We start from the raw sequence: 80,948 nt of genomic DNA, 5'->3' as shown, positions 1-80,948 counted from the left end.
CCGCGGCCTGGTAGGCGGCGTACGCCTCGGGCGCCCGCGCACCGGCTGCGGCCAGCCCGGCCGGGTCACGATCCATGGCGTCGCCGAGCAGCCGCACCCGCCCGGCTTCCAGGGTGTCCACGGCCGCGGCCGGATCGCCCGCCCGAACCATCACGTAGGCCGCCCGGACCGGCAGCCCGGCGCTGCGGGCCAGCGACGCCTCCCGGCTGTGGCGCAGCAGGCCCGAGTCGTAGATCCGGTCGCGGACGTCGAGCGCCTCCCGTAGCGGGGCGACCGCCTCCGCCCACCGGCCCCGGGTCACCAGAACCTCACCCAGCTCCTGCGCCGTCCAGAGCACATCCTGGGCCCGGCCACCATCACGTAGCAGCGGCAACGCCTCGGTCAGCATCCGCTCGGCCTCGGCGACCGCGGCCTCCCGGCCGTCGTGGCGGTGCAGAGTCTCGGCGAGCAACCTGGTGGTCTGGGCCCACTCGATCGGCGCCTGATCCGGTGGGCGCACCGCGAGCGCGTCCCGCATGCAGGCGACCGCCCGGACCAGATGGCCGGTGTCCCCGGTCTCGGCGGCGAGCTCCCGGTGGGCCAGGCTCGCGTTGTGCTGGAGGGCCGCCCAGTCGTGCGGGTACCTCTCCCGGGTGAGGACCTCGGCCGCCTCGGCGAACCGGGTCACGGCCTCGGCCGGTGGCAGCAGACCGGCCACGGTACGGACCCCCTCAGCCCAGCGCATCGGATTGACCGCCCGGGGCACCGCCTCGATCGCGGAGCGCAGCAGTTCGATCTGGGTCTCCCGGCGCCCGGCGATCCCCCGGTAGGCACGGGCGAGCATGCCGGTGAGCCACGCCCAGTTCTCCGGATCGGCCTCACGATCGACGTCGCGCCGGGCCCGGGTCAGCAGGTCCAAAGCCACACCGACGTGTTCGTCATGGTCGCCGTCGGTGCGTTCGAGCAGCACCCGGGCCAGATGTCCGTGCAGGTTGGCCCACTCCCGGCGCATCCCGGCCCGCCCGGCCCGGAAGATCGCCGCCCGCAGCACCGACTCCGCCTCGGCCCACTCCCGGCCGTGGAAGAGCTCCTGGCTCAGATTGCCCGACGTCTGCACCCACAACCGGTCGTCGCCCAGCGCCGCGGCCTGGTCGCGGGCGGACCTGGCCAGGTCGAGCAGCCGCCGGCGGTCCTCGGGCCGGCCGGTCCGCTCGGCGATGTGGGTCAGCGCATGCCCGTAGTTGGTCGCGACGACACTCTTCATCTCCGGGTCGTCGAGATCGGACACCTCGGTCCAGAGCCGTTCCAGCTCGGTGACCGCCGACGTCAGCGCCGCCTCGTCGCCCCGGTGGGACCGACTCAGCAGGGCCGTGGCGTGAGTGACACGCAGGTTCAGCAGCGGGCGGGCGCCGAGCCCGGGCGGCGGGTCGGCGACCGCCGCGGCCAGCATCGTCACAGCCTCGTCGGCCCGCCCGAGGTCGGTGCCGGGATAGTCACGGAACAGCAGGACGGCCAGGGCGGCGAGAGTCGTCGCCCAGTCGTCCGGATCGGTGGTCCGGGTCCGGACCGTCAGGGCCCGATCGAAGGCGGCCCGGGCCGCGTCCAGTTCCCCGAGGTCCCGTGCATCGGCGAGCAGCGTGTGGGCCAGTGCCGTGTTGTGCTGGGCGTCGGCCCAGAACCGTGGCGCCACCTCCCGCAGACGGTCCAGTTCGGCGTACCGGCGGACCGCCTCGACCAGGTCCAGACGGCTCTCCGGGCGGCTGACCAGATCGGTGGCGAGCCCGAAGGTGAGCAGGTCACGGATCGGCACGAACATCCGGGACTGCCACTCGACGGCCAGATCCGCGTCCTCGTCCCGGAAGTCCAGCAGCGCCTCGATCAGCAGATTACGCCGGGCTTCGGGACTCACCGGCCGGCCCTCGTGCAGCGGCTCCCGGCCGAGCATCATCAGCACCGCCGTGCCGACGGCCGGCGGCAGGCTGCGTCCCTCGGCCGGCTTCTGCTCCGGCGCCGCCGGTGGCGGGGTGGCCGGCAGCACCCGGTCGATGCCGAACTCGCGGCACTTGCGCAACCGCACCAGACAGTGCCGGGCCTGCTCCGCCATCTGCGGCTCGCCGTCCTCGGCGGCCTGTTCGACGACATGCTGCAACAGCAGGTCGGCGTCGTCGTCGAGCAGCTCCGGGTGAGCCAGCACGACCTCCCGCCAGGCCGCCGCGCCGGGCGCCTCCAGCAGGGCGCGGACCGCGGCGAGCAGCCGGCGGCCCCGGCGCTCCTCCACCAGGTCGGCCAGCCACGCCCGGTAGTGCTGCATGTCGGCGGTGAAGGCCTGGAAGGTCCCGGCGGCCAGCGCGTCGGCATCGGTCTCGATGTCGCGTTCCACCACCAGCGGCAGCAGATCGTACGGAAGGATCTGCACGTCCTGCTGGTGGTGTGACTCGGGTGGCTCGTGGCGGCGCAGCATCATCAGCGCCATCTGGAAGTGCCGGATCAGCATGTCCTGCGTCACCTCGGCCGTGGTGGCGAAGAGCAGGGGCGGACGCATGCCGGGCCGTCGGATCAGCAGGCTCGGGCGGGCGCCGACGGTGACCGGGCTGCGGCATTCGGCGCACCGCTGGGTCGTGGCGGCGCCGGAGGCGATGAGGCGGGCCAGGTCGGGCCGCTCACGGATGTCGACGGCCAGCCACACCTCGTGCCGTCCACGATGGCCGCACCCGGCACACCGGTAATCGAACTGTTGCGAGTAACTGGGCATGCGACGGCCCCGCTTCCGGCCGAGTGGCATCAGCAGGGATCGATTCTTCCCCAACCCCGAGATCCACGGGGGGCACCCGCCATTGTGGTGACGTGTGGTCCGATCCGCACCACAGATCACCACGCGCCACTGAGGGCTCGACGATGCCTCTTTCGTGGATCGGGTGCGCCATAACCCGTACATCATCCTAGGAACCTGGAATGCAGCCTGCGGTAACGTCGCCGGAATGCGGATCAGGCTGGGGCGTCCCGATCTCGGCATTCATGCCGGGCTTTTCGACGTTCCGGCGGCGGCCGAGGGTCTCGGAGTGACCTTCTTCGGGGTGGCCGGGCTGCTGTTCGCCGACGGGACGGACGCGGTGATGACCGACGGGTTCTTCTCGCGGCCGTCGTTGGCGCGGGTCGGTCTCGGCCGGATCGCCCCGGATGAGAAGCGGATCGCCGGCGGGCTGGAGCGCCTGGGCATCCGGCCGCGCACAGGGCTGCGGGCCGTCGTGGCGGTGCACACGCATTTCGATCATGTGATGGACTCCCCCACCGTGGCCCTCCGGACCGGCGCGGACTTGGTCGGTGGCGAGTCGGCGGCCAACGTCGGGCGTGGGGCCGGCCTCCCCGAGGACCGCATCCACGTGGTGGTCCCGGGCGAGCAGCGGCGGTACGGGGCGTTCACGCTGACGTTCGTCGAGTCCGGGCACTGCCCGCCGGACCGCTACCCCGGAGTGATCAGCGCGCCGGTGACACCGCCGGTGCGGGCGTCGGCCTACCGGTGCGGCGAGGCCTGGTCGATCCTGGTCGGCCACCGGGGTGGGCGGACGGCGCTGGTGCAGGGCAGCGCCGGATTCGTGCCGGGCGCGCTGGACGGCCGCAGCGCCGAGGTGGTGTTCCTGGGCGTCGGCGGGATGGGCGCGTGCGGTGAGGCCTACATCCGCGAGTACTGGCGGCACACGGTCCGCGCGGTGGGCGCCCGCCAGGTGGTGCTGATCCACTGGGACGACTTCTTCCGCCCGCTGGACCGTCCGTTGCGGGCGTTGCCGTATGCCGGTGACGACCTCGACCTGAGCCTGCGGGTGCTCGGTGACCTGGCTGGACAGGACCGGGTCGGCCTGCACCTGCCCACCCTGTGGCGGCGTGAGGACCCCTGGGCGGCACCCCTTGCATAACCCCTAAACTCTAGCAAAGATATGGGTTATGGCTCTGAAGTTCCACTGGTTCCTGCCCACCAACGGCGGCGACGGCCGGCACGTCGTCGGCGGCGGTCACGGCGTCTCGGCCGGCGCCTCCGGCCGGCCCGCCGACGTCGCCTACCTGACCCAGGTCGCCCGCGCCGCCGAGGACAACGGTTTCGCCGCCGCGCTCACCCCGACCGGCGCCTGGTGCGAGGACGCCTGGCTGAGCACGGCGATGCTCAGCCAGACCACACAGCGGCTGAAGTTCCTGGTCGCGTTCCGGCCGGGCCTGATCTCGCCGTTCCTGGCGGCGCAGATGGCCGGCACCTTCCAGAACCTGACCGAAGGCCGCCTGCTGCTCAACGTGGTCACCGGCGGTGAGAGCCACGAGCAGCGGATGTTCGGCGACCACCTGGACAAGGACGCCCGGTATGCCAGGTGCGACGAGTTCCTGGAGATCGTGCGCCGGCTGTGGGCCGGCGAGACCGTCGACTTCCACGGCGAGCACCTGCACGTCGAGGCGGCCACGCTCGGGCAGATCCCGGATCCGGTTCCGGAGATCTACTTCGGCGGCTCCTCCCCCGCCGCGGGCGTCGTCGCCGCCAAACACGCCGACGTCTACCTGACCTGGGGCGAGCCGCCGGCCGCGGTGGCCGAGAAGATCGCCTGGATCCGCGGGCTCGCCGCCGAGCAGGGCCGGACGATCCGGTTCGGCATCCGGATGCACACGATCACCCGGGACACCGCCGAGGAGGCGTGGGCCGAGGCGGACCGCCTGCTGGCCGGCATCGACCCGGCGACGATCGCGAAGGTGCAGCAGGGCCTGCGGCGGTCCGAGTCGGAGGGCCAGCGGCGGATGCTCGACCTGCACCACGGCCGCACCGACGACCTGGAGATCCACCCGAACGTCTGGGCCGGCGTCGGCCTGGTCCGCGGCGGCGCCGGCACCGCGCTGGTCGGCAGCCACGAGCAGGTCGCCGACCGGATCGCCGAATACGCGTCGCTGGGCATCGAGGAGTTCGTGCTCTCCGCCTACCCGCATCTGGAGGGCGCATACTGGTTCGGCGAGGGTGTGCTGCCGATCCTCGCCGAGCGCGGCCTGTGGAAGGACGAACGACCCCGGCGGCGCCAGAACGCGACGTCGCCGTTCGTCACCGCCGGACTCGCGACTCGCCGATGAGCACCTTCACCACCAATCAAGACCTTGATCCGGTACGGCTACGTCAAGCGTTCGGAGTCTTCCCCAGTGGTGTGGTGGCCGTGGCGGCGTCGGTCGACGGCACGCTGGTCGGCCTGGCCGCCAGCTCGTTCACGTCGGTGAGCCTCGACCCGCCACTGGTGTCGGTGTCGATCGCGAACACCTCGAAGACGTGGCCCGACCTGCGCCGCGCCGAGCACCTGGGGGTCACCGTCCTGGCCGCGCACCACGGCGACCTGTGCCGGCGGCTGGCCGGGCCGGTCGGGCACCGGTTCGACGACGTGGCGGTGTCGGTCACCGGCACCGGGGCGGTCACCGTCGACGGCGGGCTGGCCCGGTTCGACTGCTCGATCTACCGCGAGGTGGAGGCCGGCGACCACACCGTCGTGCTCCTCCAGTTGCACGCCGTGGACCACAGCGCGGATCAGGACGGCGGGCCGCTCGTCTTCCACCGTTCCGGTTTCGGGCGCCTCTCCCCTTGACGCCCGGTCTCGTTCCTCCCGCGATCTTGTTGGCTTCGGGCACGCCTGTCTCGGGGAAGTCCACACGATCGCGGCGGGCGGGTGTTTTGCCTTAGTGGCAGCCGTCACATGCCGAACGTTCCGGTGTGATGGGTCTGAACCGGCTGAGCATCAAACTGCGGCTGATCATCTGCGTGCTGCTGATCACCGGGGTATCGCTCGTGCTCGTCGCCACCGTCATCACCCGGCGCAACCTCTCCGAGGCGCGGGACACCGGGTTCGCGTTCGCCCAGGAGATCGGCGTCCGCAACGCGGCGGAACTACAGGTGCAGCTGATGACGGCGCTCGGCAGCGCCCGCGACCTGAGCGGGATGATGGCCACCGAGTCGGCCTCCGGCGGCAGCCGCGCCACGGCCAACGGCATGCTGCGCACGCTGCTCGACCGGCATCCCCGCTACTTCGGGACCTGGGTGGCGTGGGAGCCGGACGCGTTCGACGGCCGGGACACCCGGTTCCGGAGCAGCGACGCCCGGCACGACACCACCGGCCGGTTCGTGCCCTACTGGTACCGCGACGGGGACACGATCAAGTCGACCGTGCTGACCTCGTACACCGAACCGGGCGACGGCGACTACTACCTGATCGCGCAGACCACGGGCAAGGAAAAGGTCCTCGAGCCGTACGCGTACCAGGTCGGCGACAAGAGTGTGCTGATGACCTCGCTGGCCGTACCCATCCTCGCCGGTCAGAAGACTGTCGGCGTGGCCGGCATCGACATCACCCTGGACGCTGTCGCCGCCGCCCTCGCCGAGATCAAGCCGTTCGCCACCGGCGACGCGATCCTGGTCAGCGCGGGTGGCCTGCTGGTCGGCGGCGGGGACCCGGCCCAGGCCGGCAAGCCAGCCGACCCGGGCGTGGCCGAGCTGGCGAAGAACGCCGTCGAGCAGGGCGCCCCCGCCCGGCGGCTGATCAGCGGCGACGACGAACGGGTGCAGATCGCCGCGCCGCTCACCCTCGGTGAGACCGACACGTGGTCGCTGATCGTCACCGTGCCGACCGCGACGATCCTCGAGGCCGCGAACAGCTCGATGGTGATCAGCCTGTGGATCACCGCGGTGGTGCTGCTGGTCGCCGCGGTGATCGCCCTGGTCGTGGCGCGCGGCGTGGTCCGGCCGATCGAACGGCTCCGGGACCGGATGGCGGAGATCGCCTACGGTGACGGCGACCTGACCCAGCGGGCCACGGTCCGCGGCAACGACGAGGCCGGGCAGCTCGCGGCCGCGTTCAACAGGTTCGTCGAGAAGGTGGCCGGCACCGTCCGCGGGATCGCCGGCTCGGCCGCCGACGTGCAGGCCGCTGCCGACCGGCTCGCCGACGGCACCCGGCAGCTCAGCGCCAACGTCGTGCACGTCTCCGACAATCTGGGCACCGCCTCCGAGGCCACCCGGACTGTCAACCTGAGTGTGCAGTCGGTCGCCGCCGGGGCCGAGGAGATGAACGCCGCCATCGCCGAGATCGCCGGCAGCGCCGCACAGGCCGCGCAGGTCGCCAACGACGCCCGCAACGTCGCCGAGAGCACCAACGGCCAGGTCGCGCAGCTCGGTACGGCGACCGAGGAGATCGGCGACGTGGTCCGGCTGATCACCAGCATCGCCGAGCAGACCAACCTGCTCGCCCTCAACGCCACCATCGAGGCGGCCCGCGCCGGTGAGATGGGCAAGGGCTTCGCGGTCGTCGCCGGCGAGGTGAAGGAACTGGCCCAGCAAACCGCGCAAGCCACCGAGGAGATCACCGCCCGGATCACCGCGATCCAGGCGATCAGCACCTCGGCGGCCACCGCGATCAACCAGATCGTGCAGGTCATCTCCACGATCGGCGACTACACGACGTCGATCGCGTCGGCGGTCGAGGAGCAGACCGCGACCACCCAGGAGATGAGCCGCAGCGTCTCCGAGGCGGCCGGCAACACCGGGCTGGTCACCGGGGCGATCTCGGACGTGGCCGACTCGGCGCGGGACGCCTCGGTCAACGCGCGCAGCGGCCAGGAGGCGGTCGCCGACCTGAACCGCCTCGCCGACGAGATGACGGCGATCGTCAACAACTTCCGCTACTGACCTGCCGTCCCGCCCTCCCCGGCAAGGTCTCTCCGGCCGCAACCGCCAGCACTGACCACGCTCCCCGCCCCCACCCGGCGCGGCCTCCTTGGCCGACACCGCCGACACCGCCGACACCGCCGACACCGCCGACACCGCCGACACCGGCCACGCTCCCCGCCCAGCACGGCCCCCTCGGCCGCCACCGCCGACACCGGCCACGTTCCTCGCCCTCAGCCAGCGCGGGCGCCCCGGCCGCCATCGCCGACACCGGCCACGCTCCCCGCCCAGCACGGTCTCCTTGGCCGCAACCGCCGACACTGACCACGCTCACCGCCCCCACCCGCCGCGGGCGCCCCAGCCGCCATCGCCGATATCTGGCCCCTCGCTGCAGCCGACGACCCGCCTTCACCCGGCCGCTGGCCATGGCCGTGCTCCCGGCCTCACCCGGTGCGGGTGATCCGCGAGGGCCGTTCCGGCTGCGACCGTGACGGGCATGAACGGATGGCTGATGTGGGGACTGATCCTGCCGCTGCTGCTGGTGGTCGCGGGCATCGTCGTGCTGCTACGCAAGCGCAACGGCCGCTGAGATGCGGGCCCGGGTGGGCGCCCTGGTGGTCGTCGTGCTGTTCGCGGCCACCGGGTGCGCCGACGACGCCGACGACCGCCGGCTGGCGAACAAGCAGGAGGCGCTGGCCGAGGCGCAGGCGGAGCTAGCCACACAGGTGGCGGCGTTCTGCGGGGCCAGCACCTCGTACGTCACCGCGCTGGACCGCTACGGCGACCTGATCAACGCGACCACGCCGACCGTCGGTGACGTGAAGGATGCGGGCGCCGACCTGGCCGAGCCCCGCGGCGACGTGGCCGACGCCGCCGAGAAGGTCGCCCGTGCCCGGGACGCGGTGGCGGTGGCGGAAAAGGACCTAACCGAGGCCCGGGCCGGGGCGTCGCTGACGCCCGCCGCGTCGCCGCTGAACACCCCCTCGATCCAGGCGTCGGTCTCCGGCGCCGCGATCAGCCGGGTGCGGCAGGCCGACGCCGACTTCACCGCGGCCCAGCAGGGGATCACCGACAAGACCCCGCTCAGGCAGGCGTCCGAGCAGTTCAACGCGGCCGCCGTCGCGCTGGAGATGTCGTGGCTGAGCCTGCTCACCGAGGGCGGCTGCCTCACCGAGGACCAGCGGGGCCGAGCCCGCGATTACACCCTCGCAGTGCAGAAGTCGCTGGCCCAGGCCGGTTACTACACCAAGGAGGTCGACGGGGTCTACGGGCCGACGACCGTCGCCGCCGTACAGGAACTCCAGAAGGCACACGGCCTGCCGATCACCGGAACCGTCGACAAGGCCACCGATGCCGCGTTGCAGGCCGACCTGCGGTCGAAGGGCGGAGCCGCCGCCGACGAGGTGATCGCCTCCACGGCGGCCGTGCAGCAGACCCTCAAGCTGGCCGGCTTCTGGGACGGGCCGGTCGACGGCGCCTGGACCGACGAGCTCACGTCGGCCCTGATGAAGTTCCAGAAGTCGCTGGGCGTGGAACCGACCGGAGCGGTGGACGCGGCCACCGTCGCCGCAGTTGAGAAGGCCTTCTCGAAACCTGCCGCGAACCCGGAGCCCTCGCCGGTCCCGTCACGCTCCTGACGAGACCCGACGGCCCCGGTCCCGTCGATTCGCCCCAGCGGTTCGGTCCGGTCGGCTCGCCGCAGCGGTCCCGATCCGCACGGCTCGCCGTAGCGGTTCGGTTCGGTCAGTTCGCCGCACGGCCCCGATCTGCTCGGCTCGCCGCAGCGGTTCGGTCCGGTCAGTTCGCCGCACGGCCCCGATCTGCTCGGCTCGCCCCAGCGGTTCAGGTCCGGTCGGCTCGCCGCAGCGGTTCCGCGGCGGTCCACCCGCCACCAGCCTTCGCCAGGTTGCCGCTCCGCCGTTCTTGAGCGATCGACCACCGAATAGTCTCTCCTTCGTGATCTTCAAGCCATCCGAAGAATCTGCGGCGCTCGCCTCTTTATCCGATAGATCCGGTTTATCAAATAAGTTCAGTTAATACACCACTTCGACCGAAAAAGTCTACTGCGCGGCTGCCTCAGCTTGAGAAGGACAGCCGTCAGACGGATAACGCCTCCTCCGCCGGCGACGACTCGCCACCCGCGGATCTTGCACGACTTTCCACGCCCGCGCCGATCTTGCAGCCCTTTCCACACCCCAGCAGGAAGAACGCTGCAAGGTCTCCCCAGCGCAGTAGACCTTGCACGACAAACCATGCCCAGACGTGAAAGACCGTGCAAGATCACGGCCAGCGCGGAGAAGCGTGCAAGATCTACAGATCCGGTTTGGGGACTAATCCGCTACAAATATGAGATTCCGGCCTCGGCCCGTTGCCCTCAGTGGCATGCGTCATCGGTGCGATGGTCCGAAGGCTGAGCGAGAAAACATCACACGGAAGAGGCATCACGGAAGCCGCGTCACGGGAATCGGGATCACGGAAGCGGCATCACGGAAGCGGCATCACGGAAGAGGCGCTTGAAGAAGCTTCGAAACGGTGTCCGCTGTCAGGCGAGCAGGCGGCGCAGAGCCGCGCGGGCGGGCGGGCCCCAACTGGCCTTGCCACCCGGGCGGCCGTGTACACCGTTGTCACCGATGAGCAGGCCGCTGAGCACACGGGCCATCGCCCACCCACGCGCCCGGCGTCGGCTGGCGGAATCCGCGCCCGCCCAACACCCGGCAGCATCCCCGGCCGGCTGATCCAAGCCGATATTCCGCGGCGGCCGGCCCTCGGCGGCATCCGCGGCCGGCAGGCTCGCGGCGACATCCCCGGTCGGCCGGCTCGCGGCGACATCCACGGCCGACCGATACCCGGCGACATCCGCGGTCGGCCCATATGCGGCGGCATCCGCGGCCAGCCGATACGCGCCGGCATCCGCGGCCAGCTCATATGCGGCGGCATCCGCGGCCGGCCGATACGCGGTGTAGAAGTCGTCGGCGGCGCCGTCCGGTAGCAGTAGCCAGGCGGCGGACAGGTCGTAGGCCGGGTCGCCCGCGCACATGTCCCCGAAGTCGACGATCCCGCAGAGCGTCCCGCCGCCGGTGAGGACGTTGGCCGGATGCAGGTCGGCATGCAGCCACAACCTCGGCCCGGCCCAGGCCGGCGCGGTCACCGCATCGTGCCAGACGGCCCGGACCGCGTCCGGGTCATCGATCAGGCCGCGTTCGAAGGCCATCCGCACCCCGTGCTCGAACCCCTCGGCACGGTCTGCGAGCGGGCCGCCTCGGTCCTGGCCTTCCGGCGCGTGGTCCGGGGCGGGCCGGTGCAGCGCGGTCAAGAACCCCGCAAGCAACACCGCGGCGTCATCCCGGGTGACCGGCTCCCGGTCAGCGGGTGTGCCCGGCACCCAGGTGGTGATCATCCACGGCCGAGGAAACCGCGCCGACGGCACACCGAGCCGCTGCGGAACCGGAACCTGCAGCGGCAGGTCCGGCGCCAGTGTGGGCAGCCACGTGTATTCGTCGACGATCTGCCGGTCGGTGTCACCGATGGCCCACGGCAGGCGGACGGCCAGGTCGTCGCCGAGACGCCACAGCTGGTTGGCCCAGCCCCGGGCGCCGAGCCGGACCGGGCGATCAGCGAGGTCCGGATACTGCTCCCGAACCAGGTCGCGGACGAGTTCGGCGGTGATCTCGATCGTCGAGTGGGTCACGCGCAGTGACGGTAGCTCACCTGGCCAACAGCGCCGTCGCCACGGCCGTGGTGAAGCCGACGATGATCCAGCGCAACGCCCGGGCCGGCAGCCGGCGGGCAACCCGGGCGCCGATGTAGCCTCCGATCATCGTGGCCGGGGCCAGAACCGCGACGAAAGCCCAGTCCACCGGCCCGAAAATGCTGTAGATCAGCACCGTGGTGGTGCCGACGACAGCGCTGAACACGTTCTTCAGCGCGCTGAGGCGGCGCAGCGGCTCGTCCAGGACCAGGCCCAGGAACGCGATCAGCAGGATGCCCATCGCCGCGTTGAAGTAGCCGCCGTACAGTCCGCAGCCGAAGACCGTCAGGTGCATGAGCGCGGGCCGGTTCGCCGAGTTGCCGGTCAGGTTTCGCAGCCGATCCTGGAACGCCATCATCAGGGCCGCCGCCAGCAGCAGGAACGGCACCACGATGTCGAACACCTCATGCGGCGTGACCAGCAGGATGCCGCTGCCGCACAGTGTGCCGGCCACGATCGCGGGCAGGATGGTGAGGATCCGCCGGCCCTGCCCGATCAGGTCGGGGCGGGAGCCGACGGCGCTCGCCGCGTAGCCGGGCGCCACCGAGAGGGCGTTCGTCACGTTCGCCGCCACACCCGGCTGGCCGAGCGCCACCAGCAACGGGAAGGTGATCAGCGAGCCACCCCCGGCGATGGCGTTGACGGCGCCGGCGGTCAGCCCGCCCGCGAGCAGAGCGACCGCTTCCCAGGGACTCACCATCACGGGGGTACGGTACGGCGGCCCCGCCCGGAGCCCGGCGACACCCGTCCCTGCTCCCAGAGAGGAGGACGGCCCCGCTCACCCGGCACCGGTTCCTGCGTAGTGCCGGGCGATCGCCGCGAACGCCGCCTTCGGCTCCCAGGGCAGCCCCGGATACGTGTCACCGCTGCGCCCGTCGAGGACCTTGACGATGCCCGGACTGGCCAGGTCGAGATCATCCCGTGGATCGCCGCCGGGCCGGTGCGGGTAGTCGTCGAGAGCGAACAGGTAGACGAACGCGCTGTCCACGCCCTCGCTGTCGAAGATGTCGAGCATCTCCCGGTGGTAGGCCGCCTGTCCCTCCTCGTCGCGCTCGTAGAGGCCGGAGATCCGCATCGGCGCCCCGGTGACCGGGTCGTGCTCGACGATCTCCATGCTGCGTGGCGCCACGTCGGCGGAGCCGCGCCAGGTGGTGGTGCCGAACCCGGTGATCGCGACCGGTTTGCCCTGGGCGGTGAGCCCACGGACCGCCTCCCGGAACTGCCCGGCGACCTCGGCGTTGCGGATCAGCTCCAGGGTGACGATGTCGAACAGCTCCCAGTCGACGTCCTCGAACGGGATGGCCGCGTAGGTGACCCGGCCGTGGAATCGCCCGCGGACGGCGGCGACGGCCTCGCGCAGGAACCCGTCGAGCCGGGTGCGGGCCTCGGCGACCCGGCCGGCGAACAGCTGGGCGAGGCGGTCGTCGAGGGTCTCGCCGTCGATGAACCCACGGTTCATCAGGGTCAGCTCGACGCCGGTGACGAGGACGACCTCGGCGCCTGTCGCACGGAGCCGCTCGGCCCGGTCGGCGCAGTCGAGGAACAGGGCGCGGATCTGCTCGGGATCGAGGCCGATCGGGTAGGGCGAGAACCACACCTCCAGGCCCAGATCGGCGGCGATGCGGGCGGCTGCCTCGATCCGCCCGGCGTCACCACCGACCAGGTGAACGGCGTTGCAGTGCAGGTCGTCGCGGATGATGGCCAGCTCGCGCCGGACCCGGTCGAGGTCCAGCGGTTGGGTCGGGGACAGGAATCCGGTGTTGTAGGCGATGCCGTTGGCGCGCATGCCGCCACCGTAGCAGAAAGATGCGTGCACGCAATTTTGCGGGCACGCAAGAAATGTGGCAGGATGTTGTCCATGACGGGGCTGCGTGAGCGGAAGAAACAGGCCACACGGGAGGCGCTGCAGACTGCGGCGCTGCGGCTCGCGCTCGAGCACGGGCCGGACAATGTGCGGGTCGAGGACATCGCCGGGGCCGCGGGCGTCTCGCCACGCACATACAACAACTACTTCTCCAGCCAGAAGCAGGCGATCGTCTCCGCGATCGCCGCCCACCGCGCTGACCTTCTCGCTGCCGCGGTGACCAGCCGCCCAGCCGGGATCGGGCTGGGCGAGGCGGTGATCGACGCGGTCGTGGCGTCGTATGCCGACCCCGGCGATCATCCCGCCGGGGCGATGCTGATGATCGCGTCGAGTCCGGCGTTGCGGGCCTGCTACGCCGACACGGCGACCATGATCGAGGGCCCGCTCACCGAGGCCGTGGTGAGCCGGCATCCCGGCGTCGACCCGCTTGCCGCCCGGGTCCTGGCGGCGGCCGTCGCAGCGGCCGCCCGCATCGCGCTCCACCAGTGGCTGCACGCCACGACCACGCCGCCGACGATGCCCGGTTTCGTCGTGCCGGCCGGATCGCTGCCCGACCTGGTCCGCGCGGCTCTGACCCCACTCGCTCCGGCGCTCGACGCCGCAGTTCCACCGGCCTGAAGAGGCGAAACAGCGATGCCACTGACCGGGGCCAGGCCAAGCGGCAGCCTGGCTGGGGCAAGCGATACGGCTGGCCAGCCGGACCAGGCGACGCCGCAACCCGACCGGACCAGACGGCCCGGCGCAGACCGACCAGGCAGGAGACCCGAGGCAGCCCGACCGGACCAGACGACCTGGCGCGGGCCAACCGGACCAAGAAGACCCGGCACAGCCGACCGGGGCGCGCGACGCGCCGCTGGCCGACGGTCAGGCCAGGCGACGTCGTCGGGAGCGAATGAGGCTTCCGGCGATGATCGCTCCCCCGATCAACAGCACGACAAGGACCGCGAGTTGGACGTCACTGCCGTATCGGTCGCCGGCCGCCTGGAGGACCCGCGACACGATTCCGAGACCGAAGATGACGGCCAGCACGTAGCTGGCCCGGATCCTGCGCGCGTCCAGTTTCTCGGCGCGGGTGGGTGGGGGTTCCGGACGCGGCCCGCTGGACTGCGGCGCCGGGATCTGATCCGGGCGGCGGGCCGGCTGGTCGACACGGAGGCCGGGTGGGATGCGGGCGTCCAGGAAGGCCACCGCCTGATGACCGTTGCGGAACAGGGTCGGCTCGACCCGCACCATGATCCCGTCGTGGCCGACGAAGAGGCGGCCGCCGTCCGGCCAGGCCCGCACGATTGCGCAGGCGTCGAACCGTACCGTCAGATGATCGTCTCCGCCGACCAGGGTGACGCCGTCGTCGCCGGTGATGAGGTGCGCGTCGTGGCCGGAGAGAGCGGCGTGAGCCGTCCCGATGATGACCTGCTCGGAGAGGTTCGGCGCCGGCTGGAAGCCGGCCCATCTGGCGTCGACGCCCTCCGGCGCCATCAGCAGACCGCTCGTCCGGGCCATTCCGGCGACCATCGCGACGTCACCGACGGTGACCGCCATGATCCCGGCGATCTCCTCCTCGACCTGCCGCACCGGCCGTCCGGCGAGCAGCGCGGCGGCCTCGCCGGCGACCCGGGTGCCCTGCTGGTCGGCGTTCCACAGGGTCTCGCCGCGCTGCCGGAGCACGACCGCGAGGTCGGCCTGATCGATCCGGCCGACCTGCATGGTGGTCAGCACGTCGATCAGGCCGCCGAAGACCGCCTCCTGTTTCTCCGGCAGCGCGTCGGCGACCGCGACGACCATCGCGGCGTCGGCGCCGACCTCCCGGTAGGAGCTGCCGGCCGTGTAGGACAGCCCGGCCTCCTGCCGCAGCGCCCGGTACATCTCGCGTTCCAGCAGGTCGGCGAAGACCTGCGAGGCGGGGTGCCGGGGCACCGTGGCGTTCCAGGCGACCACGCCGGGCGGGCCGGGGAAGAAGGCCGGCGTGACCGGCAGCGCGCTCGACGGGACCGGCAGGGGTTCGCGCCGCCCGGACGGCAGCGGGAGCCGCAGCCCGGCCGGCACGTGGTCGCCGGCGATCCAGAGCACCGCGTTGTCGCGGGTGAAGTAGCGGGCCGCCCAGGCGCGCAGCTCGTCGGCGGTGATCGCGGGCAGCCCGAACTCCGGGTAGGAGGACATCCCGTAGTCGCGGGCGCCGTGCCGCCACAGCGGCATGGCGTCCATCGCCCCGTCGCCGCGGCCGTTCGCCTCGGTTCGCAGGAGTTCCTTCTCCACGTCGAGGCGGTGCACCGGCAGGTCCTGGAGCGACGCGCAGACGCCGGTCAGGAACCGGGCCACGTCGTCCGGCGAGCCCTGCATGTGGAACGAGGTGTGCTCGACCCCGGTGGTCCCGTTGAAGTGGTAGTCGCTCAGTCCGAGCGGATACAGCACCAGGTGTTCGAGCAGGTGGGTGATGCCGTGCCGGGCCAGTGGCTCATCGGCGAAACCGACCCGGAAGACGAGTCCCGCCCGCATCAGGCCAGGGGCCGGGCTGAGCAGCACCGGAACGCCGTCGAGTTCCCCCTGGGCGATCATCGGCGGCCACCGGTGAGAGCGGACGCCGCCCGGCGGCGGTGCCGGCGGATCATCACGGTCTCGTCGTGTTCGTCGTAGTAGGACCAGGGCCATCGGCTGGCCATCGGGCCGAGCATGGCGAACACCCGGGCCGCCGACGCCTGGTCGCTCATCTCGGCGAACAGCATGGCGAAGGTGCTGGCCACCGACACCCAGCCCAGGTCGCGACGGAAGTCGGCGTGCCAGATCGAGCGGTTCGCGGCCTCGTGCAGGCTGTCGCGGGCACCGGCCAGGTGGGCGGCGGCCGCCTTCTCGTGTTCGGCGCCGAGGTCCAGCCACTGTTCGACATGCACCTCGGCGACGAGTGCACCCTGATGCGCTCCGGGCGGAGCCGCCATCATCGCCTCGCGGGCGAAGGCGTGCGCCTGCGGCCAACTGCCGCCCCATTTGGGAAGCAGACTGTTCAGATACTGCCGCTGCCCGTTGAAGTGGTGCGGGTCGGCGGCGGCGAGCCGGTCATACCGGCGGCGTTCCTCGGCGGCGTCCATCTGCAGGCCGCGGGCGGTGGTCAGGCGAGCCGACCAGACGGCCGGGTCGTACGGTGCCCGCGCCGCCCCGTCGATGAGAACCGCTTCGGCCCGGCGCAGCCAGGCGTGGAACTGTTCGAACTGGGCGGGGCTGACGTATTCGGCCCGCATCGAGGTGCGAATGTTCCACCCGACGTCGGTCAGGTGCATGCCGAGCAGTGCCGACGCCGTGCTGTCCCAGGGGTCCGCTTGCAGCAGGTATCGCAGCCACTCCTCGAGGCCCGGTTTCTCGGCCGCGTAGCGCATCAGCATGGACCGCCCGCTCAGCGGGACGGAGTCGAGGACCGCCCGGCAGCCGGCCCAGTCCCGGCGGTCGACCGCCGCGTCCAGCACACCGAACTCGGGGTAGGCCGCGGGCACCAGCAGCACTTCGTCGTCAGACCTGTCGAACACTCCGCAATGTTCCGCACACCCGGTTGCAACCCGGTTGCCGCCGGGCTGCCAACCGGGTGCCCGCCCACCGGCCAGGCGGCGCCTGTCAGTCGGCGCCGGTCAGTCGGCGCCGGTCAGTCGGCGCGGGTCAGTCGGCGCGGGTCTTCGGGGTGGGGCGGATCGACTCGCGGATGCGGTCGCAGATCTGGGTTAGGTTGGCGCCGATCACCGGGCGGGTACGCCAGCGGCGCAGACCACGGCGGACGGCGTAGAAGTAGCCGGGTGGCACCTCGATGCCGGCCACCCCTGTCGCGCCGGCACCGGAGTAGCCGACCCGCCAGCCCGGCCAGCGGGCCTCGGCGACCTCCCGGACGGTGGCGATCCGGGCAGTGTCGCGCCTGGTCAGCTGGTGCATGAGGCCGTCCAGGTCGGCGGCCACCAGGCAGGGCTCGTCGAGTTCCCAGTGCACGGCCCAGTAGTGGCCGGCCGGGACGCGCAGGTCGGGGCGGACCGTGCGGGGCTGGGTGGCGCGGTCGATCTGCCAGCCGGGGTAGCGGCGCTCGACGGCCAGCTGGGCGCGGAAGTCTTCGTCAGGAGTCAAGTCGGGCCCATTTCAGGAACCGGTCGAACAGTGCCGAGGGCGGCTCGTTGCGCAGGGGTCCGGCGGCGTGCTCCAGCTCGGTCCAGAGCCGCATGCTGAGCTGAACCGCGTCGCGGCTGTTGCCCAGCAGATGCGTCCGGGCCGGGTCGCACGGCCACGGCTTCTCGCAGGCCACACAGTCGTAGGTGGCCTGGTCCGGTTGATGACCGGCGCCGTTCAAAGGTCGCTCCTGTGCCACATGTCGGCCCCCATCGGGTCGGGTTCGCCGGGGTGTCGTTGAGTCCAGAGTGGCTCGACCAACAGAGAGCGTCAATCTTATGCCGTAACTTTTTGGTTCCCGAACGGGTGATGCTGAAACGCGGATCTCTTTCGGATGAAACCATTGCTGTACGCCGCACATCGGACGAGGATGGCCGACGATCACCCTCTTGAGTCGATGGAGGACTGCACCATGCCGCGACCCATTGGCCCCACGATCCCCCGCTGGCAACTGGGTGAGCAGATGTCACAGCTGCGTGGCGCCGCCCGCAAGTCGCAGCAGGACGCCTCGGGCCGGCTGGGTTGCTCGGTCAGCAAGATCCAGAAGATCGAGGGCGGCGAGGTCGGCATGAAACAGGCCGAGCTTGAGGCCCTTCTCGAGCTGTACGGCGTACCCGAGCCGCTGCGTGTCCAGTTGCTCGAACTGCGCCGCCTCGGGGCCCAGCGCGGCTGGTGGTCGAAGTACGGCGCGGTGTCCGCCCCGTTCGCCACGTTCCTGGGCCTGGAGTCGGCCGCCACGAAGATCCGCATCTTCGAGCCGCTCATGGTGCACGGGCTCCTGCAGACAAAGGAGTACGCGCACGCGCTGACCGAGGCGAACCATCCCGCCATGCCGGACACCGAGATCGACCGTCAGGTGCAGATCCGCCTGGAGCGCCAGGAGCGGGTCTTCGACGAGGATCCCCCGGAGGTGTGGGTGATCGTCGACGAGGCCGTGCTGCACCGGCACGTCGGCAGTCCCGAGGTGATGGCCCGGCAGCTGGATCATCTGCTGCGGTTGCCCAAACAGGTGACCGTGCAAGTAGTTCCGTTCACCAACGGTGGACATCCCGGATCGCTCGGTTCGCTCACGCTGTTCGAGTTCGCGGAAGACCTGCACACTCCCGTCGCCTACGTCGAATCACAGGCCGGAAACCTGTACCTCGAACGGGAAGAGGATCTGGCACGGAGTAATCTTTCGCTGAATCACATCACCGCAGCGGCACTCAGCAAGCAGCAGTCCCGCGAACTGATTGCTGCCGCCGTCCGCAGTTTTGAGCAGCAGCAGTAGGAGCTTTCATGGACAAGTACCGGGTCGACCTCGCCGACGCCGAGTGGCGCAAGTCCACCAAGTCTTCCGCGAATGGTGGCTGCGTCGAGTTCGCGCAGGTCGGAGGCTACGTCGCTATCCGCGACTCGCAGAACCCGGACCGTGAACCCCTGATCTTCGACGCCAACGAGTGGGACTGTTTCCTCGATGGTGCCGGAAAGGGCGAGTTCCCGGTTCCGACCGCCTGAAATGCCTCACAGCAACGGCCCGGTCACCGAAAGGGATGACCGGGCCGTCGCTCATTTCCAAAAGGAAACCCGAAAGTAACATCGGTACCGAATGAGCACGTCAAGAACGGTCGGGCTGGAAGATCTCCTCGATGGTCAGCGCAAACACATCGGCGAGGGTGAAGGCCAGCGGCAGGCTCGGGTCGTACTTACCGGTCTCGATGGCGTTGATCGCCTGCCGGGAGACGCCGCACTTCTCGGCCAGGTCGGCCTGGCTCCACCGGCGGGCCGCCCGCAGCTCGCGCAAGCGGTTCCTCATCGGTTGAACCTGGTCCGCAGGTCGGCGATCACCTGCCAGACCATCACCCCGCCGATGACGATCAACTGGGCGACCCGCTCGAGCGCGACGACACCGGTGGCATCGAGCACCGCCGCGACCTGGAGCGCCACCAGGACGGCCGCGAACGCGACGGCCATGCTCTCCAGCTGGATCTTGCGGAGGTACTCGTCGGCGCGCCGGAACGCCCGGAACAGCGCCCACGCCAGCCCGAGCGCGAACGCCACGGTGACGGCGATCCACCACGCCTTCTGAGCCGGCGTCTGCTCCGGGTCGCTGCCCAGCGCTAGCGCCGCCGTACCGAGGAAGAAGACCGGGAATCCATCGATGGCGACGATGCGCCGGGCAGCGCGGTGAGTCTGTTGCGTCATGACACGAAAGTAAAGTCTACCTTCCATAATGTCAAGTGAACCTGACATGATGGAAGACGACCCTTACATAGTCACTGATGGGTGGGCGTGCCCCAGCGGCCGATGCTGCGCGAGCGGACCGGCTCGATCCAGCGCGGGGCGACGCTCTGCGGGTAGCCTTCGCCCCAGTTGGTGGCGTCGCCGTGCATCTCGACCCGGGCGTTCTCGGTGTACCAGTCGACCAGGTCGGAGTCCGAGCGGACCAGCCAGGTGCAGCCCTTCTCGGCGTCGGCGGTGAAGTCGCCGTGGCGGATCAGGGCCGGGCGCCAGAAGTACGTGCCCGGCCACATCTTGCCGAAGTTGTAGTCGAAGGCGCCGTCCAGGCAGTACGCCTCCTCGGAACACGGGTGGTGGGCCAGCGGCTCCTCCCGCCAGCCCGGCTTCGCCTTGATCAGCCGGGTGTAGAAGCCGGTCTTCTCGTCGCGGTGCAGCAGCTTGATGTAGAGGCCGGGGACGGGCGTGCCGCCCAGGTCGAAGCGCATCGGGCTGCCGTCCTTGACGTCGATCCACGGCATGGCGGCGCTGTCGCGGACGACCAGCACCTGATCCGGGCGAACCGTGTCCCGGCCGGCCTCGGCCAAGTCGAAGTGCCAGTCGCCGTACTCGCGGAACAGCAGGATCTCGGTGCCCTCGGTGACGCTGACCGGCGGGGTCCAGACGCCGGCCGGCGCGGTCCAGTACCCCTCCGGGCCGAGCGTGGTGTCGCCGACGACGACCTGGCCGGAGAGCACATACCACTCGGTGTCGGCCTGGTGCACGCCCGCCGGACGGGACCAGTCGCTGGTGAAGCGGACCTTGAGCGAGGCCGAGCCGTCCTCCTCGTCGTAGCTCAGGTGACGCTGCTCAGCGGTCCCGATGGCGTGCTGGAACTCGGCGACGTGCCAGATCAGATCACGTTCGTCGACGATCTCGACGTGCGGGCGCATGGGGCCTCCAAAGCGTGCGGCATCGGTTTCCGGTGCAGAACGTATCGGTTATATGTTTCAAGTACAAGGTGTATCGTCTATTGCCGTGACCCGACCAGGACGTCCCGCCGGACCCACCAGCGACACCGAGGCCGTCGTGCTCACGGCCGCCCTCGACCTGCTGCTGTCGGAGGGGCCGGCGGCGCTCACCGCGCAACGGTTGTTCCAGGTCACCGGGGTCTCGCGGAGCACCATCTACCGCCACTGGCCGACACCGGCCGCGGTGCTGGCCGCCCTCATCGACGTCGCGCCGATCCCGGCCGGCGCGCCCACCGGCGACCTGGCCAAGGACCTGCACAACGAGGTCGACCGGCTGTGCGACAGGCTCCGGGACCGGCCGGTGGGGGCGTTCCTCCAGGCGCTCGTCGTCGCCGCGGCGACAGATCTCCGGCATCGGTACGTGAGCGACCTGCTCGCCCCGTTCCACCAGGTGCTGCGGGCCGCGGGCGTGCCGGACGACGAGCGCGAGGACGGCGTGGCGATGATCGCGTCCCCGCTGCTGCTCGACGCGCTGCTGCTGGACCGTACCGCCGCCCGCGACCGTGCCCACCGCATCGTCGACACCTTCACCGAATCGCGGAGTCAGCAGTGACCAACATCGTCGGGCCCCGCGCCGTCTTCGGCGTGATCGTGCCGAGCACCAACACCGTCGTCGAGCACGACAACTGGGCCGCCCGCGTGCCAGGGGTCGCGTTCCGGGCCGGGTCGATGTACATCCCGAACCCGGTGATGGCCGACGACGACGGTTTCGAGGCGCTGCTCGGCCAGATCCGGGCGTCGATCGACACCGCGGTCCGTGACGCGCTCACCGCCGAACCCGACCGCATGGTGATGGGCATGTCGGCCGAGACGTTCTGGGGTGGCGTCGAGGGCAACGCGGCGTTCGAGCGGCGGCTGCGCGAGCGGACCGGACTGCCGGTGACCACCGGCGCGAGCTCGTGCCGGGCCGCGCTGGAGGAGCTCGGCTGCCGGCGGATCGCGGTCTTCTCGCCCTACCAGCCGATCGCCGACCGGGAGGTCGGGCGGTTCTTCGCCGAGGCCGGGTTCGACGTCGCGGCGATCACCGGGCTGCGCTGCCCGACCGCGATGGACATCGCCCGGGTGCCCGACGACCGGCTCCGGACCGTGGTCGCCGAGCTGGACGGGCCCGACGTCGACGCGATCGTCCAGGTCGGCACCAACCTGTCCTTCGTGGCCCTCGCCGACCGTCTGGAGCAGGAGCTCGGCAAACCGGTGATCGCGATCAACACCGCCACCCTCTGGTACGCGCTGCGCGAGCACGGGATCAGCGACCGGGTCACCGGGGCGGGTGTCCTGCTGCGCGAACACTGACCGGAGGCAGGCGCCGCCTGATCGCGGTCAGCAGCAGCATCGTGGCGAGGCAGAAGAGGGCGCCGAGCACGAAGATCCAGGCCGACCACCCCGGCACCACGAGCGGGGCGACCACCCCGCACAGCACGCCGACCTGCACGATTCCGGTGTAGACGTCGGCGCCCGCGCCCAGGCCGCCGTCCATCACATCGCTGAGCAGGACCATGCCGACGCTCTGGAAGCCGGCGGCGAACACCGCGTACAGCAGCTGGGACAGGATCAGCGTGGCCACGCCGCCTCCGGCGACGATCAAGGCGAAGGACACCAGACCCACACCCGCGATGAGTACGACTGCCCGGCGGCTGCCGATCCGGTCCGCCATGGCGGTGACCGTGCCCAGCAACGGAACCTCGGCGGCCACCGCGACCAGCAGCAGCAGCGCCACGAACGTCGCGGACCGGCCCTCGTTGACGATGAACAACGGCAGATACACCAGACGTACGCTGTCGGCGGCCCGCAGGAGCAGCACGGCCAGGACGCAGATCAGCAGGGTGGAGTGGGCGCGGGCCCGGCCCGGCCGCGGCGCCACCGGTTCCAGCTCCGGCTGCGGCTGCGGCTGCGGCTCGACTCTCTTGCCGGCGCCCAGCCACGGGATCAGCCCGTCGGCCAAGGCGAGGGCGGCCGCGATCCACAGCGGCTGGAAACCGTCCAGCACCTCCTGGAGCAGTCCGCCGGCCGAGGCCAGGGCGAGACCGGCCATGTAGCCGATGACGAAGACCTGACGCATCCGGCCGACCAGGCGGGCCGGGCCGTTCGTGCCCGATCCGGCGACGACGCTCATGTAGTGCGGGAAGATCAGAGTCATCGTCATCATCGCGGCGCCGCCGAGGTACATCGCCGGGGACGGCGTGGCCGCCAGCACGAGCAGCGTGCCGGCCGCCGCCACGAATCCGCTCAGCGACGGGCCCCACCAGGGTGAGCCGCGCCGCCGCAACTGCGGGCCGACGACCAGGTTGAGGACGGCGGCCACAACCGCGCTCACCGCGAAGAACAGCGCGATCTGCGCCTTGGACGCGCCGCTGCCCGCGATCGACAACGGCAGGATTACGCTGATCTGCCCGTAGAACGCGGCGTTCACCAGTACCGCGGCTCGGGCACCCGAGGTGCTGGCCATCGACGATGATAACTGGCTCAGGGGCGTAGCAGCGCCTCCTGGAAACGGCGCAGCTTTGCGCGTACCAGAAGATTTCGTTTTTCTCTCGGACCCGCTTCGATGTAGAGGATGAAGTCGGGGTGGACATGCTTGCCGGAACGGCCGGCCGCCCGCACGGTGGCGTCGCGGATCTCGGCGAGCTGGGCGACCGACAACTGGAGCACGTGCTCGTCGGGCTGGAACCTCGCACCCACCGGGTAGTCGCGGCCGGGCCGGCTCGTCATCTCGATGTGGCAGCCCAGGACGTGGGTCACCGGATGGGTCTCGGTGAAGGCGACCAGGCGTTCGAGCGTCTCGCGGAAGGCCTGGTAGTCGGCGACGTAAAGGCGGCCCGGGTAGACGGTGTCGCCGGTGAGCAGCAGGCCGGTCCGTGAATCGTGGACGGTGATGGCGGCCTCGTGGTGGCCCGGCGACCCGATGATCTCCAGGACCCGGCCGCCCAGGTCGAAGGAGACCTCGCCGGTCAGACCGCCCGGGAAGCCGAAGAACTCACGGACCGCCTGCTCGTCGTGTGCCACCACGGTCGTGCCGGGGCGGCCGGCGAACTGCGCGTCGGCCGCCACGTGGTCGCCGTGGCCGTGCGAGTGGGCGACCACCAGTTCGTACCCCTCGCGGGGATGCTCTTTCAGCCAGGTCTCGATGAGCGCGTCGACCGTCGCACGCAGCGGGAACACCGCCGGGTCGCGGCTGGCGCCGGTGTCGAGCAGGAACGCCCGATCGTCGCCGAGCAGCAGGTAGAGGAAGGGCGCCTCGTACTCGACGCGTTTGCTCTGGCGCAGGATCACGGTGCGCTCGTCGTAGAAGTGGGTCTGGATGGCCGGCTCGCCGCGGCGGCCGTGGATCCAGGCGACGTCGAGCGAGCCGGTCACGACTCCGTGGTGTTCAGTCATCGGTGGCCTCCGTGGGCGGTGGGATCGTCGGCAGGGTCGTCAGCCGGGCGTCAGTCGTCGGCGGGATCCGCGGGCAACGGGGTCGCGGCCAGGAAGTAGCGGGCGAAACGGCGGCCGGGACGACGGGCGTCCATGTCGGCCTCCGACCGGGCGAGGAACGGCTCCAGCAGCGCCAGCCACTGGGTCTTCAACTGCTCGGCCTCCTCGTCGGACACCAGGGCGAGCGCGGTGGTGAGCCCGGCCCGGCGGCGCCAGGCGGTGCTCTCCTCGTCGTCGCGGCCGACGAACTCGAGGATCGCCTGCATCTCACGATCCACCACCATCCGCTCCAGCTGCTGGCGGACGACCGCGTTGTCACCCGGGGAGAGCCGCAGCGTGGGCCGCGGATCGGGCAGGCGCCACTGGCGCTCGCGCCGGTCGCGGCCGGGACCGGCGTCCTCGACGAACCCGTACTTGGCGAGCTGGCGCAGGTGGAAGGAACAGCTGGCCTGCGAGACGCCGAGGACGCGCCCGCACTGCGCCGCGGTCGCCGGGCTGCTGGTGGCCAGCAGCTCCAGCAGGTCGAGTCGAAGTGGATGGGCCAGCGCCCGGATGGCGGTGGGATCGGTGATCCGCATATGCCAAAGACTACTTTGGGATTTCCCGGATTGTCAAAGGCTTCTTTGATAATCCGGGAACCGTGACGTGGGTGACAAACGACCCCGAAAGCCGCGCGGCACACCTAGCGTTCCCGGTGTGCAGGCCGACGAAGCTCCACCCCGTGTCGGCTGGCGAGACCTCTCCCCCACGGTGCGGCTGCTGATCGTCAACGTGTTCGGGATCAACCTCGGGTTCTTCATGGTGCTGCCGTTCCTGGCCACCCACCTGCGCGACGACCTCGGCTTCGCGGCCGCGCTGGTCGGCACGATCATGGGCCTGCGGACGCTGTTCCAGCAGGGGCTGTACGTGGTGGGCGGCACCGCCGCGGACCGCCTCGACCTGCGCCTGATGATCATGCTGGGTTGCGGGCTGCGGGTGGTGGCGTTCGGATTGTTCGCGGTCGTCACCAGCCCCGCCGGGATCATCACGGCCACCGCGATCACCGGTGTCGCCGGCGCCATCTTCGCCCCGGCCTCACAGACCTACCTGGCCCACTCCTCCCCCGGCCGGCGCGCCGAGACGTTCGCCTGGGTCAACGTCGCCGCCAACGCCGGAGTCCTGATCGGCCCGCTGCTCGGGGCACTGCTGCTCGCCATCGACTTCCGGCTGGTCAGCGCCCTCGCCTGCGGGGTCTTCGCGATCCTGACCATCGCGCAGGGGTTCGTGCTGCCGGCGATGCGGCGACCCGGGCCGTCGACCGGGATCCTCCAGTCGTGGCGCGAGGTCGTCACCAACCGGCGGTTCTTCGCCTACACCCTGGCCGGGTCGGCGTACTTCGCCCTGTTCAACCAGCTCTACCTCGCGATCCCCCTGGAAGCGCAACGGGTCACCGGGCACACCTCCGCGGTGACCGCGGTGTTCGTGGTGTCGACGGCCGTCGGGCTCACCTCCGGCGTACGCCTGGTCACCGCCTGCCGCCGCCGGTGGCGGTCCGCGGCGTCGATGGCGCTCGGACTGTCGCTGCTCGCCGCCGGATTCCTGCCGGCCGCCGTCGCCGCCCCGCTCATCCCGACCGCGACCTCGGCGCTCGAACCGGCAGCCGCCCTGACCGCGGCCCTGCCGGTGCTGGCCGGCACCGCGGTGTTCAGCGCCGGCGTCGCGATCACCAGCCCGTTCATGCTCGAACTGATCCCGATCATCGGCAGCGAACGCCTCTCCGGCACCTACTACGGCTTCTTCTATCTGGTGTCCTCGCTGCTGGCGGCCGCGGTCAGCAGCCTGACCGGCGCGCTGCTCGACCTCGACGGATTGCGGTGGCTGCCGTTCTTCGCGCTGTTCGCGGTCGGGGCGGCCGGAAGCGCCGGCATGGCCTGGATGCGGCGCCCGGTCAACCGCCTCCAGCGACTCGCCGCGGGAGCGGCGGGATAGGGTGCGGCGATGGCTGACGCACGACCGATCACCTACTACGGCACGCCGGTGCTGCACCGGCGCTGCGCCGACGTCACCGTCTTCGATCAGGCACTCGCCGATCTGATCGACGACATGTTCGCCTCGATGTACGCCGCGAACGGCGTCGGGCTGGCCGCCAACCAGATCGGCGTCGACGCGCAGATCTTCGTCTACGACTGCCCGGACGCCGACGACGTGCGCCAGAAGGGCCACGTGGTCAACCCGGTGATCACCGCGAGGTCCGACGAACTCGACGACGGCACCGAAGGCTGCCTGTCCGTGCCCGGGCCGCGAGCGTCGGTGCCACGCTCGACGGTCACCACGGTCACCGGCGTCGACCTCACCGGCGAGCCGATCACCGTCACCGGCACCGGCTACTTCGCACGCTGCCTGCAACACGAGACCGACCACCTCAACGGCACCCTCTACGTCGACCTGCTGCCCACCACACAGCGCGACGGCCTGCTACGCGAAGCCGGCCTCACCCCACCGGCCTGAGCACGACGTGATCGCCGCGGACCTCGCCGACCATCGCGAAGTCCGCGCGGTCCACGTCGCAGCAGAAGGCCAGGTCATCGGCGAGATCGACGAACTCCGAGGCGGGCCGCCGGGCGAACGCGTCGGCATGTTGCGCAGCGCCGGCCCGAACGCCCGCGACCAGCTCCGCATTACTCGGTTCCGCGTCGGCGCCCACTCCCGCCCGGCCCGGGTGAGGTGCACCGAGCAGGTCAGCCAGATAGTCGGCGCAGGCCCGGTCCTCGGCGGTCCGGCCGGTGCACAGCAACGTCCACGGAGCGTCGGCGCGATTGGCCGTGATCCATCGGGCCGTAGCCGTGACATTGCGCGCCGAGGCCGCCAGCAGGGCCGCCGGTGCGGAGCAGCGGGCCAGGCCGCGCGTGCCGTTGGACGTCGCCTGAATGAGGTTGCGGCCGTCGAGCGGGGCGGTCGACAGTTCGAACGGCGAGTTCCCGAAGTCGAAGTCCGCCGGCCGCAGCCCCCTGGACTCCCCCATGATCAGGTGATCCGGGAGCCTCTGCCGCAGGTCCCGGGCCGCATCGAGGGACGGCGCGCAGGCGATCTCGGAGACGCCGCGCTCGAAGGCGACCGCGGCCGTCGTGAACGCCCGGATGACATCGATGACGACGACGACCCGTCCGGGCGGGATCTCCACATCCATTCCGATGATCGACACAGTTGCCGATCGTCGGCCATCGGCCTGCGCCGGGCAACCGAGTTCCGGTCGCCGACCCGCTCTCACCGCCGCCGATCCGGCGGGTTCCCACCGCTGCCACAAGACGCCCAAGACGACGGTGCCAACCAGGGCGGGGCGGGAACTGTCATGGGGCTGTCATGTGACGGTGGTGCGAATGGGACGACGAGGGTGGATGCTGTGGTTTCGGGGCCGCGCGGAGGCCTTGAACGCGTATCGGGTGGCGGCGTACCGGTTCGGGCGCCGTCACCCGGTCGTCTCCGGCTCGAATCGCAGCGGCGGCGGCGCGGCCGGCAACGAGAATCCGCGGGACACCGATGACGGTTCGATGCCGGTTCGGAGTTCGCACAGCGCGGACAGCAGCAGCGCGGACGGCGCGGTGAAACACAACTGGACACCCCGAGCGCCGGCGCGTTCCTGGGCGGTGCTCAGCACGTTCAGTCCGGCGCGGTCGATGTGCGAGGCCTGTGACAGGTCCACGACGATCCGCTGATGGCAGGTCACCGCCCAGGCCAGCGCGTCACGCAGCATCGGCGCGGACGCCGCGTCGACCCTGCCCCGGACCGTGACGACGGCGGCGCCGCCACGCTCCTCGATCTTGACCAGGTCGGGAAACCCCGTGACCGGCTCCGGCATGCTCCAGGTCCTCTCCGGTAAGAGAGGACGGGTCCTCTCCGTTGGGTGAGGACGAGGTTCGCGCGGTCACATGGCGGTGACCGCACGGGATCATGTCAGTTGTTTGACGAAAGCCGCCGATGACGACGGACGCCCCAGCCGAGGGCGGCGGCCACGGTCACGCAGGTGATGGCCACGCCGACAGCGCCCCAGACCACCATCAGAATCGAGAGGCCGGCCCAGACGACCGCGCCGACAACCGCGAGAACGGTCATCAGCACTTTTTTCGGGATCATCCGGACCGGGCGGGCCAGGGACGGATCCTCGGCGGCCAGCTTTCCGACGATCTCCTCGAACTGCCGACGTGTGTCTCTGGTGGACAACTTTCGTCACCGCCCATCACTACGTGAACCTTGCTCATCCATGCATACCCCGTTTCGGCAACCACCGGCATGACCTGTGGCGGATGGTTTTCACGGCGGACCGATCCGGGACCGGTAATCGGCCACGGTAAGTGGACGGTCAGTGACCGCGCCGTCGCCGTCCGGCACCTGAAGCGGCTGTCCGCCGCGGACGAAGGTGACGGCGGCGATGTCCGGCCGCGCGGTCAGAGTGCAGACGATCTGGCCGTACGCGAGCACCGCGTCAACCCGCCCGCCGCCCTCCTCGGGATCGCTGATCTCGACGACAGCCGTGGTGCCGGGCGCCGGCACAGTCACTCGCAGCACGGCGGCGGCCAGCGACGTGGTCAGCCCCTGCGCCTGCTCGGCCGGGGTCGGGCCGAGCACGAGCAGGTCGAGCTGACGTTGTGGCCCCAACTGGGCCCCGGAGCGGCGGACCGTCTCGACGAGCCGGTCGTCCCTGGTCAGGCAGAGCACCTGGGCGACCTCGCCGGCCTGTTCGGAGGCGGTCGGTGAGACGGTCACGTTCAGCGGGCGGCGGGGCAGGGTCACCGGATGTGGCTCGTCCTGGACCGGCACACCGCACCCGGTCAGCAGGAACAGGCTGGTCAGCGTGACGGCGAAGCCGCGTACCCCGATCATTTGTCGAATCCCGGCAGGGTGAACCGGAACCTGGCGCCGCCGCCGGGCCGCCCGGTGACGCAGGCCTCGCCGCCGTGCGCGGCCGCGTGCCCGGCGACGATGGCCAGGCCGAGGCCGGTGCCGTCGCCGTCGCCGCGGGCGTGCGAGGCCGGCCCGCGGACGAACCTGTCGAAGATGGTCGCCTGATCCTTTTCGGCCACGCCCGGCCCGGCGTCGTCGACCTCCAGATAGCCGGGGGCGATCCGGACGGCGAGCGGGCCGCCGCCGTAGCGGACCGCGTTGTCGATCAGGTTGCCGAGCGCCTGCTCGACCCGGCGCCTGTCGACCGACCAGGTGGGCGGGGTGCCGGGCGCCGTCTCGACCAGGTCGGCGGGCAGGCTGCGGGACCGGCAGACCCGCTCGGCGAGCACGACCACGTCGACCTGCTCGCGGTGGGCCGGCTGGTCGGTGCGGGCCAGTTCGAGCAGATCGTTGACGAGCGCCTGGAACCTGGCGATCTCGGCGGTGACCAGCGTGATCGCGGCGCCGGCCCGCTCGTCGACCTGGTCGCGGCGCTTGTCGAGGACGCTGGCGGCGGCCTCCAGCGTCTGCAGCGGGGACCGCAGCTCGTGGCTGACGTCGGCGGCGAACCGGCGGTCGCGTTCCTGGCGACGGGCCAGCTCGTCGGCCATGTCGTTGAACGCGGCGGACAGTGGGGCGAGATCAGGTTCGGTCGCCGGGTCGAGGCGGGTGGTCAGGTCGCCGCCGGCGATGCCTCGGGCGGCCTCGGCGACGGCGGTCACCGGGCGCAGCGCGTGCCGGGTCACGTACCAGCCGAGGGCGGCGCCCGCGGCGGCCACCATGATCGCCACGGCGGTCAGCACGAGGGCCAGCGTCTGCAGGGTGCGCTCCAGCTCACCGAGCGAGATGATCTCGTAGAACACCGCCGACCCGGCCAGCGGCACACCCACCACCAGCGCCGGCCGGCCATCGCGACGGATCCGCTGCGCGCCGGCCTCACCGCCGGCGGTCATCTCCTGCATCTCCGGGGGTACGGCCGTGTCGACCGCCGGTTCGGCGCTGCGGGAGTGCCAGCGGCCGTCCAGATGAAGCAGCACATACCTGTCGGTGCCGGTGTCCAGCGACCGCAGCACCTCCAGCACATCCGGGGCGGGACCGGCGATCCCGGCGTTCACCACCGTCGCGTCGTAGTAGGTGGCCCGCACCGCGGTCCGCTCCCGCTCGGCGAACAGGGTGTTACGCACCGACTCGTACGACACCAGGCTGATGCAGGCCGACAAGATCAGCGCGCCCAATGCGAACGCGGCGCTGACCCGGGCACGCAGGCCGATCGGTCTCACGGCTGGAGTTTGTAGCCCAGGCCGCGGACCGTCACCAGGTGCCGTGGGTGGCCGGTCTCCCGCTCGATCTTCTGCCGCAGCCGGCCGACGTGCACGTCCACCACCCGCTCGTCGCCGAACTCGTGGCCCCACACCCGCTGGAGCAACTGCTGGCGGGACAGCACCAGGCCGGGGTGGTCGGCCAGTTCGCACAGCAGGCGGAACTCGGTGCGGGTCACGGCCACCGGCTCCCCGCCCAGCCGCACCTCGCCCGCCTCCGGCCGTACCTCAAGATCTCCGAAGGTCAGCACCGACGTCGCCGGCGCCGTCGGCAGACCGGCCGCCCGGCCGCGGCGCCGCAAGGCCCGCAGCCGGGCCGCGAGCTCCTTGACCTTGACCGGCTTGACGACGTAGTCGTCGGCGCCCGCCTCCAGGGCGGCGACGATGTCGTGGGTGTCGTCGCGGGCGCTGACCACGACGATCGGCACGTCGTCGTCGCGGCGCATCTGCCGGATGCACTCGTAGCCGTCCATCCCGGGCAACATCAGGTCGATGAGCACCGTGTCGGCGCGATGACGGCGCTGTGCCGACAGGCCCTCCTCGGCGGTGGCCACCGCGTGGGCGGTGTAGCCCTCGTCCTCCAGGGCCATCGCCAGCGACAGGCGGATCCGGTCGTCGTCCTCGATCAGCAGTACCGCGCTCATGACGTCAATCCTGTCGCGCGGAACGCTGATCGGCCCGTTTGTCACGCAACTGTCATGGTTGCGGGAAACTTCCGCAGATCAGGGCGGGCAGTCTGGCGGACATCGAGCGAGGAAGGGGGCCGCCATGACCGGGCTGAGTCTGATCGCGGCTGTGACGATCGGCGCCGTCATCGGTGTCGCCGGGCGGATGCTGACGGCCCGCTGCCGTACCGTGCCGGTGTGGTTGCCGCCTGCGGCCGGGGTCGCCGCCGCCGTGCTGGCGACCGTCCTCACCCGGATGGCCGGCGTCGGTGATCCGGGGCCGACGCTCGTCGAGTTCGTGCTCCAGGTGCTGTTCGCGGTGGCCGGTGTCACCGCCGTGGCGCTGACCGCCGAGCGGCCGGGCGCCCCCGCGCCGGGGAAGATCCGATGAGCGGGCGTCCTCCCCTGGTCGTCGTGCTGGTGACCGATCTGGATCAGCGGCTGGCCGACGAGCTGCGGCCGGGCATCATCGAGGCGGCCGAGTCGGGCCGGGACCTCGTGATCGACATGGGCGGTTCCGGAACCATCGACCCGGCCGGCCTCGGCCTGCTGGTCCGCGCGCACCGGTCGGCACGGCAGCACGGGGCGACGTTGTGCCTGGTCGCGCCGTCGCGGTTCGTACTCACCGTGCTGCACACGATGCGGCTGGACGGGGTGTTCCCGATCTACCCGGACCAGGCCACGGCGCTGTCCGGCCTGGCCCGGCCAGCGGTGCGGGTCTAGCGCCCCCTACCCCGGCTGAGGTGACTCGATCGCGGCGATGTTGGCGGCCTCGTCCGGGTCCGGGCCGGAGGTCTCCAGGAACGCCCGCAGCACCTCCACGGCGACGTCCGGGGCGAGCCGTTTCAGGCTCATGGCCAGCACGTTCGCGTCGTTCCAGAGGCGGGCGCCACGGGCGATCCAGGGATCCCAGGCGAGGGCGGCGCGCACACCCGGAACCTTGTTGGCGGCGATCGCCGTGCCGGTGCCGGTCCAGCACATCACCACGCCGTAGTCGGCCCGGCCGTCGACGACCGCCCGGCCCACGAACCGGCCCAGGTCAGGCCACGACGCCGTGGCATCCGGGCGGATCACTTCGTGGCCGCCCTCGGTCAGGGCGGTCGTCACGGCACGGGTGGTCTCGTTCTCGTCGTCACTGGCGAACGCGATCCGCATCCGGTCGACCCTAGCTGCTCAAGCCGTGTAGCCCGCGCAGAGTCCGTCCGGGTAGCGCCACAGGGTCGACGTCGCCATCGCCTCGTCTGCGGTGAACAGGGCGGCGTCCTTCTTGTCCACATCGTCGCCGGCGGCGTCCAGCAGGGCGACGACGGCGGTGCGTGCGGCGATCAGATCGGCGAGCGCGGCCCGGACCTTCTTGTCGGTGGTCAGCGAGCGCGCCTTGCGTACCGCCTGAATGTTGCTCTGCGTGCCGGCGCGCAGGGCCCGCACCGCGGCGGTGACCTCGGCCGGGGTCGCGTCGTCGCCGACGGCGAGGGGGCCGTTCGCCTCCCGGTTCGTGTAGAGGCGATTCTCGGCCTTCATCGTCGCGTCACAGGCGGCCTCCGGGTCGGCCTTCGCGGCGGTCGTGGGCTTCGGGGACGCTTTCGCGGTCGTCGGTTTCGGGGACTTCGCGGCGGCGCTGGGGCTGGTGGCTTTCACGGGCGTGGCCGATGCCGCAGCGGGCGTGGCCGATGGCGTGGCTGGCGTGGCGGGCGCGGCTGCACTCGGTGGTGCCGCCACGAACTCCGCCTCGTCCCCGCAGGCGGCGGTGAACAGGCACATGCCGAGCACCAGAACGGCCAGGGTCGATTTCATTCGGACGTCCTCAAGATCACACGATCGAAGCGCCGCGACTCTACACGCAAGTCGTTGACACCACGCCAACACAGGGCGGCCAGCCGTCGCCCACCGCGGTAAAACCGGCCGCATTCCCGCGCCCAGCGACGGCTCGCGGTCCCAGCCGTCGCCCACCGCGGTAAAACCGGCCGCATTCCCGCGCCCAGCGACGGCTCGCGGTCCCAGCCGTCGCCCACCGCGGTAAAGCCGCCCGCATTCCCGCGCCCAGCGACGGCTCGCGGTCCCAGCCGTCGCTCAGCACGGCCAAACCGGCCGCATTCCCGCGCTGAGCGACGGCTCGCGGCTGTCAACTGGCGGCGTTCACCAAGGCCTGGTAGGCGGACTCGTCGAGGGTTGCCGGGACGCTCGTCACGCGGAGGCGGAACAGCCAGCCCTCGCCGTACGGATCGGTGTTGATCAGGCCGGGATTGCCGGTGAGGGCGGTGTTCACCTCGACGATCTCGCCGTCGGCCGGGGCGTACACCTCGCTGACCGATTTGGTGGATTCGAGTTCGCCGGCCGGCTCGCCCGCGGCGACGATCGTGCCGGCCTCCGGAAGGTCGACGTAGATGACGTCACCGAGCGCGTCAGCGGCGAAAGCGGTGATGCCGACGGTGGCGATCTCGCCGTCGGTAAGCCATTCGTGGTCTTTGGTGAAACGCATTTCGAGAGGCTCCTTCGGTACGGGTGAGGGCCTCCCTCGCTCTGTCACGGGTGCCTGAGAGGTTCACCGCCGGGGCGGCTTGCACCTTGGGCGCAGCCCTGGTGGGGGCTGACTTTCCAGAGTCGCCTGACCGTTGCGGTACGTGGGCCTGAGAGATTCTGAGGGAGAAGTTGCTCCTTCGGCGACCCGCCCGCAGGCAGGTGCTCTCCCGCAGCGGCACAGCGGCGAAGTATGGAGTTGTGGCCCGGGAAAGCTATCCGGAGTCGCCCGCACCGGTCAAGATCGTCGGCATGGATGTCGCCCGGACCTTTCTCACCGAAGTGGACGCCCGCCAGCCGCCACCGGCGAACGCAGCGTGATCGGCGGGGTGGGCGTCATCGGTGGCTCCTACTTCGGGAGGGTGGTGTAGTCGGCGGTCAGGTATGTCTCGTAGCCGATCACCGCGGGGGCCCGGACGTCGAGTTTGCCGGTGTCGGTGGGCAGCATCTGCTCGTAGCCGAGCAGCGCGCCGGTGGCCGGGTCGACGATCAGGGTGTGGCGGGTCGGCAGGCCGGTGCGGTCGCTGGTGATCGAGAACGCGGCGCCCGCCCGGCCCGCGCGGTCGGTGACCGTGCCGTCGTAGGTGAGTCCGGGCAGTTGCGCGACGATCCGCAGCAGCCCGGACCGGGTGGCCGGGGTCAGCAGCCGTTCCCGGGCCAGGTCGGTGACGGCGACGAGCGTCTCGAACGGCCCGTTCTCCCGGGGATGCCCGATGTGCAGCCAACGGTCGAGGTCACCGATGGGCGGCTGGTCGGCCCACATCGCCCCGAACTGCCCTGCCGCATACTCCTGCGACCACGGGTCGAGGCCGTCGTCGAACAGGTTCTGGGCCCGCCACAGCACCTCCCGCCCGAGGGAGGTGAACTGCGCCTTCTCATAGCTGGTGGAGCGCCGGCCCGAGTTGTCCGACCCGCGCCACGACTCGGTCCGCGACGGGATGATCGCGGACGTCACCCGCTCGTCGTCGACATAGGTCCACAGGCTCCACGATCGGATCACCAGATGCTCGTAGTCGCCGCTGCGGGCCGGATCGGACGCGGTCGCCGCCCGGTCGGCGATGCCGGTGAGCACCTCCCGGGCCGATCCGGCCGCCGCGGTGTACTGCAGAGGCGGTGGCGTCGCCGCAAAGGCCGGGCGGGGCTGCGGCGCGAACTGCAAGCCGGCGATCACCAGCAGCACCAGCGCGGCGGCCACCGCGACCAGCCGCCGCCCGGCCGGCCTGGCCTGCCGCAGCTGCGGCGTGGCGAGGATGCGATCCAGGTCGGCGCGCCGGCCGGGAGCCGCGGTCAGCGGCCGGCCGTCGGCCGGGTCGGCCGGGCCGAGCAGGCGGCGGACGTCACGGGTCAGGGATGGGCTCACGATGGCTCTCCTCTCAGGGTTGGCACGGGGGCCGGGCTGCCGGTCGACAGCGCCTGCCGCAGGCGGGCACGGGCCCGGTGCAGGCGCATCGCGAACGCGGGCAGCGAACAGCCCGCCGCTTTCGCCGCCTGCCGCAGCGTCAGGCCCTCCCACCCGACCAGGCGCAGGGCTTCCGCGTCGGGCTCGGACAGGCCGGCCAGGGCCGCGGTCAGGCTGACCCGGCCGGCCACCGCGTCGGCGTGATCATCGGCCCAGAACTCTCCGTGATCAGCGGCCCGCGCGGTCAGCGCCGCCCGGCGGCCCGCCCCGCGGACCTCGTTGGCCAGGACTTTCCGCGCGGTTCCATACAGCCAGGGCAGCGCGTCAGCCGGGACCTCCGGCAGCCGCCGCCAGGCGACGAGAAACACCTCCGCAACGACGTCACGCACCGCTGCGTCGTCGAGACGGCGGCGCACATAACGTTCAACGGCGTCGTAGTGCTGCTCATACAGCACCGTGAACCGTTCCTCCGAGTTCGCCATTCGACCTCCCACCATGCCTGTGTCCGGCAAGGCGCGGATGTTCACCGCCGATCTTCAAAGAAAATTCAACGACCTGCTGCGGTACGGCTACCCGCCCCGGCCGACATGAGGCTCCAGCGGGGCGCCCGATGTCAGCGAAGAACCACCGACCAGCGGTGATCAGTAATACTGGAGACATCTCCACTTCCCGTTGACTAAGCGGAGACCTCTCCGTTAACGTTTCCAGTGACACGAAACGGAGGGTCGACATGGCTGACGTATTGGTGACCGGCGGCTCGGGCTACATCGCCGGATGGTGCGCCCGGGCGCTGCTCGACGCCGGGCACACGGTGCGGGCGACGGTCCGCGATCTGGCCCGCGAGCCGCAGGTCCGGGCGATGCTGGGTGAGCCCGGCGCGCGGCTCCGGGTGGTGCAGGCAGACCTGCAGAGCGACGCGGGCTGGGCCGAGGCCACCGCCGGCTGCGGCCACGTGCTGCACGTCGCGTCGCCCACGCTGACCCACCAGCCGCGCAACGACGACGAGATGGTGCGCCCGGCCGTCGACGGGACGCTGCGGGTGCTCCGGGCGGCCCGCGACGCCGGTGTGCGGCGGGTGGTGATGACCTCGGCGATCGGCGCGGTCGCGTACGGGCACCCGGACCGGGACACTCCGTTCACCGAGAGTGACTGGACGAACGTCGACGCCGGCATCGCGCCGTACCAGAAGTCGAAGACCCTCGCCGAACGCGCGGCCTGGGATTTCGTGGGCGAAGACGGCCGCGGACTGGAGCTGGCCACGGTCAACCCGACCGCGGTGCTCGGTCCGGTCCTCGGCCCCGACTACTCCCCGTCGCTCAACGGGATCGCCCGCATGCTCGACGGCTCGATGCCGACGCTGCTGCCGTTCGCCACCGGTTACGTCGACGTCCGCGACGTGGCGTCGCTGCACCTGCTCGCGATGACCGAACCGGCCGCCGCCGGTGAACGGTTCATCGCCACCGCCGGGCACAGCCTCTGGCAGCGTGAGGTCGCCGCCATCCTGCGTGAACGCCTCGGCGAACGGGCCGCCGAGGTGCCCACCCGGGAGATGCCGCTGTGGGCGGCGCAGGGCCTGGCCCGGGTCAACCCGGAGATGCGGGCGCTGCGGAAACTGCTCGGCCGCAACCTGGACGCGACCTCAGCGAAGGCCGAGAAGCTGCTCGGCTGGAAGACCCGCCCGATCGAGGACACCATCGCCGAGACGGCCGAGAGCCTTCTCGCCCTCCCGAAATGAGCGACACCATGCGCGTAGTGCTTTTCGGCGCGACCGGAATGGTCGGCCACGGGGTGCTCACCGCCCTGCTCGAAGATCCCGCGATCACCGGAGTCGTCTCGGTGTCGCGGCGGCTCACCGGGCGTTCCCACCCCAAACTGCGGGAGATCCAGCACCGGGACTTCACCGACTACCGGACGCTCGACGCGGAGTTCGCCGGCGCGCACGCCACCCTGTTCTGTCTGGGCACCCCGTCGGCCGGGAAGACCGAACCGGAATACACCAGGATCACCCGGGACTATGCGGTGGCCGCGGCCACGGCGGCGCTGCGCGGCAATCCGGAGAGCCTGTTCGCGTACGTCTCGGCCAACCGCGCCGACAGCACCAGGCGGACCATGTGGATCCGGGTGAAGGGCCGTGCCGAGGAAAGCCTGGCCGCCGTGCATCCGCGGGCGTACTTCGTGCGGCCCGGTTTCATCCGCCCCTGCCGTGGCGCACGGCCTTCCACCCGGGCACAACGCGCCGTCTACGCGGTCCTGACCCCGTGTTATCCGCTGCTGAAGCGCCTCTTCCCGACCGGGGTGACGACGACCGACGCGATCGCGTACACCATGCTCGAACTGATCCACGCCCCGGAAACCGTCCCCCGGAAGCTCGACAACACCCTGATCAACGAGATCGCCCACCGGGGCGCCGCCCGGGTCACGTCAGGTCGACGTCCTCGAAGTCGAAACTGACCGTCCGGAGATGGGGCAGGCCGCGCAGCACGGCCAGGATCCGGTCGTCCGGCTCGCCGGGCAGGGAGAGCTCCCGGAGCTCGGTCAGCTCACCGATCCAGTCCGGGATCTCGGCGATCTCGTTCATCCAGAGCCCGAGCGTTCGCAGTCTCGTCAGCCCCCGGATCCACTCCGGCACCGTGGTCAGACCGTTGCGTGACAGCTGGAGGCGGGTCAGTTCGGTGAGCCGGCCCAGACTGTCCGGCAGGCTTTCCGGCGACTCGTTGAACCAGCCGAGGTAGAGGTCCAGATCGGTGAGCCGGGTCAGGTTCCCGATGGTCTCCGGGAGCCGGTCCGAGCGGGTGTCGACGAGGGCGAGCTCGCGGAGGTCGGTCAGCCGTCCGAGGAAGTCGAGCGGCTCACCCTCCAGGTTGTTCTCGCTGAGGCTGAGCACACGCAGCCCGGTCAGCTCACCGAGCACGTCCGGCGTCTCCTCCAGGTTGTTGCCCTGGAGGTTGAGGCCGGTGAGCCCACCGAGTTCGGGAAGCCAGCCGGGCAGGTCGTCGAGGTTGTTGAACCCCAGATCGAGGGATTCGAGGCGCCCCAGCCCACGAACCGCCTCCGGAACCGCGTCCAGCCCGCACCGGGACAGGTCGAGCGCTCGCGTCTGCGCCGCTGCCGCGATCCGCGCCGAAACCTCCGTCATGGGCCCGATCGTAGACGGGCGGCGCGCTCAGCACTTGCGCCAGAGGACGTGGAAGTCGGAGCCGCTGGTCGAGTCCATGGTGAGGGCGTTGCGGCCGGAAGTGGAGCCGGCGTCCACCTTCAGCTCGAAGTTGACGTTGAGGTACCGGCTCGACCCACACGGCAGATAGGAGACGTCACTCTTGGGGATCTTGTGGGTACGGCTCCACGTGCCCTTGAGCGGCCCGGTGAACGTGTCGCTGAGCCGGTCGGTGCCGGCGTCGCCGGCCCAGTAGTAGTGGGTCGCCTGAGTGCCGGACGCGCCGGACCGGAGGCTGACGGTGCCCCTGGTGACGATCCGGTTGAGCCCCCACGTCCAGCCGTGCGGGGTGCGGACGTCCAGGGCGAGCTGGCAGTTCTTGCGGAAGTCGAGCGGGTCGGAGCCGGGCCCGGTGGAGGCGGCGAACCCCCGGTAGACGAGTTTGAACGAGCTGCCGTCGGTCGACACGTCCGCTGCTCCGGCCGGGCAGCCGGAGCCGTTGGCGGACACGATCTCGACGACCACCTTCTTCGGCGGCGGGGCGGCGGCGGACGACGACGGCACGGCCGCGGTGGCGGCCAGGGAGGCGAGGAGCGCGGTTCCGGTGGCGACGGTGTGCAGCATGGGGACCTCTCAGGTGCGCGCAATGAGTGACATACGCCGAACGTACGTTTCACCACGTTTGCCCGCCGGGGTCATCCACGCTTTTCGGCCGTGCGGGGGATGCCCGGATGGTCCACGAGGCCAGGAAGGGATGCAGGCCCCGGACGGTGTCAGCGGTTGCGCATGCGCCGCAGTCTCCCCCGCAGGCTGGTGCAGCACTTGCCGGGGCAGCCGTCGTCGGCGCAGCACTCACCGTCCCGGCAGGTGTCCGGGCAGCAGTCGTCGTCGCAGCAGGTCTCGCAGCACTCGCCGGCGCAGTCGTCGGACGAGCAGCAGTCACCGTCGCAGCAGTCGCTGTCACAGCAGTCGTCGTCGCAGCACTCGTCATCGTCATCGTCGTCGGGTTCGGCCGGTTGCGGGATCTCGTCCGGGTCCCGGGGCGGCAGGTCGACGCGCAGGTCGGGGTGGATGCGGGAGTCGATGTACGGGACCGCCCGCTCGGCGTTCTCCAGCACCGTGGGCTCGACGGCGACCGAGATGCCGTCGTACCCGATCAGCCGCCGGCCGCCGTCGGGGTAGGCGAGCAGGGCCGCACACTGGTCGAACGTGACGGTGAGGTGGTCCTCCCGGCCGTCGGTGAGGCTGACGCCCTGCTGCCCGACGATCAGGCGGATCTCGGCGTCGCTGATCGCGGGGTGGGCGGTCCCGGTGACCGCGAAGGTCGACCTGTGCGGCGCCCGGGTGAACCCGGCCCACTTCACCCGCACCCCCTGCGGGGCCATGATCAGCCCGTCCGCCCACGCCTCGGCCGCGATCGCCTGGACCTGGGCCGGTGTGACGGCGCGGGCGGCGGCGACCAGTTCCGGCAGGTCCAGAACGGGCTGGCCGGTGAGCAGGTCGAGCACCTGGTCGGGCAGCAGCGCGCCCCGGCGGGCGGCCTCGGCGAGACGGTCGCACTCCTGGGCGATGACCGTCGTGACCTCGGCCGGGTCGGCGCCGGTGTACCGCAGCGAGGCCAGCACGTCGACGAAACCACCGAGGACGGCGCCGCTCTTCTCCGGCAGCGCGTCGGCGGACGCGGAGACCGAGGCGGTCCCGTTGCCGCGGGTCGTGTAGCCGGTCTGCACCGTGTACGAGATGCCGCTCTCCTGGCGCAGCGTCCGGAACATGGCCCGCTGCAGGACGGTCGCGAAGATCGCGGACGCGGCGTGGCGGCGCACGTCGGCGTTCCAGGCGAGCATCCCGGGCGGGCCGGTGACGAAGGCGGGACGGGTGGGAAGCGCCGACGAGGCACGGGGCGCGGGCCGGCGTACCCCATCGGGAAGTTTGAGACGCAACCCGGGCGGCATCGCCGGGCCGGCCACCCACAACGCCGCGTTCTGCCTGGTGAAGAACCAGTCGGTCCAGCGGCGCAGGCCGTCCGGGGTGATCGCGGGCAGGCCCATCTCGCCGTAGCCGCCGATGCCGAAGTCGCGGGCGCCGTGCCGGTTCAGGGCGAGCAGGTGGTCGGCGGAGATACCGCGGCCGCGCTGCTCGGTGCGCAGGATCTCCTTCTCGGTGGCGAGCCGGTGCAGCGGCAGGTCGTGCAGGGCCTGGCTGACGCCGTTGAGGAACGCGACGACGTCGGTGTCACCGCCCTGGGTGTGGAAGTAGGTGACCTCGTCGCCTGTCGCGCCGTTGTAGTGGTAGTCGGCGACGCCGAGCGGGAACAGCGCCAGGTGCTCGATGAGGTGGGTGATGCCGTGCCGGGACAGCGGCTCGTCGGCGAACCCGACGCGGAAGGCTAGACCGGCCCGGGTGGGGCCGTCGGTGCGGGTGAACAGCCCGGGGATGCCGTCGACCTCGAAACGTTCGATCATGATGCGGTCTCCAGAGCCCAGGCGCGCGCCTGACGTACCGCCGCCGGAAGGTCTTTGACGAAGTATTCCCAGGGATATTCGGTGATCAGGTCGCCGAGCAGCCGGAACGGCCAGGCGGTGGCGGCCCGGTCGTCCAGCAGCCGGAAGACGCAGGCGAACGTGCTGGCGGCCTGCAACCAGCCGTGGGTACGCCGGAAGGCCGGGTCCCCGATCGAACGCCGGGCCGCCTCGTAGAGCTCGTCCCGGACGGCCGGCTGCCGCAGGTAGCCGGTGATCGCGCTGCCGTCGCGCTGGGCCCGCACGTCGGCCAGCACATGCTCGAGGTGCCCCTCGGCGACGAGGACCCCGTGCGCTCCCCCGGCCGGGGCGGCGCGCATCGCGTCGCGGGCGAAGGTGTGCAGTTCCTCCCACGAGCCGCCCCATTTCGGGCACAGTTGCTGGATGAGCTGGCGCTGGGCCGGCAGGTGGTGGGGGTCGACGGCGGCCACCCGGTCGTAGCGGCGGCGGGCCTCGGCCTGGCCCAGCGACAGGCCGCGCGCCGAGATCAGCCGGACGGTCCAGACCGCCGGGTCGCGCGGGCACCGGGCGGCGCCCTCGATCAACACCTCCTCGGCCCGGCCCAGCCACTCGTGGAACTGCCGGAACTGGTCCTCGCTCACGTTCTGGGCCCGCGCCGAGGTGCGGACGTCCCAGCCGATGCCGATCAGGTGGTCACCAAGCATCGCGGAGGCCGCGCCGTCGGACGGATCACGCCGCAGGACGTCGCGCAGGAAGTCCTCCAGGCCGGCCTCGTCGGCGCCGATGCGGATCATCGCGGTCCGGCTGTCGGAGGGCACCGAGTCGATCACGCGACGGCAGCCGGACCAGTCCCGGCGGGCCAGGGCAGCCCGCAGAGGCCCGATCTCCGGGTACGCGGCGGCGAAGTCGAGTACGACGTCGTTGGACGGCGGCATGGCCGCAGACGGTACCTCAGATGATCTTGCATGGATACCCGTGACACCTGGCTGACACCGACTGTTCTCTACAACGGACTCTGCAGTGATTCCATCGAGGAAGTCGAGGACCGGATCATGACAGAGGCGACCATCGTCGCCGACGGGTTGCGGAAACGCTTCGGGTCGGCGCAGGCGCTGGACGGGATGTCGTTCGCCGTCCGGGCGGGGCAGATCACCGGGTTCATCGGGCCGAACGGGGCCGGCAAGTCCACCACCATGCGGGTGATCCTCGGGCTGGACCGGCCCGATTCGGGGACCGCCCTGGTCGACGGGCAGCCGTACCGGACCCTACGCCGGCCGCTGTGCCATCTCGGGTCGCTGCTGGACGCGGCGGCGTTGCAGCCCAGCCGGACCGCCCGCAACCACCTGCTGTGGGTCGCCCATTCGCAGGGGCTGGGCGCGGACCGGGTGGACGCGGTGATCGAGCAGGCCGGACTGCAGACGGTGGCCAGGCGGGCGGCCGGCGGGTTCTCGCTCGGCATGCGGCAGCGGCTGGGCATCGCGATGGCGCTGCTCGGCGACCCGCCCACGCTGATGCTGGACGAGCCGTTCAACGGCATGGACCCGGAGGGCATCATCTGGATGCGCGGCTTCCTGCGGTCGCTGGCCGGGCAGGGCCGGGCCGTGCTGGTGTCCAGCCACCTGATGAGCGAGCTCCAGGACTGCGCGAGCCGGGTGGTGATCGCCGGCCGGGGCCGGGTCATCGCCGACATGGCGGTGGCCGACCTGCTGCGATCGGCGTCCGGCGGGCGGGTCACGGTACGCACCGGCGCACCGGAGGCGGCCGACGTGCTTCGTGCGGCGGGTGGCACGGTGACCGCTTCCGATCAGGGTTCGGTCACCGTCTCGGGGCTGGAGCCGGACCGGGTGATCGCCGCGCTGAGCGCCCGTGCCGTGCCGTTCTCCGAGGTGGCGGCGCACCGGGCATCACTCGAGGACGCCTATCTCGAGCTGACCCGGGACGCCGTCGAGTACCGGGCGTCGGAGGCGGCGCGATGAGGGCCGAGTGGACGAAGTTCCGTACCGTCCGCGGTTTCGTCATCGCGATGATCATCGCGGTCGGGGCGATCCTCGCGCTGGGGCTGACGCCGATGTCCGGGACCTGCACCGAGAAGACGTGCCGGCAGCCGGTCGGCCCGGAGGGCGAGGAGGTGCGCGACACCTTCTACCTGCTGCACCGGCCGCTCACCGGGGACGGCAGCCTCACCGCCCGGCTCACCTCGATGACCGGCCGGGTGCCGGACATTCCGGATGACGAGGGCGACAACGACCGGGCCGGCGGCGGACATTCCGCCGGGCCGGCCGGCGGCGAGGGAATGCGAGAGGGCCTGGTGGCCTGGGCCAAAGCGGGTCTGATCATCAAGGATGGTACGGAACGCGGCTCGGCCTACGCGGCGGTGATGATGACCGGCGGCCACGGTGTGCGGATGCAGCACAACTACGTGCACGACCGGGCGGCGCAACCTTCGACGCCGGGTGCGCCCGTGCCGACCTGGCTGCGATTGACCCGGGCCGGCGACGTGATCACCGGCGAGTCGTCGGCTGATGGTGTGAACTGGACCAGGGTCGCCTCGGTGGAGCTGGCCGGGCTGCCGCCGACCGTGCGGATCGGGCTGTTCGCGACGTCGCCGCAGTTCGTCGAGGCGACCGGACTGGCCGGGAACTCCAGCGGGCCGAGCCTCGTCACGGCGACCTTCGACGACATCAGCGGCGGCGCCGGCGGATGGACGGGCGAGGGTGACGGCTCCCATCAGAGCACCGGCACGGGCTTCACGCTGACCGGCTCGGGGGACATCGGGCCCGCCGTGGTCGGCGCGGCCGGGCTCGGGGTGTCGATCACCCAGACGCTGCTCGGCACGTTCGCCGGACTGGTGCTGGTCGTGGTGGTCGGGGCGGCGTTCATGACCGGCGAGTACCGGCGCGGCCTGATCCGCACCACGCTCGCCGCCACGCCGCGCCGGGGCCGAGTGCTGCTGGCCAAGGCGGCCGTCCTCGGCGGGGTGACGTTCGTGGCCGGGCTGGCCGGCGCGGCCGTCGTGGTCATCGCCGGGCGGCGGCTGCTCGTCGGCAACGGGGTCTATGTGCTGCCGTCCACCCCGCTGACCGAACTACGGCTGATCGCCGGGACGGCGGCGCTGCTCGCGGTCGCGGCCGTGCTGGCACTCGGAATCGGGACGATGCTGCGGCGCAGCGCGGTGGCGATCAGCGCGGTCATCGGGCTGATCGTGCTGCCGTACCTGCTGGCGCTGACCGTCCTGCCGGCGACCGCCGCGGACTGGCTGTTGCGGGTCACGCCGGCGGCGGCGTTCGCGGTGCAGCAGAGCGCGAAGCAGTTCTACCAGGTGGAGAACCTGTACACCCCGGTCAACGGCTACTTTCCGCTGCCGTGGTGGGCCGGCTTCGGCGTGCTGTGCCTGTGGGCGGCCGCCGCACTGACCGGCGCGGCCGTGCTCCTGCACCGGAGGGACGCGTGAACGCCCCGCGGGCAGATGCGCTGCGCATGGAGTGGACGAAGTTCCGTACCGCTCCGGGAAGTCTGTGGTTGTCATCGGCGGTCGTGGTGGTGACCGTCGCCGGTGGGGCGGCGACCATCGCGTCGGTGACGACCGGGGATCTGGCCGAGTACAGCCTCACCGGGGTGCAGCTCGGCCAGGCGGTGGTCGCGGTGATCGCGGCCCTGGTGGTGGGCGGTGAGTACCGCACCGGCATGATCCGCACGACGCTGGCTGCGGTGCCCCGCCGGATCACGGTGCTCGGCGCCAAGACGGTGATCGTCGCGGGTGTGGTGGCCGCGTCCGGTGCGGTGTCGGTGGCGGCGAGTGTGCTGGTCGGGCGGGCGATCCGGCCGGCGCTCGTGTTGTCCGACGCGGCGGTGCTGCGGGCGGCCTGCGGTTCGGTGCTCTACCTGGTTCTGATCTCGCTGCTCGCCGTAGGGGTGGCCGCGATCACCCGGGACACCGCGGCGGCGATCGGTGTGGTGCTCGGTCTGCTCTACGTCTTCACGATCGTCGCGCAGATGGTCCCCGACCCGGACGTGCGGGCTGATCTGAAGCAGATCGCGCCGATGAGTGCCGGCCTGGCGATACAGGCAACCCAGGACTTGGCTCACCAGCCGATCGCCCCCTGGCACGGCCTCGGCGTGCTGGCCGCATGGGCCGCCGGAGCACTGCTGACCGGCGGCACCTTGCTCAAGCTGCGCGACTCCTGACCAGAGGCCCGCCCCGACGCGAAATGCCGCCCCATCCGCGATCTTGTGGAAGTCCGGTCGCATTCGAGTTTCGCCGTTTTGGCCAGCGACATTGCCGGTCAGGGGCCGAAATGAATCTTGCGTTCGTCCTGGTCGGCGTAATCCCCAGCGAACTCCACAAGATCACCGCGAGGTCTTGTGACCTTGGATGGCTGTCCAGAGGTGATGCCGGAGCGGACTGCCGAGGGCGAGTCCGCTGGCCGGGGCGATGGTCAGCGCACACGCTCGCCGATCGTGTGCGCCTGCTTCGCTCCGACGGGGACGGGCGCACACGTTGTGCCGTATGTGTGCGCCTGCCGTCGTCCCGACGAGGATGAAATCGCACATTGCCGCATTGTGTGCGCTGGTCGTCGCGCGCCGGCGACCCGCGCCGGCCGAACACCGGCGACCGCGTCTGGCCGAGCGCTGGCGACCGGGCCGGGCCGGCGCCGCCGACCGCATCCAGCGGAAAGCCGACGACCAAGGTTTGCGGCCGATACCCGGTGCGCCGTCACCCAAGCGATCCCCAAAGTGGCGAAACTCGAGGGTCATCCCAGTCCCGCCGAACTCCACAAGTCTTCCCGGGCGCTTCGCGCCTGCCCGGGGTGGGGGAAAACGGCTGTGGGCAGGCATCATCGCGCCCTTACGCCCCGCGAGATCGGGCGAGCCTCGCGTCATGGCCACAGTCACCTGCAGCTTCGCACGGGTCGGGCTTTGTTTCTATCCAGATCGCCCGCGAGCGGCGGCGAGCGGGTGGTCAGGGGAACGTGACGGTGATGTCGAGGCCGCCGGTTGCGGGGGCGGTCGCCACCAGGTCAGCGTGGTGCGTGGTGGCGATCGCCCGGACGATGGCGAGACCCAGCCCGTGGCCGTCACCGTGGCGGATCCGCGAGCGGTGCAGCTGCTGGAACGGCTCGAACAGACGCTCGACGTCGTCCGGCGGGACGACCGGACCGGTGTTGCGCACGACCAGCCGGGCCGTGCCGTCCACCGACGAGGTCGTCACCTCGACACGGCCACCGGCGACGTTGTGCCGTACAGCGTTGTCGACCAGGTTGGCGATCAGGCTCTGCACCAGCCGCGGGTCCGCCGAAAGCGGCGCCGGACCGAGGTCGACCTCAACGGTCAAACCGGCGGAAGGCGCCGCGCCGCCCGGAGCAGCGGACGGGCGCGAGGCGGGGTCGCCGGCCGGAGCGATGGGTGGCCGGGCCGCGAAGACGCCGCGGGTCAGGTCGGCGAGGTCGCACGGCTGGCGGGACTCGACGCCCTGTTCGCCGCTGGCCAGGGCGAACAGCGCCTCCAGCAGCCGCTCCTGGGCCGCGCCGAGCGCCAGCACCTCCCGGCAGGCCTCCTCCAGCGAGCCGACGGTGACCCCCGGGTCGGCGAGGGCGACCTGAAGCAGGGCACGCTCGGCGGTCAGCGGGGTGCGCAGTTCGTGGGAGGCGTTCGCGATGAACTGCCGCTGCGCCGCGAACGCCGTCTCCAACCGCTGGAACAGGGCGTCGAGGGTGGCCGCGAGCTCGGCGAACTCGTCGGAGCCGCCGATGTCGCCGAGCCGGCGGTGCAGGTCGGTGGCCGAGATGTCGCGGGCGGTCGTGGTGATGGCGCGCACCGGCCGCAGGAACCGGCCCGCGACCAGGCGGCCCAGCAGCAGCGACACCAGCACGAGGACCGTCATCAGCACCGCCCACGGGCCCAGCGGGAAACCCGGGCCCACCGGATCGGGCCGGGGTGGGACACCCGTGCCGGCCGGCACCGACTCGCGGCCGGCCAGCAGCGAGACAGTGACCAGGACGGTGCCGGTGAGGGTGAACGGGACGGCGTAGAGCAGGGTGAGCTGGGTGCGCAGGGTCAGCCGCCGGCGGGTCACGGCTCGCCGACCCGGTAGCCGCCCTCGCGCACCGTGTGCACCACCTGTGGCTCGCCGAGTTTCGAGCGCAGGCGGCGGACCGTGGTCTTCACCGCTGTGGTGAACGGGTCGGCGGCCTCGTCCCACACCCGCTCCAGCAGTTCCTCGGCGGGTACGGCACGCCCGCCGGCGGCCAGCAGGCACTCCAGCACGGCCAGCTCCTTCGGGCTCAGGTCGAGCCGCCGACCGGCCCGGGTGGCGCTGCGGCGGCCGGTGTCCAGGGTCAGGTCACCGCACTCCAGCACCGGCGGGACCAGCACGGACGGACGGCGGGCCAGCGCCCGGATGCGGGCGACCAGCTCGTCGAAGTCGAACGGTTTGGGCAGGTAGTCGTCGGCGCCCAGGCCGAGGCCGTCGACCCGGTCCCGGACCGTGCCGGAGGCGGTGAGCATCAGCACCCGGCACTCCCGGTGGTCGGCGACGATCCGGCGGCACACGTCGTCGCCGTGGGTGCCCGGCAGGTCGCGGTCGAGGACGACCACGTCGTAGCGGTTGACGGACAGCCGCTCCAGGGCGTCGTCGCCGTCACCGACGACGTCGGCGGCCATGCCCTCGCGGCGCAGGCCGACACCGATGGTCCGGGCGAGGATCTCGAAATCCTCCACGACGAGAACACGCATCCCGACATGGTGTCAGCCCACCGGTGACAACCCGGTGACAGTCAAACCGGTCAGGCGAACCGGTCAGGCGAACCGGTCAGGACAGGGCCGGGACGCTCCAGGAATCCATCCAGGCCGGGATGCCGTCCGGCGGCAGCGGCCGGCACATGAGGTAGCCCTGCGCCTGCTCGCAGCCCATGTCGACGACCGCGGACAGGGTCTGTTCGTCCTCGATGCCCTCGGCGACCACGGTCAGGTCGAGGGCGTGCGCCAGGTCGATGATCGCGCCCGCGATGGCCCGGCCGCGGTCGGTGGTGAGGATCTCGGCGGTGAACTTGCGGTCGATCTTCAGCTCGTCCAGCGGCATCGACTGGAGGTAGCTCATCGACGAGTAGCCCACCCCGAAGTCGTCGATGGAGATCCGGACACCCTGCTCACGCAGCACCGACAGGGCGGCGACGGCGGCGTCCGGGTCGATGATGAAGAACGACTCGGTGATCTCCAGGGTGAGCCGGCCGGCGACCGCGTCGTGCCGGCGGATCAGCTCACCGACCCGGTTCGGGAAGCCGGTGTCGCGCAGGCAGGCGGCGCCCACGTTGACCGCGACCGGGACGTCACGGCCGGCCTCCCGCCACTGCCGCTGCTGCCCGAGGGCCATGTCCAGGACGGCCTCGGTGAGCGTCAGCATCAGGTCGCTCTGCTCGGCCTCCGGCACGAACGCCTGCGGCCCGAGCAGCCCGCGGATCGGGTGCCGCCAGCGCACCAGCGCCTCCAGGCCGGCCACCGACCGGTCCGGCAGGCCGATCTTGGGCTGGTAGTGCAGCTCCAGCTCACCCCGGTCGATCCCGGTACGCAGATCGGCGAGCAGGGTGAGCTGTTCGAAGCTGTTGGTGTCGTTCTCCACCTCGTACCCGGCGACGCCGAGGTGGTTGCGTTTGGCGTGGTACATCGCCACGTCGGCGTGCTGGAGCAGTTCCTCGGCCGACGAACTGGGCGCCGGATAGTACGAGTACCCGATGCTGCCACTGATGTCCACGGTGAGCCCACCCAGCTCGGCCGGCCCGCACAGCTCGGCGAGCAGGCGCTGGGCCACGGCGCCGGCGTCGGCCAGCTCCTCGACGTCGGCGAGCAGCACCGCGAACTCGTCGCCGCCGAGCCTCGCCACCAGGTCGGCCGGGCGGGTCGCGCCGCGCAGGCGGCGGGCCACCTCCATCAGCAGCAGGTCGCCGGAGTGGTGGCCGAGGGTGTCGTTGACCTCCTTGAACCGGTTCAGGTCGAGCAGCAGCAGACCGACCCCGGGGCCGCCGCGGTCGGCTTCGGCGATGGCCCGGGTCACCCGGTCAGTGAGCAGCCGCCGGTTGGCCAGCCCGGTGAGCCCGTCGTGCGAGGCCCGGTAGTCGTTGTCGGCGGCCTGCCGTTCGGTGCGTTTCTGGTAGGTCAGCAGCACCAGCCCGCACAGGATCACCAGCAGCAGATCGGCCGCGGACAGCACCTTGACCGCGATCAGCTGGCGGGCGGTGTCCCGTTTGGCGTCGCGCAGCACCACGCCGATGCTGAGGTTGTTGCGGGCCACGTTCACCGACGCCTGGCGGCGCAGGCCGGAGGCGCTCAGGGCGGCCTGCTTGGCGAACTTCAGGGTGCCGTCCCGGTCGTCGGCCGAGGCCGCGTCGATCAGGTTCCGCAGCGTCCAGGTGTATCCGCCGTAAGCGTTCTGGAGCGCCATCGCCTGCCGGGCGTCCGGTTCACCGCCGTTGGCGAGCAGCCAGCGCAGGTTCGGCTCAGCCGACCCGATCGAGGACAGCAACGGCTGCCGGTCGGCCTGATCGGGCGACTCGAGATAGTCCTCCAGCAGCTCGTACTCGATGCTGATCTTGAGGTAGATCTCGTTCCACTGCTGGCTGGTCTGCTGCGTGGCGGCCGCGATGTCGGCCGCCCGCGAGCTGGTCTGGCTGCTCACCACGGCCATCGCGGCGAGAAGAGCCAAACCCACGGTCAAAGCCACCACAGCGGTACGGGCGACCGCGCGCCGCCGTAACCAATCCCGCATGGGTACCTCCCCGGTTCGTATCGGCCGGGCCGCCGCACGATTGAGATCGTCTCTCAGCCGGACGGCCACGTCTGCCGAACAGGAACGGGTGAGGGTGGGAGCTGCCGTGCTGGCGGTGTCGTTGCTGCTCGGCGCGTGCGGTGACGCGGCGCCGGCGACGCCCGCTCCGGCCGTGCTGGTCGTCGCCGGACGCCAGGTCGACTTCGTGGCCGAACTGTCTGCCGGTTTCGTCGAGGGCGTGCAGCGGGTGCCCGGCGTCGGCCACCGCGCGGTCGGCCCGGACATCGTCGACAACGCCAGCGAGCTGCGCACCATCCAGGACTACCTGCCCGGCGAACGCGGCTCGATCACCCTGTTCACGTTCGCCCCGGAGCTGTTCGCCGACTCGCTCGGCCGGGCGGCCACGGCCGGCACCCCGGTGGTGGCGCTGCACTCGGTCCCGGCAGCCGGCTCCGGCGTCCAGCTGTACGTGGGCAACGACAACCGCACCCTGGGCAGTGAGCTGGGGCAGGCGATGGCCAGCCGGTTGCCGGCCGACACCGAGGGCCTGGTGGTCATCGGGTCGCCGCATCCGGGCGTGACCGTGCTCGACGACCGGGTCACCGGGGTGCGGGAGGCGCTCCAGCGGTTACGGCCCGCGGTGACGGTGATCGGGCCGTTCGACACCAAACAGGCGCCCGGCGCGAACAAGCAGGCCTGGCGGACACTCCAGGAGGCCAATCCGGGCGCGCTCGCGTTCATCGGGGTGGGCGGGGCCGACGCGCACAGCCTGGCCCTGCTGCGGGACACCACGACACGGCGGGTGGACGCCGGTTTCGGCACCGACCCGTACGCGCTGGAGCTGACCGCGGCCGGCGAGATGGTGCTGCTGTCCACCGAGCCGTACCTCCAGGGTCTGCTGGCCGGGGCGATCCAGGCCCGCTGCGCCAAGGAGGGGCGGGAGTTGCCGGCCGGGTGGCTGCCGTCGCCGGGCGTGCTCATCGACCGGGCCGGCGCCCCGGCGATCATCGAACGGCAGAAGACCCCGGAGGCCAGGAGCGCGTGGTTCGCCCCGCTGGCCGATGAGATCCTCGGCGACCTCGACGACCGGCTGCGGCCCCTGGACGACGCCCGCTGACGGTCAGTTGACACCCAGCGACGCGCCGATCGAGCGGCCCTCCTCGACCGCGTCGGTCCACGCCTGGGCGGCGGGTTTGGCGCCCTTCTCGATCGCGTCGAGTTGCGCGACGAAAGCGTCATGGATCTTGGCGTCGGCGGGCGCCTCGTACACCCGATGTGCTTTTCGGGCCGAATCGGCGAAGATGCCGATCGTCTTCTGGCCGCCGAAGAACGGGTCGGGCTCGGCCAGGGCCGGCATCTCGAACGCGGCGGTGGCCGCCGGGAAGAGCCCGGCCTCGGTGAACGCGATCGCCTGGTTCTCCGGGTCCAGGATCCACTTGATGATCTCGAAGGAGAGCGCGTGGTCGGCGCTGCCCTGCGGGACGGCCAGGAACGAGCCGCCGTAGTTCGCGCCGATCGCCGGACCTGAGGCGACCCGCCACTTCCCGGACGAGTCGGGGGCCAGGCTCTTCAGGTCGTAACCCAGCCAGGACGCACCCAGGGCGGTGGCTACCGTGCCCTCGACCAGGGCTTTCGTCCAGCCGTCACCGTCGGTGCCGGGGATCCGGGCGACCAGGTCCTTCTCGATCAGCTGGACGCTGAAGTCCCAGGCGCGTTTCACGTGCGCCTCGCCGCCGATGTAGTGGTTGGTCTCGTCGATGTAGCGCTGGGTGCCCTGCCACAGCATGATCGTGTAGAGCTCGCTGCTGTTGCGGACCAGCTTCACCGACGGCAGCGCCTTCACCAGCTTCACCCCACCGGCGATGTAGTCGGCCCAGGTGCGCACCGACGCGGCCACCTTCGCCGGATCGCTCGGCAGGCCGGCCGCGGCGAACAGGTCGGTGCGGAAGAACGTGGCGGTCGGCCCGATGTCGATCGGGAAGCCGATCTGCCGGTTGTCCGGCGACGCCGCCTGCTGCCACTTCCACGGCACGTACTGGCTCATCAGGTCGTCGACGCCGAGGGTGTGCAGGTCGACGAAGAGGTCGGCCCGTGGCACCAGCGCGGCGACCTCCTCACCCTTGATGCCGACGATGCCCGGCAGGTCACGGCCGGAGTTCAGGATCTCGGTGAGCTGGTCCCGGTACACGCCTTCGACCTGCACCGGGGTGAGCTCGGTACGGTCGGCGAACCGGTTCTTCGCCCGGTCCAGCACATCGCTGCTGAGGCCGCCCGACCAGTAGAGCAGCCGGGTCTGACTGCTCTCGGCGGTCGCCTGCTCCCGCGCCGCGCAGCCGGCCAGTCCTCCGGTGGCGCCGGCGAGCCCCAGCAGGAGCGCCTGCCGCCTGGATATAGGTAGCAAAACAGCCCCTTTCGCCTCGACGACGGTACCGCAGGGGCGGGCCCGGGCGGGGCGACTACGGGCAGCCCGCAGCGTGGTGACGTGCGGTCCGAACCGCACCACACGTCACCACGCAACCGGGAGTGAGCCGCAACCGGGGGCTGTCAGACGACTCGGAAGGTGGCGTCGGCGTAGTTGGCGCTGGTCAGCGTGTCGATGCGGAGCAGGAAGCCGGAGTGGCGCAGGTAGCGGTCCGGGAAGTTGTGGGAACGGAACGACGACCACGACGCGTCAGCCAGCCCGGCGATCCGGTGGAAGGTGGCGTCGCCACGGAACGCCGCGGTCCCGTCATTGGCGTCCAGCCGGATCGCGTAGTTGTAGTGACGCAGGTAGCGCCCCGGATAGTTGACCGACTCGAACGAGACGCCGGCCGAGTCGGCGAGACCGGGAACCATCTTCCACAACTGGTCCTGGTGCGGGTCGAACGGGTACGCGTCGATCCGGCCGACACTGTTGGCGTGGCGGACGTACCGGTCCGGGTAGTTCGACGACTTGAGCCGCACCCAGGCCGGCAGCCCCCACCGGGAGACGAGCGCGCTGTACTCGGCCGCGGTGATCCCGGCGATCGAGCCGTGCTTGGCGTTCAGCGGCGGCGTGTAGGTGCGCTGGTCGGCGACGGCCCACGAGTTCCCGCCGACGTTGGTGCTGTTCCACAGGTAGTAGTCGTTGTTGACCGGGCTGAACGAGTCGCCCCACAGCCACCAGCCGGTGCCGGCGTTGTTCTTGACCAGCATCGGCGCTTCCATCGAGCTGCCCTGCCGCAGCCCACTGGTGTACGTGGTGTAGCTGTTGGCCGCGCCGGTGCTGGACCGGGCGCCGTAGATCAGGCCGTTGCCGAGGTTCTTGTAGAAGAAGTAGTAGACACCGCCGTCCACGACGATGTCACCGTCCAGGACGTTGAAGCCGGGACTGAAGTAGACCTGCGGCGCGCTGACGGTACGGAAGTCGCTGGTGTAGTTGACCAGGAACACGTCCGAGCCGTTGTTGGCGGAGTAGACGATGCCGTACTGGCCACGGGCGGCGTCCCAGAACGCGGTCGGCGCCCACGTGTGGGTGGCCAGGTCGTGCATCCTGATCCGCCGGTACCCGGTGAAGCTGGTCAGGTCGACCGAGTCCCAGACGTGCAGGTACTGGTTGTTCTGGCTGAAGTCGGTGCCGTTGAGGTCGGTGGCCAGCACCACGAAGGTGCCGTCCTGCTTACGGAGCAGGAACGGGTCACGCAGTCCCAGGGTGCCGGCGGTGGGCCGTACCACAGCGTTGTTCTGATTGAGCGGTGACCAATTGAGGCCGTCGGAGCTGACCGCGAGATGTAGCCCGTAGTCGGCCCCGGACTGGTTGGGGGTCTCGGTGAAGTACGCGAACACGTAGGCGGTGTTGGCGGCCGCCTGGGCCGCGGTGGGGATCTGCCCCGCGGCGGTCGCCGCCGCGGCGAGCGCCGGAAGCAGCGTGAAGGTTCTGCGGGAGAGCGCCATGGTCAGACCGCCACCAATCGCCAGAGGTTGTCGGCCGAGCCGTTGTCGGCGTCCTGGACCACCTGGACGCCCCACGCGGTTCCGCCGTTGAGGACGGCCAGGAGTTTGCCGCTGTTCACGTTGCGGATCTTGTAGACGCCGTTGCCCTGGTCGACGAGGGTCCATCGGTGGTCGGCGGTGCCGTTGTCGGCCCATTGCAGGACGACGGCGTTGTCGGCGGTCGACATGTCCTGGACGCCGAGGACCTTGCCGCTGTTGACGTTGCGGAAGCGGACCGCCGTACCGTCGGCGATCCGGACCCAGCGGTGGTCGAGGGTGCCGGTGTCGCCCCAGGTCACGGCGAGGCCGCCGTCGGCGACCGACATGTCCTTGACCCCGAGGACCAGGCCTGTCGCGTTGTTGACCAGCTTGTACGTGGGCGCGGTCATCCAGTAGACGTTGTAGTTGATCGCGTGCGCGTTGTAGAACGGCACCAGGTTGACCGTCGAGCCGTTGGCGGTGGCGCTGGTCCGGGTCACCGACGAGACGGTCAGCGTCGGCGGGGTGGTCAGCGCCGTGTCGCCGTAGTTGCCGGCGAGCACGACCGGCCCGTACGTGATGGCTTGCAGGTCGGGGTTGTCGTTGGCGGCCCGCAGCACGATCCGCATCGGCAGCCGCACGACGATCGTGTCGTTGGCCGCCCAGGTCCGGGTGATCGTGGTGTAGGTGCCGGGCGCGCTGGTGGTGACCGCCGTCCCGTTGACGGTGATGGTGGCGCCGGACGTCCACGACGGGATGCGGACCCGGATGCTCCACGATCCGCTCATCGTGCCGGTGAGCTTCAGGGTGGAGGTGTCGCTCTCCGGGAAGGTGGTGGTCTGGGTGACCGTGATGCCGCGCTGGGTCCAGGACAGCACCGACGGCGCGAACAGGTTCACGGTGAGCGTGGTGCCGCTGTAGAAGTAGATCGACTCGGCGAGCCGGGTGTTGACCTCCACACCGGTGCCCTGGCAGCACCAGAACGTGCCGTAGTCGGTGCTCCAGGTGCCGCCGCCCCAGGCCGGGCCGACTCCGCGGCGGCCGCCGGGGCGCAGCGGCGTGAAATAGGTGACGTGCCCGTAGGCCGACGCCGGGTTCTGCGCGCCGAGGACGTGGTTGAGCAGCGCCTGCTCGTAGTAGTCGAAGTAGGCGGCCCGGTCCGGCTCGGTCACGTACAGCTCGCTGGTCAGCCGCAGCATGTTGACGCTGTTGCAGTGCTCGCACGTGTCGTTGGTGAGGTACCCGGCGATCGCGTTGGCCGGGCGGAAGTGCTCGGCCTGGCTGTTGCCGCCGATGGCGTAGGTGTGCGCGCCGACGGTGATGTTCCAGGCGTTGCGGGCGATGTCGCGGTAGCGGGTGGTGCCGGTCGCCTTGTACTCGCGGGCCGCGCCGATCCACTTCGGCACCTGGGTGTTGGCGTGCAGCCCGTTGAGGCTGTCGGTGCCGGCCGCGAGCGGATCGAAGACCACCGCGTGATCGAATCGCCGGGCCACGGTCAGCCACCGCGAGTCGTTCGTCTGCTGGTAGAGGTCGGTGAGGACGGCGTTCATCCCACCGAATTCGGTCTGCAGCATGGCCTGCATCTGCGAGACCGACAACGCGGCGGTACGGGTGTCGACCCACGCCGCGAACTTGAGGAGCACGTCGCGCGCCTGGGTGTTGCCGAGGTACCGCCACACGTCGAGCAGCCCGGCGAGCGTCTTGTGCAGGCAGTAGTAGGGGACGTTGCCGTTGGTCAGCGTGCGGTTGTGCACGGCGGTGATGTCGGCCTCCGGGAACCCGGACAGGTACCCGTTGGACGCCTGGCACTTCGCCAGCTCGGCGACCATGTAGTTGGCCTTGTCCCGGCAGACGGTGTCGCCGAGCACAGCCCACGCCTGGGACCAGGCGGTCAGGAAGTGGCCCTGGACGTGGCTGCGGAACGGGAAGTCGGGCGCGTCCCAGCCGCCGTTGGCCGCGGCGCCGCCGGTGGACAGGCCGTGGTTGGCGCGGAACACGTAGAGCAGCCGGTCGACGTCGACGAACCGGAGGTAGGCCAGGGTGCGGCTCTGGTTGTCCATGAGCCGGCCGGCGGTGAGCCGCACCTGGCCGAGCGGGAACTGGTAGGCGGACACGCCGGTCTCGGCGGCGGCAGCCGGGAGACCTGGCATGACGGAGAGGGCGGCGCCACCGACGGCGGCGCCCAGGATGCTGCGGCGGGTGAGCGGGAGCACGACTCTCCTCAGTGGGGGAACGGGGAGGTTACGCGTGTGTTACGCGCCACATGTTATCGATAACAAAACATGTGTCAAGACTCCCCGATTCACCCGCTGAACCTGGATGTGATCGCTCTATCAGCCGCTCACTGTCCAATCCTGAACATCGATCTGGCTGCCGCCGTACCGCGGAGCGAAGAAGCTCAGGGTGTTCGATGACTTGAGGCGCTGGTGGTCGATCAGCGGGTCGGAGTAGTAGATCGCCGACGACGTGTAGCGGATCACCCAGTCGGTCCAGCCGGACGCCTTCGACGCGGTCTGGATGTGCAGCTTGCGGGTGCTGGAGTCGCCGCTGACCACGTACAGGTTGTCCTTGGCGTCGACCGCGATGTCACCGCGGGCCGACCGCTCCAGGAACGGGGTGTACGTCTGGTGCCACACCTTGCTGGCCTTGTCCCGCCAGTAGTGCACGAGCACCGCGGTCTCCCGGGCGGCAGTGAAGTCGGAGTTGTCGGCGGACGCGGCGGGCAGGTGCGAGGCGAGCACGTGCACGATCCCGGCCGCGTCGACGACCTGGGACTCCTGGTTGATCAGGCCCCGGTTCTGGCCGATCCCCCACACCTTCAGGCCGGCCGCATTGGACGCCAGCGGGGTGCTGCCGGTCGTCGCGATCACGGTTCCGGCGTTGTTGCGCCAGGTCCGGCCCTTGTCCTTGCTGTACGCGTAGAAGATGTCGTGGTTGGTGCTGGCGTTGGAGGTCTCCCGGACCGTCCACGTGACATGCAACAGCGGCGCGGCCGGGTCGAAGTTGTCGTACTCGATGCCGAACAGGTAGGCGTTGTTGCCGGCCGTGGTGCCGTCGATGAACTCACCGATGTAGGACCAGGCGCTCGACTTGTACTCGTAGAGCACCTCGTCGCCGGTGCCGCTGTAGCCGGTGCGGATCGCCAGCTGCAGCGTGCCGTCCGGGTGCGCGAAGAACTGCGGGTACGTGACGACGTCCATGCTCGTGCTGGTGAGCTTCGTCTGGACCGTACCGAAACTGCTCGTCGACCAGACCGCGCTGCCGGGCGCGGAAGCCAGACCGGCGATCGACTTGCGATAGCGGAACTGCGACGAGTGGGTGTCGAAGGCCAGGTGGATGGTGCCGTCGGACGGGGCGATCCCGATGCTGATCGTGTTGTGCGAGTCGGTGGAACCGGTGACGTAGTCGGTGAGCCGCAGGTTGGCCCAGGCGCCTGACGGCAGCTGGCGGCGGGACAGGTTGACGTAGCCGCTCTGGTCCCAGAAGGCCGAATACTGCCAGCCGTTGAACGTGACGATGCCGTCCTGCTGGAACGACTCGCCGTTCATGTAGCCGGTGTAGGTGAGCGCGGTCCGGCCGCTGGTGGTCAGGACGGTGGTCGAGGTCTGGGTGACGGTCGGCGCGGCGGCCACGGCGGGCGCCGCGACGAGCATGACGGCGAGGGCAGCCGCCGGCCAGGGGATGAATCGTTTCATAGAATCCTCATCGGGGGATGCGAGGAGATCGGAACGGTGTCCGAGACGTTAAGCCCCGGTTTCACGCTCGTCAATGAGCAGGCGGTAACCGGCGTCGAATTCGTCGAGCGCCAGCAGGTCCCGGTGGCGGTCGTGCCAGCGACCCGACTCCAGGTCGGCGGCCAGCCGGGCCAGACCCGGCCGCAGCACCCGCTCCCCCGGCTGGGCCAGCATCGAGATCCCGGCCCGCACGACCGGATCGAGGTACGCCGCGGGCCGCCGCCAGAACGCCGCGCCGAACCCGTCGGTGCAGTCGTGCGGCACCGGCACCGGCTCGACCCGGGCCCCGCCGAGCATCCCGGCCAACTGCTCGACGGGCACCGCCCGGGTGTCGTCGAATGCCGCCACCTCCGGCAGGTACTCCTCGACCAGCCAGAACCGGCGGAACACCGTCTGGTCCCAGGTCAGGACCACCACCCGGCGGCGCGCGACCCGGCGCAGCTCGGCGACACCGGCCGCCAGATCGGACCAGTGGTGGACGGTCAGCAGCGCCATCACGGCGTCGGCCGCGCCATCGGCGGCCGGGATCGCCTCGGCGCACGCCTGCACCGCGGGGGCCGACCCGGGCGGGCGGTGACCGATCATCACCGGGCTCGGCTCGACCGCCAGGATCGTCCGTGCCGTCTCGTAGGACCCGGCGCCGGCGCCGACGTTCACCACCGAGGCGGCGTCACCGAGCGCCGCCGCGATGCGGGCGGCGATCCGGGCGTCCGGGCGGCGGGTGCTGGTGTACGTCGTCCCGATCACGTCATAAACGGCCACCGGCCCAGTCTCCCCTCAGCACCCTCTGCATTCCCGGCCGAGGAGCTCTACCCGCGCTGCCCCAAGTCACTGATCCGCGGCAACGCCTGGAGGCCCCTGAGTCAGCCGGCGTCCAGCAGCTTGATCAGCTGACTCAGCCACCGCCCCTCGGCGCGGTCCTTCCGGATCACCACGAAGGCCTGTTCCAGCGCTGGGCCGCGCTCCGCGGCGGGCAACCCCTCCGCCAGCGTCACCAGGGCGAAGGCCCGGTCCTCGGCGCGCGGAATCCCGGTGACGGCAAGCAGGGCGGCATCCGTCACTGCGGGCCGCCGGTCCGGCGGCAGAACCGGGAGCATTCCGGCAAGGGTGTGTACGCGGTGCGCCGGATCCCGGATGGCCAGGGCCGCCTCGATCGCCTGGTCGGCCTGATCGGGGTCGAGATCACGAACGATGCCGGCCAGCCCCTCGCCACGGGCCCACTCCGGTTCCACGGCAAGGATCGCGGCGAACGCCTCGGGCAATCTCGCCCGGTCGAGGTGTGGCGTGATCAGGCCGATCCCGCGAGCCCGCAGGATCGGAGAGGCACGGCGTACGGCCTCGATGAGATCGTCCTGGGTGAGGTAAGGAGCGATGTGCTCCATGGAGTACTCCCAGGCGCCGCCCGGATGGCGGATCGCGGAACGGGCGGCGGCCGCCCGCCGCTGCGGTGGGAGATGCGCGATGGACCTGATCAGCCGTGACTCGAACAGATGGTCGCCCAGTTCGGACGGCAGGGTGTCCCCGAGCCGGTACGGCGCGATCTCCGCATCGAGGTCCGCGGCGAGCGATTCGGGGTCCGGGAGACTCACGCTCGGCTCCGACGGCGCCGGCCGTGGATCGAGGAAGTGGGCACGAACCTCGTCGTCCGGCACCAGCGCGGTCAACAGGTCGTCCAGCCGCTCCGGGGCGAGGAAGGGCACGAGCTTCCGGACCGCCTCCGCGGTCATGCTGCCGGCGTCATCGAGGAGCAACAGCATGGCGACCGCCTCCTCGGCGGCCCGGGACCGCTCGTCGCCGTCCAGGCGGGGCAGCAGGGCGATCAGCTCGAGGGCACGGCCCCACGCCCGCCTGCTCCGGTAGGCCGCAGCGAGCAGGCGCGGAGTCAGCGCCGGGCCGGCTGCCCGGACCAGTGCGAAATGAACCTGGCCGCGGCTGTGCTCGTCCTCCATCGCCTCGGCCAGGTCCATGATCTCGCCAAGCCGTGCAGTGGGCATGAACGGCACGAGGTCGGCCAGAGCGTCGGCCCGGCTCGGCTCATCGGTGAGGCGGGCCGCGAAGGCCAGGACGTCGTCGATCGTCGGAGCTTCCACGATTATTCGGTGAAGGCGGTGAACGACAAGGCGCGGTCGAAGCGGGCGGCGGCCAGGTCGTCGTGGCGGATCAGGAACCGGCCGATGTACACGTCATCCGGCACGAACTGGGCCAGCGGCACCCACTCGCCCATCACCCGCAGCGTCTCCTGCTCCAAGGGCACGTCGCCGGACTCGGCTCCGCGGGACTCCAGGGCCTGCTCGGCCATCTGCGTCTCCGGGGTGGTGTACAGGAAGTCGGTGGCCAGCTCGCCGATGCCGCTCGTGTAACCACCGAGGGCGAAACCCGGGTCGCCGTCAGCCGGCCACAGCTCGGCCACCAGGGCACGCAGATCATTCAAATGCGGCAGATCAAGACCCAGATGATGTACGGAACGCGACTCGTCAGACGCATCGAACTCCTCGTCGTCGTCCTCCAGCCAGGCCGGCAGTTCCGCGTTGACCGCGGCGCGCAGGTCGTGTTCGCGGCCGATGAAGGTGATCCGGGTGTTGCAGAACATCCCGTCGGTGTCGGCCGGCTCCTCCGCGGTCACCGTGTCGACGCCGGCCGGCACGTGGACGACCCGGGCGTGCCGCTGCTCCTTGGTCTCGTCGTACTCGTCGTAGGCGTTCTCGTGATGCAGGAAGAACAGCAGGGACCCGGCGGCCGGCAGCGGCAGGCCGTCGACGCGGGGCAGCGCCGCACAGTCGATCTCGGCCACGAACGGTAACGGGCTGTCCCCCGCCGACGGCCAGGCCATGCCGGCCGGGAGCCGGGGCAGCCCACCCGCACGGCCGACGACCGGGCCGCCAAGGCGCTCCCCGGTCCAGATCGCGAACCGCAGGAACCCGGCGAAGCGTTCCACCTCGTCGGCCGGGATGCCGCGCTCGATCGCCGTACGCCGGAACTGTCCGTGATAGTCCATGGCGCGGCATTGTGCCAGATCGATTCCACCGGCCTGACGTGCTGGTGGTGGCGCCGTTGTTGATCAGCGCCTACGGTCCTGCGGATGGTGGACATCAGGCGTACCCGGTGGGCTGTCCTCGTCGTCACGGCCGTCGTGGCATCCGGCGTCGCGCTCACCCGCAGCCATCAGGACCTGCCCGGACCGCAGGCCGTCACCTCGTCGCCGTCCGCCTACGTCGGAAGCCGCTGGCGCCTCCTCACCGTCACCGACGGCAGGGGCGCCACCGACGTCGGTTCGGCCGTCGACGCGTGGATCGAACTGGCGGGCGACGGGACGTTCACCGCCAACGACAGCATCAACATGTCCACCGCCCGGTTCGCCGTCACCACAACCGGCTTCGACGTCGGCGGGGGCCTCACCACCCTGGCCGGATCCCGCATGGACGATCCGGTCCTGCTGGCGGCCATTCTCGGGATCGACGCCCTCACCAGCGCCACCGCAGACCAGCCGGTGCACGTCACGGTCGTGTCTGCGGAACGGGAGAACCTGACCGTCGAGGCGGGCGGCATGCGGCTCAGGTTCGCCCGCGCCTGACCCCGGCCGCCTCGGGCGATCGGCCGGGTGGCTGGCCCCGACCGCCTCCGGACGATCGGTCGCCGGAAATGTCGTAGGGCGTCGATACGATCCGCGGCATGAGTTCAGGCATCGTCGATTCGGCCCGGCAGGTTCTCGATCGGTTCGCCGGCGCGGAGCGGCCATCCGCGTCACACGCCGAACGGATCGCCTGGGCCGGGGCGCTCGCCGACAGCGGTGACCCGGGCGCCGCCGCCGAGCAGCTGATCGCCGTGCTGCGGGGCGGTGGGCAGGTGCCTGACACGTTCCCGGCCGTGTTGCTCCGGCTCACCGGTGAGCACGCGCGGGCGGTGACGGCGGCCGCGATCGACAGTGGGCGGGTGAGCACACCCTCCTCCGACATGTCTGCGCGGGTGCCGCTGTCTGCCGCGTTCGCCCGGCTGTGCGCCGGGTCGGACGATGCCGAGGAGGCGTTGCTGCGGGCGGTGCTCGTCGCCCGGGAGTATGAGGATCGGCGGGGCACCTTCTTCCGGCGCAATCGGGCGTACCGGATCGCGGTGGTTCTCAGCCTGTTCGCCGAGGCACATCGCGGGGAGCCGGAGCGGCTCGACCTCTGGGCCGGCATCCTCGGTGACGCCGACCGGCAACGGCTGGCCGGCGCCGCCGCGCTGCTCGGCCCGCTCGGCCTGGCCGAGATCGACAGGCGCTGTGGCGAGATGGACGGCGAGCTCGCCAGATACGAGGCCGTGCCGCTGGCCGGTGCGCTCACGGCGGCCGGGCGGCTGCGGGAGGCCCTGGAGCTGGCCGCCCGCCTGGATCCGAACGACAGGCAGCAGGCCGTGGTCGCGGTGACAGAGGCCCTCACCACCGAGGACAGCGCACACGCCTGCGCCGCAGCAACACAGGCCCTCACCGCCAAGGGCAGCGCACACGCCTGCGCCGCAGCAACACAGGCCCTCACCGCCAAGGGCAGCGCACACGCCTGCGCCGCAGCAACACAGGCCCTCACCACCGAGGACGACGCGCACGCCGGAGCGACAGTGACACAGACCGCCACCACCGAAGACGGCGCGCGTGCCGGGGTCGCGGTGGCGAAGGCCGGCGTCACCGAGAGCGAGGCGCGCGCCGTGATCGCCGCGTTCCGGGCCAGCCCCAAGGCCGGTCGTGACCGTGACCAGCAGATGATTCACCGGCATCGGCTCGCGCGGGTGCTGCTCATGTTCGGCCGGTTCGACGATGCCGTGGCCGAGCTGGTCAAGATGAAGGACTGCCGCTACTCGGGGTTCGGCCCGGCCGAGCTCGTCTCGGAGCTCGTGCGATGGCTCGGCGCGCGGCCCGAGGAGGTGACCGGGCAGCGCCTGCGCACCCTGCTCGACGTGCTGGCCTCACCCAACGTCATCCCCCAGGAGCTGGCCGCACAGGTCGTCGGGGTGCTGCACCGGGTGTTCGTGCTCGCCGACCCAGAGCTGCGGGCGGAGATCGTCGACGTCCGGGCGGCGGCGCTCCGGGCCCGGTCACGATCCGATCTGCGGGCGCTCGTCGACGCGGGTCTGGCGGCCGGGCTGCTCGCCACCGGCCAGGCGAAGGAGGCGACCGCCATCCTGTGCGCGGTGTCGGCGGCTCAGCGGGGCCGACTGAGTGACATGGCGGCGCCATTGATCGCGGCGGCTGTCGAATCCGAGATGCCGGCCCGCGACCCGGAGCTCTTCGAGGAGTTCTTCGGCGCGGTGGCGACCCTGTCGGACTCCTGGCCGCCGCCGAGCCCGGACCTGGCCATCCGTCTGGGTCCCACCGGCCGGGCCACGGCTGCCCGGCTGGTCGGCCGATTCCCGGCGAAGAACGTCGCCCGCTGGGCCGGCTGGCTCGCCGAAGCGGCCGCCGAGACCGGCGACTTCGAAACCCTCCACACACTGCTGGAGAGCGCCGCCGACGAGCCGTCCGCGCTGGCGATCGGCCGCCACCTCGCCGCCGCCCTGGCCCGCCACGGCACCCAGGCCGACGCCCACGCGGTAGCAGAAGCGTGCGGCCTGTAGCGCGGCAGCGACACACCACCTTGCGTGCCGATCCGCGGCCCGATTCGGGCCACAGGTCGGCACGCAACCGGAGGCCGTCGCCGGCGTGGTGACCTGTGGGTTGGGGGGCGGCGCTGGTTGGGACGGGGGTGGTCAGGCGGGGGTGCGGTCGTCGAGTTCGTCGTTCCAGAGGCGGCTCAGGACGGTGGGGACCGACGGGGTCAGGGCGGCGCGGACCTGGGTCAGCTCCGAGGCTGTCAGGGCCAGCGCCGGGAAAGCCCGGCCCACCTCGGCGGCGAAGGCCGAACCCCGCTCGGCCAGCGCTGGAGCAGCCGCGATGTAAGCGGGGACGTAGGGGGCCACGAGTGGGCGCTGGGACGGGGACCACAGCCCGGCCGCCAGGGCGCGGAAACGGCGTACCGAAATGGTGGGGTCTTCGGTCATCGACGCCCAGGCATCGGCCTTCGCCGACGGGGTCGGGCGGGCGGCCAGCGCCGTGAGAGCGCCCAGCACGCCGTCCGAGGTGCCGTCGCGGTCCCGTTCGGCCTCGATCTCCGCGGTGGAGACGCCGCCGAGTTCGGCGAGGCGGCACAGTGCGGTCCAGCGCAGGTCCGGGTCCAGGGTGAGGCCCGTGTCGGTGGTGTTCGTGGACAGCCAGCGGCGCAGCTCGGCCGTGTCGGCGGTCGACCAGGCGAAGCCCTTGGCGAGGGCCACGGCCCGCTGTTCGTCGTGCTCAGCGGTGGCCGAGCAGGCGGCGGCGATGATCTCGAGGGCGGCCGGCACCTCGGCCGCGGGGAGCCGGCGGCGGACCAGGTGGCTGCGGGTGCGGGTGAGGGCGGCGGCGATCAGCGTCGGCGACGGCTCGTGCGGGAGCTGGCCGGCCAGCAGCCGCAGCGGATCACGGTCCAGCAGGGCCGGCCACAGCACGGCCCGGACCAGCGGGTCGGGCACCCTGGTCAGGCCGAGCGTGAGCGCGTCCCGCGACTGCGGGTCGAGGTCGAGGCGGGCGAACGTCTCACCGTGCGCGTTGGGCACCACGATCAGGCCGGACCAGTCCGGCAGGACCAGCGGTTCGTCACCGAGGTCGATCAGGCGCGAGCCGGCCGGTTCCAGATCGGGGGTGTACGCGGTGACGGTGAACCGGTGCGGCCGGAGTCCGTCACGGGTCAGCACGGGAACATCACCGTCCCGGCGGGTGACCCGGATCGTGTCGTGACCCGCCTGGCGCAGCCACACCTCGGCCCACCCGCGGACGTCCCGTGGCGAGGCGGCGTCCAGGGCGGACAGCAGGTCCTCCAGGGTGGCGTTGCCGAACCGGTGCCGGGTCAGGTGCGCGTTGACGCCGGTCAGGAAGTCCTCCTCGCCCAGCCACGTCACCAGCTGGCGTACCACAGCGTTGCCTTTGCCGTACGAGATCTGATCGAAAATGGTCGTTGCGGTGGCGACGTCGGGAACGTCCGCGCTGGCCGGGGCCACCGGATGGGTCGAGCGGCGCCGGTCGGCGTCGTAGGCGCCGGGTTTGTGGACCGCCTCGAAGGACACCCTGGTCCCGGCGTAACCGGCCGCGGTCTCGGCGACCTCGAAGCCCATGTAGTCGGCGAACGACTCGTTGAGCCAGGCATCCTCCCACCACACCGGGGACACCAGGTCACCGAACCACATGTGCGACATCTCGTGCGCGATCACCATGGCCCGGCGCCGCCTGTCGTCGTCGGTGACCCGGCCCCTGGGCAGCATGAACTCGTTGAACGTGACGCAGCCGGGGTTCTCCTGGGCGCCCCAGTTGAGTTCCGGGACGAAGACCTGGTCGTACGAGTCGAACGGGTACGGCTCGGTGAAGACCCGCGCGAAATGGTCGTAGCAGACCTCGGTGATGCGGCGCAGCTCGGCGGCGTCGCGGTCGAGTTCGGCGGCGAGCGAGCGGCGGGCGTGCCAGCCCATCGGGATGCCGGCGTGCTCCCAGCGCACCGAGTGGTACGGCCCGGCCGCGACGACGAACAGGTCGCAGGCGATCGGCGGGGTCGCCGCGAACGTGTCCGGCCCGGTCGGCAGGCCGTTGGTCAGGACCGTCCACGCCGGGTCGGCCTCGACGGTCAGGGCGATCGTGGCTTTCAGGTCGAGCTGGTCGAAGCAGGCGAACAGGCGCTGGGTGATGTCGAGGCCGAGGTATCCGCCGACGTAACGTTCGCCGTCGACCGGGTCGGTGAAGGTGTGCATGCCCTCGCCGTCGGTGACGTAACGCAACCGGGCGTCGACGATCACCTCGTGCTTTCCGGGGGCGAGGTCGTCGAGCGGGATGCGCCTGCCGTCGTACGGCGGAAGGATCGTCGTCCCGTCGAGGGTGACGTCGAGGGACTCGGCCCGGTGCAGTTCCAGGAAGGTGCCGCCGCCCGTGGTGGTGAAGGTGATGACGGCACGGCTGCGAAAGTCGTCCGGGGAGGTGACGTCGAGCACGAGATCGTAGGAGATCTCGGAGAGCGCGGCGGCACGGGCGCGGGCTTCGTCAAGAGTCAGCGACACCCGGACATTATTCCCTGTCGAGGAGGAAACCGATGTTCGACGAGATGTTCCCGATCCTGACCACCCCGGACCTGGAGCAGTCGCTGCGGTTCTGGCGGGACCTGCTCGGTGGCGAGGTGACCTATCAGTTCCCGCCCACCGGCGAGCCGGTCTATGTGGCCCTGGACCTGGGCCGATCCCATCTGGGGATCGGCCGCCAGACCGAGCCGGGCCCGCTCGCCAACGACCGGATCACCCTGTGGGTGTACGCCGACGACTGTGACGCCGGCGTCGAACGGCTGCGGGCCGGCGGGGCCGAGGTGCTGCAGGAGCCGGCCGATCAGCCGTGGGGCGAGCGGATGGCGACGGTCACCGACCCGGACGGCAACCGGGTGATCATCGCGTCGCGGGATAGTCCACGTACGCGAACCGGCGAGAGTCGGTAGACCAGCTGTTCACGTTGATGGTGCCCTGGCCGCCCTGCAACGCGACGACCGTTCGCGCGGCCGCCCAGTCGTCGCCCTCGACGAGGCGCAACTCGACCGGCAGGTCGGCCGGGTGGCCCTGGGTGCCGGGCGGGTAGCTGAGGTAGACGGCGTGCCGCCCGTCCGGGGCGAAGTGCGGGAACCAGTTGACCCGTTCGTCGTGGGTGAGCTGCTCGACGCCGGTCCCGTCCGGCCGGATCCGGGCGATCTGGGCGTGGCCCGGTGAGAACCGCTCGGTGTTGAAGTGGATCCACGCGCCGTCCGGGGTGTACTCGGGACCGTCGTCGGTGCCGCCGATCGCGGTGAGCCGGGTGGTGCCGCCGCCGTCGGCACCCACGGTGAGCAGGCTGGCGGTGGACCAGTCGGGCCGGTCGACGCCCACGTAGGCCAGGGTCGTGCCGTCGGGGCTGACGCCGTGCAGGAAGTGCCGCCGGGCGTCATCGGAGGTGATCTTCCGGGCCGGGCCGCCGGACAGGGCAGCCTCGTAGAGATGGCCGTCGTCGGCGGACAGGAAGATCCTCTGGTGGCCGGGCGCCAGCACGTGATCGTTGTTCAGGCCGGGGATGCCGTCGATCGGGATCTGCCGCGGACCGCCCGAGCCGTCGGCGGGCAGCGCCCACAGACGGCCGTCGCCGTTGACGATCAGGGTGTCGCCGGCGGTCCAGTTCGGCGCCTCGAAGTGCACCGACGTGCTGGTGTGCACGTGTGTCCGCTCGCCGGTGACGATGTCGTAGGTGAAGATCCGGCACTGCATGAGCGGGCCCCTTCCAGTCGGTTCCGGCGCGGAGGTGGTGACCGGTTTCATCAGTCGGCGATCGGCTGGTAGTCGAACCAGTCGAACCGGACCGTCCCGGAGGTCGCGAACATGCCGATCACCCGGCCGGTGAAACCGCCGGCGACCTCGGTGGACAGGTAGCGGCCGTCGAGCTCGGCCAGCGTGAGCAGGTCGCCGTCGGCGGTCTCGACGCCCAGGCGCAGCTCGTCCGGCCCCTGGCTGGGGTACCAGTTGGTGGTGGCGGCGATGACGTCGAGGCGCAACCGGACCGGGCCGGGCGGGATCGGGCGGGTGGTCACGGTGTGCCGGATGGAGCCGATCCGGGCGGTCACCCGGACCAGGCCGTCGCCCGCTTCGAGCGCGTAATGGTGGCATTCGTCGAGGCGGATCGCCAGTCCCCCGCGCCCTTCGGAGGGGTCGGCGAGTACTCGTACCCGGCAGGAGAGGTCTTGCTGGCGACGGCCGACGAAGTTGATGCCGGGCTGGTCGAGTGACGGACCGCGGGCGTGCAGGCTGAGCCATCCGGGCCGTTCCGTGGTGGACCAGCCGGCGGCCGGCCGGGACCGCACCGAGATCCAGCGGGGGTGCAGATCGGGCGAGTCGAAGTCGTCGCGGGACACGGCCGGCGGGGGTGTCCTGACCGGCCAGGGAACGGTCATCGACGGTTCCAGGTCGCCGGGGACCGGCCAGCCGTTCACCCAGGAGACCGGGACGAGGAAGGTTTCGCGGCCGAGGACGTGCCAGCCCGGGGTGCCGCCGCCGGGCCGGACGCCGAGCAGGACCATCCACCAGGAGTCGTCGGGGCCCTGGACGAGGTCGGCGTGCCCGGTGTTCTGGATCGGCCGGTTGGTGCCGCGGTGGGTGAGGATCGGGTTGGCCGGGCAGGGCTCGAACGGGCCGTTCGGCGAGGTGGAGCGGGCGATCGAGATGGCGTGGCCGCGTTCGGTGCCGCCCTCGGCGATCAGCAGATACCAGTAGTCGCCGATCCGGTAGAGGTGTGGGGCCTCGGGCGCCTGGGCACGCGGGCCGCCGGACCAGAGCCGGAACGGCCCGTCGAGGGTCTTGCCGGTGGCCGGGTCGATGCGGACCTGGCCGATCTCGGCGTACGTGCACCAGCAGTTGCCGTCGTCGTCCCAGGCCAGGTCGGGGTCGATGCCGATGCCCGGCACCTCGACCGGCTCGGACCAGGGGCCGGCCGGGTCGTCGGCGGTGACGATGAACGAACTGCCGCCGGGCGCGACATTGGTGGTGATCAGCCAGAACCGGCCGTCGTGGTGGCGCAGCGTGGGAGCGTAGACGCCGCCCGAGGACGGGGTGGCCGGCGGGAGGGTGAGCTGGCTGGGCCGGTCCAGCGCGTTGCCGATCTGCTCCCAGTTGACCAGGTCACGGCTGTGGAAGACGGGCACACCGGGGAAGTATTCGAAACTGGAGCAGGCCAGGTAGTAGTCGTCGCCGACGCGGCAGACGCTGGGGTCCGGGTGCATGCCGGGGATCACCGGGTTGGTGAAGGTCATCACCGATTCAACCATGGAGAGCAGTCGATCTAGTCGGCCGTCTCCGGGAAACCGGCGGCGGTCAGCGCCTGCTCGACGGCACGCAGGCCGGCGTGCTCGGGCGTGTCGGTCCGCCACCACGGACTCCAGAACGCCTCGACGAAGAGCACGACGTCGCCGTACTCCTGACGCCAGGTCAGGGCGATCGGCGGCAGCAGGCGCAGGCCCTGTGCGTCGAGCGGGCCGACCACCCACCGGTCGCCGTCGAGCTCGATCTCCGGCACCGGCCGTGACGGGAGTTGCTCGATCGTCAGGTCGGTCGCGGTGATCCGGGCCGCCGTGACCGAGGCTCGGACCTTCGCGATGTCCCAGCCCGGATGCGGTGGCGTCAGAGCCTGGGTCAGCACGTCGGCGGTGAGCTCGTCGACGAGCAACGGCTCGGAGGGATCCGCGAAATCCGAGGCGTCGACCACCCCGTCCGGGAGATCACGCACCGCGATCCGGCGGGTCTCCTCGACGCGGGCCACGCGGAACGTGTCGGGGTCGAACGGCCCGAACGAGATCTCCACCGCGAGGGGGCGCACCACCGGCGCCAGGACCTCGATCGCCCGTAACACCGCGGCCCGGCGCTCGGCGACACCATCGAGCACATCGGGCGGACCGAACCGCTCGAACCGCAGCCCTTGATCGGCGATCGAGATTGTCGACATGTCAGTCATCCAGGACCTGGCCCATCGTCACGGCTCGACCTGCCACACACCATCCGGGTCTTTGCTCAAGCGCTTCACGAGCTCGCCATCGCGAGAGTACACGCTGAGGGCGTCCACCTGGGCCGCGCCATCCGGCACGCTCTTACCGCTGTTGAGAGTGGCGGCGTAGTCGTCGAAAATGTTGCCCTGACCGACTTCTCGCCCGCCCTTCATGATCATCGTGGCGTTCCCATCGGCATCCACATCGATCGTCCGGCCGCCCTTCACCGAATACGGCTCCTGGGGCCAGGTCGTGACGAGCGCCGCCTCCACCCGGCCGGTCGTGCCGTCGTTGACTTTTTCGGCGGCATGGTTGATCGCGTCCCCGAGGTCTGCGACGTCCAGCCGTTTCTCCTTGTTGGTCGTGACCTCGACATTGGTGTGCCTGTCACTGCTGTCGACGCCGACGTCGAAGCTCGACATCCTCTGGGTGGTGCCGGGCCGGAGATCCGCATGCGCGTCTGCGCCGACCTGGACCCTCGCATCCGGGTCCTGCTCGGCGACGCTGAGCGCCACCTTCAATTCGTTCACATCGTTGTTGAGGTTGTCGCGAACCAGATTCGGGTCTTTCGCATTGTTCGTCTGGGTGGAGAAATCGACCCAGTCGTTGAGCCCGGAGATCTGCGGATCGGACTCGATCGCGGCCACGGTCTCGTTGATCCGGCCTCGTTCATCAGCGCCGGGAACGTACCTGTCGAGGTAGTTGTCGAGCTTCTCCCGGTTCTCCGGTGTCAGTTGCTCGCCCGCCTCGGAACGCTCGGGGGCCATGGCTTCGGCGAGCTCCGCCCGCGCCGCTGCGGGCACCCTGCCCCACGCGTCGTCCTGCGTCCCGTCGGCCGCCGCCTCGTCCTGCGACTCGGTCGGCTTCGGCATCTCCCGCGCCGGAACCTCCGAGTCCGGCGGACGGGTCCCCTCCACGGACTCAGCCACGATCCCCCATCACGGATTCCGGCCAGACGGCGTCGATCGATGTGCGGTGCGCCTGACAGTTAACCATTCCGCTCAGTGCCGGCGTGCGCGTGCCGAACAGAGACGGCAGGCGTACGAAGGAGTACGGGGATGGCGCTGGCCGGCACGGAGCACGATCAGGCGGTGCTGCTGTCCGCTCCCGACATCGGCGAGCTGGAGCAGGAGTACGTGCTGGCGGCTCTGCGTTCCGGCTGGGTGGCCCCGGCCGGCCCGGATCTCGATCATTTCGAGCGGGAGATCGCCCGGCGCGCCGGGGTGCCGCACGCGGTCGCGCTGAACTCAGGCACGGCCGCGCTGCATCTGGCTCTGGAAGGGGTCGGCGCCGGCCCCGGTGACGTCGTGGTCGTGCCGACCCTCACCTTCGCGGCCACCGCGAACGCCGTGCTCTACACGGGCGCCACGCCGGTCTTCGCCGACTGTGACCCGGCCACCGGCAATCTCGACCCCGGCCTGCTCGCCGACCTGCTGGCGGAGCTCGACGCCGAGGGCGCCCGGATACGAGCCGTCACCACCGTCGACCTGTACGGAACGTGCGCCGACTACAGCCGGATCCTGCCCGTCTGCGAGCGGTACGGCGTGCCGGTCGTCGAGGACGCCGCGGAGTCGCTGGGGGCCGCGCACGCCGGCCGGCCGGCCGGGTCGTTCGGGCGGGTGGGCGCGTTCTCGTTCAACGGCAACAAGATCATGACGACGTCGGGTGGGGGCATGCTGGTCACCGCCGACACCGGGCTGGCCGACCGGGCCCGCTACCTGGCCGGACAGGCGCGTCTGCCGGCCGAGCACTACGAGCACGCCGAGATCGGCTACAACTACCGGCTGAGCAACGTGCTGGCCGCGCTGGGCCGGGCCCAGCTGGCCCGCCTGGACGCGATGATGCTGCGCCGCCGGGCGATCCGGGACAGGTACGCCGGGCTCTTCGCCGACGGGGTGCACCTGCTCGGCGCCGGCGACCCGGCCGGGAACTGCTGGCTGACCGCGATCGTCGTGGACCCGGAACGGACCGGCTGGCGGGCCCGTGAGCTGGCCGCCCACCTGCGGGCCGGGAACGTGGAGACCCGGCCGGTCTTCAAGCCGATGCACCGGCAGCCGCTCTTCGCCGCCGCCCGGTCGCTGCTCAACGGCGCCGCCGATCACCTGTTCACGAACGGCCTGGTGCTGCCCAGCGGCTCCGCCCTGGACGAAAGCGAGATCCACCGCGTGCTCGACGGGATCACCGGGTTCCTGGACGGCCGCCGATGAGACACGGACCAGCGAGCAACGGCGAGCCGGCGAGGAAGGACGGGCCGGGGAGAAACGACGGGCCGGCGAGGAAGGACGGGCCGGCGAGAAGCGACGGGCCGGCGAGGAAGGACGGGCCGATGGGCAACGACGGGCCGGCGGTGGAAGGCGGGCGGGCGATGCGCTGCGACCGGGTGCAGCGGGCGATCGACATCGTCGTCGCCGGTGGGTTGCTGGTGGTCAACGCGCCGGTGATCGCCGGGGTGGCGGTGGCGGTGGCGGCGCGGCTGGGCCGTCCGGTGCTGTTCCGGCAACTGCGGCCGGGACTGCACGGGCATCCGTTCACCCTGATCAAGTTCCGCACGATGCGCGACGTCGACGAGGAACACGGCCTGGTCAGTGACGCCGACCGGATGACCGGCCTGGGCCGGGCGCTGCGCGCGGCCAGCCTGGACGAGCTGCCGACGCTGTGGAACGTGTTGCGCGGCGACATGAGCCTGGTCGGGCCGCGGCCGCTGCTCATGCACTACCTCGACCTGTACAGCCCGGAGCAGGCCCGGCGGCATCTGGTCCGGCCGGGTGTCACCGGGCTGGCCCAGGTGAGCGGCCGGAACCTGTTGAGCTGGGAGGACCGGCTGGCGCTGGACACCTGGTACGTGGACCACCGGTCGCTGGCCCTGAACCTGCGGATCTGCGCCCGCACCGCGCTGGTGCTGCTGCGCCGGGCCGGCATCGCGGCGCCCGGCTCGGTGACGATGCCGCAGTTCACCGGCACGCCGGTGGCAGGACGGGAGGCCGGCGGTGCCTGAGCCGGTTGTCATCGTGGGCTGCGGCGGCCACGGCCGGGAGATCTTCGGCATCGTCGCCGCGGTCAACGACGGCCACGGCGATCCGTGGAAGGTGCTGGGTTTCCTCGACGACGCGCCGTCCGAGGCGAACCTGCACGCCCTGGCCCGGCTCGGCGCCGCCTGGCTCGGGCCGAACGCCCTGCTCGCCGAGCTGGACGCGCATTTCGTGATCGGGATCGGCGACCCGCGGATCCGGGCCGCGGTGGCGGCCCGGCTGGACCCGCTCGGCCGGCCTGCGGCGACGGTCGTGCACCCGGCGGCGACGGTGGGCCTGGGCAACCAGGTGGCCGACGGGGTGGTGATGTTCGCCGGGGCCCGGATCACCACGAACGTGACGCTGGGCCGGCACGTGCATCTCAACCAGAACGCGACCGTCGGCCACGACGCCGTGCTGGCCGACTTCGTACAGGTGAATCCGTCGGCGGCGGTCTCCGGGAACTGTGTGCTCGGCCGGGCGGCGCTGATCGGCACCACCGCGTCGGTGCTCCAGGGCCGGTCGGTCGGCGCGGGCGCGACGGTCGGCGCGGGCGCCTGCGTGGTACGTGACGTCGAGGCCGGGCTGGTAGTCAAGGGCGTGCCCGCGAGGTAGAAGGGTCGGCAGGTGCGGATCACCTACATCCATCAATACTTCAAGACCCCCGGCATGTCCGGTGGGACACGGTCGTACGAGTTCGCGCGCCGGCTGGTCGAGCGTGGCCACGAGGTGCACCTGATCACCGGTGATCCCGATGCCGGCCGGGCCCGGGTCACCGACGAGGCCGGGATCGTCGTGCACTGGCTGCCGGTCCCGTACAGCAACGCGATGTCGTACCGCCGCCGGTTGTGGTCCTTTCTCGGTTTCGTCGGGCGGTCGGCGCTGGTGGCCGGGCGGTTGCGGCATGATCTGGTGTTCGCCACCTCGACCCCGCTGACCGTGGCGATCCCGGGCGCGTGGGCGGCGCTGCGCCGGCGGGCGCCGATGGTCCTGGAGGTCCGCGACGTGTGGCCGGAGCTGCCGGTCGCGATGGGCGCGCTGCGGTCGCCGGTGAGCAGGTGGGCCGCCGAGCGGCTGGAGGCGTGGGCGTACCGCCGGGCGGCGCGGGTCATCGCGCTGTCGCCGGGGATGGCCGCGAGCATCCGGCGGCGGTTCCCGCGGGTGCCGGTGACCGTGGTCCCGAACAGCTGCGACCGGACGCTGTTCGCCGGGGCCGGCCGGGCCGGGGTGGCGCTGCGGCAGGAGACGCCGTGGCTCGGGGACCGCCCGCTGATCCTGTACGCGGGCACGCTCGGCCTGGCCAACGGCGTCGACTACCTGGTCCGGATGGCGGCCCGGCTGATCGACACCGATCCGGAGGTGCGGATCGCGATCGTCGGTGACGGGCGGATGCGCGACGGCATCCGGGCGCTCGCCGCCGAGCTGGGTGTCCTGGACCGCAACCTGTTCCTGCTCGGCCCGGTCAGCAAGGCCGAGGTGGTGGCGTTCTTCGGCGCGTGCGACCTGGCCGCGTCGGTCTTCGTCGACGTGCCCGAGCTGGGCAGCAACTCGCCGAACAAGGTGTTCGACGCGTTCGCCGCGGGCCGGCCGGTCGCGGTCAACCACGACGGGTGGATCGCCGACCTGATCACCGAGAGCGGCGCCGGGCTGGTGCTGCCGCCGCATGACACCGGGCGGGCGGCGGCTGCGGTGTCGGCGTTCCTGTCCGACCGGGCAGGCTGCCGGGCGGCCCGGGCGGCGGCGTACGCCCTGGCCCGCGACCGTTTCGACCGGGACCTGCTGTTCGAGGACTTCGTGGCGGCGCTGACCGGGGCTCAGCGCGGCGAGGCGGCGACGGCCGGCGCCGGGCGGACCGCGGCCAGCAGCAGGAGGATCCACATCAGCCGGGCGTCGTAGTAGTCACCGGAGAACAGGCTGGCCGCGCCGATGAAGATGCCGCAGTAGGCGGCGATCCGGGCCTCCAGGCTGCGCTCGCGGACCGGCACCGCGGCGTAGGCCTGCCACAGGCCGAGCCACGCCACCAGCAGCAGGACGAGGCCGACGAACCCGCCCTCGGCGGCGATCGACAGCGGCAGGTTGTGCACGTAGCGCTCACCGAAGCCGAGGTCGGTGACGGTGTGGAAGCCGTTCAGGCCGGTGCCCAGGATCGGTCGCTGCAGGAAGATCCGCAGGGCCATCTGGAACAGCACGTCACGGGAGGAGGCGTACCCCTGCCCGATGGTCGCCTCGACGAACCGGGACTGGACGTATCCGGCGATCGACGGGCCGGCGGTGATCACCAGGACCGTGCCGAGCACCGCGACCAGGGCGAGCGGTTTGGCGATCCGGTCGAAGTCGATCCGGGGCCGGATGGCGAGCAGCGCGACGGCGATGGTGACGCCGAGCGCGACGATGCCACCCCGGGAGCCGGAGGCGATCGCGCCGAACAGGAACGCCGGGATCGGCACCAGCCAGATCAGCTTCTCGCCGCTGCGCAGGTACAGGTAGAGCGAGGTGATCATGCCGAGGATCATGATCCGGATGAAGACGTTGGGGCCGCCTCCGAGGGCCGCCCACCGGCCGTTGGCCTGATGTCCCCGGCCGGACGCGGCGGCCAGGAAATAGACCCAGGCCGCGGCGTGGAACAGTTTCAGGGTCGTCGCGGTCACCCGGTCGCGGTCCCAGGCGGCCAGGTTGAAGTAGACGACCAGCAGCCCGGCGATGGCGAGCAGGTCGCCGAGCATCGGGCCGGTCACCGAGCCGGCCGGCACCCAGAACACCGACATCGCCTGGTAGCCGAGCAGCGCCAGGATGCCGAGCAGGGCCTGGCCGCCCTGGACCGGGTGCCCGCCCGCGTGATAGGCCTCGAGGAACAACGACAACAACAGGATCAGGAAGAGGGGTACGCGTACGTCGTTCACGACCGGCACGTCGAAGCCGACCCGGTCCAGGGTGAAGCGGCCGGACAGCGTGACGAAGAAGGCGATCAGGACGACCAGCCCCGGGCGGGCCTCGGGCGCGGCGGTCATCAGCGGGGCTGCCGCAGGGCGTAGGCGGCGAGACCGACCGCATCCAGGCCGAGCGCCGTGCCCGCGGCGGCCAGAGCCAGCATCGCCGCGTGATCGGCGGACAGGAACCGGACCCCGATCGCGGTCACCAGGATCTCCAGGACCAGGCAGGCGAGCAGCAGGCGGCTCATGAACTTCGGGTCGAGCAGCGTGTCCATCGTCGGGCGGGCGGCGTAGAACATGGCGAGGGGGATCGCGGCGAGCACCCCGAGGCGCAGCACGGGCACCGCCGCACCGAACTCGGGGCCGAGGAAGTCGTGCACCAGAGCCGGGGCGAACAGCCAGATCACCCCGGTCGGCAGCGCGGCCAGCAGCGCGGCCAGCAGGGGCAGCACGGTGAGCAGCTGGCGCACTCCGCCGTCCTCGCCGGCGCGGTGGAACATCCGGCTGAGCCGGGGCATCAGCACCGGGGTGAGCATGGCGAACACCGAGCAGATCAGGGTGACCGCGGAGGTGGTGAACCCGACGTAGCCGGCCTCGGCGCTGCCGGGCATCAGCACGGCGACCGCGAACGTCGGGAAGGTGTAGAGGGCGGGCAGGGCGAATTCTCCGGGCATGCGGCGTACGCCGTACGAGATCAGGGTCTTGACGTTGGGTTCGGTGGTCTTCTCGGTGGTGGCCGGCTGGCGTCTGATCACCCACGTGGCCCACACACCGACCATCGCCGTGCCGGCGCCCTGGATGATCAGGAAGTCCTCGATCCGGTCGGCGGAGAAGAACGCGAACAGCGGGATGAGCCCGAAGCCCAGGCCCATCACCAGGTTGGAGTCGATCACCTGCTGGTTGCCGCGCAGCCCGGCCAGGGAGACCGTGCACAGGCAGTTGCCGGCCAGCATGATCAGGGCGGCGACGACCGCGGGCCGGCCGCCGGGCAGCCCGAGCAGCCGTGCGATCCCGTCGCCGGCGGCGACACCGGCCAGCCCGACGACGGTGACCAGCACGGCTTCGACGGCCAGCGCTTGCCGGGCCAGGCGCCTGGTGGTGTGCTCGGTGCGCGGCAGGTACCGGTGCAGGCCGACGCCGAGGCCGAGGAGCAGGACCGGCTGGAGGGTGCTGACCGCGCCGCGGGCGATCTGGTAGTAGGCGAACCCGCTGACGCTGCCGCGCTGGGCGACCAGGTGAAACAGCAGCAGCCCGACGCCGAGCACGAACCACTGGACGATCAGGGTGGTGACGTAGTCGCGCCGGACCGCGGCCGGCACGCTGCGCAGCAGGGCCCGCAGGCGCAGGATCTCACGGGCGGGCATGCATCACGCCGCCTTCGGCCCGGACAGGTAGCCGCCGTAGCCGGGCACCGCGTCCGGGCCCTTGCTGGCGACCATGTTGAGCACGCAGCCGAGCAGGGTGGCGTTGACCGCGTGCAGCACCCGCACGGCTCCGGTGACCTGCGCCGACGTGGTGCGGCGGGCGCGGACGACGAGCAGGGTGCCGTCGGTGCGGGCGGCGACCACGGCGGCGTCGGTGACCGGGAGCAGCGGCGGGCAGTCGAAGATCACCACGTCGAACCGGCGGCGTACCTCGTCGACCAGCTCGGTCATCCGCGGCGAGCTGAGCAGTTCGCTGGGATTCGGCGGGGTACGGCCACTGGCCAGCAGCCACAGCCCGGCGCCCCACGGCTGAAGCACCTGTTCCAGGCGGGCGGTGCCGTCCAGGACGGTGCTCAGCCCGGCGGTGTCCTCACGCCCGAGGAAGGCGGCCAGCCGTGGGTGGCGCAACTCGGCGTCGACGACCAGGACCCGCTGCCCGGCCTCGGCGAACAGCAGCGCCAGCCCGCACGCGGTGGCCGACCGGCCCTCGCCGGGTACCGCGCTGGTCACCGCCAGGGTCTTCACCGACCGGGTGGCCGCGGCGCACTGCACCTGGGTGCGGATCTCGCGCAGCGCCTCGGTACGGGCCGAGCCGCTGGCCGAGACGAACGGGCCGCCCGGGTCCATCGGCACCCGGGCCAGCACCGGCGCCGAGGTGAGCCCCTGCAGTGCCTCCGCGGTGCGTACCGTCTGGTCGGCGACCTCCCGCCCGACCGAGCCGACCGCGCCGATCACCAGCCCGGCCACCGCGGCCAGGGCGAAGTTGTTGAGCGCGTTGGGGAAGACCGGGTCCTCGTCGAGGGCCGGGCCGGACACTACAGTGACCTTGACCGTGGAGGGTTTGGCCGGTTCGGGGCGTTCCAGGTCCTCGACGGCGGTGGTGAAGCGCTTGGTGACCCGGGCGAGCAGCAGCAGCGCCCGGTTGGGGTCCCGGTCCTCCACGCTGACCTCCATCATCACCGTGTCGGCGACGGTCTCCGCGGCGATCGCCTCGCGGACCTCCTCGGCGTCCAGGTCGATGCCCGGCGTGCCGGCCAGCGGGGTGGCGACCTCGTCGCTGGTCAGGAGCTTGGCGTAGGTGGCCAGGCGGCTGGTGTTGAACATGCTGGCCGGGTAGAGGTCGGTGGCGCTGGTGATCGGCGTGGAGAAGAAGAAGGTGACCCGGGCCGCGTAGATCGGCGTGCCGTAGAGGTTGACGAGCAGGGCCACTCCGAGCGCGAGAGCCACCGAGGCGGCCAGCAGCCATCGGTTCCGACTGGCGACACGGAGGTACTCCCGCAGGCCCACCGAGACCCCCATTCCGCGGCTGAGCACCACGATATGGCTATCAATCGAGTGAATTCCCTAAAACGGAAAAGTCAGTTTAAATCATAATTCAAAGCTTGATACGCTGCCGAACATGAGGGGCGCTCGCCTGCTACCGCTACTCGTGGACGGCGCCGCCTGGGGAGCCGGTCTGCTCGCGGCGGTCCACGCCCGCTACGACTTCACCCCGAGTCACCGGAGCCTGGCCGGCGCTCTGGCGACCATCGCCATCGCGGTGGTGTTGCAGGCCACGATCGGGCACACCCGGCAGCTGTACCGGGGGCGGTACCGGTTCGCCAGCTTCGACGAGGTGCACGGCGTCGCCACCACCACGACCGCCGTCGCCTTCGTCCTCACCATCGCCGGCATGCTGCTGTCGCGTCCGCTGGTTCCGGTCGGGGTGCCCGCCGTCGGCGGCGCGATCAGCCTGGTCCTGATGATGGGCGCCCGCTATCTGCGCCGGCTCCAGCTCACCCACCGCCTGCGGCCGGACCGCCGGACCGCGGCCCCCGCGGTGCTGTTCGGCGCCGGGTCGGCCGCGGCCGTGCTGATCCACTCGATGCTGCACGACCCGAAAGGGCGGTACCTGCCCGCCGGGCTGATCGACGACGACCCGGACAAACGGCTGCTGCGCCTGCACGGCGTGCCGGTGCTCGGTGGCCGCGACGTGATCGGGCGCGCGCTCGCCGACACCCGGGCCGAGCTGCTGATCTTCGCGGTGGCCAACGCCGACGCCGGACTGGTCCGGGAGATCCGCGACCGCACCCTGGCGGCCGGCGCGGCGTTCAAGGTGGTGCCGTCGGTCAGCGAGCTGATGGACCAGCAGGTGCAGGTCGGCGACATCCGCGAGGTGCAGGTCACCGACCTGCTGGGCCGCCACCAGATCGACACCGACCTGAGCGCGATCGGTGGCTACCTGACCGGCAAGCGGGTGCTGGTGACCGGGGCCGGCGGCTCGATCGGCTCGGAGCTGTGCCGGCAGATCCACCACTTCCGGCCGGCCGAATTGCTGATGCTGGACCGGGACGAGACGTCGCTGCTGGCCGTGCAGCTGTCGATCGACGCACAGGCCCGCCTCGACGATCCGTCGGTGATCCTGGCCGACGTGCGCGACGCCGGGCGGATGCGGGAGATCTTCCGGTCCCGGCGGCCCCAGGTGGTGTTCCACGCGGCCGCCCTCAAACACCTCGCGCTGCTCCAGCGCTATCCGGCCGAGGCGATGAAGACCAACGTCCTCGGCACGCTGAACGTGCTGGAGGCGGCCGAATCGGTGGAACGGTTCGTCAACATCTCGACCGACAAGGCGGCCGACCCGTCCAGCGTGCTCGGCTACTCGAAACGGATCACCGAACGGCTCACCGCCTGGACGGCACGGCGCAGCCGGGGCACGTTCCTGAGCGTCCGGTTCGGCAACGTGCTCGGCAGCCGCGGATCGGTGTTCACCACGTTCAGCACCCAGATCGCCGAGGGCGGCCCGGTCACCGTCACCCACCCCGACGTGACCAGGTACTTCATGACCACCCAGGAGGCGGTGCACCTGGTGATCCAGGCGGCGGCGATCGGGCTGGACGGCGAGGCGCTGGTCCTGGAGATGGGCGACCCGGTCCGGATCGCCGAGGTGGCCCGGCAGATGGTCGCGCTGTCGCGCCGGGAGGTGCCGATCGTGTACACCGGGCTGCGCCAGGGTGAGAAGCTCACCGAGTCGCTGTTCGGCGCCGGCGAGACCGACAGGCGGCCGTTCCATCCGCTGATCTCGCACGTCGAGGTACCGCCCGTCGATCCGAACCACCTGGTCCCGCTGCCCTCCGGCGCCGATCCCCCGGTGCTGATCGCCGCGCTGGCCGAGACCTGCAACCTGCCGGCGCCGGCATCGCCGCCCACTACCGCGTCCTCGCCCGCTCCGCCGGCGGCCGCCGCTCCCGCGTCGCCCTCTCCGCCGGCCGTCGCCGCTCCCGCGTCGGCGGCCTCGCCGGACGAGAGGCCTCGGGAGGAAATCCGACAAACGCGAAGAATCTGATTCTCCCGCGCGAAAGGGTCGCCTACTGCTGCAATCGGGAGCATGGGACCCGGTGGGGACGATGAGCGGCCCGAGGCGAGGCCGGCGCGGGCCGGGGTGCACGCGGCGCTGCGGGCCTGGCGCGACAGCCTTCTCGATCTCGGCGACAACAACCGCCTGATCAACTTCGGCGCCGGTGGCGCCGATCTGGTGGAGATCACCGCGCCCGAGGCCGACCAGGTGATCACCGTGCTGAACCGTGGCACGCCGTGCGCCCTGGCCGGGCCCGGCGGCGGGGACCAGGAGACCACCACGTTCCGCACCGAGCTGCCGGAACGCACCCTCGGACCGCTGCTGCGCCGGATGATGCGGCGCGCCCACCAGGAACACCTCGACCGGGGCGTCGCCGTGCTGCACCTCGCGCTCGGGCTGCTGCACTGGCGGCTCGCCGTCGACGACGAGGACGCCGAGAGCGAGAGCGTCAGCTACGCCAGCCCGCTGCTGCTGCTCCCGGCCGAGCTGGTCGCCGCCGACCAGGGCCGCTACCCGGGCCTGCGGCTGCGCGACGCCGAACCGGTGCTCAACCCGGCCCTCGTGCTGCGGCTGGCGCAGGTCGGCATCACCGTGCCCCAGCTCGAACCGGGCGCCGAGCTGAACGTGTCCCGGTTCTGGGAACAGTTCACCGACACGGTGGCCCGCCGCAACGGCTGGCACGTCGAACGGTCGGTGATCCTGACCTGCCTCACCTTCCACAAGGAGGCGATCTACCGGGACCTCCAGGAGAACGAGGAACGCATCCTGGCGCACCCGGTGATCCGGGCTCTCGCGACCACCGACCACCGGCGGCAGACCGACCAGTTCCGATTCACCCCGATCCGGCCGGAGGACACCGACCGGCTCGCCCCGCCCGAGGACGTGCCGCTGGTGCTGGACGCCGACTCGTCCCAGCGGGCCTGCGTGGCCGCCGCCCTGGCCGGGCAGAGCTTCGTGATGGACGGGCCGCCCGGCACCGGCAAGTCGCAGACCGTCGCCAACATGATCGGGGCGCTGCTGCACGCCGGGAAACGGGTCCTGTTCGTCTCCGAGAAGGTGGCCGCCCTCGACGTGGTGCGCAACCGGCTCGCCGAGGCCGGGCTCGACCGGTACCTGCTGGAGCTGCACGGGCAGAAGGCCGGCCGGCGCGAGGTCGCGACCCTGCTGGCGGCCGCCGTCGACGAGACGCCCGAGGCGCCCGGCGAAGGACCGGCGATCGACCGGGCGGCGCTGCGCGAACGACGGGAGAAGCTGACCGCGTACGCGTACGCCATGAACGAGACCCGGCAGCCACTGGGCGCCAGCCTGCACGAGACGATCGGCCGCTGCGCCGCCCTGTTCCGGGTGCCGGCCGCCCCGGTGCCCACGATCGCCCCGAACTCGCTCACCCCCGACGCCGTGCACCATATCCGGGAGGCCACCGACCAGCTGGCCCGCTCGTGGCGGGCGATCGCCGGCGGCGACGCCCTGCTCTGGCGGGACGTGATCGTCCGGGAACCGCTCGATCCGGCGCTGAGCCGGGCCGAGAAGGCGCTGGCCGCGCTGGCCCGGGCCGCCCGCACCGCCGACGCCGCGGCTGCCGCGTTCGGGCTGCGCCGGCCGTCCGACGCCGACACCCTGGCCCGGCTCGCCGACCACGCCGGCGCCCGCCCGGAACAGGTCGCCGACGCCTGGCTCACCGCGGCCGACCTCGACCCCATCCGCGAGGCGGCCGGCCGGCGCGGCGACAACCTGGCCACCGCCGCCCGGGCCGCCGACGCCGTCCGGCAGCGGGCCGGGGTGC

Annotated in this window: 75 protein-coding genes, 1 pseudogene and 1 riboswitch; of the genes and pseudogenes, 29 read left to right on the top strand and 47 right to left on the bottom strand. The window is 71.3% G+C overall.

Annotated features, from left to right (window positions below):
- On the bottom strand, window positions 1-2,731 hold a 2,731-nt coding region (locus AB0E94_RS36800; protein WP_360336089.1), incomplete at its 3' end, for a tetratricopeptide repeat protein.
- Between the two features lie 226 nt (window positions 2,732-2,957).
- On the opposite strand from AB0E94_RS36800, the gene AB0E94_RS36795 reads away from it, so the two are divergent.
- The 5 genes from AB0E94_RS36795 to AB0E94_RS36775 all read left to right on the top strand — a co-directional run bounded on the left by AB0E94_RS36795 (window position 2,958) and on the right by AB0E94_RS36775 (window position 9,285).
- Window positions 2,958-3,890 (top strand): MBL fold metallo-hydrolase, encoded by a 933-nt coding sequence (locus AB0E94_RS36795; RefSeq protein ID WP_360336087.1) that lies wholly within the window; start codon window positions 2,958-2,960, stop codon window positions 3,888-3,890.
- Between the two features lie 28 nt (window positions 3,891-3,918).
- Window positions 3,919-5,076 (top strand): LLM class flavin-dependent oxidoreductase, encoded by a 1,158-nt coding sequence (locus tag AB0E94_RS36790; RefSeq protein WP_360336085.1) that lies wholly within the window; start codon window positions 3,919-3,921, stop codon window positions 5,074-5,076.
- Window positions 5,073-5,576 carry a flavin reductase family protein gene (locus AB0E94_RS36785; RefSeq protein ID WP_360336083.1) on the top strand — a complete coding sequence of 168 codons (504 nt, stop codon included), beginning with the start codon at window positions 5,073-5,075 and terminating at the stop codon, window positions 5,574-5,576. The genes AB0E94_RS36790 and AB0E94_RS36785 overlap by 4 nt, the downstream gene beginning before the upstream one ends.
- A gap of 128 nt (window positions 5,577-5,704) precedes the next feature.
- Window positions 5,705-7,669 (top strand): methyl-accepting chemotaxis protein, encoded by a 1,965-nt coding sequence (locus AB0E94_RS36780; RefSeq protein ID WP_360336081.1) that lies wholly within the window; start codon window positions 5,705-5,707, stop codon window positions 7,667-7,669.
- Between the two features lie 569 nt (window positions 7,670-8,238).
- Window positions 8,239-9,285 (top strand): peptidoglycan-binding domain-containing protein, encoded by a 1,047-nt coding sequence (locus tag AB0E94_RS36775; protein WP_360336079.1) that lies wholly within the window; start codon window positions 8,239-8,241, stop codon window positions 9,283-9,285.
- Between the two features lie 1,292 nt (window positions 9,286-10,577).
- Here the strand turns inward: AB0E94_RS36775 and AB0E94_RS36770 are convergent.
- From AB0E94_RS36770 to AB0E94_RS36760, 3 genes and pseudogenes are all read right to left on the bottom strand, one after another.
- Window positions 10,578-11,336 (bottom strand): annotated as a pseudogene (locus AB0E94_RS36770) (aminoglycoside phosphotransferase family protein); the annotation flags it as partial.
- Between the two features lie 16 nt (window positions 11,337-11,352).
- A complete protein-coding gene (locus AB0E94_RS36765) occupies window positions 11,353-12,093 on the bottom strand; it encodes a sulfite exporter TauE/SafE family protein (protein WP_360336093.1) in 741 nt (246 codons plus the stop codon).
- A gap of 81 nt (window positions 12,094-12,174) precedes the next feature.
- Complete coding sequence (locus tag AB0E94_RS36760) at window positions 12,175-13,182, bottom strand: hypothetical protein (RefSeq protein ID WP_360336077.1); 1,008 nt, start codon at window positions 13,180-13,182, stop codon at window positions 12,175-12,177.
- Between the two features lie 72 nt (window positions 13,183-13,254).
- On the opposite strand from AB0E94_RS36760, the gene AB0E94_RS36755 reads away from it, so the two are divergent.
- Complete coding sequence (locus AB0E94_RS36755) at window positions 13,255-13,878, top strand: TetR/AcrR family transcriptional regulator (protein WP_360336075.1); 624 nt, start codon at window positions 13,255-13,257, stop codon at window positions 13,876-13,878.
- 246 nt (window positions 13,879-14,124) lie between these two features.
- Here AB0E94_RS36755 and AB0E94_RS36750 read toward each other — a convergent pair whose 3' ends face one another.
- The 4 genes from AB0E94_RS36750 to AB0E94_RS36735 form a co-directional block, all read right to left on the bottom strand.
- Complete coding sequence (locus AB0E94_RS36750) at window positions 14,125-15,813, bottom strand: insulinase family protein (RefSeq protein ID WP_360336073.1); 1,689 nt, start codon at window positions 15,811-15,813, stop codon at window positions 14,125-14,127.
- Window positions 15,810-16,772: a hypothetical protein gene (locus AB0E94_RS36745; protein WP_360336071.1), complete on the bottom strand. Its 963-nt coding sequence runs from the start codon at window positions 16,770-16,772 to the stop codon at window positions 15,810-15,812. Before AB0E94_RS36745 ends, AB0E94_RS36750 begins: the two co-directional genes overlap by 4 nt.
- A gap of 127 nt (window positions 16,773-16,899) precedes the next feature.
- Window positions 16,900-17,352 carry a hypothetical protein gene (locus AB0E94_RS36740; protein WP_360336069.1) on the bottom strand — a complete coding sequence of 151 codons (453 nt, stop codon included), beginning with the start codon at window positions 17,350-17,352 and terminating at the stop codon, window positions 16,900-16,902.
- Window positions 17,342-17,572, bottom strand: coding sequence for a hypothetical protein (locus AB0E94_RS36735; RefSeq protein WP_360336067.1), 231 nt, complete (start codon window positions 17,570-17,572; stop codon window positions 17,342-17,344). The genes AB0E94_RS36740 and AB0E94_RS36735 overlap by 11 nt, the downstream gene beginning before the upstream one ends.
- A gap of 231 nt (window positions 17,573-17,803) precedes the next feature.
- On the opposite strand from AB0E94_RS36735, the gene AB0E94_RS36730 reads away from it, so the two are divergent.
- On the top strand, window positions 17,804-18,661 hold the full coding sequence (locus AB0E94_RS36730; RefSeq protein WP_360336065.1) for a helix-turn-helix transcriptional regulator: 858 nt from the start codon (window positions 17,804-17,806) through the stop codon (window positions 18,659-18,661).
- An 8-nt stretch (window positions 18,662-18,669) separates the two neighbouring features.
- Complete coding sequence (locus tag AB0E94_RS36725) at window positions 18,670-18,888, top strand: DUF397 domain-containing protein (RefSeq protein ID WP_317794872.1); 219 nt, start codon at window positions 18,670-18,672, stop codon at window positions 18,886-18,888.
- A 100-nt stretch (window positions 18,889-18,988) separates the two neighbouring features.
- Here AB0E94_RS36725 and AB0E94_RS36720 read toward each other — a convergent pair whose 3' ends face one another.
- The 3 genes from AB0E94_RS36720 to AB0E94_RS36710 form a co-directional block, all read right to left on the bottom strand.
- Complete coding sequence (locus tag AB0E94_RS36720; protein WP_360336063.1) at window positions 18,989-19,186, bottom strand: helix-turn-helix transcriptional regulator; 198 nt, start codon at window positions 19,184-19,186, stop codon at window positions 18,989-18,991.
- A complete protein-coding gene (locus tag AB0E94_RS36715) occupies window positions 19,183-19,575 on the bottom strand; it encodes a hypothetical protein (protein WP_360336061.1) in 393 nt (130 codons plus the stop codon). Before AB0E94_RS36715 ends, AB0E94_RS36720 begins: the two co-directional genes overlap by 4 nt.
- 71 nt (window positions 19,576-19,646) lie before the next feature.
- A complete protein-coding gene (locus AB0E94_RS36710; RefSeq protein ID WP_360336058.1) occupies window positions 19,647-20,540 on the bottom strand; it encodes a DUF4437 domain-containing protein in 894 nt (297 codons plus the stop codon).
- A gap of 85 nt (window positions 20,541-20,625) precedes the next feature.
- Here AB0E94_RS36710 and AB0E94_RS36705 point away from each other — a divergent pair, with 85 nt between their 5' ends.
- Both AB0E94_RS36705 and AB0E94_RS36700 read left to right on the top strand, forming a co-directional pair.
- Window positions 20,626-21,171 carry a helix-turn-helix domain-containing protein gene (locus AB0E94_RS36705; RefSeq protein ID WP_360336056.1) on the top strand — a complete coding sequence of 182 codons (546 nt, stop codon included), beginning with the start codon at window positions 20,626-20,628 and terminating at the stop codon, window positions 21,169-21,171.
- Entirely contained in the window at window positions 21,168-21,911 is a 744-nt protein-coding gene (locus AB0E94_RS36700; RefSeq protein WP_360336054.1) for an arylmalonate decarboxylase, read from the top strand. Before AB0E94_RS36705 ends, AB0E94_RS36700 begins: the two co-directional genes overlap by 4 nt.
- On the opposite strand, the gene AB0E94_RS36695 is transcribed toward AB0E94_RS36700, so the two are convergent.
- From AB0E94_RS36695 to AB0E94_RS36685, 3 genes are read right to left on the bottom strand one after another with little or no spacing between them, the layout of a single operon-like run.
- A complete protein-coding gene (locus AB0E94_RS36695) occupies window positions 21,877-23,064 on the bottom strand; it encodes a hypothetical protein (RefSeq protein ID WP_360336052.1) in 1,188 nt (395 codons plus the stop codon). The genes AB0E94_RS36700 and AB0E94_RS36695 overlap by 35 nt on opposite strands.
- Before the next feature lie 17 nt (window positions 23,065-23,081).
- A complete protein-coding gene (locus AB0E94_RS36690; RefSeq protein ID WP_360336050.1) occupies window positions 23,082-23,993 on the bottom strand; it encodes an MBL fold metallo-hydrolase in 912 nt (303 codons plus the stop codon).
- A 50-nt stretch (window positions 23,994-24,043) separates the two neighbouring features.
- On the bottom strand, window positions 24,044-24,610 hold the full coding sequence (locus AB0E94_RS36685) for a winged helix-turn-helix domain-containing protein (RefSeq protein ID WP_360336048.1): 567 nt from the start codon (window positions 24,608-24,610) through the stop codon (window positions 24,044-24,046).
- Window positions 24,611-24,728: 118 nt separating this feature from the next.
- Here AB0E94_RS36685 and AB0E94_RS36680 point away from each other — a divergent pair, with 118 nt between their 5' ends.
- Complete coding sequence (locus AB0E94_RS36680; protein ID WP_360336046.1) at window positions 24,729-26,000, top strand: MFS transporter; 1,272 nt, start codon at window positions 24,729-24,731, stop codon at window positions 25,998-26,000.
- Between the two features lie 9 nt (window positions 26,001-26,009).
- A complete protein-coding gene (def, locus tag AB0E94_RS36675) occupies window positions 26,010-26,519 on the top strand; it encodes a peptide deformylase (protein ID WP_360336044.1) in 510 nt (169 codons plus the stop codon).
- Here the strand turns inward: def and AB0E94_RS36670 are convergent.
- The 6 genes from AB0E94_RS36670 to AB0E94_RS36645 all read right to left on the bottom strand — a co-directional run bounded on the left by AB0E94_RS36670 (window position 26,503) and on the right by AB0E94_RS36645 (window position 30,912).
- Entirely contained in the window at window positions 26,503-27,213 is a 711-nt protein-coding gene (locus AB0E94_RS36670) for a 2-phosphosulfolactate phosphatase (protein WP_360336042.1), read from the bottom strand. The genes def and AB0E94_RS36670 overlap by 17 nt on opposite strands.
- 264 nt (window positions 27,214-27,477) lie before the next feature.
- The gene (locus AB0E94_RS36665) at window positions 27,478-27,867 is read right to left on the bottom strand and encodes an STAS domain-containing protein (protein ID WP_360336040.1); all 390 of its coding nucleotides are present in this window, start codon (window positions 27,865-27,867) and stop codon (window positions 27,478-27,480) included.
- A 95-nt stretch (window positions 27,868-27,962) separates the two neighbouring features.
- Window positions 27,963-28,229: a DUF3040 domain-containing protein gene (locus AB0E94_RS36660; protein WP_360336038.1), complete on the bottom strand. Its 267-nt coding sequence runs from the start codon at window positions 28,227-28,229 to the stop codon at window positions 27,963-27,965.
- Window positions 28,230-28,319: 90 nt separating this feature from the next.
- The gene (locus AB0E94_RS36655) at window positions 28,320-28,889 is read right to left on the bottom strand and encodes a GerMN domain-containing protein (RefSeq protein ID WP_360336036.1); all 570 of its coding nucleotides are present in this window, start codon (window positions 28,887-28,889) and stop codon (window positions 28,320-28,322) included.
- Window positions 28,886-30,229: a HAMP domain-containing sensor histidine kinase gene (locus AB0E94_RS36650; RefSeq protein ID WP_360336034.1), complete on the bottom strand. Its 1,344-nt coding sequence runs from the start codon at window positions 30,227-30,229 to the stop codon at window positions 28,886-28,888. The genes AB0E94_RS36655 and AB0E94_RS36650 overlap by 4 nt, the downstream gene beginning before the upstream one ends.
- Entirely contained in the window at window positions 30,226-30,912 is a 687-nt protein-coding gene (locus AB0E94_RS36645; protein WP_360336032.1) for a response regulator transcription factor, read from the bottom strand. The genes AB0E94_RS36650 and AB0E94_RS36645 overlap by 4 nt, the downstream gene beginning before the upstream one ends.
- A gap of 124 nt (window positions 30,913-31,036) precedes the next feature.
- On the opposite strand from AB0E94_RS36645, the gene AB0E94_RS36640 reads away from it, so the two are divergent.
- Both AB0E94_RS36640 and AB0E94_RS36635 read left to right on the top strand, forming a co-directional pair.
- Window positions 31,037-31,324: a GlsB/YeaQ/YmgE family stress response membrane protein gene (locus AB0E94_RS36640; RefSeq protein ID WP_360336030.1), complete on the top strand. Its 288-nt coding sequence runs from the start codon at window positions 31,037-31,039 to the stop codon at window positions 31,322-31,324.
- A complete protein-coding gene (locus AB0E94_RS36635; RefSeq protein WP_360336028.1) occupies window positions 31,321-31,656 on the top strand; it encodes an STAS domain-containing protein in 336 nt (111 codons plus the stop codon). Before AB0E94_RS36640 ends, AB0E94_RS36635 begins: the two co-directional genes overlap by 4 nt.
- Window positions 31,657-31,662: 6 nt before the next feature.
- Here AB0E94_RS36635 and AB0E94_RS36630 read toward each other — a convergent pair whose 3' ends face one another.
- The 5 genes from AB0E94_RS36630 to AB0E94_RS36610 all read right to left on the bottom strand — a co-directional run bounded on the left by AB0E94_RS36630 (window position 31,663) and on the right by AB0E94_RS36610 (window position 35,331).
- On the bottom strand, window positions 31,663-32,088 hold the full coding sequence (locus AB0E94_RS36630; protein ID WP_360336026.1) for an RpiB/LacA/LacB family sugar-phosphate isomerase: 426 nt from the start codon (window positions 32,086-32,088) through the stop codon (window positions 31,663-31,665).
- An 18-nt stretch (window positions 32,089-32,106) separates the two neighbouring features.
- Window positions 32,107-32,727: a hypothetical protein gene (locus AB0E94_RS36625; RefSeq protein WP_360336024.1), complete on the bottom strand. Its 621-nt coding sequence runs from the start codon at window positions 32,725-32,727 to the stop codon at window positions 32,107-32,109.
- Window positions 32,728-33,055: 328 nt separating this feature from the next.
- Entirely contained in the window at window positions 33,056-33,412 is a 357-nt protein-coding gene (gene gcvH / locus AB0E94_RS36620) for a glycine cleavage system protein GcvH (protein WP_360336022.1), read from the bottom strand.
- A gap of 126 nt (window positions 33,413-33,538) precedes the next feature.
- Window positions 33,539-33,633: riboswitch (glycine riboswitch) on the bottom strand.
- Between the two features lie 166 nt (window positions 33,634-33,799).
- On the bottom strand, window positions 33,800-34,810 hold the full coding sequence (locus tag AB0E94_RS36615) for a CU044_5270 family protein (protein WP_360336020.1): 1,011 nt from the start codon (window positions 34,808-34,810) through the stop codon (window positions 33,800-33,802).
- Window positions 34,807-35,331 carry a sigma-70 family RNA polymerase sigma factor gene (locus AB0E94_RS36610; protein WP_360336018.1) on the bottom strand — a complete coding sequence of 175 codons (525 nt, stop codon included), beginning with the start codon at window positions 35,329-35,331 and terminating at the stop codon, window positions 34,807-34,809. Before AB0E94_RS36610 ends, AB0E94_RS36615 begins: the two co-directional genes overlap by 4 nt.
- Before the next feature lie 248 nt (window positions 35,332-35,579).
- On the opposite strand from AB0E94_RS36610, the gene AB0E94_RS36605 reads away from it, so the two are divergent.
- Both AB0E94_RS36605 and AB0E94_RS36600 read left to right on the top strand, forming a co-directional pair.
- Window positions 35,580-36,584, top strand: a complete 1,005-nt coding sequence (locus AB0E94_RS36605; RefSeq protein WP_360336016.1) for an aldehyde reductase — start codon at window positions 35,580-35,582, stop codon at window positions 36,582-36,584.
- Between the two features lie 8 nt (window positions 36,585-36,592).
- Window positions 36,593-37,300, top strand: coding sequence for an epimerase (locus AB0E94_RS36600; RefSeq protein ID WP_360336014.1), 708 nt, complete (start codon window positions 36,593-36,595; stop codon window positions 37,298-37,300).
- Here AB0E94_RS36600 and AB0E94_RS36595 read toward each other — a convergent pair.
- The 4 genes from AB0E94_RS36595 to AB0E94_RS36580 all read right to left on the bottom strand — a co-directional run bounded on the left by AB0E94_RS36595 (window position 37,266) and on the right by AB0E94_RS36580 (window position 41,418).
- The gene (locus tag AB0E94_RS36595) at window positions 37,266-37,985 is read right to left on the bottom strand and encodes a hypothetical protein (RefSeq protein ID WP_360336012.1); all 720 of its coding nucleotides are present in this window, start codon (window positions 37,983-37,985) and stop codon (window positions 37,266-37,268) included. The genes AB0E94_RS36600 and AB0E94_RS36595 overlap by 35 nt on opposite strands.
- Before the next feature lie 27 nt (window positions 37,986-38,012).
- A complete protein-coding gene (locus AB0E94_RS36590; RefSeq protein ID WP_360336010.1) occupies window positions 38,013-38,627 on the bottom strand; it encodes a DUF4360 domain-containing protein in 615 nt (204 codons plus the stop codon).
- 149 nt (window positions 38,628-38,776) lie between these two features.
- Window positions 38,777-40,465 (bottom strand): insulinase family protein, encoded by a 1,689-nt coding sequence (locus AB0E94_RS36585; RefSeq protein ID WP_360336008.1) that lies wholly within the window; start codon window positions 40,463-40,465, stop codon window positions 38,777-38,779.
- Complete coding sequence (locus AB0E94_RS36580; protein ID WP_360336006.1) at window positions 40,462-41,418, bottom strand: hypothetical protein; 957 nt, start codon at window positions 41,416-41,418, stop codon at window positions 40,462-40,464. The genes AB0E94_RS36585 and AB0E94_RS36580 overlap by 4 nt, the downstream gene beginning before the upstream one ends.
- 117 nt (window positions 41,419-41,535) lie before the next feature.
- Between AB0E94_RS36580 and AB0E94_RS36575 the strand changes: the two genes are divergently transcribed.
- Genes AB0E94_RS36575 through AB0E94_RS36565 form a run of 3 tightly spaced genes read left to right on the top strand, consistent with a single transcriptional unit; the run spans window position 41,536 to window position 44,668 of the window.
- Entirely contained in the window at window positions 41,536-42,459 is a 924-nt protein-coding gene (locus AB0E94_RS36575; protein WP_360336004.1) for an ATP-binding cassette domain-containing protein, read from the top strand.
- Complete coding sequence (locus AB0E94_RS36570) at window positions 42,456-43,934, top strand: ABC transporter permease subunit (RefSeq protein WP_360336002.1); 1,479 nt, start codon at window positions 42,456-42,458, stop codon at window positions 43,932-43,934. Before AB0E94_RS36575 ends, AB0E94_RS36570 begins: the two co-directional genes overlap by 4 nt.
- Window positions 43,931-44,668 carry an ABC transporter permease subunit gene (locus AB0E94_RS36565; RefSeq protein ID WP_360336000.1) on the top strand — a complete coding sequence of 246 codons (738 nt, stop codon included), beginning with the start codon at window positions 43,931-43,933 and terminating at the stop codon, window positions 44,666-44,668. The genes AB0E94_RS36570 and AB0E94_RS36565 overlap by 4 nt, the downstream gene beginning before the upstream one ends.
- A 775-nt stretch (window positions 44,669-45,443) precedes the next feature.
- On the opposite strand, the gene AB0E94_RS36560 is transcribed toward AB0E94_RS36565, so the two are convergent.
- The 3 genes from AB0E94_RS36560 to AB0E94_RS36550 form a co-directional block, all read right to left on the bottom strand.
- Complete coding sequence (locus tag AB0E94_RS36560; RefSeq protein ID WP_360335998.1) at window positions 45,444-46,556, bottom strand: HAMP domain-containing sensor histidine kinase; 1,113 nt, start codon at window positions 46,554-46,556, stop codon at window positions 45,444-45,446.
- The gene (locus tag AB0E94_RS36555; RefSeq protein WP_360335996.1) at window positions 46,553-47,215 is read right to left on the bottom strand and encodes a response regulator transcription factor; all 663 of its coding nucleotides are present in this window, start codon (window positions 47,213-47,215) and stop codon (window positions 46,553-46,555) included. The genes AB0E94_RS36560 and AB0E94_RS36555 overlap by 4 nt, the downstream gene beginning before the upstream one ends.
- 76 nt (window positions 47,216-47,291) lie before the next feature.
- Entirely contained in the window at window positions 47,292-49,241 is a 1,950-nt protein-coding gene (locus AB0E94_RS36550) for a bifunctional diguanylate cyclase/phosphodiesterase (protein WP_360335994.1), read from the bottom strand.
- Window positions 49,242-49,335: 94 nt separating this feature from the next.
- On the opposite strand from AB0E94_RS36550, the gene AB0E94_RS36545 reads away from it, so the two are divergent.
- The gene (locus tag AB0E94_RS36545) at window positions 49,336-50,358 is read left to right on the top strand and encodes a substrate-binding domain-containing protein (protein ID WP_360335992.1); all 1,023 of its coding nucleotides are present in this window, start codon (window positions 49,336-49,338) and stop codon (window positions 50,356-50,358) included.
- A 3-nt stretch (window positions 50,359-50,361) separates the two neighbouring features.
- Here the strand turns inward: AB0E94_RS36545 and AB0E94_RS36540 are convergent, their stop codons facing one another.
- The 7 genes from AB0E94_RS36540 to AB0E94_RS36510 form a co-directional block, all read right to left on the bottom strand.
- Window positions 50,362-51,741 carry an extracellular solute-binding protein gene (locus AB0E94_RS36540; protein ID WP_360335990.1) on the bottom strand — a complete coding sequence of 460 codons (1,380 nt, stop codon included), beginning with the start codon at window positions 51,739-51,741 and terminating at the stop codon, window positions 50,362-50,364.
- A gap of 44 nt (window positions 51,742-51,785) precedes the next feature.
- Window positions 51,786-53,153 (bottom strand): glycoside hydrolase family 43 protein, encoded by a 1,368-nt coding sequence (locus AB0E94_RS36535; protein ID WP_360335988.1) that lies wholly within the window; start codon window positions 53,151-53,153, stop codon window positions 51,786-51,788.
- A gap of 2 nt (window positions 53,154-53,155) precedes the next feature.
- Window positions 53,156-55,321, bottom strand: coding sequence for a beta-L-arabinofuranosidase domain-containing protein (locus AB0E94_RS36530; protein ID WP_360336091.1), 2,166 nt, complete (start codon window positions 55,319-55,321; stop codon window positions 53,156-53,158).
- 183 nt (window positions 55,322-55,504) lie between these two features.
- The gene (locus tag AB0E94_RS36525) at window positions 55,505-56,866 is read right to left on the bottom strand and encodes a BNR repeat-containing protein (protein WP_360335986.1); all 1,362 of its coding nucleotides are present in this window, start codon (window positions 56,864-56,866) and stop codon (window positions 55,505-55,507) included.
- Window positions 56,867-56,914: 48 nt separating this feature from the next.
- Window positions 56,915-57,667 carry a methyltransferase domain-containing protein gene (locus AB0E94_RS36520; protein WP_360335984.1) on the bottom strand — a complete coding sequence of 251 codons (753 nt, stop codon included), beginning with the start codon at window positions 57,665-57,667 and terminating at the stop codon, window positions 56,915-56,917.
- Between the two features lie 101 nt (window positions 57,668-57,768).
- The gene (locus tag AB0E94_RS36515) at window positions 57,769-58,995 is read right to left on the bottom strand and encodes a hypothetical protein (protein ID WP_360335982.1); all 1,227 of its coding nucleotides are present in this window, start codon (window positions 58,993-58,995) and stop codon (window positions 57,769-57,771) included.
- 2 nt (window positions 58,996-58,997) lie between these two features.
- Window positions 58,998-59,900, bottom strand: coding sequence for a DUF1963 domain-containing protein (locus AB0E94_RS36510; RefSeq protein ID WP_360335980.1), 903 nt, complete (start codon window positions 59,898-59,900; stop codon window positions 58,998-59,000).
- Between the two features lie 84 nt (window positions 59,901-59,984).
- Here AB0E94_RS36510 and AB0E94_RS36505 point away from each other — a divergent pair, with 84 nt between their 5' ends.
- Entirely contained in the window at window positions 59,985-60,476 is a 492-nt protein-coding gene (locus AB0E94_RS36505; protein WP_360335978.1) for a hypothetical protein, read from the top strand.
- A gap of 98 nt (window positions 60,477-60,574) precedes the next feature.
- Window positions 60,575-62,488, top strand: a complete 1,914-nt coding sequence (locus tag AB0E94_RS36500) for a hypothetical protein (RefSeq protein WP_360335976.1) — start codon at window positions 60,575-60,577, stop codon at window positions 62,486-62,488.
- Between the two features lie 132 nt (window positions 62,489-62,620).
- Here the strand turns inward: AB0E94_RS36500 and pepN are convergent, their stop codons facing one another.
- A complete protein-coding gene (pepN, locus tag AB0E94_RS36495; protein ID WP_360335974.1) occupies window positions 62,621-64,987 on the bottom strand; it encodes an aminopeptidase N in 2,367 nt (788 codons plus the stop codon).
- Between the two features lie 32 nt (window positions 64,988-65,019).
- Between pepN and AB0E94_RS36490 the strand changes: the two genes are divergently transcribed.
- Window positions 65,020-65,412 (top strand): VOC family protein, encoded by a 393-nt coding sequence (locus tag AB0E94_RS36490; RefSeq protein ID WP_360335972.1) that lies wholly within the window; start codon window positions 65,020-65,022, stop codon window positions 65,410-65,412.
- Here the strand turns inward: AB0E94_RS36490 and AB0E94_RS36485 are convergent.
- Genes AB0E94_RS36485 through AB0E94_RS36470 form a run of 4 tightly spaced genes read right to left on the bottom strand, consistent with a single transcriptional unit; the run spans window position 65,363 to window position 69,398 of the window.
- The gene (locus tag AB0E94_RS36485; RefSeq protein ID WP_360335970.1) at window positions 65,363-66,205 is read right to left on the bottom strand and encodes a hypothetical protein; all 843 of its coding nucleotides are present in this window, start codon (window positions 66,203-66,205) and stop codon (window positions 65,363-65,365) included. The two genes, AB0E94_RS36490 and AB0E94_RS36485, sit on opposite strands and share 50 nt — an antisense overlap.
- 50 nt (window positions 66,206-66,255) lie before the next feature.
- Window positions 66,256-67,755, bottom strand: a complete 1,500-nt coding sequence (locus tag AB0E94_RS36480; RefSeq protein ID WP_360335968.1) for a glycoside hydrolase family 43 protein — start codon at window positions 67,753-67,755, stop codon at window positions 66,256-66,258.
- A gap of 14 nt (window positions 67,756-67,769) precedes the next feature.
- Window positions 67,770-68,429 (bottom strand): hypothetical protein, encoded by a 660-nt coding sequence (locus tag AB0E94_RS36475; protein WP_360335966.1) that lies wholly within the window; start codon window positions 68,427-68,429, stop codon window positions 67,770-67,772.
- 27 nt (window positions 68,430-68,456) lie between these two features.
- On the bottom strand, window positions 68,457-69,398 hold the full coding sequence (locus AB0E94_RS36470; RefSeq protein ID WP_360335964.1) for a hypothetical protein: 942 nt from the start codon (window positions 69,396-69,398) through the stop codon (window positions 68,457-68,459).
- Window positions 69,399-69,527: 129 nt separating this feature from the next.
- Here AB0E94_RS36470 and AB0E94_RS36465 point away from each other — a divergent pair, with 129 nt between their 5' ends.
- The 4 genes from AB0E94_RS36465 (at window position 69,528) to AB0E94_RS36450 (ending at window position 73,373) form a co-directional block, all read left to right on the top strand.
- Window positions 69,528-70,676, top strand: a complete 1,149-nt coding sequence (locus AB0E94_RS36465; protein WP_360335962.1) for an aminotransferase class I/II-fold pyridoxal phosphate-dependent enzyme — start codon at window positions 69,528-69,530, stop codon at window positions 70,674-70,676.
- A 119-nt stretch (window positions 70,677-70,795) separates the two neighbouring features.
- Window positions 70,796-71,464, top strand: a complete 669-nt coding sequence (locus tag AB0E94_RS36460; RefSeq protein WP_360335960.1) for a sugar transferase — start codon at window positions 70,796-70,798, stop codon at window positions 71,462-71,464.
- Entirely contained in the window at window positions 71,457-72,092 is a 636-nt protein-coding gene (locus AB0E94_RS36455; protein ID WP_360335958.1) for a NeuD/PglB/VioB family sugar acetyltransferase, read from the top strand. Before AB0E94_RS36460 ends, AB0E94_RS36455 begins: the two co-directional genes overlap by 8 nt.
- 12 nt (window positions 72,093-72,104) lie before the next feature.
- Window positions 72,105-73,373 (top strand): glycosyltransferase family 4 protein, encoded by a 1,269-nt coding sequence (locus tag AB0E94_RS36450; RefSeq protein ID WP_360335956.1) that lies wholly within the window; start codon window positions 72,105-72,107, stop codon window positions 73,371-73,373.
- Here the strand turns inward: AB0E94_RS36450 and AB0E94_RS36445 are convergent.
- The 3 genes from AB0E94_RS36445 to AB0E94_RS36435 are packed head-to-tail and all read right to left on the bottom strand — an operon-like array spanning window position 73,292 to window position 77,145.
- Entirely contained in the window at window positions 73,292-74,485 is a 1,194-nt protein-coding gene (locus AB0E94_RS36445; RefSeq protein WP_360335954.1) for an O-antigen ligase family protein, read from the bottom strand. The genes AB0E94_RS36450 and AB0E94_RS36445 overlap by 82 nt on opposite strands.
- The gene (locus AB0E94_RS36440) at window positions 74,485-75,771 is read right to left on the bottom strand and encodes an oligosaccharide flippase family protein (protein ID WP_360335952.1); all 1,287 of its coding nucleotides are present in this window, start codon (window positions 75,769-75,771) and stop codon (window positions 74,485-74,487) included. Before AB0E94_RS36440 ends, AB0E94_RS36445 begins: the two co-directional genes overlap by 1 nt.
- Before the next feature lie 3 nt (window positions 75,772-75,774).
- Window positions 75,775-77,145, bottom strand: a complete 1,371-nt coding sequence (locus AB0E94_RS36435; protein WP_360335950.1) for a polysaccharide biosynthesis tyrosine autokinase — start codon at window positions 77,143-77,145, stop codon at window positions 75,775-75,777.
- A gap of 85 nt (window positions 77,146-77,230) precedes the next feature.
- Here AB0E94_RS36435 and AB0E94_RS36430 point away from each other — a divergent pair, with 85 nt between their 5' ends.
- Both AB0E94_RS36430 and AB0E94_RS36425 read left to right on the top strand, forming a co-directional pair.
- The gene (locus AB0E94_RS36430) at window positions 77,231-79,153 is read left to right on the top strand and encodes a nucleoside-diphosphate sugar epimerase/dehydratase (protein WP_360335948.1); all 1,923 of its coding nucleotides are present in this window, start codon (window positions 77,231-77,233) and stop codon (window positions 79,151-79,153) included.
- Window positions 79,154-79,195: 42 nt separating this feature from the next.
- A partial coding sequence (locus tag AB0E94_RS36425) for a DUF4011 domain-containing protein (protein ID WP_360335946.1) occupies window positions 79,196-80,948 on the top strand: 1,753 nt, incomplete at its 3' end.

This window comes from Actinoplanes sp. NPDC026670, from assembly GCF_040638175.1.
Lineage (GTDB): Bacteria > Actinomycetota > Actinomycetes > Mycobacteriales > Micromonosporaceae > Actinoplanes.
Note: the sequence above shows the minus strand (reverse complement) of the source record. Positions and strands in the feature narration are given on the sequence as shown.

Excerpts from the sequence above, each read along its gene's own strand:
- AB0E94_RS36510 (WP_360335980.1), bottom strand. The coding sequence starts at position 59,900 with ATGGACTATCACGGACAGTTCCGGCGTACGGCGATCGAGCGCGGCATC.
- AB0E94_RS36585 (WP_360336008.1), bottom strand. The coding sequence starts at position 40,465 with ATGATCGAACGTTTCGAGGTCGACGGCATCCCCGGGCTGTTCACCCGC.
- AB0E94_RS36570 (WP_360336002.1), top strand. The coding sequence starts at position 42,456 with ATGAGGGCCGAGTGGACGAAGTTCCGTACCGTCCGCGGTTTCGTCATC.
- AB0E94_RS36630 (WP_360336026.1), bottom strand. The coding sequence starts at position 32,088 with ATGCGGATCGCGTTCGCCAGTGACGACGAGAACGAGACCACCCGTGCC.
- AB0E94_RS36460 (WP_360335960.1), top strand. The coding sequence starts at position 70,796 with ATGGGCAACGACGGGCCGGCGGTGGAAGGCGGGCGGGCGATGCGCTGC.
- AB0E94_RS36695 (WP_360336052.1), bottom strand. The coding sequence starts at position 23,064 with ATGGCCAGCACCTCGGGTGCCCGAGCCGCGGTACTGGTGAACGCCGCG.
- AB0E94_RS36720 (WP_360336063.1), bottom strand. The coding sequence starts at position 19,186 with ATGAGGAACCGCTTGCGCGAGCTGCGGGCGGCCCGCCGGTGGAGCCAG.
- AB0E94_RS36690 (WP_360336050.1), bottom strand. The coding sequence starts at position 23,993 with ATGACTGAACACCACGGAGTCGTGACCGGCTCGCTCGACGTCGCCTGG.
- AB0E94_RS36525 (WP_360335986.1), bottom strand. The coding sequence starts at position 56,866 with ATGAAACGATTCATCCCCTGGCCGGCGGCTGCCCTCGCCGTCATGCTC.
- AB0E94_RS36685 (WP_360336048.1), bottom strand. The coding sequence starts at position 24,610 with ATGCGGATCACCGATCCCACCGCCATCCGGGCGCTGGCCCATCCACTT.
- AB0E94_RS36590 (WP_360336010.1), bottom strand. The coding sequence starts at position 38,627 with ATGCTGCACACCGTCGCCACCGGAACCGCGCTCCTCGCCTCCCTGGCC.
- AB0E94_RS36790 (WP_360336085.1), top strand. The coding sequence starts at position 3,919 with ATGGCTCTGAAGTTCCACTGGTTCCTGCCCACCAACGGCGGCGACGGC.
- AB0E94_RS36730 (WP_360336065.1), top strand. The coding sequence starts at position 17,804 with ATGCCGCGACCCATTGGCCCCACGATCCCCCGCTGGCAACTGGGTGAG.
- AB0E94_RS36605 (WP_360336016.1), top strand. The coding sequence starts at position 35,580 with ATGGCTGACGTATTGGTGACCGGCGGCTCGGGCTACATCGCCGGATGG.
- AB0E94_RS36535 (WP_360335988.1), bottom strand. The coding sequence starts at position 53,153 with ATGGCGCTCTCCCGCAGAACCTTCACGCTGCTTCCGGCGCTCGCCGCG.
- AB0E94_RS36500 (WP_360335976.1), top strand. The coding sequence starts at position 60,575 with ATGAGTTCAGGCATCGTCGATTCGGCCCGGCAGGTTCTCGATCGGTTC.
- AB0E94_RS36550 (WP_360335994.1), bottom strand. The coding sequence starts at position 49,241 with ATGCGGGATTGGTTACGGCGGCGCGCGGTCGCCCGTACCGCTGTGGTG.
- AB0E94_RS36505 (WP_360335978.1), top strand. The coding sequence starts at position 59,985 with ATGGTGGACATCAGGCGTACCCGGTGGGCTGTCCTCGTCGTCACGGCC.
- AB0E94_RS36710 (WP_360336058.1), bottom strand. The coding sequence starts at position 20,540 with ATGCGCCCGCACGTCGAGATCGTCGACGAACGTGATCTGATCTGGCAC.
- AB0E94_RS36665 (WP_360336040.1), bottom strand. The coding sequence starts at position 27,867 with ATGCCGGAGCCGGTCACGGGGTTTCCCGACCTGGTCAAGATCGAGGAG.
- AB0E94_RS36640 (WP_360336030.1), top strand. The coding sequence starts at position 31,037 with ATGACCGGGCTGAGTCTGATCGCGGCTGTGACGATCGGCGCCGTCATC.
- AB0E94_RS36610 (WP_360336018.1), bottom strand. The coding sequence starts at position 35,331 with ATGGCGAACTCGGAGGAACGGTTCACGGTGCTGTATGAGCAGCACTAC.
- AB0E94_RS36635 (WP_360336028.1), top strand. The coding sequence starts at position 31,321 with ATGAGCGGGCGTCCTCCCCTGGTCGTCGTGCTGGTGACCGATCTGGAT.
- AB0E94_RS36465 (WP_360335962.1), top strand. The coding sequence starts at position 69,528 with ATGGCGCTGGCCGGCACGGAGCACGATCAGGCGGTGCTGCTGTCCGCT.
- AB0E94_RS36595 (WP_360336012.1), bottom strand. The coding sequence starts at position 37,985 with ATGACGGAGGTTTCGGCGCGGATCGCGGCAGCGGCGCAGACGCGAGCG.
- AB0E94_RS36795 (WP_360336087.1), top strand. The coding sequence starts at position 2,958 with ATGCGGATCAGGCTGGGGCGTCCCGATCTCGGCATTCATGCCGGGCTT.
- AB0E94_RS36485 (WP_360335970.1), bottom strand. The coding sequence starts at position 66,205 with ATGCAGTGCCGGATCTTCACCTACGACATCGTCACCGGCGAGCGGACA.
- AB0E94_RS36480 (WP_360335968.1), bottom strand. The coding sequence starts at position 67,755 with ATGGTTGAATCGGTGATGACCTTCACCAACCCGGTGATCCCCGGCATG.
- AB0E94_RS36580 (WP_360336006.1), bottom strand. The coding sequence starts at position 41,418 with ATGCCGCCGTCCAACGACGTCGTACTCGACTTCGCCGCCGCGTACCCG.
- AB0E94_RS36655 (WP_360336036.1), bottom strand. The coding sequence starts at position 28,889 with ATGATCGGGGTACGCGGCTTCGCCGTCACGCTGACCAGCCTGTTCCTG.
- AB0E94_RS36430 (WP_360335948.1), top strand. The coding sequence starts at position 77,231 with ATGAGGGGCGCTCGCCTGCTACCGCTACTCGTGGACGGCGCCGCCTGG.
- AB0E94_RS36625 (WP_360336024.1), bottom strand. The coding sequence starts at position 32,727 with ATGAAATCGACCCTGGCCGTTCTGGTGCTCGGCATGTGCCTGTTCACC.
- AB0E94_RS36555 (WP_360335996.1), bottom strand. The coding sequence starts at position 47,215 with ATGCGTGTTCTCGTCGTGGAGGATTTCGAGATCCTCGCCCGGACCATC.
- AB0E94_RS36775 (WP_360336079.1), top strand. The coding sequence starts at position 8,239 with ATGCGGGCCCGGGTGGGCGCCCTGGTGGTCGTCGTGCTGTTCGCGGCC.
- AB0E94_RS36600 (WP_360336014.1), top strand. The coding sequence starts at position 36,593 with ATGCGCGTAGTGCTTTTCGGCGCGACCGGAATGGTCGGCCACGGGGTG.
- AB0E94_RS36575 (WP_360336004.1), top strand. The coding sequence starts at position 41,536 with ATGACAGAGGCGACCATCGTCGCCGACGGGTTGCGGAAACGCTTCGGG.
- AB0E94_RS36760 (WP_360336077.1), bottom strand. The coding sequence starts at position 13,182 with ATGCGCGCCAACGGCATCGCCTACAACACCGGATTCCTGTCCCCGACC.
- AB0E94_RS36780 (WP_360336081.1), top strand. The coding sequence starts at position 5,705 with ATGGGTCTGAACCGGCTGAGCATCAAACTGCGGCTGATCATCTGCGTG.
- AB0E94_RS36530 (WP_360336091.1), bottom strand. The coding sequence starts at position 55,321 with ATGCCAGGTCTCCCGGCTGCCGCCGCCGAGACCGGCGTGTCCGCCTAC.
- AB0E94_RS36475 (WP_360335966.1), bottom strand. The coding sequence starts at position 68,429 with ATGTCGACAATCTCGATCGCCGATCAAGGGCTGCGGTTCGAGCGGTTC.
- AB0E94_RS36750 (WP_360336073.1), bottom strand. The coding sequence starts at position 15,813 with ATGATCGCCCAGGGGGAACTCGACGGCGTTCCGGTGCTGCTCAGCCCG.
- def (WP_360336044.1), top strand. The coding sequence starts at position 26,010 with ATGGCTGACGCACGACCGATCACCTACTACGGCACGCCGGTGCTGCAC.
- AB0E94_RS36755 (WP_360336075.1), top strand. The coding sequence starts at position 13,255 with ATGACGGGGCTGCGTGAGCGGAAGAAACAGGCCACACGGGAGGCGCTG.
- AB0E94_RS36785 (WP_360336083.1), top strand. The coding sequence starts at position 5,073 with ATGAGCACCTTCACCACCAATCAAGACCTTGATCCGGTACGGCTACGT.
- AB0E94_RS36440 (WP_360335952.1), bottom strand. The coding sequence starts at position 75,771 with ATGCCCGCCCGTGAGATCCTGCGCCTGCGGGCCCTGCTGCGCAGCGTG.
- AB0E94_RS36490 (WP_360335972.1), top strand. The coding sequence starts at position 65,020 with ATGTTCGACGAGATGTTCCCGATCCTGACCACCCCGGACCTGGAGCAG.
- AB0E94_RS36715 (WP_360336061.1), bottom strand. The coding sequence starts at position 19,575 with ATGACGCAACAGACTCACCGCGCTGCCCGGCGCATCGTCGCCATCGAT.
- AB0E94_RS36445 (WP_360335954.1), bottom strand. The coding sequence starts at position 74,485 with ATGACCGCCGCGCCCGAGGCCCGCCCGGGGCTGGTCGTCCTGATCGCC.
- gcvH (WP_360336022.1), bottom strand. The coding sequence starts at position 33,412 with ATGCGTTTCACCAAAGACCACGAATGGCTTACCGACGGCGAGATCGCC.
- AB0E94_RS36645 (WP_360336032.1), bottom strand. The coding sequence starts at position 30,912 with ATGAGCGCGGTACTGCTGATCGAGGACGACGACCGGATCCGCCTGTCG.
- AB0E94_RS36725 (WP_317794872.1), top strand. The coding sequence starts at position 18,670 with ATGGACAAGTACCGGGTCGACCTCGCCGACGCCGAGTGGCGCAAGTCC.